Below are 113,353 nucleotides of genomic sequence, written 5' to 3'. Positions count from 1 at the left end.
GCCCGGTTCGATCAGTTGGTCGTCCAGTGCGTGGTCGTCCGTTGCCGCCCGCGCCGTACGCAGCACGAAGTCCTCGTCCGGAGCGGGGTGTTCACGGGGCGGTACGGCGGGGAAGGTGCGGTCCTCGGGGTCCGCGGCCCGGCGTTCCCGCCAGCGGAGCCAGTCGGCGTCCGTCCACTCGGTGGCGAACAGCGGCCCGGGGGCGGTGCGTTCGGCCGGGAGCAGGTCGCCGATGCGGAAGCTCAGGGACATGGCGCGGCGGCGGGTGGCCTGGTGGATGAAGCGGATGCCGTCCCGGTCGCCGACCGCCAGCGACACCGACTCGTCCAGTTCGTCGGCCAGGGCGTCGGCGCGGGCGGAGAGCAGGGCGGGCAGGCGGAGCGCGGCCAGATAGGCGTTGCCCAGTTCCATCAGGCGGGGGGCCAGGGTCACGTCGCGGCCGTCCAGGCGGACGTACCCCATGCGGGCGAGGGTCGCCGTGAGGCGGTCGACCGTGGAGCGGGCCAGGCCCGTGCTCTTCTCCAGGGCGCTGAGGCTGAGGGTGCCGTCGCTCGCCCCGGTCAGCCGGCGGAGTACGGCGATGCCGCGGAGCAGGGGCGTGACCGCCTCGGCCGGTGCCACCGCGCCGGTGGCCCGGTCGTGGGCCCCGTCGGGGGCGGCGTGGTGCGGGGTGTGGACGGGCATCGGCTCTCCGGTACGGCGGTCACGGCAGGTCGCCTACGGTAGCCCCGACCGTCCTCACGTCCGCACGTCGACGGTCCTCACGTCGTCACGTCCGCCCGGTGGCGCTCCCCGTCGCCGTGTCCAGGGCCGTCACTTCCGTGTCACGCGCACCCGCACGTCCCCCTGCGCGTCCTTCTCCGACACCTTGATCGTGACGCCTTTGCGCGGGTCCTTGAAGGTCTCGCCCGGGGTGAAGGCGGCGTCCGAGAGTTCGGCGTGCACGTTGGGGCTGCGGGTGCAGCCGCCGCTGTCCCGCCGGGAGTCGTAGACCCGTACCGGGCCCATGCCGGTGTCGACGTCCGCGTCGACCTTGTAGATCAGTACGCCGGGTCGGCACACCGTCTCGTCGTTACCCTCGCGGGTGCGCAGCTCGACCGCGTAGCCGGAGGTGCCGCTCAGCGGGAGGACCACCAGCTTGTCGCCGCCCTTGCGGGCCAGCGGGGTGAGCGTGTACTCGGTCGTCCCCGGCGCGGCCGCGCAGTGCACCTGGGACGGGTCGAGCCAGCCCAGCTTCCACTTGTGCCAGCCCAGCAGGTCGTTGTTGGCGCCCCAGTCCTCGCTCATGATGTCCCAGTGGCCGACGGCCCCGCCGCCCTCCTGGGTGTAGAGGTCCGGGAGGCCGAAGACGTGGCCGTTCTCGTGGGGGAGTACGCGGTAGCCGGTCTCGTCGTAGGAGCCGGAGCCGTCGTCCTGGCGGGAGTAGACGAAGGAGGCGTTGGCCACCGGCACTCCGTCGGCGACCGGGGCCTCCTGGTTCCCGGCGAAGGTCACCGACAGGACCGTGTCCAGGGCGGAGGGGCCCGCGTTCGGGGTGACCAGCACGTTCAGCAGGTCGTACGAGCGGAAGTCGACCTTCGGGTCGGCCGCCGCCACCAGGTCCTGGACCAGTTTGCGGTAGCCGGGTTCGAAGGGGGCGCCGCGCTCTATCCCGTACTCCGCGAAGGACTTGGGCATCCGCAGCCAGTCCCGGATCGGGGTCTCCGGGTGGTAGTCGAGGCGGCCGTAGCTGCTGGTGCGGAACCATTCCTCGGTCTGCGGGAAGAACTCCGCGTACCGGTCGAGCGCCTTGCCCTCGCCGGGCGCGTCGGAGAAGTCGATCATCAGGTTGAGGGCGCGGACGGTGCCGGTCGAGCGGGCGTAGCCGGTGGCGGTGGGCACGCCCTCGGACATCTGGATCTCGGCGCCGCCGCTGATCATGCAGGGGCCGTGCGCGGAGGAGCGGGAGAGGGCGGCGGGGCCGGGGCCCGCGGTGGAGGTGCCGGGTGCGAGCCGGCCGGTGCCGGCCGAGGTGCTGAGCGCGAGGGTCAGGACGGCGACGGTCCCGGCCGCGGCCAGTCGGCGCGGGCGTATGCGACGGCTCGGCGGCTGCATGCGGACCTCCCCGGCCACGGCAGCCGCCCGGCACCGGCTGCACCCTTGCGCTCACCCTGTGCCGAGGGGTGGGCGGGCGCGCGCTGGAGCGGCCGATCGTGGGTTTCTCGCCGGTAGCCGCCGACCGGGGGACGGACCGGAACCGGGTGTGACCCAGGTCACCGGAAAGTTCTTCGGAAGCGGGAAATAACCGGGGATCGTTTCCCCGTTTAGACCTGTGTCCGAGTGAAACGGGGACTCGCTCCCCGGATCGTGAACCCGGTCGTCACACCCGTGACAGACAGACCACAGACCACAGACAGCACACCGCAGACACCAAGGAGTACGCCGTGCAGACCGCGATCCCCGATCAGCGCAAGGTGGCCCGGCCCCGCGCCGATGCTCTGCGCAACCGGGAGCGGATCGTCGTCGCCGCCCGGGAGATGTTCGTCGAGCACGGGCCGGACGTGCCCCTCGACGACGTCGCCCGCCGGGCCGGCGTCGGCAACGCCACGGTGTACCGCAACTTCCCCGACCGCGACGCCCTCGTCCGCGAGGTCGTCTGCTCGGTCATGGACCGTACGGCACGAGCGGCCGAGCTGGCCCTCGCGGAGACCGGTGACGCGTTCGAGGCGCTGGAGCGCTTCGTGCACGCCTCCGCCGACGAGCGGATCAGCGCGCTGTGCCCGATGATCGCCGGCACGTTCGACGAGCACCACCCCGACCTGGAGGCGGCGCGCCAACGGGTCGAGCGACTCGTCGCCGAGGTCATGGACCGGGCGAAGGCGGCCGGTCAGCTCCGCAGTGACGTGGGCGTGGGCGATCTGATGATCGCCGCGGCCCAGCTCAGCCGGCCCCCGGCCGGCACGGGGTGTATGAGCGCCGACCGGTTCGTCCATCGCCATCTGCAGCTGTTCCTGGACGGGCTGCGGGCTCCCGCCCGCTCCGCCCTCCCGGGTGCGGCCGTGACCCTGGAGGACCTGCGCCGGCCCTGCGACCAGTAGTACCGCCAGTACGGCCACAACGGGCGGTGGCTCAGTAGCCAAGTAGCCCAGTGGCAACGCCACCAGAACCAGCAGACCACCAGAACCACCAGTCCCGTCACCGACGCCGGGCTGTCGGCACCTCCGCCGACGGCGGGCCGTCGGCGCGGGTCCAGTCGTCCCTTTTCTCGTCTTTTTCCATCACGAAGTCCGAAGTGGGTATCCCCGTGTCTCAATCAGCCGTCAAGGCCTCCGGCGTCTCCGGCGTCTCCGGCGCCCCGGACGCCGGCCGCTGGAAAGCGCTGGTCTTCATCGCGCTCGCCCAGCTGATGGTGGTCCTCGACGCCACCATCGTGAACATCGCCCTGCCCTCCGCACAGCAGGACCTCGGCATCTCCGACGGCAACCGGCAGTGGGTCGTCACGGCCTACGCCCTCGCCTTCGGCGGTCTGCTGCTGTTCGGCGGCCGGATAGCCGACCTGTGGGGCCGCAAGCGCACCTTCGTCACCGGCCTGGCCGGCTTCGCCGTCGCCTCCGCGCTCGGCGGCGCGGCCACCAACGAGGCGATGATGTTCGGCTCCCGCGCCCTCCAGGGCGTCTTCGGTGCCCTGCTCGCGCCCGCCGCGCTCTCCCTGCTCGCCGTGATGTTCACGGACGCCAAGGAGCGTGCCAAGGCCTTCGGCATCTACGGTGCGATCGCCGGTGGCGGTGGCGCCGTGGGCCTGATCCTCGGCGGTTTCCTCACCGAGTACCTGAACTGGCGCTGGACGTTCTTCGTCAACATCCCGTTCGCCATCGTCGCCGCGGCCGGTGCGTACTTCGTCATCCGTGAGCCGAAGGGCGGCCGCAACCGCTCGCCGCTCGACATCCCCGGCGTGATCCTGTCCACCCTCGGTCTGGTCGCGCTCGTCTACGGCTTCACCCGCGCCGAGTCCAACGGCTGGAGCGACGCGCTGACGATCGGCATGTTCGTCGGCTCGGCCGTGCTGCTGCTGGCCTTCGTGATCGTCGAGTCCAAGGTCAAGGCCCCGCTGCTGCCGCTGCGCGTGATCACCGAGCGCAACCGGGGCGGGATCTACCTCTCGCTGGGTCTGGCCATCATCGCGATGTTCGGCCTGTTCCTCTTCCTGACCTACTACCTGCAGATCGTGAAGGGCTACACGCCGGTGAAGACCGGCTTCGCCTTCCTGCCGATGATCGCGGGCATGATCACGGGCTCCACGCAGATCGGCACGCGCCTGATGACCCGGGTCGCGCCCCGGCTGCTGATGGGCCCCGGCTTCCTGGTCGCCGCCGTCGGCATGCTGTTCCTGACCCAGCTGGAGGTCGACACCTCCTACGCCGGTGTGCTGCTGCCCGGCATGCTCCTGCTCGGCCTCGGCATGGGTACGGCGTTCATGCCGGCCATGTCCATGGCCACCATGGGCGTGGAGCCGCGGGACGCGGGCGTCGCCTCCGCGATGGTCAACACCTCGCAGCAGGTGGGCGGCGCGATCGGTACGGCGCTGCTGAACACGATCGCCGCCTCGGCGACCACCTCGTACATCGCCGACCACATCGCGGGCGCCACCTCCCGGTCCCAGCAGCAGCTGGTCCAGCTGCAGGGCCAGGTGCAGGGCTACACCAGCGCGATCTGGTTCGCCGTCGGCATCCTGGTCGTGGCGGCCGCGATCGCCCTGACCTTCGTCAACGCCGGGCGGCCGGGCAGCGGCAAGGCCGTCACCGGTTCCGGTGCGGGCGAGGCGGCCGAGGACGAGCTGCCGGTGCCGGTCGTCGCCCACTGACGCCCGGCCCGGTACCCGCTCGGGCCCCGTTCCACCCGTGCCCACGGGGAGGGGACGCCCCGTGAGCACGGTTCCCCAGGACCTGCCCCGGCCGCGCGCTCAGCGCAGCCAGGGCAGGTCCGCACCCGCTTCGCTCGGCTGAAGTCCCTCGGCGACGATCCGCATGATCTCGCCGAGGGACTTCTGCTGTTCCGGGCTCAGCCGGTCGAAGACCGCCTGGCGTACGGCGTTCACATGGCCCGGTGCGGTCCGGCGCAGCACCTCGTACCCCTCGTCGGTGAGGATGGCGAACTGGCCGCGCTTGTCGGAGGGGCAGTCCTCGCGGCGGACCCAGCCGTTCTTCTCCAGGCGGGCCACCGCGTGCGAGAGCCGGGAGCGCGTGATCTTCGCGTACTTGGCCAGCTCCGTCATCCGCAGCCGCCGGCGCGGTGACTCGGCCAGCTTCACCAGCAGGCCGTAGTAGACGTGCGGCATGCCCGCGTCGCGCTGGAGCTGCCGGTCGAGGTGGTCCTCGAGGAGGGTGGCGGCCTCGATGTAGGAGCGCCAGACGAGCTGCTCCTCCGCGGTGAGCCAACGGGGTTCGTCGTTCATGTGTCCCACTGTACGAAACGCTTCCTTGAACATTAAACAAAATCGGCGTAGGTTGACGGTGGATAGAGATTGAGAGTTCAAGTAATGGAGCAGCCGTGACCTCCTCCTCCGCGTCCTCCTCCGCCGCAGTTCCTGAGCGCATGCCCGCGCTCTACCTCAGCCACGGCGCACCGCCCCTGGCCGACGACCCCGTCTGGCCCGGCGAACTGGCCGCCTGGGCCGCGGACCTGCCCCGCCCGAAGGCGATCCTCGTCGTCTCCGCCCACTGGGAGGAGGCCCCGCTCGCCCTCGGCGCCACCCGGACCGTCCCCCTCGTCTACGACTTCTGGGGCTTCCCGGAGCAGTACTACCAGGTGCGCTACGGGGCGCCCGGCGCACCCGCGCTCGCCGAGTCGGTGCGCAAGCTGCTGCGCGCCCCCGGCACGCCCGTGCAGGACGTCCCCGACCGCGGCCTCGACCACGGCGCCTACGTGCCGCTGGTCGAGATGTACCCGGAGGCCGACATCCCGGTGCTCCAGGTCTCCATGCCGACCCTCGACCCGGTGCGGCTCATGGAGACCGGCCGCAGGCTCGCTCCGCTGCGGGACGAGGGCGTGCTGATCATCGGCTCCGGCTTCTTCACCCACAACCTGGCCGCGCTGCGCCAGGGCGGCATCCCCTCCTGGTCCGCGGAGTTCGACGACTGGGGCCGGCGCGCCCTGGAGGGCGGGGACGTGGACGGGCTGCTCGACTTCGCCCGCAAGTCCCCGGCGGGGCGCCTCGCCCACCCGCGCACCGAGCACTTCGCGCCCCTGTTCGTGACCATGGGCGCGGCGGACGCGGCCGGTGAGCTGGACACGCGGCGGTCGGTGATCGACGGCTTCTGGATGGGGCTGGCCAAGCGGTCGGTGCAGTTCGGCTAGAGCGGCTTCTCGTACCAGGCCACGTCCCAGTACCGCCCGAACTTGCGGCCCACCTCCCGGTAGGTGCCCACGTGCCGGAAGCCGAAGCGGGCGTGCAGCCGGGCGGATGCCGCGTTGGGCTGGGCGATGCCCGCGTAGGCGCGGTGCAGGTCCTCGCCGGCCAGGGCGGCGAAGAGGGACGTGTAGAGCAGCGAGCCGATGCCGCGGCCGCCGGCGCCGGGGGCGACGTAGACGGTGGTCTCCACCGAGGTCGCGTAGGCGGGCTTCGCGCGGTAGGGGCTGGAGGTGGCGTACCCCAGAATCTCCTGTGAGTCCGCGTCCGTGGCAACCCTCAGCCGGTGCGGGCCGTCTTCAGGGTGGGAGAGCAGCCAAGGGCGGCGCTCCTGCGGGGTGAACGGCTCGGTGTCGAACGTGATGGGCGTCTCACGTACGTAGTGGTTGTAGAGGTCGGTGAGTGGCTTGAGATCCTCCTCGACTCCCGGTCTGACCTGGACCTCCGCGGTTCCCGGCATCCTCACCCCTCCTCGTGTGGCGGCACAGGGTACTGCATGATCAGAAAAATTGAGGGGCGGGTTGGGAATTCTGTCCGGATTCCAGTCGTTGTTTCCATCGGATGCAGGGCACCCGAGGAGAGTCCCGAGAGGGACCGAAGGCAACGGAGACAACCCCGCAAGGCGCCCGAGCGTCCACCGGACCACCCGCTGAACCACCATCGCAAGGGAGCACGCATGGCAACCCGTGCCGTCGCCCGTCGTAAGTCCGCCACCGGCGAGACCTCCGGCTCGGCAACCAGCGTCCGCGCGAACGGCGGCGAGCTCGCCGACCGCGATCTGGTCGGCATGTACCTCGACGAGATCGCCCGGACACCGCTGCTAGACGCCGCCAAGGAGGTCGAGCTGTCCCAGACCATCGAGGCGGGTGTGTTCGCGCGGCAGGTCCTCGAAGGCTACGAGGAGACCGGGGCGGACGCCACCCGTGAGGAGCTCCAGGCCCTGATCGACGAGGGCGAGCGGGCGAAGGACGTCTTCATCCGCTCCAACCTCCGCCTGGTCGTCGCGGTCGCCCGCCGTTACCCGCGCAGCGGTCTGCCGCTCCTCGACCTGATCCAGGAGGGCAACGCCGGCCTGGTCCGCGCGGTCGAGAAGTTCGACTACCGCAAGGGCTTCAAGTTCTCGACGTACGCGACCTGGTGGATCCGTCAGGCCATCACCCGCTCCATCGCCGACCAGTCGCGCACCATCCGGCTGCCCGTCCACCTGGTGGAGGAGCTGGGCCGGATCCGGCGCGTGCAGCGCGAGTTCAACCGCGAGCACGGCCGCGAGCCGGAGCCCGCCGAGATCGCGGCCGAGCTGGGCTCGACGCCGGAGCGCGTCACCGACGTGCTCGACTGGGCCCGCGACCCGGTCTCGCTGAACATGTCGGTGGACGACGAGGGCGAGACCCAGTTCGGCGACCTGCTGGAGGACACCTCGGCCGTGTCGCCCGAGCAGTCGGTGCTGACCCTGCTGCGCAGCGAGGAGCTGGACGACCTGATCGGCCGCCTCGACCCGCGCACGGCCTCGATCATCAAGATGCGGTACGGCATCGACGACGGCCGCGAGCGCACGCTGACCGAGGTCGGCAAGGAGCACGGGCTCACCCGCGAGCGCATCCGCCAGATCGAGAAGCACGCGCTGCTGGAGCTGAAGAAGCTGGCCCGCGACACCGGCTTCGAAGCGGCGGCGTAGCGCGGTGGGGACGACGGCCGGCCGTGCGGTCCGGCCGCCGCGTGACGCGGGGGCGTGACGTGGCGGATGGGGCGTACGCCGGTGGTCGAAGCCCGCGCAAACATGGCTGTACAACGCTGCTTCAACGCGCGGGGGCCGGGAACAAGACGTTCGGGCCCGTTGGCCGGGGGCCGGGCAACGGCTTCGCACCGAGTCACCGCGGCACCACCGCAGCACACACCGGACCACGTCCCGACGCACTCCCCCCGGCGCCGGGACTTCCCGAGCCGGGCTCGGCGCCTCTCCCCCCGGGGCGCCGCAGCCCGGCTCCTTCTCGTGCGGGAGCGGGCCGGCCGCGAGCCGGGGCAGGGGCGGGGAGGCGGGCCACCCCGAACCTGAACCCCGGGGTGGCCCGCCGGATGGCAGATTCTGCCACAGCGGCATAGCCTGCCGAAGTGAGCAGCACGTTTCCAACGATTCCCGGTCCCGGCCCGGTCGGCCCGGCCGAACCGGTCGGCCCCGCTGAGCCGGTCGATCCTGCGGGGCCGGCCGATCCGGTCGATCTGGTCGGGCCGATCCAGCCGGTCGGACGGGTCCAGGCGGTCGGACGGGTGCAGGCGATCGCACGGGCCCAGCCGGTCGAACCCGTCCAGCCGGTCTCCCTGACCGAGCGGCGCAAGGCCGAGACCCGGATGGAGATCGCCCGGGCGGCGGCCCGCCTCTTCGCCGGCCAGGGCCTGCGGGCCACCCGGGCCGAGGACATCGCGCGGGCGGCGGGTGTCGCCCCGCGCACCTTCTACCGCTACTTCGCCGCCAAGGAGGAGGCGGTCGCCCCGCTCTACGCCCTGGGCGCCGAGCGCTGGGTGCGGGCGGTGCGCGAGGCCCCGGCCGAACTCACCCCGCCCGCGGCCCTGGAACACGCCGTGCGGCACACGCTGACCCCGGGCGCCGGTGTGTCGGCGCCGTCCTGGGAGGGGGCCCGCGTCCTCATCCGCCTGGCCGAGGGCAGTCCGGCGCTGCGCAAGGTGTGGGCGGAGGTCTGCCACTCCACGGAGCGGCGGCTGGTGGAGGCGCTGGCCGCGCGGATGTCCGGCGGCGACGACAACGTTGCCGCACGCCTGGCCGCCTCTCCCCGGCTGCACTTCGCGGCCGCGGTCGCGGGCGCCGCCGTACGGGTCGCGGCGGAGCACTGGGCCGCGTCGTCCTCCCAGGAGGCGCGCAGCCCCCTGGAGCAGGCGCTGCTGAACCTGGCGGTACTGCGGGAGTTCACCTGGGAAGAAGCCCCCGCGGAACGGGACTGATCCCCGGACGACACCCCGGCGGTCAGTCCGGCTCCGTCGCGCGGGTCAGGCGGGCGCCCATGTCCCGTACGCAGTCCACCAGTTCCGCCGGTTCGCGGACGCGGAAGTCCAGGCCGGACGTCGCGAGGCGGGCCGCGATCCACTCCACCGAGCCGGAGACGGTCGCCCGTACGACGCACGACGTGCAGCCGTCCACCGGCTCGGGCGTTCCCATCCAGTGCGGCAGCAGCGGCGCGACGGCCTCGGCCGGTGCGTGGAAGACGACCGCGATCTCGTAGGAGTCGGTGCGGCGCTGCATCGAAAGCCGCAGGTATTCGGCCGCGTCCCCGGTCGGCAGCTCCCGCGGGGCGAACCGCGCCCCCGTGGCGAAGGGCTCGCTCACCCGGTCGACCCGGAACGTCCGCCAGTCGTCCCGGTCGAGGTCGTAGGCGACCAGGTACCAGCGCCGCCCCGTCGACACCAGCCGGTACGGCTCGGTCACGCGCCGCGACTGGCTGCCGTCCGCCGCGCGATAGGCGAACCGCAGCCGCTCGTGCCCGGCCACCGTCGAGGCCATCACGGTCAGCGTCTCGGGCGCGATGCTCGGCCCGTCTCCGCTGGTCAGCGGGGTGGTCGCGGACTGGAGCGTGGTGACCCGGTGCCGCAGCCGGGACGGCAGCACCTGCTCCAGCTTGGCCAGGGCCCGCACCGACGCCTCGTCCAGGCCCGCGACCGCGTGGCCCGCGCCGGCCCGCAGCCCGACCGCGATGGCCACCGCCTCCTCGTCGTCGAGGACCAGCGGCGGCATCGCCTTGCCCGCCACCAGCCGGTAGCCGCCGTCGGCGCCCATCGTCGCCTGGACCGGATAGCCCAGTTCGCGCAGCCGGTCGATGTCCCGCCGCACCGTGCGCCGGGAGACCCCGAGCCGCGCGGCCAGCTCGCCGCCGGGCCATTCGCGGGGCGTCTGCAGGAGGGAGAGGAGCGTCAGCAGCCGGGCCGGGGTGTCCGTCGTCATGCGTTCGAGGATGCCGCAGGTCTAGGACAGGATCAGACCTATTGGCCTCCTAGGTTCCTGCCATGACCTCCAAGCAGACCCGGGACCCGGCTCCCGTCCCGCCAGTTCCGTCCGCCTCGCCCGCCTCGCCCGCCTCGCCCGCCTCGCCCGCCTCGCCCGCCGTGCCCGCCACGGGCGACCGGCGTCGCTGGTTCGCCCTCGCCATCGTGATGACCGCGGCGTTCATGGACCTGGTGGACGTCACCATCGTCAACATCGCCATCCCCTCGATCCAGCAGGACGAGGGCGCCTCGTTCAGCCAGATCCAGTGGATCACCGCCGGGTACGCCCTCGCCTTCGCGGCCGGTCTGATCACCGGCGGCCGGCTCGGCGACATCCACGGCCGCAAGCGGGTCTTCCTCGTCGGCATCGGCGGCTTCACCCTGGCCTCGGCGCTGTGCGGCCTCGCCGTGAACCCGGAGATGCTGGTCGCCTCCCGCGTCCTGCAGGGCGGCATGGCGGCGCTGATGGTGCCGCAGGTCCTGTCGATCGTGCACGCCACCTTCCCGGCGCACGAACGCGGCAAGGTCTTCGGGCTGTTCGGCGCGATCGTCGGACTCGGCGCCGTCTCCGGACCGCTGCTGGGCGCCCTGCTCACCGAGTGGAACCTCTTCGGGCTCGAATGGCGGCCGATCTTCCTCATCAACCTGCCCGTCGGCATCGCGGGCCTGGTCCTCGGCAGCCGCTTCATCGCCGAGTCCAAGGCGCCGCGCGCCCTCCGGCTCGACCTGGTCGGCGTCGCGCTGGTCACCCTCGGCCTGCTGATGCTGATCTACCCGCTCACCCGGGGCGAGGAGCTGGGCTGGCCGCTGTGGGGGCACCTCTCGATGGCCGGGTCGGTCGTGGTCCTCGCGGTCCTGGTCGCCTACGAGCGGCGCAAGAGCGCGCGGGACGGTTCGCCGCTGGTGGAGCTGTCCCTGTTCAGGGTGAAGAGCTTCGCGGCCGGAATCGCCGTGCAGACGGTCTTCGGGGTCGGCCTCGGCGTCTTCTTCCTGGTCTGGACGCTGTACATGCAGGTGGGCCTCGGCTGGACCCCGCTGCGGGCCGGGCTGACCGGGGTGCCCTTCTCGGTCGCCGTGTCGGTGGCGGCCGGGATCTCGGTGCAGAAGCTGGTCCCGCGGTTCGGACGCAAGGTGCTCCAGGCCGGCGCGCTGGTGATGGCGGCCGGAGTGCTCCTCTACGTCTGGGAGTCCGGGCGCTACGGGCTCGCCATCACGTCCTGGCAGATGGCGCTGCCGCTGGCCGTGATGGGGCTCGGCATGGGACTGATCGTCGCGCCGCTGACCGACGCGGTGCTCTCCCAGGTGCCGCGCGAGCACGCCGGGGCGGCGTCGGGGCTCATCAACACCGTGCAGCAGATGGGCAACGCGCTCGGGCTCGGTCTGGTGTCGGTGGTCTTCTTCGGCACGATGGACGACCGCCTCACCCCCGCCCGCATCGGCCCCGCCTACGTGGACGCCTTCCAGAACGCGCTGGGGTGGGTGGCCGCGGTGCTGGCCGTCATCTTCCTGCTGATGTTCGCGCTGCCCGGGCGGCCGGCCCAGCACGTGGAAGGCGGTCCGGCGGAGGACCGGGCGGAGGAGAAGGAGCCCGCGCTGGTCTGAGACCGCGGACGCGCGACGGGACGTGGACGGGGCGGGTCCGGCACGGAGGTGCCGGACCCGCCTTGTTTCACGCCGATGCCCGTTCATGCCTGCTTGAGTCCGAATGTTTCTGCTTCCGGTTTACATTGCGGAAAACCGGGCGTAGCCTCCGAGAGAAACCACAGGTTCGGGCATGGGTCGGAGGTGAACGGTCATGTACGCACCGGAGCGGCAGCAGGAGATCCTCCGGCTCGCCCGGGACGGCGGCCGGGTGGACGTGGTGTCGCTGGCCGAGGAGTTCCAGGTGACGGCGGAGACCATCCGCCGCGACCTCAAGGCGCTCGACCGCGCGGGCCTGATCCGCCGGGTGCACGGCGGAGCGATCCCGGCCGGGCGGCTCGACTTCGAACCGGACCTCGCCGAGCGCGAGTCCACGGCCGCCGACGAGAAGGACCGCATCGCCCGGGCGGCCCTCGCGGAACTGCCGGCCGAGGGCACGGTGATCCTCGACGCCGGTTCCACGGTGGCCCGCATGGCCGCGGCGATCCCGCCGGAGGCCACGCTGACCGTGGTCACCCACAGCCTGCCCATCGCGGCCCGCCTCGCCGACCACCCGGGCATCCAGCTCCACATCGTCGGCGGGCGCGTGCGGCACCGTACGCGCGCCGCCGTGGACGCCTGGGCGCTGCGCGCGTACGGCGAGATCCGCGCCGACGTGGCCGTGGTGGCGGCCAACGGCTTCTCCGTGGAGCACGGGCTGACCACCCCCGACCTCGCCGAGGCCGCCGTCAAGCGGGCCGCCCTGACCGCCGCCCGGCGCGTGGTGCTGCTCGCCGACTCCTCCAAGTACGCCCAGGAGCACTTCGCCCGCTTCGGCGCCCTGGGCGACGTGGACCTGCTGATCACCGACACCGGACTGACCCCCGAGGACGCGGGCGACATCGAGCGCGCCGGCACGGAAGTGGTACGCGCATGATCCTGACCGTCACCCCCAACCCGTCCCTGGACCGCACCTACGAGGTGCCCTCCCTGGACCGAGGCGAGGTCGTCCGCGCCACCGGCGAACGGGTCGACCCCGGCGGCAAGGGCGTGAACGTCTCGCGCGCGGTGACCGCCGCCGGGCAGCGCACCGTCGCGGTGCTGCCGCTGGGCGGGGCGCCCGGCGCACTCGTCGCCGACCTGCTCGACGCGCAGGGCATCGAGGTCGCACCGGTGCCGATCACCGGTCCCACCCGCTCCAACATCGCGCTCGCCGAGGCCGACGGCGTACTGACCAAGATCAACGCGCCGGGCCCCGAACTCTCCCCGGCCGAACGGGAACTGCTCCTGGAGACCGTACGGCGGCAGTCGCCCGGCGCCGACTGGATCGCCTGCTGCGGCAGCCTGCCCCGCGGACTCGCCCCCTCCTGGTACGCCGACCTGGTCGCCCGGGCCCACGCCGCCGGGGTGCGCATCGCCCTGGACACCTCGGGACCGGCCCTGCTGCGGGCCCTGCGCGAGCGGCCCGACGTGGTCAAGCCGAACGCGGAGGAGCTGGCCGAGGCCGTCGGGCGCCCGCTGGCCACGCTCGGCGACGCCGTGAAGGCCGCCGAGGAACTGCGCGAGCTGGGCGCCCGTTCCGTACTCGCCAGCCTGGGCGCCGACGGGCAGCTGCTGGTGGACGACGCGGGCACCTGGTTCGGCACCGCCCGCGTGGACACCGTACGCAGCAACGTCGGCGCCGGGGACTCCTCCCTCGCCGGTTTCCTCGTCGCCGGCGGGACGGGTCCCGGCGCCCTCGCCTCCGCCGTCGCGCACGGCGCCGCCGCCGTCCAGCTGCCCGGCAGCGTGATGCCGACGCCGGGCGACCTGGACCCGGCCGCCGTGACGGTCACGGCCAACGTACCCGTGAACCTCGTACTGAAGGAGCCGGCGTCGTGATCACCGGTCCCGCTCACGACCCGTCCCACGGCTCCGGCCGCCACCGCTGTGCCCCCGTCCCCCTCCCCGTCCCCGCCCCTCACCCCACGTTCCGGGCGATACGCGAGCTAAGGAGCCCGCGATGAGCGACATGATCACCGCGGATCTGGTCGACCTCGACCTGTCCGCCGACACCAAGGAAGCGGCGGCGCGCGCCCTCGCGGAGCGGATGGCCGCCCTGGGCCGGGTGACCGACCTGGAGGGCTTCCTCGCCGACGTGGCCGCCCGTGAGGCGCAGCTGCCGACCGGTCTCGACGGCGGCATCGGCATCCCGCACTGCCGCAGCGAGCACGTCACCGAGCCGACGCTCGCCTTCGGCCGCAGCACGGCCGGCGTCGACTTCGGCGCGGCGGACGGGCCGGCCGACCTGATCTTCCTGATCGCCGCTCCGGCGGGCGCCGACGACGCCCACCTGACCATCCTCTCCTCGCTGGCCCGGCAGTTGATGAACGCCGAGTTCACCGCCGCGCTGCGCTCGGCGGGCGACGCGGCCGGCGCCGCCGCGCTGATCCGCGGGGAGGAACCGGCGCCCGGTGACACCCCCGAGGGCACCACGGAGGACACCGCGGACACCGGGGCGGTCTCGGCGGCGGCCTCCGCCGAGACCGCCCCGGGCAGCACCGGCCAGGACTCCGCCGGGCCCGAGCGCCCCTTCCGGATCGTCGCCGTCACCTCCTGCCCCACCGGCATCGCGCACACCTACATGGCGGCCGAGTCCCTGGAGAACGCGGGCCGCGAGGCAGGCGTCGAAGTCGTCGTCGAGACCCAGGGCTCGGCCGGGTTCACCCGGCTCGACCCGGCGGTGATCGCGGCGGCGGACGGCGTGATCCTCGCCCACGACGTGGCCGTGCGCGACAAGGACCGCTTCGCCGGGAAGCCCACCGTCGACACCGGCGTCAAGGCGGCCATCAACCGGCCCGGCGAGCTGATCGGCGAGGTCCGCGACAAGGCGGCCCGCGGCGAGACCACCTCCGCGTCCCCGGGCGCGGCGCCGGCGGCCGGTGCCACACCCGTCGAGCGCGGCGGCGAGTCCGGCGAGGGCTACGGCACCAAGCTCCGCAAGTGGCTGATGTCCGGCGTCAGTTACATGGTCCCCTTCGTCGCCGCGGGCGGTCTGCTGATCGCCCTGGGCTTCGCGATCGGCGGCTACGAGATCAACAAGGCACCCTCCGTGATGGACCACTTCGCGTGGACCCAGGCGGACAGCTGGGCGGCGCTGCTCTTCCAGATCGGCGGCGTGGCCTTCGCCTTCCTCGTCCCGGTGCTGGCCGGATACATCGCCTACGGCATGGCCGACCGACCGGGCCTGGTCCCCGGCTTCGTCGGCGGCTCGATCGCGCTCACCATCGACGCCGGCTTCCTCGGCGGTCTCGCGGCCGGGCTGATCTCCGGTGCGGTGGTGCTGGCGATCCAGCGGGTGCCGATACCGAAGGCGCTGCGCGGCATCATGCCGGTGGTGGTGATCCCGCTCGTCTCGGCGGCGGTCGTCGGGTTCCTGATGTTCGTCGTGATCGGCAAGCCCATCGCGTCCGCGCAGGAGGGGATGACCGACTGGCTGAACGGACTGTCCGGCGCCAACGCCGTCCTGCTCGGCGCGCTGCTCGGCCTGATGATGTGCTTCGACCTCGGCGGCCCGGTCAACAAGGTCGCCTACACCTTCGCCACCGCGGGCATCGCGGTCGCCAGCCCCAGCGACTCGGCGATGAAGATCATGGCGGCGGTGATGGCGGCCGGCATGGTCCCGCCGCTGGCGATGGCCCTGGCCACCACGGTGCGCGGCCGGCTCTTCAACGCCGCCGAGCGGGAGAACGGCAAGGCCGCCTGGGTCCTGGGCGCATCCTTCATCTCCGAGGGCGCGATCCCGTTCGCCGCGGCCGACCCGCTGCGCGTCATCCCGTCCTCCATGGTGGGCGGCGCGCTCACCGGCGCCCTGTCGATGGCCTTCGGCGCGACGCTGCGCGCCCCGCACGGCGGCGTCTTCGTGGTCCCGCTGATCGGCAACCCGCTGCTCTACCTGGTCGCCATCGCGGCCGGTGTCTGTGTCACCACGGCCCTGGTGATCGTCCTCAAGGGCCTGCGCAAGCCGGTGACGGGCACGGCCGCCCAGGGCCCGGGCGGGGGCGCGGACCCGTCGGCGCCGACGACGCCGGGCGCCCAGCAGCCGGTGGCCGCGTAAGGCAGGCCACGACGGCCCGCGGGGGAGCGGGGCGCGCTACGGGGAGACCTGTGCCGCGCGCCGCTCCATCGCCCGGCGGGCCGTGTCCTCGCTGTCGTACACCTCGCACATGTGGCGCCCGTCCGGCGTGGCCGTGTGCTCGACCTCCCACAGGGAGACCTCCACGCCGTCGCGCAGCAGGAACGCGTGCTCGTAGAGCGAGAAGCCGATCCGGGCGCGGCCCGCGCGGCCCGGACCGCCGAAGGCCTGGACGATCTGGTGCCCGCACGCCGTCGACAGCCGGTCGGCGAGGGCGGCGTCGGGCCGGTCCGCGTTCTCCGCGCGGCGCAGCAGCCGGCGGGCGTGGTCCGCGGAGGCGTCGGGGACGTAGGCGTGCCGCGGGGCGGGGACGGGCGACAGCTGCACCTGCACCTGCACCTGCGCCGGCAGCTCGAAGTCGGGGGCGTCGGGCGGCAGCGCCAGCCGGGAGCCGGCGGTGCGCAGCTCCTCCTCGTCCACATAGACCTCGTGCTGCGGCTCGCCGCCCGGGGTGGTGTTGTGGACCAGCTCCCAGAGCGTGAGCGCCGAGCCGTCGGCGAGCAGCCAGGTGTGCCGGTAGGTCTCGCGGTGCAGCCCCGCACTGTGGTGCGCGGAGTGCAGGGAACCGTCGTGCGCCAGCGCGCAGTCCAGTCGCCGTATCGTCTCGTCGGGCAGCTCGAACGAGTTCAGGGCGCGCCCGAGCAGCCGCATGAGGTGCTCCTCTGGAGACTCGGGCGACTCGGGTGGTTCGTACGCTGACGTCTCGTACGGAACGCTCAAGGTTTCTCCCGGCGTTGCTGCATGTCACCTTGTGGGTGCATACCGTAGCCCCTCGGTCGGACATCATGTCCGGGAACCGAGAAAACGTACGCACGAAAAACGCGGGGGCCGCGCGAAAAGTTTCCGCGCGGCCCGAGAAACCGTCAAAAAACCCTGCTCAGAGGCGAGTCAGGCCTCACTTCCGGCGATCCACTCGCTCCACGGCATGTTCCAGCCGTTGAGGCCGTTGTCCGGAGCGATCGTGTCGTCCGGGGAGTTCTTGACGACCACGACGTCCCCGACGAGCGAGTTGTCGAAGAACCACTTGCCCGGGGTGTCGCCCTGCGCGCCCTGGACGTCCGCCAGGCCGACGCAGCCGTGGCTGGTGCCCTGGGAGCCGAAGGGCGGATTGCCGCGGCTGTACCAGTAGTTGCCGTGGATGAAGGTGCCCGACTGGCTCAGCCGCATCGCGTGCGGCACGTCCGGGATGTCGTACTCGCCGCCGAAGCCGACCGTCGAGCCGTTCATCCGCGTCTGCTCGGACTTCTCCGAGATCACCATCTGCCCGTTGTACGTCGGGTTCGCGGCGCTGCCCGCCGAGATCGGCACCGACTTGAGCGTCTTGCCGTCCCGCACCACCGTCATGGTCTGCGTGTTCACGTCCACCGTGGAGACCTGCGCGCGGCCCACGGTGAAGGTGACGGTCTTCTTCTGCACGCCGTAGAGGCCGTTCGCGCCCTCCACCCCGTCCAGGTCGATCTTCATCGTGACCTTGGAACCGGCCTTCCAGTACTGCTCGGGCCGGAAGTCGAGCCGCTGCGCGCCGAACCAGTGCCCGACCACCTCCTGCCCGCTGCTGGAGGTGACCGTGATGTGCGACTGCACGCTCTTCCGGTCGGTGATCGCCTTGTCGAAGGTGAACGACACCGGCATCCCCACCCCGACCGTGCTGCCGCCGTCCGGGGTGTACGTACCGACGAAGCTGTTCGCCGAGGAGACGGTCGTGAAGACCGAGTCGGCCGCCGCCGGGCGGCCGTCGCCGTCCTCCGCCCGTGCCGTGATCCGGTACTTCGTCCCCCGCTCCAGCTGCTCCTTCGGCTTCCAGCTGCTGCCGTCGCCGGACTCCGTGCCCGGCACCGCGGCACCCGTCTCCGCCACGGTCATCCGCACCTCGGTCAGCCTGCCGTCGCTGACCTTCACACCGGTCGAGTTGATCGAGGCGCCGGTCGACCCGTCCTTGGCCGAGATCACGAGCTTCGCGACCGAGGTGTCGGCGGCCCCGGCACCGCCCTTGCCGTCCTTCTTGTCGTCGGCGCTGGCGCTTCCGCCGCAGGCGGTGAGGGTGAGGGCGCCGACCACCAGGGCGGCACAGGCCCCCAGTACGCGCCGCGTGGCTATGTCCGGCGTTGTCACGGGCTGCTCCAGGTTCAGGTGTTGTGCGGTGTTCGCTTCAGCCGTGTAGAGGGCCCCGGCGGCTCGTGGGGTTCCCACCGGCCGCCCGGAACGCCGACACGTGACAAAACCCGGACAATCGCAACGCGGACGAGTCAACTGCCCCCGTACAGCTGCCCGTACGACGGCCAGGCCCCGCCCGGACCGTCCACCGGCCCGGCCGCCCGGACCGCCCGCACGATCGCGCGCGTCACCACGTCCGCGCCCGCCGCCAGCACCTCGTTCAGCGCGAGCGGCTGCCCGGCGTCGAGCGGACGCTCCCCGGTCGCCAGCGCGAACACCGTGTCGCCGTCGTTGAGCAGATGCACGGGCCGCACGGCACGCGCGATGCCGTCGTGCGCGGTGCCGGCCAGCTTCTGCGCCTGCGCCTTGGACAGGTCGGCGTCGGTGGCGACCACGGCGAGCGTGGTGTTCAGCGGCGGCGGCGCGTTCCTCGCCGCGAGCTCGGCCAGCCGCCGCCCCGCCGCCTCGTGCACGTCCGGCGCCGGGTACTCCACCCGCCCGCCCCGGAACAACTCCCCGTACAGCACCCCCGTCTCCGGATCCGTCACCGACCCCGCCGCGTTGGCCACCACCAGCGCCGCCACCGTGATCCCCGACTCCAGCACGGTGCTCGCGGTGCCCACCCCGCCCTTCAGCGTGCCGACCACGGCACCCGTGCCCGCCCCGACGCACCCCTCGGGCACCGTGGCACCCGGCGTGCTCGCGGACGCCGCCTCCGCCGCCGCGTACCCGGTGGCGGCGTCCGGCCTGGCCCGGAAGTCGCCCCCGCGTCCCAGGTCGAAGACGCAGGCCGCGGGCACCACCGGCACCACGTGCGCCGGGTCGGGACCGACCCGCACCCCGCGCCTCCGCTCCTCCAGCCAGGCCATCACACCCGAGGCCGCGTCGAGTCCGTAGGCGCTGCCGCCGGTCAGCACCACCGCCTGGACCTTCTGCACGAGGTTGCGCGGATCGAGGGCGTCGGTCTCCTTGGTGCCGGGACCGCCGCCGCGTACATCCACCCCGGCGACCACCCCGCCCTCCGGCGCGAGCACCACCGTGGTCCCCGTGAGCCACCCGTCCCCGGCCCGCGTCGCGTGCCCCACCCGCAGACCGGCGACATCCGTCAATGCGTCAGCTGTCATGCCCCCAGTCTCGTCCAGCCGCCGGCGACGGAACCTCGGTCGCCGACGGCGGGGTGTCGGTGGCCGGCACCGGCGGGGGAGCCGCGGCTCAGGCGGCCGGTGCCGCCGTCCGCCGCTCCCGTTCGGTCCGCCGCGCGGTCAGCGTCACCCCGGCCGCGACGGCGAGCGCCAGCACGATCCCCGCCACGAGCACCGCCGCGCCGCCCAGGAAGGTGCAGCCGAGCACCAGGACCGCGGCCGTGGGCAGCACGAGCTGCTCGGCGAGGCCCACCTTGAAGTGCCGCGCGTGCAGCGCCCACACCGTGAGCAGGAACACCGCCGTCGGCAGGGTCACCGCGAAGGACGCCGCGAGCGTCGAGACGTGTGCCTTTCCCACGGCCTGCTCCACCGCCACCTCCAGTCCCGCCCCGATCGCCGCCGCCGAGGAGAACACCAGGTAGTGGCCGTAACCCCACAGGAAGGACTGTCTGCTGGACCGCAGGTAGCTGTGGACGGGCACGACGAAGTAGATCCACCAGGCCGCGAAGACGATCAGCAGTCCGCCGGCCGCGATCGGGAGCACCTCGCCCAGCGCGTCGTTCTCCTCGATGCCCGACTTCACCGCCACGGTGGCCGCCGCGATCGTCTCGCCGAGCACGATGATCGTGAGCAGCCCGTACCGCTCGGAGATGTGGTGCGGATGCCAGGACGACGTGTGCTTGCGCTCGGCGAACGCCGGCACGCACAGCTCCAGCACCACCATCACCACGAACAGCCAGCCGCGGCCGCCCTCCGGCAGGAACAGCAGCCCCAGCCAGCCGATCTGGCAGAGCAGCACGCCGGCCGAGTAGGTCCGGGCCATGGTGCTCTCCGGCGGCGCGGCGGACCGGCCCGCCCTGAGCCACTGCGCCGCCATGGCGACCCGCATGATCACGTAACCGATGACGACGGCCGCCCAGTCGTGGTCCTCGAAGGCCCGGGAGACCCCGGCCGCCAGGACCAGCACCCCGGCGATCTGGACCAGCGTGACCACCCGGTAGAGGGCGTCGTCGTTGTCGTACGCCGAGGCGAACCAGGTGAAGTTCATCCACGCCCACCAGATGGCGAAGAAGACCATCGCGTAGTTGAGGACGCCCTCGCCGGCATGTCCCTCGGCGACGGCGTGCACCAGCTGGACGCCCGCCTGGGCGATGGCGACGACGAAGCAGAGGTCGAAGAACAGCTCCAGCGGTGTGGCGACGCGATGCTGTTCGTGCCGGTGGCGGGCCTTCAGCCGGCGCACCGGAGGGTGGCCGTCGGGCGGCGGCCCGGCGGGCGCGCTTGCGGAGGAGGGACTGGACATCATGGCTCCCAGCACAGCAGAGACGGAGCGGGCGTGCTCGCGGACCGCCCTCGCCGCCGGGACGAGCCGGACGGAGGGGACGTCGTCCACCAGGTGGGCCGTACCCTGGAGGCATGAGTGCCACCCCCGAGTCCGAGCCCCGTGCGCCCAGGCCCGCGCTGGTCTTCGACGACCCGCTGGACCAGCAGAGCTCGGACGACACCGACCGCGGCTGGGGCGAGCGGCCCGAGGGCGACGGCGCGGCCGACCTGAAGCGCTTCCTCGACGAGAAGCCGCCCCACCACCTGTGAGCCGCGCGCCCGGGCGTTACGAGCGGTCGTGTCCCGAACCGCGCTGGGCGACCAGCGCGTCGCGGATCTCCTTGAGCACCTCCAGCTCGGAGACCTCGATGACCTCCTCGGCGCTCTCCTTCGCCTTGCGGCGGGCCTCCTGCCGGGCCAGGTACTTCGACATGGGCAGCACCATCAGGAAGTAGACGACGGCCGCCGTGATCAGGAACGTGAGGGTGGCGCCCAGCACCGAGCCCCACAGGATCCGCACGCCCGTCGCGCTGTCGCCGGTCCCGGTGCACGGGCCCTTCAGACAGGAGCTGTAACCGTCCAGGCTCTGCGTGCCGAACGCCCCGACCAGCGGGTTGATGACTCCGTCCACCACCGAGTTGACGATCTTGGTGAAGGCGGCGCCGATGACGACCGCCACCGCCAGGTCGATGACGTTGCCGCGCATCAGGAAGGCCTTGAAGCCCTGCCAGACGCTCGGCGCGTTCTTCTCGCTCACGGTGGGAGCACTCCTCGCTTGAAAAGGTGTAGGAACCAAACGCTCCGCAACCTACGACAGCGTTGGGCCGTCCTGTCCAATCCGGTCCCTCGAACGAGGGACTTGACCGGCTCAGCACAGAGTCACCGCCAGCCGCTCCGTGGTACCCGCGCCGACCAGCCGGTGAGCGGTGGCCCGCGGTACCGAGAGGACGACCAGCGCCCCGCCCGCCGCCGGCTCCGCCACGGGCTCCGGCACCTTCGCCACCCGCACCCCGCGCGCGATCACGGAGGTGTCCCCCGTACCGCCGTCGCCGGTCGCGACCACGTCGACCCGGTCGCCCGGCCTCAGCAGCCGCACCGTGTCCGCGTCGGCGATGCGCACCGGTGCCGCCACGAGCCGGGTGCCGTGCCGCTCGCCCACCGGATCGGCCACCGGGTGTCCCCGAGCCCGCCGTGCGTCCTGCCCGCCGGCCCCCGGATGCGGGCCCGCCGCCACCAGTGCGGCGGCGGTGACGGCGAGCCCGACGGCCAGGGCACGCCGCCGGTGCGCCCCGAGCCGGTGCAGGGCACGTCGTCCGCCGCGCACCCGCACCGGGGCGAAGTACGGCACCTCGCAGGTGGGCGGCGCGTCGGCGCCGGGCGGAAGAGAGGAGGGGAAGGGGGAACGGGAGTTGGAGGAAGACGGCAGGGCGGGAGGGAACACGGTGACCACCACCTGTGACGAGGGACCGGCTTGCGTTCCCACGATGAGGCTTCTCGCCGCGTCCCGCCCGAGCCCGTGGACCACGGGCCGGTTGTGGACAACTCCCTCACCGGAACGTGGCGTTCCGCGCGCCAAACCCGGTGTTCCACACCGGAACGCGGCGTTCCCTTCACCGGAACCCGGTGCTCCGCGCCTGCCCGCCCGCTCTCAGTGCCCCTCCGTGCCCCTACGGCAGCGCGATCCCCGGATCCATGCCGCCCAGCGCCGCCCCGCACGGACAGTCCCGCTCCCCGGTCGCGGGCAGGGCGGCCACCGCGTCGAACAGGACGCCCCGCAGCCGGTCCACGTTCGCCGCGAACACCCGCAGCACCTCCTCGTGCGAGACGCCCTCGCCGCTCTCCGCACCGGCGTCGAGGTCGGTCACGAGGGTCAGCGAGGTGTAGCACAGCTCCAGCTCGCGGGCGAGGGCCGCCTCCGGGTGGCCGGTCATGCCCACCACCGACCAGCCCTGCGCCCGGTGCCACAGGGACTCCGCGCGGGTCCCGAAGCGCGGCCCCTCGACCACGACCAGGGTGCCGCCGTCCACGGGCTCCCACTCCCGCCCCCGGGCCGCCTTCAGCGCGGCGGCGCGGCCGGTGGGGCAGTACGGGTCGGCCAGTGACACGTGGACCACGTTGGGCACGGTGCCGTCGGGCATCGGCAGCCCGTCGAAGTAGGTCGACGGGCGGGACCGGGTGCGGTCGACGAACTGGTCCGGCACCAGCAGCGTGCCCGGCCCGTACTCGGGGCGCAGTCCGCCGACCGCGCACGGACCGAAGACCTGGCGGGCACCCACGGAGCGCAGCGCCCACAGATTGGCGCGGTAGTTGATCCGGTGCGGCGGCAGATGGTGGCCGCGGCCGTGCCGGGGGAGGAAGGCGACCCGTCGGCCGGCGACCTCGCCGACGAAGAGGGAGTCGCTGGGCGGCCCGTAGGGGGTGTCCACCCGGACCTCGGTGACGTCGTCGAGGAACGAGTAGAACCCGGAGCCGCCGATCACACCGATTTCGGCCCGCACATGCTCGGCCCGCGCGTTCTCGGCCTTCACCTTGTTCGCCATGTCCGCACCCTAACCGCCCCGCACAACGCCGAGGACCCCGTCGCCGGACGACGACAGGGTCTCGTAAGAAACGGGTCCCGCGCGGGCGGGGGAGCCGGCCGGGGAGCCGGCCGCTACGCGGCGGTGGAGCCCGCGGCGGAGCTGCCGGAACCCGAGGAGGACGCCGAGGACGTCGAGGACGAACCCGAGTCCGAGGAGGACGAGGAAGCCGAGGACGAGGCCGCCTTCGAGGACGACGACGCCGGCGAGCTGCTGGACGAGCTGCCGCGGCTGTCGTTGCGGTAGAAGCCGGAGCCCTTGAAGACGATGCCGACGGCCGAGAAGACCTTCTTCAGGCGTCCCTGGCAGTTCGGGCACTCGGTGAGGGCGTCGTCGGTGAACTTCTGCACCGCCTCGAGGCCCTCGCCGCACTCGGTGCACTGGTACTGGTACGTCGGCACTGTCTTCCTCCTGGCACTCTCACTCGATGAGTGCTAACGACGGTCTATAGTGACCTATTCCTCGGGATCAGTCCACTGTGGCGGGCGCGCGGTGACCGACACCACGTGCGACCGTGCGGCCGGAGGGCCGGGTCGCCAGCCGCGAGCGCAGCGCCACCAGGACCACCAGCGCCAGGACCGTGCCGCCCATCGGCACCAGGAATCCGGCGCCGTCCCAGAAGCGGTCCTCCAGCTGTCCGGCGACGGTCACGGCCGCCGCCTGGCCCAGCGCGACGGCGCCGGTCAGCCAGGTGAAGGCCTCGGTACGGGCGCCCGCCGGGACCAGGCCCTCGACCAGGGTGTAGCCGGTGACGATGGCGGGCGCGATGCACATGCCGACCAGCAGGCCGAGGCCGGCCAGCACGAGCACCGAGTGCGCGGCCCACAGGCCGGACGCGGTCAGCGCGAGGGCGGCGTAACCGACCAGCAGGCGCCGCTGCGGGGCCGCCTTCCAGGCGATGGCGCCGCAGGCCAGGCCGGAGATCATGTTGCCCGCCGCGAAGACGCCGTACAGGACGCCGTTCAGACCGGGCTCGCCGATCGACTCGGTGAAGGCCGCCAGCGACACCTGCATGCCGCCGAAGACGGACCCGATGCCCAGGAAGACGACGATCAGGACCCGTACGCCGGGCACCCGCAGCGCGGAAACGTGCTCCACGCGCGCGTGCCCGTCGCCGGCGCCACCCACGACGGGCTGGCTGCTCTTGCGCGCGGCGAACAGCAGACCGCCCACCAGGGTGAGCGCGGCCTCCGTGACCAGGCCCGCGGCGGGGTCGACGGCGGTGCACAGGGCGGTCGCCAGCAGGGGGCCGAGGACGAAGGTCAGCTCGTCGGTGACGGACTCGAAGGCGGCCGCCGTGCTCATCAGCGGGGAGTCCTTGAGCCGCGCGGCCCAGCGGGCCCGCACCATGGGCCCGACCTGCGGCACCGACGCACCGGTGGGCACCGCGGCGAGGAACAGCGCCCACAGGGGCGCGTCCGCGAGCGCGAGGACGGTCAGGGTCAGGCCGGACGCCGCGTGCACCAGCACGCCGGGCAGCAGCACGGCGCGCTGCCCGTAGCGGTCGGCGAGCCGGCCGCTGTACGGGGCGAAGACGGCCATGGAGACACCGGTGACGGCCGCGGCGGCGCCGGCCACGCCGTAGGAGCCGGTGGTGTGCTGCACCAGCAGCACGATGGAGAGGGTGAGCATGGCGAACGGCTGGCGTGCCGCGAAGCCGGGGAGCAGGAACGTCCAGGCGCCGCGGGTGCGCAGCAGCTGTCCGTATCCCGGACGGGTGACCGTGGATGCCACGGCCCGTGCCTTTCTGCCGCCTGGTAGCGCGGTCCCGCCTCGCGTGTGGGCGTCGTGCGGGAGCGCCGAGAGCTGTCCACTTGCGCGGACTGCGGTAGATGCCGGAGCCCGCGTGGATGAGGGGGCGATCCGGCCGCCATACGGTCGCGCCAGCTCTGCTTCAGACAGAGGTGGTTCGATCAGGTGCGGCCTTCATCCTACAGGGAGCAGGACCGGCGCGGCCTGTGAAAGTGGGCACCCTTCACCCGGTCACCCGCGACCCCTGCGAGCGCCCTCGGCGCCTCCGGTGCCCAGCCAGCCGGCCAGCTTGCCGCCGTGGCCGACCGCGCGCAGCCGTGCCTCGGCGGCGTCCCGGACGGGGTCGGTGGCGACCACCAGGAGTTCGTCGCCGCGGCGCAGGCCCGTGGTCGGCAGCGGTACGAAGGAGGTCCCGTCGCGGACCACCAGGGTGACGGCGGCCCCGGTGGGCAGCCGCAGCTCGTTGACCTCGACGCCGTGCATCTTCGAACCCTCGGGGATGGTCACGGACAGCAGGTGCCCGCGCAGCCGCTCCAGGGGCGCCGACTCGATGCCTAGGTCGGCCGCCTCGTCCCCCTTGCCCAGGCGCAGCTTGCGCGCCAGCCACGGCAGCGTCGGGCCCTGCACCAGGGTGTAGACGACGACCAGCACGAAGACGATGTTGAAGATGCGGTGGCTGCCCGCGACGCCCTCCACCATGGGGATCGTCGCCAGGATGATGGGCACCGCGCCGCGCAGCCCGGCCCACGACATCAGGGCCTGCTCCTGCCACGGCACCCGGAACGGCACCAGGCACAGCACGACGCTCAGCGGGCGGGCCACCATGGTGAGGACCAGTCCGATGACCAGGGCGGGCAGGATGTCGTCGCCCAGCTCGTGCGGGGTGACCAGCAGGCCGAGCAGGACGAACATGCCGATCTGGGCGAGCCAGCCGAGTCCGTCGGCGAAGCCCCGGGTGGCGGGCCAGTGCGGCAGCCGGGCGTTGCCCATGACCATCGAGGCGAGGTAGACGGCGAGGAAGCCGCTGCCGTGGGCCATGGCGCCGGCGGCGTAGGCGGCGATGGCGATCGACATGACGGCGATGGGGTAGAGGCCGGAGGCGGGCAGCGCGACGTGCTTCAGTCCCCACGAGCCCAGCCAGCCGACCGCGAGTCCGATGGCCGCGCCGATGGCCAGTTCCAGGGCGATCTCGCCGATGAGCACGTACCAGTGCTCGATCGGTCCGGCCGTGGAGAAGGCGACCACGAGGATGACCACGGGGGCGTCGTTGAAGCCGGACTCGGCCTCCAGCGTGCCCGTTATCCGCTTGGGCAGCGGAATCCGGCGCAGCACGGAGAAGACGGCCGCGGCGTCCGTGGAGGAGACCACGGCCCCGACGATCAGGGCCTGCCGCCATTCGAGGCCGGTCAGGTAGTGCGCGCCCGCCGCGGTCACGCCGACGCTCACCGCTACACCGCCCAGGGCCAGCGCGGAGGCGGCCGGGAGCGCCGGTTTCGCCTCCTTCCACTTCGTGCCGAGCCCGCCCTCGGCCAGGATCACGACGAGCGCCCCGTAGCCGATGACCTGGACCAGTTCGGCGTTGTCGAACTGGATGTCGCCGATGCCGTCCTGGCCCATGGCGATGCCGATGGCCAGGTAGACGAGCAGGCTGGGGAGCCCGCTGCGCGAGGAGATCCGGACCGCCGCCACGGCGATGAGCAGGACGAGCGAGCAGACGAGCAGGAGCTGGTTGAGGTGGTGGACAGTCAGCGGCCGTTCCCTTCCCTGGCGCACAGCGTGAATCACAGCGCGGATGAGCGTGCCCGCCCGGCGCGCGCGGCTTACGCGCGAGGCGTGCACCGGCGCACCACCCATGGCACACGAATCCGCCATGTTCTGCGGGCAACTACTTCGTTACCTTACCTAACTCTTGACGCTTTCTTGACGCTCGGCTTGGCAAGATCGAACGCCCGTGCGTCCCGGTACCCGACTCCGCGTCAAGGCGGAGCCGGGCCTGCGCCTACAGTTGCTCCAGCGCTCGGCGTTCCGCGCCCGGCGCTCCGTACGAAGCACAGCCCGCCCCTGCCGCTCGTGTTAGGACAGCAAGGACAGCGATGCCCCCCACCACCACCGCCTCCACGGGTCAGCAGCCCGGCACGTCCGGCAGGAAGAAGGGGCGCAAGGGGCGCAAGGGCCGCCTGCTCGTCCTCGTGCTGGTCCTGGCCCTCGTCGGCGGCCTCGCCTACGGGGCGTACTGGTCGATCAGCACCGTCCGCGCGTCCTTCCCGCAGACCAAGGGTTCGATCACGCTGGACGGCCTGTCGGGTCCGGTCGACGTCAAGCGCGACGGGTACGGCATCCCGCAGATCTACGCCTCCACCGAGGAGGACCTGTTCATGGCGCAGGGCTACGTCCAGGCGCAGGACCGGTTCTACGAGATGGACGTCCGCCGGCACATGACCGCGGGGCGCCTGTCGGAGATGTTCGGCAAGGGGCAGGTCGACAACGACGAGTTCCTGCGCACCCTGGGCTGGCACCGGGTGGCGAAGAAGGAGTACGACGAGAAGCTGTCGGACTCCACCAAGAAGTACCTCCAGGCGTACTCCAAGGGCGTCAACGCCTACCTGAAGGGCAAGGACGGCGCGGACATCTCCCTGGAGTACGCGGCCCTCGGGTTCACCAACGACTACAAGCCCCAGGAGTGGACGCCGGTCGACTCGGTGGCCTGGCTCAAGGCGATGGCCTGGGACCTGCGCGGCAACATGCAGGACGAGATCGACCGGGCGCTGATGACCAGCCGCCTCGGCCCGAAGCAGATCGCCGACCTGTACCCGGCGTACCCGTACGACCGCAACAAGGCGATCGTCCAGGAGGGCCAGTACGACGAGCTGACGCAGACCTTCGACGGCGGCGACGGCGGCTCGTCGGACGGCGGCGACGGCACGGGGGCCGGGACGGGGACTGGCACGGGCACGGGCACCGGCTCCGGCAGCGCCCTCCAGGGCCAACTGGCCGGCCTCCAGGACGTCCTGGACAACGTCCCCACCGCCGTCGGCGTGAACGGCAACGGCATCGGCTCCAACTCGTGGGTCGTCTCCGGCAAGCACACCATCACCGGCAAGCCGCTGCTGGCCAACGACCCGCACCTGTCGCCGTCCCTGCCGTCCGTCTGGTACCAGATGGGCCTGCACTGCCGCACCGTCTCCGACAAGTGCCGCTACGACGTGGCCGGCTACACCTTCGCGGGCATGCCCGGCGTGGTCATCGGCCACAACCAGGAGATCGCCTGGGGCCTGACCAACTCCGGCGCCGACGTCACCGACCTCTACCTGGAGAAGATCACCGGCGAGGGCTACCAGTACGACGGCAAGGTGGTCCCCTTCGAGACGCGCGAGGAGACCATCAAGGTCGCCGGCGGTGACTCCAAGAAGATCGTCGTCCGCGAGACCAACAACGGGCCCCTGCTCTCCGACCGCGACGACGAGCTGGTGAAGACCGGCAAGAAGGCGACCGTCGACAGCTCCGCGCCCGACCGCGGCGACGGCTACGGCGTCGCCCTGCGCTGGACCGCGCTGGAGGCGGGCACCACCATGGACGCCGTCTTCGCCATCGACCGGGCGCAGAACTGGGACGAGTTCCGCGAGGGCGCCGCCCTGTTCGACGTGCCCTCGCAGAACCTGGTCTACGCCGACAGCGAGCACATCGGCTACACACTGCCCGGCCGGATCCCGGTGCGCGCCGAGGGCCACGACGGTTCGGTCCCGGCGCCGGGCTGGAGTTCCAAGTACCGCTGGACCGGCGAGTACATCGACCAGGACGAGCTGCCCTACGAGTACGACCCGGAGCGCGGCTACATCGTGACCGCCAACCAGGCCGTCGTCGACGAGGACAAGTACCCGTACACGCTCACCACGGACTGGGGCTACGGCGCCCGCAGCCAGCGCATCACCTCCCTGATCGAGCAGAAGATCAAGGACGGCGGCAAGATCTCCACGGACGACATGCGCCAGATGCAGCTGGACAACAGCAGCGAGATGGCCAAGCTGCTCGTGCCCCAGCTGCTGAAGATCGACGTCGCCGACAAGGACGTCCGCGAGGCGCAGAAGCTGCTGGAGGGCTGGGACTACACCCAGGACGCCGACTCGGCCGCCGCCGCGTACTTCAACGCCGTCTGGCGCAACATCCTCAAGCTCGCCTTCGGCAACAAGCTGCCCAAGGAGCTGCGGGTCGAGGGCCAGTGCCTGTGGGTCGACCCGGTCAACACCACCGGCCCGGCGGACGAGACCAACAAGGTCCGCGAGTGCGGCCAGCGCGACCCCGGCCAGGCGCAGCCGGACGGCGGCGACCGCTGGTTCGAGGTGGTGCGCAACCTGATGGACAAGCCGAAGAGCGACTGGTGGTCGACGCCCGCCAACGGCACCCGCAAGGGCGCCGACCACAACCGCGACGACCTGTTCAAGCGCGCCATGATCGACGCCCGCTGGGAGCTGACCGCCAAGCTCGGCAAGGACATCGACACCTGGAACTGGGGCCGGCTGCACCGCCTGTTCCTGAAGAACCAGACCCTGGGCACCGAGGGCCCCGGCTTCCTGAAGTACGCCCTCAACCGCGGCCCCTGGAAGCTCAGCGGCGGCGAGGCGGCGGTCAACGCCTCCGGCTGGAACGCGGCCGGCGGCTACGGGGTGATCTGGGTGCCGTCCATGCGGATGGTGGTCAACCTCGGTGACCTCGACAAGTCCCGCTGGATCAACCTCACCGGCGCCTCCGGACACGCCTACAGCGCCCACTACACCGACCAGACCGACAAGTGGGCCGACGGCGAACTGCTGCCGTGGTCCTTCTCGAAGAAGGCCGTCGACGAGAGCACGAGCGACACACTGGTGCTCAAGCCGTAGCCGGGCACCCGTCCGTCCCACGGAAACGGCCTCCACGCGCGCGTGGAGGCCGTTTCCCGTCTCCTGGGCCCGTCAGCGGAACCTGCGCACCCCCGACGGCGTCACCACCGCGTCCACCGGCCGGTCGTGCGGCTGGGCGGGGACGTGCGCGACGACCTCCCGGTCGTACAGCAGCACCAGCAGCGCGGGGTGCGCGCCCGCCGCCGTCAGCCGCGCCAGCACCCGGTCGTACGAGCCGCCGCCGCGCCCCAGCCGCAGGCCCCGGCCGTCCACCGCGACCCCCGGCAGCAGCACGACGTCCGCCCCCGTCACCGCGTCCGGCCCCAGCCGCGCACCGGCGGGCTCCCACAGCTCCATCCGCCCGCCGTGCCGCACGCGCGCGAGGGAGTCCGGTCCGGTGTACTCGCCCCAGTCCAGGTCGTTGTCCGGCAGCAGCGCGGGCAGCAGGACGCGCACCCCCCGCGCGCGCAGCGCGTCCAGGAGCGCGAGGGTGCCCGGCTCGGCGCCCACCGAGACGTACGCCGCCACGGCGCGCGCCCCCGCCACCTCCGGCAGCGCGAGCGCCCGCCCGGCCAGCGCCTCGGCGGCTTCCCGCAGGTCGTCCGGCGTCAACCTGTTCCTCGCCGCGAGGAAAGCCCGCCGCAACGTCCGCTTGTCAGGTTCGTCCACAGGGCCGAGATGAGACATCGGTGACTCCCGTACCGCGCTAATGCGCTCATATGAGCGGCTATGATCCCGAGTCACAGATTCTCCCTATAGGCACCGGATATGGTGGCGCGCATGACTCAGTCCCACCCCAGGATCAGCAAGGCTGTCATCCCAGCAGCCGGTCTCGGTACCCGGTTCCTGCCGGCCACCAAGGCCACTCCCAAGGAGATGCTGCCGGTCGTCGACAAGCCGGCGATCCAGTACGTGGTCGAAGAGGCCGTGGCCGCGGGCCTCGGCGACGTCCTCATGGTCACGGGCCGCAACAAGCGGCCCCTGGAAGACCACTTCGACCGCAACTACGAACTGGAGTCCGCCCTCCAGAAGAAGGGCGACGCCGGTCGTCTGGCCAAGGTCCAGGAGTCCAGCGACCTGGCAATGATCCACTACGTCCGCCAGGGCGACCCCAAGGGCCTCGGCCACGCCGTGCTGTGCGCCGCCCCGCACGTCGGCCACGAGCCCTTCGCGGTCCTGCTCGGCGACGACCTGATCGACCCGCGCGACCCGCTGCTCCAGCGCATGATCGACGTCCAGGAGCAGTACGGCGGCAGTGTGATCGCCCTCATGGAGGTCGCGCCGGAGCAGATCCACCTCTACGGCTGCGCGGCCGTGGAGAGCACCGAGGACAGCGACGTCGTCAAGGTCGGCGGACTCGTCGAGAAGCCCGACCCGGCCGACGCCCCGTCCAACTACGCCATCATCGGCCGTTACGTCCTCGACCCGCACATCTTCGACATACTCCGCAAGACCGAGCCCGGCCGCGGCGGCGAGATCCAGCTGACCGACGCCCTCCAGCGGCTCGCCGAGGACGAGTCCGTGGGCGGCCCGGTGCACGGCGTGGTCTTCAAGGGCCGCCGCTATGACACCGGCGACCGCGGCGACTACCTGCGTGCCATTGTCAGACTCGCATGCGAACGTGAAGACCTGGGCCCGGACTTCCGGACCTGGCTTCGCAGTTACGTAGCCGAGGAGATGTAAGGACGTTGAGCAGCAGCGCACACCGTGACACCGGCCACGACCACGCCGCCGCGGGCTCCGGTCCGGACCGGCTGTGGTCGGTGCAGGACCACCTGGACGACGTCCTGTCCACCGTCCGCCCCCTGGACCCCATCGAGCTGAACCTGCTCGACGCCCAGGGCTGCGTCCTGGTCGACGACGTCACGGTGCCGCTGTCCCTGCCCCCGTTCGACAACAGCTCCATGGACGGGTACGCGGTGCGGGTCACCGACGTCGCCGGGGCCAGCGAGGAGTTCCCCGCGGTCCTGGAGGTCGTCGGGGACGTCGCCGCCGGCCAGACCGACCCGGTCGCCGTGGGCCCCGGCCAGGCCGCCCGGATCATGACCGGTGCCCCGCTCCCGCCCGGCGCCGAGGCCGTCGTCCCCGTCGAGTGGACCGACGGCGGGCTCGGCGAGGGCCCGGTGGCCGGCATGCGCGCCCGCAGCCTGGCCCCGGAGGGCGCCGAGGGCCACGTCCACGTGTACCGGCCGGCCGAGGCACGCGCGCACGTGCGTGCCAAGGGCAGCGACGTCCGCGCCGGCGACCGCGCCCTGGCGGCCGGCACGGTCCTCGGCCCGCCGCAGATCGGCCTGCTCGCCGCGATCGGCCGGGGCACGGTACGGGTGCGCCCGCGCCCGCGCGTGGTGGTGCTCTCCACCGGCAGCGAACTGGTCCAGCCCGACGAGCAGCTGGCCGCCGGTCAGATCTACGACTCCAACAGCTTCGCGCTCACCGCGGCCGCCCGGGACGCCGGTGCCATCGCCTACCGGGTGGGCGCGGTCGCCGACGACGCCGAGACCCTGCGGTCCACCATCGAGGACCAACTGGTGCGCGCCGACCTGATGGTCACCACCGGCGGCGTGAGCGTCGGGGCGTACGACGTGGTCAAGGAGGCGCTGGCGCACGTCGGGGACGAGGACGAGCCGGGCGGCGGCGTGGACTTCCGCAAGCTCGCCATGCAGCCCGGCAAGCCCCAGGGCTTCGGCTCGATCGGCCCGGACCACACCCCGCTGCTCGCCCTGCCGGGCAACCCGGTCTCGTCGTACGTCTCCTTCGAGCTGTTCGTGCGCCCGGCGATCCGCACCCTCATGGGCCTGCCCGACGTGCACCGCCCGACGGTCACCGCGTCGTTGGCCGCGGACAAGGCGCTGACCTCGCCCAAGGGCCGCCGGCAGTTCCTGCGGGGCAGCCACGCCGACGGATCGGTCACCCCGGTCGGCGGCTCCGGCTCCCACCTGGTGGCCGCCCTCGCGCACGCGAACGCGCTGATCGTCGTCCCCGAGGACACCGAGTCCGTCGAGCCCGGCGCCCGGGTCGAGGTGGTCCTGCTCGGCTGACCGGTCCCCGATGGCGGTACCGTGTCGCGCACAGCAGGCCCACGCGCCGCACCGCGCCGGGCCAGGACCGGGAGCGCCACACGAGCATGAGTACGCAGGACCGACCGCCGGGCAGCGGACAGGACCCGCAGGACCGGCTGACGCACATCGACGAGGCGGGCGCCGCCCGGATGGTCGACGTGTCCGGCAAGGACGTGACCGCCCGCACCGCCCGCGCCAGCGGACGCGTCCTCGTCGCGCCCCGCGTGGTCGAGCTGCTGCGCGGCGAGGGCGTGCCGAAGGGCGACGCCCTGGCCACCGCCCGGATCGCGGGCATCATGGGCGCCAAACGCACCCCCGACCTGATCCCCCTGTGCCACCCGTTGTCGGTCTCCGGTGTGAAACTGGACCTGTCGGTCGCGGACGACGCCGTGGAGATCACCGCCACGGTGAAGACGACGGATCGCACGGGCGTCGAGATGGAGGCGCTCACCGCGGTCTCCGTCGCCGCGCTCACCGTGGTCGACATGGTCAAGGCGGTCGACAAGGGAGCGGTCATCACGGACGTGCGGGTGGAGCAGAAGACGGGCGGCAAGTCCGGCGACTGGACCAGGTCATGACGCCGGACGACGGTGTGGGAGGGGCCCTCCCCGGGCCGTACGCCGCCCTGGTCGTCACGGCGTCCAACCGGGCCGCCGCCGGTGTCTACGAGGACAAGGGCGGCCCGCTGGTCGCCGAGGGCCTGCGCCGCTTCGGGTTCGCCGTCGACGGCCCGCGAGTCGTCCCCGACGGCGACCCCGTCGAAGCCGCCCTGCGCGCGGGCGCCGAAGCGGGCTACGACGTCATCGTCACCACCGGCGGCACCGGCGTCTCGCCGACCGACCGCACCCCCGAGGCGACCCGGGCGGTGATCGACTACGAGGTCCCGGGCATCGCGGAGGCGATCCGGGCGTACGGCCGGGACAAGGTGCCGACCGCGGTGCTCTCCAGGGGCCTGGCCGGAGTGGCGGACGGGACGCTGATCGTCAACCTGCCGGGCTCCTCCGGCGGGGTGAAGGACGGCCTCGCCGTGCTGGAGCCGCTGCTGAAGCACGCCGTGGACCAGCTCCGCGGCGGCGACCACCCGAGACCCGCCAGTGGTGGGGGTGCGAGCTGAACAGCCCGTCCTGGCCCGCGGAGCTGAGGGACGGCGACATCGTCCTGAGGCCGATAAGACTGCGCGACCAGCGGATCTGGCGCGAGGTCAACCGGCGCAACCGGGACTGGCTGCGGCCGTGGGAGGCCACCATTCCGCCCCCCGGGCCCGGCGGCCCGATCGCGCACCGGCCGACCTACCGGCAGATGGTGCGGCACCTGAGGTCCGAGGCCCACGCGGGCCGGATGCTGCCGTTCGTCATCGAGTACCAGGGGCGGCTGGTCGGCCAGTTGACGGTGGCCGGCATCACCTGGGGCTCGATGTGCTCCGGGCACATCGGCTACTGGGTGGACGAGGCGGTGGCCGGGCGCGGGGTGATGCCGACGGCCGTGGCGATGACCGTGGACCACTGTTTCCGCACCGTCGGGCTGCACCGCGTCGAGGTCTGCATTCGCCCCGAGAACGCGCCCAGCCGCCGGGTCGTGGAGAAACTCGGATTCCGCGAGGAGGGCCTCCGGCCGCGATATCTGCACATCGACGGAGCCTGGCGGGACCATCTCGTCTTCGCGCTCACCGCGGAAGAGGTTCCCGAAGGCCTGCTGCGGCGATGGCACCGGTCACGGCAGCACCGCGGCACGCCGAACGCGGGGAACAGCGGCACCACGGGCAACACGACAACCCCGGGAATTGAATAAACGTTCGAAATTGATCGGGTCGCGACCATCCGGAAGCGGGTAATTTCGCGCTCCTGGCAGTCGGCTGATCGGATCGGTCACAAGAAAAGTTCGAAATATCAGCCAGATCGTGCGACACACCGGCTCAATTGGCGGATGGCCTCACGCAAACCCCTCTACCGTGTGAGGCGTGAGCAGCAGCGGCCTCATCTACGCAGTCATTGTCGGGGCCTGGGCCGCCTACTTGGTGCCGATGTGGCTCCGTAGGCAGGACGAGCTGAACGAGGCCCGTCCGACGGAACGCTTCAGCACCGCCATCCGGCTCCTGTCCGGACGGGCGGGCATGGAGCGCCGGTACGCCAAGGACCTGCGGTCGCGCTCCGCCGACGAGGCGGAGCCCGACGCCGACGCCCCGGACGCCGTCACCGACTCGGTGGACGTCCGGGCCTTCGCCGTGTCCAGGACCCGGCGGCACTCCCGGCCGGCCCCGCCGCGGCAGGCGGCGGACCGGGCCGAAGCGGCGCGCCCCCGGGCGGGCGGAACCGGCGACGGCCCGAGACGTGGCCAGTCCGCGGAGCCCGGCCACCCGGCCGCGTCCGGCACCGCCCCGGCATCGGCACGGGGGCGGGTGCCGCAGGCCCGGCGCGCACCGGTCTCGCCGGGGGCGGCCGCGGCACGGGCCCGGCGCAGCAAGGTGCTCGCCCGCCGGCGGCGTACGACGGTGATGCTGTTCCTGGCCTTCACGCTCGGCTCGGTCGTCGCGGCGGTCGGCGGGCTCGCCTTCCTGTGGGCGCCCGGAGTGCCCGCGGTGCTGCTCAGCGCCTACATCGCCCACCTGCGCGCCCAGGAGCGCCGCCGCTTCGCCTTCCAGATGGACCGCCGCCAGGCCGAGGCCGCCGCGCAGCGACTGCGGGACCGCGACCCCCGCCCCCGCGGCCGCGGACCCGCGGTCTCCGCCCCCGGCGCCCTCGGCGACCTCGACGCCGAGGAGCCGGACGACGGACCCGAGGCGGAGCCCGGCGCCGGAATGTCGGCGCTCGCCGCGGACCGGCGGGCCCTGGTCGAGCAGACCGACCACGCCGAGTGGGTCGACCAGCAGCGGGAGCGCCGGGGGCGCCCGCAGGGCGACAGCTGGGACCCCGTCCCGGTGCCCCTGCCCACCTACGTGACCGCGCCGGTCGCCCCGCGCGCCACACCCGACGTGGACCTCGCGGCGCCGGACGCGTGGAGCTCGGCCCGCTCCAGCACCGTCGCGCCCGACCAGGAGGACGCCGCGCCCGCCGCCCGGGACCAGGGAGCGGACCGGGACCGCCCGGCGGCCGCGCCGGCCGAGGAGCGCCCGGAGACCCCGGGGCGCAGCGACGCCCGCCGCGCCGCCTCGGCCCGCCGGGCCCGGGAACGGGGCCGCACACCGCTCTTCGACCAGTACGAGGACGGCGACCGTCCCCGCGCGGCCAACGAGTAGCCGGAAGGGATTTTTGAGCAGGCCGGACGGGGTGCTAGAGTTTCACTCGTTGCAAGGGCCTGTGGCGCAGTCCGGTAGCGCACCTCGTTCGCATCGAGGGGGCCAGGGGTTCAAATCCCCTCAGGTCCACGCAGCTCAAAGCCCCGGTCGGGATCTCCCGACCGGGGCTTTGACGTCGTGGTGGATTGGTGCGGAGTCTGCGCCGGACGGATCGCGGCGAAGGCCGTGGCGAGCAGTTCGAGCAGGGGTGCCGAGCAGGGGTGGGGGTCGCGGCGCGGGGTGATCGTGTAGATGCCGCGGGCCGGGGGGTCCACCAGGCCGACCGTGGTGACGTCGGCCCGCAGTGCGCGGGTCAGCGCTCCGGGGATCAGCGCGATGGCGTGACCGGTGGCGACCAGGGCCAGCTTGCCGGGCAGATCGGCCGCGGTGAGGTCGATGCGGACGCCGACTCCGGCACGGGCGGCATGCCGGCCCAGGAGCGCCGCCGAGCCCTCGTTGTCCTCGACCCAGGTCTCGTCGGCCAACTCCTGGATGCGCACCGGCCCGCGCCCGGCCAGCGGATGACCTGAGGGCAGTACGACGACCATCTCGTCCAGCCCGAGGAACCGGCGCTCCAGCCGCGGGTCCACGGCCAGCCCCGGCGGAGCGTCGGTGACGACGGCGATGTCGAGGTCGCCGGCGACCACACGGCTGTGCAGATGGGCGCTCAGACCGGGGAGCAGGCTCCACCGGAGGGAACCGGTCTGCTTCAACAGGCCCCGGACGGCCTCCGGAACGATTCCCGCCGCGAGCGACGGCGTCGCCCCGACGGCCAGCGGCCGCTCGCCCACTCCGTCGCGGACGTCTCGCACGGCGCGCACGGCGCGGTCGGCCTCGCCGAGCGTGGCCAGGGCATGGCGCCGGAACACCTCACCGGCCGGCGTCGGGCGCACCCCGCGGGCATGGCGCTCCACCAGGGGCACCCCGAACTGCCGCTCCAGCCCGGCGATCTGCCGGGAGACGGCCGACTGGGTGTGATTCAGCTCGGCTGCCGCCGCCGACAGCGATCCCACCCGGCACACGGTCACGAAAGTCCGCCACACAGTCAGATCCATGACGGCAGTATGGGCATTCGGTATGCGGGCGGCGCAGGGTGGGCATGCGAAATCTGCGCTTGTCGCATGCCAGGGGATGCACCACCGTGGCGCGTATGACCACACCGCACACGATCGCCGTCCTCGGCCTGGGGCGCATGGGCGGAGCGATCGCGACACGACTGGCCGCCCACGACCGGGACGTCGTCGGCTGGACACGCTCGGGGCGCGCGGCAGGCAGCGTCAAGGTGACCGAGGACCCGCGCGAGGCCGTCGCGCGGGCGGACCTCGTCGTGCTGGCCCTCTTCGACGGCCCGGCCTGCCGACAGGTGCTCGACGAGGTCCGTGACGCGCTGCCGGCGGACGCGATCGTGCTCAACACCAGCACCGTCGCCCCCGCCGAAGCATCCGCGCTGGCCCGGCAGTTCGGCCCGTCCTACGTCCACGCGCCGGTGCTCGGCTCGGTGCCGTCCGCCGCCGCCGGAGCCCTGCAGATCCTGGCCGCCGCCGAGCGGAGCGCACTCGACCGGATCCGGCCGGTGCTGGAAACGCTGGGCACCGTCCGGCACATGGACGACGCCGCCACCGCCGCCGCGCTCAAGCTGATCGCCAACAACGGCCTCGCCGGAGCCGTCCTCGCGCTGCGCGACGCACTGCGGCAGGCCGACGCCCTCGGCCTGCCCCGCACCCAGACCCTGGACGTCCTCGAACTCGGCGGGCTAGGCGCCCTCGTGGCCCGCAAGCGGCCCTTCCTGCTCGACGGGCCGGCCGCCGCCCCGGCCGAGTTCACGATCGGCGCGCTGGCCAAGGACATGGCCCTGCTGGCCGCCGCGTCGGACACCCCCTTGCGCAGCGCGGCGGGCCTTGCCGACACCCCCGCCGCCCCCGAGGCCGACTTCGCCGTCGCCGCCACGGTCCCCGCCGTACCGGCCGCCGTACTCGCACCGCTGCGCGCCTACCTGCGCGGACACGCCACCGGCGACCCCGCCCACTTCCGCGGCGCGTTCCTGCCCAGCGCCCACATCGAGGGGATCCGGGAGGGCGCGTTCGTCTCCTGGCGCCTGGACGAGTACTGCGCTCTCTTCCCGGGCCGGCCGGCCCCGGACGAGCCGGCCCGGACGCGCCGTATCGACGCCGTCGACGTCCACGGGACCGTCGCGACCGCCACCATGACGCTCGCGCACGGGGCGGACACGTTCACCGACGTCTTCCTGCTGGTCCGCGTCGACGACGGCTGGCGCATCGCCAACAAGGCCTACCACCGCCACTCCTGACCGGCGCCGAGACGCATCCGTGATCATGTACAGCGCAACCATGGCCGTTTCCCGTGGGTCACCCGTGTGCGGTGCCGTGCACCGGCACCCTTCTTGTCGTCTGGGGAACGGAAGAAAAACACACCATGAGAACTGGCTTCCTGCGCTCGCCCTGGGCGCGTGCGGCCGTGGCCGGGGCGGCAGCCGCCGGGCTCGCCGCGGCCGGACTGACCGGCGTCGCGCACGCGGCGGACGGTCAGGCACCGCTGCCCGTCACGATCACCGGTCCGGACAAGGTGGACCTGGCGCTCGACGGAGCCGAGGGCGAACCCGGGCAGCCGCAGATCGAACTCGGGCTCACCGGCCCGGGGGAGTACGACCCGGACAGCGACACGGACCCGGAGCCGATCCCCAACAGCGGCTACCGGATCACCATCGACGCCACCGCGCTCAAGGGCTTCGCCAAGGTCGGCCTGCCGGATTCCTGCGCCGTGGACGGCCTGGTCGCGGTCTGCGAGGAGAGCAGCCTCTACCCCGGCGACGTCTACAACCCGTCCTGGGACATCCGGCTCGACCTGCTGGACACCGCCGAGGCCGGTGACCACGGCAAGATCGAAGTCACCGGCGAGGGCGAGGGCCTGGAGTTCAACGAGCACACCGTCGACGTGCTCGTCGGCGGCCCGGAGCTGCTGAAGAAGAAGCTCCCCGCCGAACCCGCGGGCTTCCGCCCCGGCGACACCTACGAGGCCCCGCTCGGCTTCCGCAACGTCGGCAGCATGCCGGCCGACGGTGTCGTGCTCCGCTTCACCGGCAGCCGCGGCCTGTCCTTCCCCGACTCGTACGACAACTGCTCGTACGCCGAGGAGAGCGAGGACGACCTGATCCGCTACCGCCACGTCGCCCTGTGCACCTTCGAGGGCGAGTTCCTGCCCGGCACGGCCTACGAACTGAGTGAACCGGTCCGGGTGAAGACCGCGGACTTCGCGCTCGGCGACATCTTCGGCTACAGCTTCGACGCGGTCGGTGCCAAGGAGGCCGGCGCGCTGCGGACGGGCGCCGACCACCGGCAGGGCTCCGGCAGGACGCTCACCCTGAAGCCGGTCAAGGGCGGCCAGAGCGGCGACTACACCAAGTACGCCGAGATCGACCTGCCCCAGCAGAACACCTACGACCTCGACCTCACCGGCGCCCGCGTCGCCGGCGAGCAGGGCGAGACCGTCACCGTCGACGTCGGCCTGAGCAACCACGGGCCCGCCTGGCTCGGCGGGCTGCGCTCGGGCGGCGAGCCGATCGGCTTCAGCGTGCAGATCCCCGAGGGCGCCAGCGTCGTCGACAGCCCCTGCAGCCCCATGAACGACGAGTCACCGTCCGAGTACCTGTGCTTCGCCGACACCCCGTTCCTGGAGGACGACGCGCGCACCTTCCCCTTCAAGCTGCGCATCGACAAGGTCGTCGCGGGCGCCAAGGGCAAGATCGCGCTGCCCGAGTACGACAACCCGTGGGAGGGCGACCCGTCCAACGACACGGGCTGGATCGTGCTGAACGGCACGGGTGACGAGGAGACGCCGGGCGACAGCGGCGGCGGCACCGGCGGCTCGGACTCCACGGGCGGTACGGGCACCACCGGCGGCTCGGACTCCACGGGCGGCACCGGGACGGCCGGCGGCTCGGACACGGGCGGCGCCGGCACCGGAGCGACCGGCACCGCCGGGGGCACCGGGGGCACGACCGGCGGCCAGTCCGCCCAGGGCGGCGGGGACGGGCTGCTGGCCTCCACCGGCTCCACCGCGCTGTTCGCCTCGGCGGGCGCGGCGCTGGCCCTCGCCGCGGGCGGCGTGCTGATCGTCGTCGCACGCCGTCGCCGGGCGGGCGGCACGGCCTGACGGCGGCCGCGGGGACTTACGGGGTCCGGAGAGCCTTCGCGTAGCAGAGGCTCTCCTCGTGGAAGCGGTAGTAGCCGAACTTCCCGCACGGCTCGTACCCGCTGGACGTGTACAGGGCCACGGCCTCCGGCTGCTTGGTGCCCGTCTCCAGCACCATCCGGGTCCGGCCCGCCGCCCGGGCGTCCTCCTCCAGGGCGGCCAGGATGCGGCGGGCCAGCCCGCGCCCGCGCATCTGCTCGATCACGAACATCCGCTTGAGTTCGGCGTCCCCGTCCTCATTGCCCTCGTCGTTGGCGTCCTGGCTGCGCCAGCCGCCGGAGGCGACCGGGACGTCGTTCTCGTCGTACGCGATCAGGTACTGGCCGTTCGGCGGCGCGAAGTCCGACGGGTCCAGGTGCGTGGCGTCGCCGCCGTCGCCGTAGCGGACGTCGTACTCGGCCTGGACCTCGTCGTTGAGCTTCACGGCGTCGGGGTGGTCGAAGGGGACCCGGCGTATGTTCATTCTTCCTACCGTATATCGATGCGGAGACCGGAGCGGGACATCGTCCAGTGTGCCGGTATCGTGCCCTGGTGCTCACCGTGACCTCCGTGAACGTGAACGGTCTGCGCGCCGCCGCGAAGAAGGGCTTCGTGGAGTGGCTCGCCGACACCTCCGCCGACGTGCTGTGCCTCCAGGAGGTGCGGGCCGAACCCGAGCAGCTGCCGGAGCACGTCCGCGCGCCCGAGGGCTGGCACGTGACGCACGCCCCCGCCGCCGCCAAGGGCCGCGCAGGGGTCTCCCTCTACACGCGCCGTGAGCCCGACGCGGTCCGGATCGGCTTCGGCTCGACCGAGTTCGACACCAGTGGCCGCTATGTCGAGGCCGACCTGCCCGGTGTGACGGTCGCCTCCCTCTATCTGCCCTCCGGCGAGGTCGGCACCGAGCGCCAGGACGAGAAGGTCCGTTTCATGGGCGAGTTCCTGGCCTACCTCAAGGAGCTGCGCGAGCGGGCCGCCGCCGAGGGGCGCGAGGTCGTCGTCTGCGGCGACTGGAACATCGCCCACCGCGAGGCCGACCTGAAGAACTGGCGCGCCAACAAGAAGAACTCCGGGTTCCTGCCGGAGGAGCGGGAGTGGCTGGGCCGCGTCCTCGACCCGTCCGAGGGCGGGTACGTGGACGTCGTGCGCGCCCTGCACCCGGACGTCGAGGGGCCGTACTCGTGGTGGTCGTACCGGGGGCGGGCCTTCGACAACGACTCGGGCTGGCGCATCGACTACCACCTGGCCACCCCCGGGCTGGCCGCCAGGGCGCTCAAGGGGTACGTCGAGCGGGCCGCCACGCACGCCGAGCGCTGGTCCGACCACGCGCCGGTCACGGTGGTCTACGGCCCCTGACGGCCGGGGCGGGCAGCTACTGCGAGCCCTTGCGCATCCGCCGGTCCAGCGCCAGGGACAGCTCCGCCTCCACCACGCTGCGGGCCAGCGGGCGCAGACGGTGGAGTTCCGGTTCGGGGGCGTGGCGCAGTATCAGGTCGGCGAAGAGTTCGGCGAGTGCGTCGGCGTGCTCGCGGACGCGGGCGCCGGCCCGGAGGACCTCGCCGAGCGGGATGCCCGCGCGGACCAGGGCGGAGGAGACCTCCAGCAGCCGGTGGCTGATGTGGACGAGTTCGTCGCCGTCGGTGCCGAGGTAGCCCAGCTCCATCGCGGCGGCCAGGTTCTCCGGGGTGACCTCGCCCTCGAAGCGGGCGGCGAGTTCCTCGGGGGTGAGGCGGACCGGGGTCTCCTCGGTGGGTTCGCCGAGGCCGAGCAGGTCGCCGACGTCGCGGCCGTGGTCGAAGGCGTCGGCCAGTTCCGCGATGCCGTTCAGGGTGTGGCCGCGTTCCAGGAGGGCCGCGATCGTGCGCAGGCGGGCCAGGTGGTGGTCGTCGTACCAGGCGATGCGGCCCTCGCGGCGGGGCGGCGGGATCAGTTTGCGTTCGCGGTAGAAGCGCAGGGTGCGCACCGTGATGCCGGCCAGCCGGGCCAGTTCCTCTATGCGGTATTCGCGCTTCTCCGTCACGCCCACGACCTTATGGTGTACCGCCGGTAACTTTCCTCCGCCCGACCCCTACCCATGAGTACGGACCTGCTCTACGCTCCCATTGCGCCAGTGTTCACTGGCACGGTTCCGAGTGGTTCCAAGCGGTTCCAAGCGGTCCCGACGGTCCAGACGGTCCAGGCAAGCGTGGAGGCTCAGGGATGGCCGAGCACGAGCAGGTTCACGAACACGTACGGGTGGCGGTGATCGGGTCCGGCTTCGGCGGGCTGGGGGCCGCCGTGCGGCTGCGGCGCGAAGGGATCACCGACTTCGTCGTACTGGAGCGGTCCGGCAGCGTCGGCGGCACCTGGCGGGACAACAGCTACCCCGGCTGCGCCTGCGACGTGCCGTCCCACCTGTACTCCTTCTCCTTCGCGCCCAACCCCGAGTGGCCGCGCACCTTCTCCGGGCAGGAGCACATCCGCGCCTACCTGGAGCACGTCACCGACACCTTCGGGCTGCGCCCCCACCTCCGCTTCGACTCGGAGGTGAAGCGGATGGCGTGGGACGGCGAGCAGCTGCGGTGGGAGATCGAAACCGTGCGCGGCACCCTCACCGCCGACGTCGTCGTCTCCGCGACCGGGCCGCTGTCCGACCCCAAGATGCCGGACGTCCCGGGGCTCGACTCCTTCCCCGGCAAGGTCTTCCACTCCGCCCGCTGGGACCACGACTACGACCTCGCCGGCAAGCGCGTCGCCATGATCGGCACCGGCGCCTCCGCCATCCAGATCGTGCCGTCCATCCAGCCGAAGGTGGGCCGGCTCACCCTCTTCCAGCGCACCCCGGCCTGGGTGATGCCCCGCATGGACCGGGCCATCAGCGGCGCCGAGCGCGCCCTGCACCGGGCGCTGCCCGTCACCACCAAGCTGCGCCGCGGGCTGCTGTGGGGCATCCGCGAACTCCAGGTGCAGGCGTTCACCAAGCACCCCGACGAGCTGGGCTTCGTCGAGCAGATCGCCAAGCGCAACATGGGTGCCGCCATCAAGGACCCGGCCCTGCGCGCCAAGCTCACTCCCGACTACCGCATCGGCTGCAAGCGGATCCTGCTGTCGAGCACCTACTACCCGGCGCTCGCCAAGCCCAATGTGGACGTGGTCGCCAGCGGGCTCAGCGAGGTGCGCGGGTCGGCGCTCGTCGCCGCCGACGGCTCCGAGGCCGAGGTGGACGCGATCATCTTCGGCACCGGGTTCCACGTCACCGACATGCCCATCGCCGAGCGGGTCGTGGGCGCCGACGGGCGGACGCTGGCCGAGACCTGGAAGGGCGGGATGCAGGCGCTGCGCGGCGGCACCGCGGCCGGGTTCCCCAACTTCATGACGGTCATCGGGCCCAACACCGGCCTCGGCAACTCGTCCATGATCCTCATGATCGAGTCCCAGCTGAACTACATGGCGGACTACCTGCGCCAGCTCAACGTCCTCGGCGGCCGCACCGCCCTCGACCCCCGCCCCGCCGCCGTGCGCAACTGGAACCACCGGGTGCAGGAACGCATGAAGCGCACGGTGTGGAACACCGGCGGCTGCACCAGCTGGTACCTGGACGCCAGCGGCCGCAACACCACCGTGTGGCCCGGCACGACCGCCGAGTTCCGGCGCGAGACACGGCGGGTGGACCTCGCGGAGTACCAGGTGCTGCGCCCGGCCCCCGCGCAGACCGGGGCGACGGCCGCCGCCGCGGACACCGGCGCGGGCGCGGAGGTGAGCGCGTGAGCCGCCTGCCGCACGTCGCCGACGGGCCGTACGCCCCGCCCGTGCCCGCCCACGAGCTGACCGTCACCGCCGCCGACGGCGCCCGGATCCACGTCGAGGTGCACGGCCCGGAGAACGCGCCCGCGGTCGTCCTCGCGCACGGCTGGTGCTGCTCCACCGCCTTCTGGGCGGCGCAGATCCGCGACCTGGCCGCCGACCACCGTGTCATCGCCTACGACCAGCGCGGCCACGGCCGCAGCCCGGCCAACCCGGCGTACGGGACCGAGCCGCTCGCCGACGACCTCGAAGCCGTCCTGGAGGCCACCCTCGCGCCGGGCGAACCGGCGGTGATCGCCGGGCACTCCATGGGCGGGATGACGCTGATGGCCGCGGCGACCCGCCCCGCGGTGCGCGAACACGCGGTGGCCGCCCTGCTGTGCAGCACGGGCAGCGCACGGCTGGTGGCCTCCGCCACCGTCGTGCCGATGCGGGCGGGCCGGGCGCGCACCTGGCTGACCCGGCGCATCCTCGGCTCCCGGGCACCGCTCGGGCCGGTCACACCGCTCGCCCGCCGGATCCTCAAGTACGGGACGATGGGCCCCGGTTCGGGCCCGCACCTGGTCGACGCCTGCGCCCGGATCGTGCACGCCTGCCCGAGCCGGGTGCGGTACGGCTGGTCCCAGGTGCTCGACCTGCTCGACCTCGACCACGGCGTACGGGAGTTGCGCATGCCGGTGGAGGTCGTGGTCGGTACGGCGGACCGGCTGACCCCGCCCGTGCACGCCCGAGCGCTGGCCGCCGCGCTGCCCGACTGCGTGGGCCTGACCGAACTCCCGGGGCTCGGCCACATGACGCCGGTGGAGGCGCCGGACCTGGTCACCGGCAAGATACGGGCGCTGGCCGCCACCTACATATCCAGCGCACGCATACCCAGCGCACGCGGAGAGCGTGCCGTACCCGCCGAGGAGAGCGCATGAGCAGGGTGAGCCTGGAAGGACGGGTCGCCGTCGTCACCGGAGCGGCGCGGGGCGTCGGGGAGTTGATGGCCCGCAAGCTGTCCGCGCGCGGGGTGAAGGTGGCGCTGGTCGGCCTGGAGCCCGACGAACTCAAGCAGGTCTCCGCCCGGTTGCACAGCGACAGCGACCACTGGCACGCCGACGTCACCGACCACGAGGCGATGGCCCGGGTGGCGGCGGAGGTCAAGGAGCGCTTCGGGAAGGTCGACATCGTCGTCGCCAACGCGGGGGTGGCCACCGGCGGTCCCTTCGTCGACTCCGACCCGGAGTCCTGGCGGCGGGTGATCGAGGTCAACCTGATCGGCTCGGCCGTCACCGCCCGCGCCTTCCTGCCCGCCTTGCTGGAGAGCCGCGGATACCTGCTCCAGATCGCCTCGCTGGCCGCCCTCACCCCCGCGCCGATGATGAGCGCCTACTGCGCCTCCAAGTCCGGCGTCGAGGCGTACGCGCACAGCCTGCGCGGCGAGGTCGGGCACCGGGGCGTGAAGGTCGGCGTCGGCTATCTGTCCTGGACCGACACCGACATGGTGCGCGGCGCCGACCAGGACGACGTCATGCGGGAGTTGCGGCAGCGGCTGCCCTGGCCGAGCAACAAGACCTACCCGCTGGGCCCGGCGGTCGACCGGCTGGTGGAGGGCGTCGAGCGCCGCGCCGCGCACGTCTACGGGCAGTGGTGGCTGCGCGGCATGCAGGGCGTGCGCGGCTACCTGCCGGCCGTCATCGGCACCGTCGGACAGCGCGAGATGCGGCGCTTCGGGGACCGGCTCGACGGCCTGCGGGTGGGGCTCGTCGGAGCCGGTGGAGCGGCCGATGAACAGCGCCCCACCAGGGCGACTACGGTCCGTAAGTGATCGACATGCGCACGGTCACGGCCCGTGTGAATCTGATCGAGCGCCCGGCCGATCCGGTCGGGCCCGATCACCACAGGAGTGAACCCACATGGGTATGAAGGACCAGTTCCAGGACAAGGCCGACCGCATGCAGCAGCAGGGCAAGCAGCGGGCCGAGCAGGCGCGGGACCAGTTCCAGAACCGCGACCGCCGTCGCGACGAGGACGAGATGGACCCGGCCTCGCGCCGCCGCGAGTCGGAGCACCAGAACCCGTCCTCGCGCCGCCGCGACGAGGACGAGCGGCTGCAGGACAGCTTCGACGCCTGACGCGCCGCCGCTGAAGTGAGAGGGCGCCCCCGGTTCTACCGGCGGGCGCCCTTTCCCTTGCCGCCGGCGGCTCTACGGAGGTTCAGGGGGGTACGGCGTTACTGCTCCCGCGGCGGCAGCGGCGGACGCGAACGGTCCGGTACGGCGTCATAACCCGGCGGTGTCGCGGGCGGGTTGGATTCCAGCAGCTCCAACGCCAGCCGCACCGCCTCGTCCAGGACCGGGTAGCGGCCCTCGGCCCAGTCCAGCGGGGTGCGCAGGGCCTCGACGTCGGGGGCGACGCCGTAGTTCTCCACCGTCCAGCCGTAGGCGTCGAACCAGGCCGCGTTCATCGGCACCGTGATCACCGAGCCGTCGCCGAGGCGGTGCCGGCCGGTCATGCCGACCACGCCGCCCCAGGTGCGCTGCCCGACCACCGGACCGAGCCGCAGCAGCTTGAACGCCGCCGTGATCATGTCGCCGTCGGAGGAGGTCGCCTCGTCGGCGACCGCGACGACCGGACCGCGCGGGGCGTTGGAGGTGTACGACACCGGCTGGGCGTCCCGCGTCAGGTCCCAGCCCAGGATGGTCCGGGTCAGCTTCTCGATGACCAGCTCGCTGATGTGCCCGCCCGCGTTGCCGCGCACGTCCACGATGAGCGCGGGCCGGGACACCTCCATGCGCAGGTCGCGGTTGAACTGCGCCCAGCCGGAGCCGCCCATGTCGGGGATGTGCAGATAGCCGCACCGGCCGCCGCTCAACTCCCGCACCACCTCGCGGCGCTTGGCCACCCAGTCCTGGTAGCGCAGGGGGCGTTCGTCGACGAGCGGGACGACGGCGACCCGGCGGGAGGGGCCCCGGCAGCCCTCGGCGGGCGCGAAGGTCAGCTCCACCGTCGTACCGCCCGCGCCCGCGAGCAGCGGGGACGGGCCGAGCACCGGGTCGACCGGGCGGCCGTCGACGTGGGTGAGCACGGCCCCGTCGCGGATGCCCGTGCCGGCCAGCGGGGAGCGGGCCTTGGAGTCGGAGGAGTCGCCCGGCAGGATCCGCCGGACCACCCACCGCCCTTCCCGGCACGCGAAGTTGGCGCCGAGCAGGCCCTGCCAGCGCTGGTAGTGCGCCGGGCCCTCGTTGCGCCGGGCGGCGACCACGTAGGCGTGCGAGGTGCCCAGCTCGCCGAGCACCTCGCGCAGCAGGTCGGCGAACTCGTCGGGGGAGGCGACCCGGTCGAGCAGCGGGCGGTACTGGTCGAGGACCGCGTCCCAGTCGATGCCGCACATGCCGGGGTCCCAGAAGTAGGCGCGGATCAGGCGCCCGGCCTCGTCGTAGGCCTGGCGCCACTCGGCGGCCGGGTCGACCTCGTGCAGGATGCGGCGCAGGTCGATCCAGGTGGTCGAGTCGCCGTCGCCCGCCTCGGTCGCCGGTACGGCGCGCAGGTCGCCCTCGTCGAGCACGACCAGGCGGCTGCCGTCGCCGCTGACCCGGAACCAGTCCAGGTGGTCGACCAGCTCGGACTTCTTCGCCTTGGCCAGGTTGAAGTGCTCCAGGGTGGGACGCTCGCTCGGGTCGGCCGGGTTGGCGAAGGTCTCGCCGAGCGCGCCGGAGATCGGCCAGCGCAGCCAGACCAGGCCGCCGCCCGCGACCGGCTCCAGTGCCGAGTACTTGGAGGCGGCGACCGGGAACGGCGTCACCCGGTTCTCCAGCCCCTCGACCTCCACGGTCACCGCGCCGCCCTCGCCGGGCTCGTCCTCCAGCGGGTCCAGGCCCCCGGCCGCGGGGCGGCCCTCGGGGTTGAGGGCGAAGGGGGAGGGCGTCGCGGAGGACAGCGGCACCAGGTAGGGGCGGCAGCCCAGCGGGAAGGACAGATCGCCGGTGTGCACGTCGTACACCGGGTCGAAGCCGCGCCAGGACAGGAAGGCGAGGTAGCGGCCGTCCCGGGTGAACACCGGGTTCTCGTCCTCGAAGCGGCCGTTGGTGACGTCGACGACCAGGGTGCCCTCCGGGCCGTCGATCCGGGCCATCTTGATCTGCCGCAGGGTGCGTCCGATGCCCGGGTGCGACCAGGTGAGCCAGGTCCCGTCGGGGGAGAAGGCGAGGTCGCGCACGGGGCCGTTGACGGAGCGGATCAGCTCGGTGACCCGGCCTCCGGCGGTCGCGGGGCCCCCGGGCTCGCCCGGCGCCACGGTGCCCCCGGCGCCGGCGCCCGCGGCGGGGTGGTCCGCGCCGGTGCCTCCGGCGTCCGGGGTGACACCGGGGTCGCCCGGGGTGCCGGTGTCCCCGGCGGCCGCTCCGGGGCCGGGGTCGTCGCGTGCGGTACCTGCCCCGGGGGCGTCGGCCGCGGCGCCGCGGTCCGCGGGGTCGCTTCCCGCCGTGCCGGCTTGCGCGGGGTCGCTTCCCGCCGCGCCGTCGGCGGTCGTTCCGCCTGCCGCGGTGCCGCCGGTCGCGAAGTCGCCCCCCGGCGTGCCGTCCCCCGCGTCGGTCAGCGGCGTGCCGGTGCCCCCGGCGCCGCCGTCCTCGGCGGCAGCACCCGAGGTGGTGGCCGCGCGGGCGGATGCCCTCGCCGCGTCCGCGTCCTCCGCGTCCGCCGGGGGTCCGGCGTCCACCGCGCCCAGGGCCAGCGCCACCTCCGTGTCCGGCTCCGTGACGTCGAGGATCAGCAGGCGGCCGTCGTGCGAGGCGACGGCGAGGCGTTCGCCGGCCGGGTCCGAGACCAGCTCCAGGACCCGGCCGAGGCGTCCGGAGGCCAGCCGCCGGGCCGTGCGGCCGCCGGTCGCGCGGGGCAGGTAGGAGATCTCGACGGCGTCCTCGCCCTCCGCGTCCGTCACGTACGCGATCCGTCCGCTCTCGCCGAGCATCTCCGGCAGCCGCACCCGGACGCCCGGGGTGTCGGCGATGGTGCGGGCGGGGCCGTCCCGGTGGGTGAGCCAGTACAGGCTGCCGCGTACGACGACGGCGCTGGCGCGGCCCGTCTCGTCCACGGAGACGCCGCCCACGTGCTGGGCCGCGGGCACCTGGTACGTGCGCCGTCCCGCGCGCGGACCGCTCAGCCGCACGTCGAGCCGGCGCGGCGCCGAGCCGGGCGCGAGGTCCTCCACGAGCCACAGGTCGCCCGCGCACTGGTACACCACCCGGGTGCCGTCGCTCGCGGCGTTGCGGGCGTAGAACGCGTCGTGGTCGGTGTGGCGGCGCAGATCGGTGCCGTCGTGGGCGCAGGAGTACAGGTTGCCGACGCCCTCGTGGTCGGAGAGGAAGGCGATCCGGCCGCCGACGAACATGGGGGCGGCGAGGTGCCCGCCGAGGTCGGGCAGGAGCCGCTCGCCGTGCAGCCAGAGCCTGCCGGTGGCACCGCCCCGGTAGCGCTTCCAGGCGGCCGGCTCGTGCGGCGGGGTGCCGGTGAGGAGCAGGGTCCTGCGCTCCCCGTCGAGGTCGGCGGCCTGGATGTCGGTGACCGGCCCCCACGGCAGCTTGCGGCCGGGGTCGCCGTCGGGGGTGACCTTGTAGGCCCAGGTGAGGTGCGAGAACGGCTCGCCGTGCGAGGCGACGGCGAGGACGGCGGTGGTGCCGTCCGGATCGGGCGGCGACCAGCCGCAGACCCGGGTGTCGAGGCCGCCCCAGTGGGTGAGCTGCCGTCCGGGGCCGCCGTCCACCGGCACCAGGTGGACCTCGGGCACGAGAGTGCGCCAGCTGGTGTACGCGATGTGGCGGCCGTCGGGGGAGAAACGCGGGGGCCCGGTCTTGGTGCGGTCGACGGTGAGCCGCCAGGCCCGGCCCGGACCGTCGAGGGACGCGAGCCAGAGGTCGTCCTCGGCCACGAAACACAGCTGGTCGCCACTGAGGTGCGGAAGGCGCAGATAACTCACCCACCCCATGCTTTTCCGGGCGCCGGACAGCGGCAACTTATGCGCTGCCGACAACCGTGACCCAGAACACGAACGAAACCGTTTCGTTTCGCTAGGCCGTGGGGTACATTCTTGGTGTACGAAACGGTGCCGTTCGGCCCCCTGGAGCCGAACGGAACGGGAAGGAGTGAGCGAGATGACCGAGGCCGCGACCACCGCGCGCCGCAGTCGGATCACTCCCGAGCGCGAGGCCGAGCTGTACGAGGCCGTGCTCGACCTGCTCCGCGAAGTCGGTTACGACGCCCTCACCATGGACGCCGTGGCCGCCCGTACCCGGTCCAGCAAGGCGACGCTCTACCGCCAGTGGGGCGGCAAGCCGGAGCTGGTCGTCAAGGCCATCCGGCACAACAAGCCGGGCAAGATCGGCGACGTCGACACCGGCTCGCTCCGCGGCGACCTGCACGCCCTCATGGCGCGCGAGGACGACTGCACCATGGAACAGAACTCCGCGCTGATGCGGGGCGTCGCCATGGCACTGCACCAGAACCCGGACCTCCGCCAGGCGTTCCGGGAACAGCTCATCGAACCGGAGATGGTCGAGTTCCGGCGGGTGCTGCAACGCGCCGTCGACCGCGGTGAGATCAGACCGGACTGCCCGGCGCTGGACTTCCTCGTGCACATGATGGTCGGCGGATTCGCCACCCGCACGCTGCTGGACGACCAGCCGCCGACCCAGGCCTTCCTCACCTCCTACATCGACGCCGTGATCCTCCCCGCCCTCGGCGTCCCGTCCCACTGACACGTCCCTGCACCCCAGAGACGTCCGAGCCCCACCTGAGCCCCACCTGACGTAACCGCTCACGTCGTCGGGCCGATCACCCCTGCCCCGAAGAACCACGACCTGACCGGGAGTACGCCCTCGTGGCCACGTTCCTCTACAAACTCGGCCGGCTCGCCTTCCGCCGACGGCACTTCGTCGCCCTGATCTGGGTGGCCCTGCTGACGCTCGCCGGCGTCGGCGCGGCCAGCGCACCGCCCGCCGGCAACTCCTCCTTCTCCATCCCGGGAACGGAGGCCCAGAAGGCCTTCGACCTGCTGGAACAGCGCTTCCCCGGGGCGAGCGCCGACGGGGCGACCGCACGGGTCGTCTTCAAGGCGCCCTCCGGCGAGAAGATGACGGACGCCGGCCACAAGGCGACCGTCGAGAAGACCGTCGACGAACTGGCGGACGGCTCCGAGGTCGCCTCGGTCGCCGACCCCTACACCGGCAACGCCGTCAGCAAGGACGGCACCATCGCCTACGCCTCGGTGAAGTACGACGTCTCCGGCATGGAGCTGGAGGAGTCCACCAAGGACGCCCTGGAGGAGGCCGCCCAGCAGGCGCGCGACGCCGGGCTGACGGTCGAGATCGGCGGTGACGCGCTCCAGGCCGTCCCGGAGACCGGCGCCACCGAGGTCATCGGCATCGCGGTCGCCGCCGTCGTCCTGGTCATCACCTTCGGCTCCCTGGTCGCGGCCGGGCTGCCGCTGCTCACCGCCCTGATCGGCGTGGGCATCGGCGTCTCCTCGATCACCGCGCTGGCGAGCGCGCTCGAACTGGGCTCGACCACCTCGATCCTGGCCATGATGATCGGCCTCGCGGTCGGCATCGACTACGCCCTGTTCATCGTCTCCCGCTACCGCGCCGAACTCGCCGAGGGGCGCGAGCGCGAGGAGGCCGCCGGACGGGCGGTCGGCACCGCGGGCTCGGCGGTCGTCTTCGCCGGCCTCACCGTCGTCATCGCCCTGGTGGGCCTCGCGGTCGTCAACATCCCGATGCTCACCAAGATGGGCGTCGCGGCGGCCGGCACCGTCGCCATCGCGGTCCTGATCGCCCTGACCATGATCCCCGCGCTGCTCGGCTACGCCGGCCGCCGGGTCAAGCCGGCCGGTGCCAAGAGCAAGCTGCTGGGCCGCTCCCGCAAGGGCACCGAGCAGGCGGCGGGGCAGCCCAAGGCCAACCTGGGCACCCGCTGGGCGAGCTTCGTCGTCCGCCGCCCGCTCGCCGTCCTGCTCCTGGGCGTCATCGGCCTCGGCGCCGCCGCGGTCCCCGCGGCCTCCCTGGAGCTGGGCCTGCCCGACGACGGCTCCCAGCCGACCTCCACGACCCAGCGCCGCGCCTACGACCTGCTCTCCGAGGGCTTCGGCCCGGGCTTCAACGGCCCGCTGATGGTCGTCGTGGACGCGAAGGGCAGTGACGCGCCCAAGGACGCCTTCACCGACGTCGAGAAGCAGATCAAGGGCCTCGACGGCGTCGTGGCGGTGACCCCGCCCGCCCCCAACAAGGGCGGCGACACCGCGACGATCACCGTGGTCCCGGACTCCAAGCCGTCCTCCGTGCAGACCGAGGACCTGGTGCACGCCATCCGTGACGCGGGCGGCGACATCGAGGCGAAGACCGGCGCCGAGACCCTGGTCACCGGCTCCACGGCGATGAACATCGACGTCAGCCAGAAGCTCAACGACGCGCTGGTGCCCTACCTGGTCCTGGTGGTCGGCCTGGCCTTCCTCCTGCTCATCGTGGTCTTCCGCTCGATCCTGGTCCCGCTGAAGGCGGCGCTCGGCTTCCTGCTCTCCGTCATGGCGGCGCTCGGCGCGGTGGTCGCGGTCTTCCAGTGGGGCTGGCTGTCCGGCCTGATGGGCGTCGAGGAGACCGGACCGGTCATGTCGATGATGCCGATCTTCATGGTCGGCGTGGTCTTCGGCCTGGCCATGGACTACGAGGTCTTCCTGGTCACCCGCATGCGGGAGGCCTTCGTCCACGGCGAGAAGCCGAACCAGGCCGTCGTCACCGGCTTCAAGCACGGCGCCCGGGTCGTCACCGCCGCCGCGGTGATCATGATGGCGGTCTTCGCCGGCTTCATCGGCTCCAGCGAGTCGATGGTCAAGATGATCGGCTTCGGCCTCGCGATCGCCGTCTTCTTCGACGCGTTCGTCGTCCGCATGGCCATCGTCCCGGCGGTCCTCGCCCTGCTCGGCAAGAAGGCCTGGTGGCTGCCGAAGTGGCTGGACCGCGCGCTGCCCAACGTGGACGTCGAGGGCGAGGGCCTGCGCACGGCCGCCGAGCGGGGCGCCGGCCCCGACGAGGACCGGGAGCTGGTGCGCACCTGACCACCGCCCGCCGCCTCTGACCGGAGGACGGCACAGACCAGCCGGTGAGGGTTCCGTGGGGACGGGGCTGCCCTCACCGGCTTCCTCCGTCCCGGGGGACCCGGCGGCCCCGTAACCCGGTCGCCTGTGGGCTACACGTACCGCTACGGTGCGGTCCATGACGACGACCGACGACACCTCCGACTCCGCCGGCACCTCCGCCGCCCACCCGCGCTTCGCCGCCGCCCTCGGCGAACTGGGCCTCGGCGACCTGGCCGGACGGGCCCGGCGCTTCCCGGAGGCCACCCGCACCGCCGCCGAGGCCGCCGCCGCCATCGGGTGCGAGCTGAGCCAGATCTGCAAGTCGCTCATCTTCGCCGCCGACGGCGTGCCCGTACTGGTCCTCATGGACGGCGCCTCCCGCGTCGACCTGGACCGGGTCCGCGACGAACTCGGCGCCGAGAAGGTCACCCGGGCCAAGGCCGACGTCGTGCGGGAGACCACCGGGTACGCGATCGGCGGGGTGCCGCCCTTCGGCCACCGGACCAGGACCCGGGTGCTCGCCGACCGGTCCCTGCTCGCCCACGACGTCGTGTGGGCCGCCGCCGGCACCCCGCACGCCGTCTTCCCGATGGAGCCCAAGGACCTCGTCGCCACCGCCGGCGCCACCCTCGTGGACGTGCGCGAGCGCTCCGCGTGACCCCGCTGGTCACCGCCGCGGTCCTGCTCGCGGCGGTCACCCACGCCGGCTGGAACGCCATCGCCCACCGGATCACCGACAAGCTGACCGGGTTCGCGCTGATCTCCGGCGGCGGGATGCTCATCGGGCTCGCACTGCTGCCGTTCACCGCCTTCCCGGCGGCCGGGGCCTGGCCGTACCTGCTGCTCTCCGCCGCCGTCCACATCGCCTACTACGCCCTGCTGATGCGGTCCTTCCGGCTGGGCGACTTCGGGCTGGCCTACCCGATCGCGCGCGGCAGCGCGCCGCTGCTGGTGACCGTCCTGGCCGCCGTCTTCGCGCACGAGGTGCCGGACGGCTGGGCCGCCGCGGGCATCCTGGTCTCCTGCGCGGGGCTGACCGGCGTCGCCCTGTGGGGGCTGCGCGGACGCCGGCCGGACTGGGCGGCCATCGGCGCGGCCCTGGCGACCGGCGTGACCATCGCGGCGTACACCGTCGTCGACGGTCTCGGCGTACGCGCCTCCGGGTCCTCCCTCGGCTACATCGCCTGGCTGATGGCGGTGCAGGGGACGGTCCTGCCGGCGTACTTCCTGTACCGGCACCGCGCCGGGGCCCGGGCGCTGCTGCGGCCGCACGCCGGTCTCGGACTGGCCGGGGCGGCGCTGTCCGTCGCCGCCTACGCCCTGGTCCTGTGGGCGCAGACCCGCGCCGCCCTCGCGCCCATCGCCGCGCTGCGCGAGTCGTCCATCCTGGTCGGCGCCGCGATCGGCGCCCTGTTCTTCAAGGAGCGGTTCGGCGCACCCCGGATCGCGGCGGCCGGCCTGCTGGTCGTGGGCATCGGGCTGATGCTGCACACCGGATAGCCGGCACCGTCGGGATGGTGCGGACGGCCGCCGCGAGGCGCACCCTGGAAGGAGGTGTTCCGGAGGTGATCGTCATGATGCACACCACAGTGGGATGGCACGTCGACATGGAGTTCGTGGAGGACGACCAGCACACGCGGGCGGTCGCGATGGTGCGGCTCCCCGACGGCACCGAGGTCCGCGCGCACGGCCACGCCAGCCGGCACCGGGTCGACGCCCAGCAGCCGAGGGTCGGTGAGGAGGTCGCGGGCGCCCGGGCGTTGAACGAGCTGGCGATGCAGCTGCTCACCAAGGCCCACGACGAGATCGACGCGGCGTCGGGGCGGGCCTCGCACCCCATCCACGTCTGAGCCGGGCCTGCCGGTCCCGTCCCTAGGCCGCGCCTTGGGCGAGCGACGTGCGTACCGCCCGTACCAGCGCCTGCGCCCGCGGGTCCGCCGTCACGGTCTTGCGGAAGCCGTTGGTGACGTAGCCCAGGGCGATGCCGGCCTCCGGGTCGGCGAAGCCCAGGGAGCCGCCGCGGCCCGGGTGGCCGAAGGAGCCGGGGGACAGGAACGGGGACGCGCTGCCGTGCAGCATGTAGCCGAGGCCGAACCGGGTGCCCACGACCAGGATCCGGTCCGGCCCGGCGGACTCCTCGGCGCGGGCCAGCTCCATCGTGGCCGGGTCGAACAGCCGCACGCCGCGCGTCACGCCGTCGACCTCGCCGATCAGCGCCGCGTAGAAGCGGGCCAGAGCTTCGGCGGTCGCGATGCCGTTGGCGGCCGGGAGGGCGGCGGCGCGGTACTCCGGGTCGTTCTGGTCGGGGAACGGGGTGATGGCGGCGAAGGCGCGGCGGGTGAGGGAGTCCGGGTCCTGGTAGGCCTCGGTGACCGAGCGCTTGGGGCGCAGCCGCGGGCCGTTGCCGGGAGTCGACGGCTCCGGCTCGTCGAGGCGCCCGACGCGCCCGGCGCGGCCCGCCGCCTCCTCCGCCGCGGGCAGCCCCACCCACAGGTCCAGGCCCAGCGGGCGGGCGATCTCGTCCGCGATCCACTGCCCGGCGCCCCGCCCGCCGCTCACCCGGCGGACCAGCTCGTCCAGCAGCCAGCCGTAGGTCAGCGCGTGGTAGCCGTGGTCGGTGCCCGGCTCCCACACCGGCGCCTGCGCGGCGACGGCCGCGGGGCCGCGCAACGGGTCGAGGGCGTCCTCGGGGGTGAGCGGCCGGTCCAGGACCGGCAGCCCGGCCCGGTGGTTCAGGACGTGCCGGACCAGCACCCGCTCCTTGCCGTGCGCCTTGAACTCCGGCCAGTACTCGCCGACCGGCGCGTCCAGGTCCAGCTCCCCGCGCCGGTGCAGCAGCAGCGGTACGGCGGCGGCGACGCCCTTGGTCGCCGAGCGGACCACCTGGGCGGTGCCCCGGCGCCACGGCCGGGTGCCGGCGGTGTCGTCGACGTCCCTGGTGCCGCCCCACAGGTCGACGACCTTGCGCCCGCCCCGGTAGACGGCGACGGCCGCACCGCGCTCGCCGAGCGCGGTGAAGTTCCCTACGAACGCGTCCCTCACCGGCTCGAAGCCCTCGGCCACCGTGCCGTGCACGTCCACGTCCGTGTCCACTTCGCTACGTCCCTTCCGGCCACTCGTGACAGTGGATGCAACCGCCACGGACCGTCCGCCATTCCTCACCCGCCCGTCGCCACCGACCGCGGGTCGAAGCCGAAGGGCAGTTCCAGCCGGTGGGCGCGCATCAGGTCGTCGTCGGACAGCAGGTCCGCGGTGGGACCGTCCGCCGCGATCACGCCGTCGCTGAGGATCAGGGCGCGGGGGCACAGCTCCAGGGCGTAGGGCAGGTCGTGGGTGACCATCAGGACCGTGACGTCCAGGGAGCGCAGGATGTCGGCGAGTTCGCGGCGCGAGGCCGGGTCGAGGTTGGACGAGGGCTCGTCCAGGACCAGGATCTCCGGCTCCATGGCGAGCACCGTCGCCACCGCCACCCGGCGCCGCTGGCCGAAGGAGAGGTGGTGCGGGGGCCGGTCCTTGAACTCCGCCATGCCGACCAGCGTGAGCGCCCGGTCCACACAGGCCTCCAGCTCCGCCCCCCGCACCCCGGCCGCCGCCGGTCCGAACGCCACGTCCTCGCGCACGGTCGGCATGAAGAGCTGGTCGTCCGGGTCCTGGAAGACGATGCCGACCCGGCGCCGGATCTCGGCCATGTTCCGCTTGTCGACCGGCAGCCCGGCGACCGCGACCGTGCCGGTGCCGCCGGTCAGGATGCCGTTGAGGTGCAGCACGAGCGTCGTCTTGCCCGCGCCGTTCGGGCCGAGCAGCGCGACCCGCTCACCGCGCGCGACGGAGAAGTCCACGCCGAACAGGGCCTGGTGCCCGTCGGGGTAGGCGAAGGCGAGGCCGGAGACGTCGAGGGAGGCGGGCGCGTCGGTCGCGGGGCCTGTCACTGGGTCGGTCACAGGGTCCATCCCAGCAGACACACGACCAGCGCCGCACACGGGAGGGCCAGCGCGTACGACCACTGCGCCCGGGACGCGGTCACCTCGTCGATGACCGGCATCGAGCCGGCGTAGCCGCGGCTGACCATGGCCAGGTGGACCCGTTCGCCGCGCTCGTAGGAGCGGATGAACAGCGCCCCCGCCGACTTGGCGAGCACACCCCAGTGCCGTACCCCCTTGGCCTCGAAGCCCCGCGACTCCCGGGCGATCCGCATCCGCCGCATCTCGTCCGTGATCACGTCGCCGTAGCGGATCATGAAGGATGCGATCTGCACGAGCAGCGGGGGCAGTTTCAGCCGCTGGAGGCCGAGGAGGAGTTCCCGCAGCTCCGTGGTGGAGGCGAGGAGTACCGAGGCGGCGACGCCCAGGGTGCCCTTGGCCAGCACGTTCCAGGCGCCCCACAGGCCGTTGACGCTCAGGGACAGGCCGAGCACGCCGACCCGCTCGCCCTCCGCCACGAACGGCATGAGCACCGCGAACGCGACGAACGGCACCTCGATCAGCAGCCGCTTGAGCAGGAAGCCGGGCGGCACGCGGGCCGCGTACGCCACCGTCGCGAGCAGCAGCGCGTACAGGCCGAAGGCCCACATCGCCTCGCGCGGTGTCGACACCACGACGACCACGAAGGCGAAGGCGGCGGCGATCTTGGTGTGCGGCGGCAGACCGTGCACGGGGGAGTGGCCGTGCCGGTAGAGCCGGTGCGCGTGCCCCGCACCCACGTCAGACGGTCGTCTCGGTGTTGGCCGGCGAGGCGTCGTCGCTGCGGCGCCTGCGCACCGCCCAGAACACGGCGCTGCCCGCGACGACGGTGACGCCGACGCCGATCACGCCCGCGAGACCGCCGGAGACCCGGGCGTTGGTGATGTCCTTGACGCCGTAGTCGGCGAGCGGGGAGTCGGCGTTGGCGTGCTCCTTCGCCTTCTCGTCGATGCCCTTGTCGGAGGCGACCTTCTCCAGGCCGTCCGGGTTGGCGGAGGCGTAGAAGCTGACGAAGCCGGCCAGCACCAGGGAGGCGACCAGGCCGGTGATCCACACCTTGCGGTGCGAACGGGCGGCGACGGGCGCGGGGGCGGGCTCCGGGGCCGAGGCACCGGGGGCGTCGACCAACTCGCCGTTCACCCGCAGCTTGAGCCGCTGTTGCAGCCCGCGCGCCCCGTACACCAGGTCCGGGCGTACGGCGATGACCGCGCCGACGGTCAGCGCGGTGATCGCGGCCTCGCCGATGCCGATGAGCACGTGCACACCGATCATCGCGGTGGCGACCTTGCCGATGGAGACGTCGGTGGTGCCGCCGATCCAGTAGATGATCGTGAAGGCGAGGGCGGCGGCCGGGACGGAGACGAGCGCGGCGACGAAGGAGGCCACGGTGACCGAGCGGCGGGTGCGCGGCAGCACCTTCACCAGGCCCCGGAAGAGGGCGTAGCCGACGACCGTGGTGACGATCGCCATGTCGGTGATGTTCACGCCGAGCGCGGTCAGACCGCCGTCGGCGAAGAGGATGCCCTGCATGAGCAGGACGACGGAGACACACAGCACACCCGTATAGGGCCCCACCAGGATGGCGGCCAGCGCGCCGCCGAGCAGATGCCCGCTGGTCCCGGCCGCGACCGGGAAGTTCAGCATCTGCACCGCGAAGATGAACGCCGCGACCAGCCCGGCCAGCGGCGCCGTCCGCTCGTCCAGTTCCCGGCGGGCACCGCGCAGGCTGACCGCGATGGCGCCCGCGGCGACGACTCCGGTCACGGCGGAGGTCGGGGCGTTGATGAATCCGTCAGGTACATGCACGGTTCGATGATAGAGACCAGTTGCAACTCGTTCGCAAGAGCGAGGTAAAGGCTGATGTGAAGGCCGATCTCACATGTGATATCCGGCTCACAGGGCGTGGGACGGGAAATATGGGACATTGGAGTGGGGGTGGACCCACAGCTTCAACAAAGGTGGCAGAGCGTAAGGGGCGACCCCATGTCCGTAGTCGAAGAGTACGCACGAGCCCACATCCTCACGGACGGGGACCGCCCCGACGAGGACGACGGCGGAGCGATACCCGTCGTCCTGCGCTACGACCCCCAGCTCGACCCCTCGATGGTGTGCGTCGCCCTGCCCGGGAAGGACGGCCGCGCGGCCCGCTCCCGCGAATGGACCTTCTCCCGCGCGCTGCTGGAGCAGGGGCTGCGGGCCCCCGCCGGCAGCGGCGAGGTGCGGGTGTGGCCGTGCGGCCGGGTGCAGGCCGTGGTCGAGTTCCACTCCCCGCAGGGCTGCTCGGTGGTCCAGTTCGAGAACAAGGCCCTCATCCGCTTCCTGCGCCGCACCTACGCGGAGGCCGCGCAGCCCGTGGCCCACTGAGCCGCGTTCCGGCGGACGGCGGGGTCAGCCGCCCGCCTTGAGCAGCGCCGCGACCATCGGCCCCGCGGTGTCGCCGCCGTGCCCGCCCTGCTGGACCACGCCGGCCGCGGCCAGGTCGCCCCGGTACGCGGTGAACCAGCCGTTGGGCTTCTCCTGGCCGTCGACCTCAGCCGAGCCGGTCTTGGCCCCGACGTCGCCGCTCACCCCGGCCATCGCCTCCGCGGCGGTGCCGTACGCCGCCGTGTAGGACATCAGCTCGCGCAGCGCGCCGAGCGTCTCGCCGGACATCGTGCGGGAGGCCGTGGCGAGCGCCCGCCCGTCGACCGACGGGGCGACCAGGTACGGCTGGTGGAAGGAGCCCGACTTCACGGTCGCCGACACCGACGCCATGTTCAGCGGGTTCATCCGCACCCCGCCCTGCCCGATGAGGGAGGCGGCCATCTGGGCCTTGCTCTGCACCGGCACCCGGCCGTCGAAGGTGGACACGCCCACCGACCAGTTGTTCATGGACAGGCCGAAGACCTCCTTGGCCTGCCTGGTCAGGTCGTCGTCCTTCAGCTCGGGGGCCTGGCTGATGAAGGCGGTGTTGCAGGAGCGGGCGAAGCTCGCCTTGAAGGTGCCGTCCTTGATCTCGAACTTGTCGTCGTTCTGGAACTTCCACCCGCCGTAGCTGAAGAACTTGGGGCACGGGTGCTTCTCGTTCACGGACGCCAGGTCCTTCTCCAGCAGCATCGAGGCCGTGATGACCTTCATGGTGGAGCCGGGGGCGAGCGAGCCGAGGAAGGCGGTGTTGAAGCCGTGCCCGCCGTTGGCGACCGCGAGGACCTCGCCGGTGGAGGCGCGCAGCAGCACCACCGACGCGCCCTTCTTGCCGTCCACCTGCTTCTCGGCGGCGGCCTGCAGGGCGGGGTCGAGCGTCGTCTTCAGGGTGCCGGGCGTGCCCTTGCTCAGCTCCAGCAGCGTCTTGTCGGCGACCTCGTCGGCCCCGGACTCCTTCGCGCCCTTGCCGTCCTCGCCGTCACCGGCCGCCTCGCCGCGCACCACGCGCAGCTCGACGCCGGGGGTGCCGCCGGACTTCTTGCCGTACTTGTCGCGCAGCCCGTCCAGGACGGTGCCGAGGGACGGGTACTCGGCGGCGGTGATCTCCGCGCCGTTCCGGTCCAGCGCCTTGACCGGCGGATCACCGGCCTTCCCGGTGACCAGCCTGTCCCCGTCCCGCAGCTCCGGGTGGACGACCGCCGCGTGCCAGTCGACCCGGGGCTCGCCGTCGCCGGCCCGGCGGACCACGGTCAGCGCGCTGTCGTAGGCCAGCGGCTCGGACGCCTTCTCGTAGGCGACGGTGGCCTTCACGGAGAACGGGACCTTCTCCCCGGCCGGGGTGCCCGCGGTGAAGGTGGCGTCCTTGATACGGGCGTCCTTGGCGTACCCGGTGAGCAGCGCCTTCGCGGCCTCGGCGTCGTCGGTCGCGGCGGCCGCGCCGGCCACGTCACCCTGCTGCCAGGCGGTCAGGAACCGCTGGGCGGCCGAGCTGACCTCGGCCGCCGTCAGCGGACCCGACTTCACCTTCTCGGCGGCCGCCGCGGACTTGGTGCGCGCGGTGTCCTCACCGTCGGCCCCGCCGCCGTACACCGCGTAGGCACCGAATCCGGCACCGGCCACGACCACGGCGGCCACGCTGCCGATCACGGCGGGTTTCGTCCTGCGCCGCTCGGCGGCGGCGCCCCTTCTGCTGCCCACTGGGTCCCGTTCCTCGGTGCGTTCGGTGCCGGATGCTGCTTACAACGGCGACCACAGTAGGGGCATCACGGCCGCCGGTCCGGGTCAGCCGCCGACTCGTAGCACATCTGCGACGATCGGCCCGGCCGCGTCGCCGCCGTGGCCGCCCTCCTGGACCATGGCCGCCGCCGCGACGTCGTTCCGGAACCCGGTGAACCAGCTGTTGGAGACCGACTGCCCGTCGACCTCGGCCGACCCGGTCTTGGCCCCGACGTCGCCGCCGAGCCCGGACATGGCGTTGACGGCGGTGCCCTGGGTGGCGGTGAGCCGCATCATCTGCTTGAGCTGGGAGGCGGTGCCCTGCGGCAGCCCCTTGGCGGTGGCCGGCTCCCGGTCGTCCAGGTCGAACGGCACCAGGTACGGCTGGCGGAACTCACCGGTGATGGCGGTCGCCGTCACGGAGGCCATGTTCAGCGGGTTCATCTGGACCTGGCCCTGCCCGATGGCGTTGGCCGCGCGGTCCGGACCGCCGGAGGCGGGGACGCTCCCGTCGAAGGAGACGATGCCGGTCTGCCAGTTGTCCTGCCCGAGCCCGAAGCGCTCCTGGGCCTCCTCGGTCAGCGAGGAGTCCGTGAGCGGCTTCTCGTCGACGAGCTTGATGAAGCCGGTGTTGCAGGAGCGCATGAAGGTGTTGGCGAGCGTGGCGCTCTCATTGGGCTGCATGCCGGTCAGGTTCTTGAAGGTCTGGCTCTGCCAGGTCGCCGTGTCGGGGCAGGGCGCCGGGCCGTTCATCGAGGTCACGCCGTTGTCGATGAGCATGGCCGCGGTGATGATCTTCATGGTGGAGCCGGGGGCGACCCGTCCCTGGAAGGCGGCGTTGAAGCCGTCCGCGCGGTTGTTCGCCACGGCCAGCACTTCGCCGGTGCTCGGCTGCACGGCGACGACGGAGGACTCGCCGTACCGCTTCACCGCCTTCTCGGCCGCCGCCTGGACGCTCGCGCTGAGGGTGGTGCGCAGCTTCCCGGGCTCGCCCTCGGTCAGCGTCAGCAGCGGGGTGTCCGGCGCATCCGCGGCCGCGTGCCGTACCGCCAGCTCGATGCCGGGAGTGCCGCCGGCCTTCGAGCCGTACCGCTCGCGCAGCGTGGCGAGGACCGGTCCGAGCGAGGGGTACTTCTCCTTCGTCAGCACGGTGCCGTTGCGCCCGACGGCCTGGATCTGCGGTGTCGCCGACTCCTCGGTGACCAGCGTGTCCCCGTCCTTCAGGCCGGGATGCACGACCGACGGCTTCCAGTCCACCAGCGCCCGACCACTGGTCTCGCCGCGCACCACGGTCAGCTCGCTCTTGTAGCTGAGCGGCTTCGTCGTCCCCTCGTACGACACCTTCGCCTTCACCGTGAACGGCACGGAGGTGCCGGCCGCCGTGCCCGGCGTGATCTCGACGCCGCCGATGTGCGCGTCCTCGCCGTAGGCCGTCAGCAGCGCCCCGGCGACCGAGGCGTTGTTGGTGTACGAGGCGGCGGTCGTCGCGTCGCCCTTCTCCCAGGCCGTGAAGAACTTCTCGGTGGTCTCCGCGACCTCGTCCTTGTCCGGCGGTCCGCTCTTGGCCTCGGAGGACCCGGAGGACCCGGATCCCCCGCCCCCGTCCAGCGCCGACACCACGTTGTAGGCGCCGTACCCGGCACCGCCCACCATCACGGCGAACACTCCGCCTATGACGGCGACCTTCACCCCCCTGCCCATCGGCAGTCCCCTCCCCGTCAGACCTTCCGCCCGCCTTCTTGAACGCGTTCAGAAGCAGTTGTGGTTGCACCCTATGCGCAGGGGGTGACCAGCGGTACGGGTGTTTCCGTTTGGTGGCCTAAAGGAGACCGTGGCCGTCACGGGCCGGTGGGTGTCAGGGACCGGTGGGTGTCAGGGGCCGGTGGGTGTCAGGGCCCGGTGGCCGTGGCTATGGCCTCCGTCGTCGCCTGCCGCAGCGCGCGGTCCGTGATCCAGCTGTTCTTACCGCCGGTCAGATGCGCCACGGCCCGGCCCACCCACTCCGGATCGCCGAGCAACTGCGGCTTCCCCTCCTCGACGAGCTGCCGCAGCAGACTCTCCAGCCGGAGGGCGTCCACCGCCCGGTAGGGGCGCTCGTGCAGGTCGAAGCGGAGCTGCTGGTCCTCGTACGGGTGGCGCAGCGTCAGGTGCAGCCAGCCGCCGGCCCGCTCGGCGACCATTCCCTTCAGCGTGTACTTGCCCCTGTTGTTCGTGTTCCAGGGGTGCTTGCCCCAGGTGAGCCGAACGCCGCCCATGATCCGCGACCACGGGATCGACCGTCCCCCGGAGTCCGGCTCGTGCTGGTGGAGCCCGTCCGGGCGGAACTCCACCCAGTGGGTGCCCGGTCGAGCGGCGTCGCCGACTCCCCAGCGTCCGCCGGTCAGTTCCAACGGTCCCAGTGACGCACCGTCCTCCATCATGCGCGTCATTGAACCACGTGTCTTGTACACCGGTGCGTGGCCGGCGGCCCGTTCCGCCGGGGGCCCGGGCCGGCTAGACCCACGTGTCCAGCCACATCCGGGATCTCCACTCCTCCATCGGGATCGCCGTGCCCGTGTACAGGGGCCAGAAGTAGATGAAGTTCCACGCGATGAGCAGCACCAGGACGCCCGCTCCCGTCGCACCCGCCACCCGGCGGGTGTCGCTGCAGCCCGGTCGGCCGATGATCGCCCCCAGGAGCATGGCCACCGCGAGGCACAGGAACGGGACGAAGACGACGGCGTAGAAGAGGAAGATCGTGCGCTCCTGGTACATGAACCAGGGGAGGTACCCGGCGGCCACGCCGCAGGCGATGGCGCCCGCGCGCCAGTCGCGGCGGAAGAGCCAGCGCCACAGGACGTACAGCAGGGCGAAGCAGCCCACCCACCACAGGAGCGGCGTGCCGAGCGCCAGGACCTCGCGGGCGCACTTCTCGCCCGCGTCGACCGGGCAGCCGTCGGAGCCCGCCGACGGCGACTCGTAGAAGTAGGAGACCGGGCGGCCCAGGACGATCCAGCTCCAGGGGTTCGACTGGTAGGTGTGCGGCGAGGTCAGGTGGGTGTGGAATTCGAGGACCTGGGTCTCGTAGTGCCACAGGCTGCGCCACCAGTCGGGGAAGAGCCACGACCAGGAGCTGTCCGCACCGTCCTTCGCCGCCCAGTCGCGGTAGTAGCCGCCGGTGCCGTCGGAGGGGGAGAGGATCCAGCCGAGCCAGGAGAGGAGGTAGGTCGCCAGGGCCACCGGGACCGTGGAGAGGAAGGCCCAGCCCAGGTCGTGGCGGAGTACCGCGCGGTAGGGGCGGTGGGCGCCCGCGACGCGGCGGGAGCCGACGTCCCACAGCACCGCCATCACGCAGAAGGCGGCCATGACGTAGAGGCCGTTCCACTTGGTGGCCGCCGCCAGGCCCAGCATCAGGCCCGCCGCCAGCCGCCAGGGGCGCCATCCGAGGCGGAGGGTCTCCGCGACGTGCGCGTCCGGGCGGACCCGGCCGTCCTCGTCCACCGGGAGCGCGGCGGCGAGCCGGGCCCGGGCTCTGTCGCGGTCGACGACCAGGCAGCCGAAGGCGGCCAGCACGAAGAACATCAGCACGCTGTCCAGCAGCGCGGTGCGGCTCATCACGAAGTGCAGTCCGTCCAGCGCCATCAGGGCGCCCGCCAGGCAGCCCAGGAACGTGGAGCGGAACAGGCGGCGGCCGATCCGGCACAGCAGCAGCACCGACAGCGTGCCGAGCAGCGCCGTCATGAAGCGCCAGCCGAACGGGTCGAAGCCGAACAGCAGCTCGCCCAGGCCGATGACGTACTTGCCGACCGGCGGGTGCACCACGTACGCCGCGTCGGTCGGGATCGGGACGTCGCCGCCGCTGTTCAGGATCAGGTCGTTGGCGTTCTTGTCCCAGTTGACCTCGAAGCCGCGGTGGATCAGCGCCCACGCGTCCTTGGCGTAGTACGTCTCGTCGAATATCACCGCCTTCGGGCTGCCCAGGTTCCAGAACCGCAGCACCCCCGCGAGCAGCGCCACCAGCAGCGGCCCGCCCCACGCCGACCAGCGCACGATCCGGTCGGCGAGCTGCTTGGACAGGCCCAGGAAGACCCACAGGCGCGGACTCGGGCTCGTGTACGGCGGCACCAGCCGGTCGCGGACGTCACCGGCCGCGGGCCCCGCCGGGTGGCCGAAGCGGCGCAGGCGCTGCTGCCAGGTGGGCGGCTCGTCGTGCGGGGCCCGGCCCTGCCGGGTGTCCGTGGAGGACGCGGTACTGGTCACCGCGCCATCGTAGGGAACCGCGCTGTGCACGTCCCGTGCATGGCCCTCCCGGGTGCGGATACGTTCCCCCTCCGGGAGGGCCGACCGGGAGGGCCGGCCGGGAGGATCGGCCGGGAGGACTGGGAGGATGGGGACGTGACTGGAACCCTTGTACTCGCGGGCACCCCCATCGGCGACGTCCAGGACGCCCCGCCCCGGCTCGCCGCCGAACTGGCCGGTGCGGACGTCGTCGCCGCCGAGGACACCCGGCGGCTGCGCCGGCTCACCCAGGCGCTCGGCGTCGCGCCCGCGGGGCGTGTCGTGTCGTACTTCGAGGGCAACGAGTCGGCCCGTACGCCGGAGCTGGTGGAGGAGCTGGCCGGCGGGGCGCGGGTGCTGCTGGTCACCGACGCCGGGATGCCGTCGGTGTCCGACCCCGGGTACCGGCTGGTCGCCGCCGCCGTCGAGCGGGGCGTCCGGGTCACCGCCGTTCCCGGTCCGTCCGCCGTGCTGACCGCGCTCGCCCTGTCCGGGCTGCCGGTCGACCGGTTCTGCTTCGAGGGCTTCCTGCCCCGCAAGGCCGGCGAGCGGCTGACCCGGCTGCGCGAGGTCGCCGAGGAGCGGCGGACCCTCGTCTACTTCGAGGCCCCGCACCGGCTCGACGACACCCTCGCCGCCATGGCCGAGGTCTTCGGCACCGACCGGCGGGCCGCCGTCTGCCGGGAGCTGACCAAGACGTACGAGGAGGTCAGGCGCGGGGGGCTCGGCGAGCTGGCCGCGTGGGCCGGTGAAGGGGTGCGGGGGGAGATCACCGTCGTCGTCGAGGGGGCGCCGGACAAGGGGCCCGAGGAGGTCGGCGCCGAGGAGCTGGTGCGCCGGGTGCGGGTGCGCGAGGAGGCGGGGGAGCGGCGCAAGGAGGCGATCGCCGCGGTGGCCGCCCAGGTGGGCGTGCCCAAGCGCGAGGTGTTCGACGCGGTGGTGGCGGCGAAGAACGCGGGGAAGGACGCGGCGAAGAACACGGGGAAGGATGCGGCGACCTGAGGGGATCCGTAGGGCCGCCCTTGACCCGTCCCTGACCTTGCGGGCACTCCTGCCAAGGGCAGCCCAAATCGGCCCAAACACTCGGCAGCGCCTGGTGCTTTCCCGCTGGTGGAGGAGTCCACTGGAGGAAGGAACCGAACGAACCGAACGAACCGAAGGGGCCGGGATGAGCATGAGTGAGAGCACCGTGCGGACCCGAGTGCGTGCCGGTGCCACCGCCGTCGTCCACGAGTCGTACTCCTTCGCCTGCATGCGCTGCGGGCACGGCTGGGAGCAGTCGTTCGAGATCGAGCACCACACGGACGCCGACGGCCACGCGTTCGTGCTCTATGTCGCGGACGGCCGCGTCGTCCCCTCCCCGCTGACCCGGCCGACCTGCGCCACCTGTGACAGCCACGTCGTGCGCATCCTGCGCCCGGGCCGGGTCGCCTCCGTGCGCGGCACCACCCACGGCATCCACCGGGTGCCCCCGGCCGGACCCCTGGAGGTGCCGCGGGTGCCCGGGGCGGGAGTGCCCGAGGCGCCGGGACCGGGGGCGCCGGGGCTGTCCGGCGAGCGCCGGCACTGGCACCTGACCGACCTGCTGCACGCCCTCCACCTCCAGCGCAGGGCGAGCTGACCGACGCTTCGGGGGTGCGCGGGCGCTTCCGTAGGATCGGGGCATGTCTTCGAACGCCCCGGGACGGTCCGACAAGCACACCGCGCCCCCGCTGCCCGAGCCCCTGCGGGTACCGGTCGCGGACTCGCACACCCACCTCGACATGCAGTCCGGCACGGTCGAGGAGGCGCTCGCCAAGGCCGCTTCGGTCGGCGTCACGACCGTCGTCCAGGTCGGCTGCGACCTCGCCGGGTCCCGCTGGGCCGCCGAGACCGCGGCGGCGCACGACGCCGTCCACGCCACCGTCGCCCTGCACCCCAACGAGGCGCCGCGCATCGTCCACGGAGACCCCGACGGCTGGTCGCGGCAGGGCGAGCGGCAGCCCGGCGGGGACACGGCCCTCGACGACGCCCTCGCGGAGATCGACCGGCTCGCGGCGCTGCCGCAGGTCAAGGGCGTCGGCGAGACGGGTCTCGACTACTTCCGCACCGGCCCGGAGGGCAAGGAGGCCCAGGAGCGCTCCTTCCGCGCCCACATCGAGATCGCCAAGCGGCACGGCAAGACCCTCGTCATCCACGACCGCGACGCCCACACCGACGTCCTGCGCGTCCTCAAGGAGGAGGGCGCCCCCGAGCGCACGGTCTTCCACTGCTACTCCGGCGACGCCGAGATGGCCGAGGTCTGCGCCCGCGCCGGGTACTACATGTCCTTCGCGGGCAACGTCACCTTCAAGAACGCCCAGAACCTGCGCGACGCCCTCGCCGTGGCCCCGCCGGAGCTGGTCCTGGTGGAGACCGACGCGCCGTTCCTGACCCCGGTGCCCTACCGCGGGCGGCCGAACGCCCCCTACCTGGTGCCGGTCACGGTGCGGGCCCTGGCGGACGTACGGGGCGTCGACGAGGACACCCTGGCGGCCGCCCTGGCCGCGAACACGGCCCGCGCCTTCGGGTACTGACACGCTGAGTAGTCGCGTCGCTTGGGAGAGTGACCGGCCCTCCGCTAGGTTCTGGGGGCCCGATCGGGACCCTGGAGCGTGTGGGCGTGAGCAGAACGCAGTTCGAGCCGGCAGAGGCGTACGAGTACTTCGGGCCGGCAGAGGCGTACGAGTACTACGAGTACCTCGCACCGTACGACGTGCACAGCGCGCCGACCCTGCCCGTACTGCCCCGCCAGGGCGACGGGCGGGCCGAGCGCCGGCGCCGGGCCCGGGACGCGGGGCGCGCGGACACCTCCCTGCGCCGACTGCTGCCGCGGGCCCTGGTCGTGGCGTTCCTGGCGGGCGGCACCACCGCCTTCGTCGCCAAGGACAAGGCGGTCGAGCTGACCGTCGACGGCACCCCGCGCACCCTGCACACCTTCGCCGACGACGTGACCGAGCTGCTCGCCGAGCAGGGCGTCCAGGTGGGCGCGCACGACGTGATCGCACCCGCCCCCGGCACCCCGCTGACCAGCGGCGAGGACGTCACCGTCCGTTACGGACGGCCCGTGCTGCTCACCCTCGACGGCCACCGGCGCCAGGTCTGGACGACCGCGGCGACGGTCCGGGGCGCGCTGCGGCAGCTCGGCGTCCGGACGCAGGGCGCGTACCTGTCCACCGAGCCCTCCCGGCGCATCGGCCGCGAGGGACTCGCCCTGGTGGTGCGCACCGAGCGGGTGGTGACCGTGCTGGCGGACGGCCGGGCCCGCACCGTCCGCACCAACGCCGCGACCGTCCGGGAAGTCGTCGAGGAGGCCGGCGTCACCCTGCGCGGCGAGGACACCACCTCCGCCCCCGCGAGCGGCTTCCCGCGCGACGGGCAGACCGTCACGGTGCTGCGGATCACCGGCTCCCAGGAGGTGCGCGAGGACCCGATCCCCTTCGACGAGCGACGGACCGAGGACGCCACCCTCTTCCGCGGCGCCGAAGTCGTCCAGCAGGCGGGGCGGCCCGGGCTGCGCCGCACCACGTACGCCCTGCGCACCGTGAACGGCGTGCGGCAGAAGCCGCGCCGGCTGCGCACCGAGGTGGTCCGCGAGCCCACCCCGCGGATCGTGCGGGTCGGCACCCGGCCCCGGCCCGTCTCCGTCCACGGCGCCGACCACCTGAACTGGCAGGGCCTGGCCGCCTGCGAGTCGGGCGGCCGCGCGGACGCCGTGGACCCGTCCGGGACGTACGGCGGGCTCTACCAGTTCGACGCCGCCACCTGGCACGACCTCGGCGGCGAGGGCCGCCCCGAGGACGCGTCGGCCGCGGAGCAGACGTACCGGGCGCAGAAGCTGTACGTACGCAGCGGCGCCGCCGCCTGGCCGCACTGCGGCGCCCGGCTGCGGGAATGAGGCCGCCCCGCCCCCGGCTACCCTTGCGGGGTGAGCAGCCCCACCCCCGACGCCCTCCTGGGCCCCGCCGACGTCCGCGAACTCGCGGCCGCGCTCGGCGTACGCCCCACCAAGCAGCGCGGCCAGAACTTCGTCATCGACGCGAACACGGTCCGCCGCATCGTCCGCACCGCCGAGGTACGCCCCGACGACGTGGTGGTCGAGGTGGGACCGGGTCTCGGCTCGCTCACCCTGGCCCTGCTGGAGGCCGCCGACCGGGTCACCGCCGTCGAGATCGACGACGTCCTCGCCGGTGCCCTGCCCGCCACCGTCGCCGCCCGCATGCCGGAGCGCGCCGACCGGTTCGCGCTCGTCCACTCCGACGCGATGCACGTCACCGAGCTGCCCGGCCCGGCCCCGACCGCGCTGGTCGCGAACCTCCCCTACAACGTCGCCGTCCCCGTCCTGCTGCACATGCTCGACACCTTCCCGAGCATCGAGCGGACCCTCGTCATGGTGCAGTCCGAGGTCGCCGACCGGCTCGCCGCCGGACCCGGCTCGAAGGTGTACGGCGTCCCGTCCGTGAAGGCCAACTGGTACGCCGAGGTGAAGCGGGCCGGTGCCATCGGCCGCAACGTCTTCTGGCCCGCGCCGAACGTCGACAGCGGGCTGGTGTCACTCGTCCGGCGGACGGAGCCGCTGAAGACCACCGCGTCCAAGTCCGAGGTCTTCGCCGTCGTCGACGCCGCGTTCGCCCAGCGCCGCAAGACCCTGCGGGCCGCGCTCGCCGGGTGGGCGGGGTCGGCCGCCGCCGCCGAGGCCGCCCTCGTCGGCGCGGGCGTGTCGCCGCAGGCGCGCGGAGAGGCGCTGACCGTGGAAGAGTTCGCGCGTATCGCCGAGCACAAGCAGTAGGCAGTCAGGCAGTAGGCAGTAGGGAGTGACGAGCAAGTGAGCGTGACGGTCCGCGTCCCCGCCAAGGTCAACGTCCAGCTCGCGGTCGGCGCCGCCCGCCCCGACGGCTTCCACGACCTGGCCAACGTCTTCCTCGCGGTCTCCCTGTACGACGAGATCACCGCCACCCCGGACGCCGACGGGCTCCGCGTCACCTGCGAGGGGCCGGACGCCGGCCAGGTCCCGCTCGACCGCACCAACCTCGCGGCACGCGCGGCCGAGGCGCTGGCCGCCCGGTACGGGCGCGCACCCGACGTCCACCTCCACATCGCCAAGGACATCCCCGTCGCCGGCGGCATGGCGGGCGGCAGCGCCGACGGCGCGGGCGCGCTGCTGGCCTGCGACGCCCTGTGGGGCACCGGCGCCTCCCGCGACGAGCTGCTGGAGATCTGCGCCGAGCTGGGCAGCGACGTGCCGTTCAGCCTGGTCGGCGGGGCCGCACTCGGCATGGGGCGGGGGGAACGGCTGACGGAGCTGGAGGTCGGCGGCGACTTCCACTGGGTGTTCGCGCTGGCCGCGCGGGGGCTGTCCACGCCGGCCGTCTTCCGCGAGTTCGACCGGCTGGGGGAGGGCCGGGACATTCCGGAGCCGGTCGCCGACCAGGCGGTGCTCGACGCCCTCGCCAAGGGCGACCCGGCCGCGCTCGCCGTCGCAGTCTCCAACGACCTGCAGCCCGCCGCGCTCTCCCTCTTCCCCGAACTGTCCGACACCCTCGCGGCGGGCCGGGCGGCCGGGGCACTGGCGGCCATCGTCTCGGGCTCGGGGCCGACCACGGCATTCCTCGCGACCGACGCCAAGTCCGCCTCCGACATCGCGGGCGTGCTGCGGGCGTCGGGGACGTGCCGGGACGTGCGTACGGCTTCCGGGGCGGTGCCGGGGGCGACGGTGGTGTGAGGGGCTTACCGCCTGCCGAGCGCTGACAAGTCGATGCCGATCGCGTAGGGCTTGTCGACCTTGATGACGTCCCGATGCAGGCCCATGTGTACGTAGGCCCTACTCATCGAGTCGAGTTCGTAGACGTGGACCACGAGCCCGCCTTTGGTCCCGTCCTGTTCGACGCGCCAGTAGTTCGGAATGCCGGCGGCAGCGTACTTGTGGGGCTTTGTGGTGCGGTCGCGAGATTCGGATTCCGGGGACACGACCTCGACGGCGAGGAGGACGTCCTCGGCCTGGAAGCTGGTCTGATCCAATCCGGTGACCGCGTCGGCGCGCACCACGCTGATGTCGGGCTCGGGCCCGTTGCGCTCGTCCAGGAGAACGGTCATCTCGCGTTCGACACTGAGTCCGGCCGCCAGTGAGCTGCGCAGCCCGTTGAACAGCAGGTCGATGGCCAGGTAGTGGAAACGGCGCTGCGGACTCACGAAGACCAGGCTCCCGTCGATCAGCTCGGTGTGCGGCGGGAGATCAGGCAGCGTGAACAGGTCGTCCACGGTGTAACCGTCCTGCGGCGGCATGGGCCACTCGACGCGGCGCTTGACGGACTCGGCGGTCATGGTTCCTCCCATGGACGGGATCCTGCTGCCTGCACCCCAAGGTAACCGGGGGATACGTCACACGTCACCACAAAGAGTGACCACCCCCGCCCGCGTCCCCCCGCCCCCCGGAGGGCCTACGCTTGAAGGCTGATCGATCCCCCAGGCAGGAGAGAAATGGCCGTCAATCTGGTCAATGTCGAGAACGTCAGCAAGGTGTACGGCACCCGTGCACTCCTCGACGGCGTCTCCCTCGGCGTCTCCGAGGGGGACCGCATCGGGGTCGTCGGACGCAACGGCGACGGCAAGACGACCATGATCCGGATGCTGGCCAGGCTGGAGGAGCCCGACACCGGCCGGGTCACCCACTCCGGCGGGCTGCGGCTCGGCGTGCTCACCCAACACGACTCCCTCGACCCCGCCGCCACCGTCCGGCACGAGGTCATCGGCGACATGGCCGACCACGAGTGGGCGGGCAGCGCCAAGATCCGCGACGTGCTGACCGGACTGTTCGGCGGGCTGGACATGCCGGGCTTCCCGCAGGGTCTCGACACCGTCATCGGGCCGCTCTCCGGCGGCGAGCGGCGCCGGATCGCGCTGGCCAAGCTGCTCATCGAGGAGCAGGACCTGATCGTCCTCGACGAGCCCACCAACCACCTCGACGTCGAGGGCATCGCCTGGCTCGCCCGGCACCTGCGCGAGCGGCGCTCCGCGCTCGTGTGCGTCACCCACGACCGCTGGTTCCTCGACCAGGTCTGCACCCGCATGTGGGACGTGCAGCGCGGCGACGTCTACGAGTACGAGGGCGGCTACTCCGACTACGTCTTCGCCCGCGCCGAGCGCGAGCGGATCGCCGCCACCGAGGAGACCAAGCGGCAGAACCTGGTGCGCAAGGAGCTGGCCTGGCTGCGGCGGGGCGCCCCCGCCCGCACCTCCAAGCCCCGCTTCCGGGTCGAGGCCGCCAACGAGCTGATCGCCGACGTGCCGCCGCCCCGGGACAGCAGCGAGCTGATGAAGTTCGCCTCCTCCCGGCTCGGCAAGACCGTGTTCGACCTGGAGGACGTCACCGTCCAGGCCGGTCCCAAGGTGCTGCTCAAGCACGTCACCTGGCAGCTCGGCCCCGGCGACCGCATCGGCCTGGTCGGCGTCAACGGCGCCGGCAAGACCTCCCTGCTGCGGGCCATGGCCCGGGCCGCCCGCAGCGAGGGCGAGGAGCAGCCGGCCGGCGGGCAGGTGCGCGTCGGCAAGACCGTCAAGCTGGCCTACCTGTCGCAGGAGGTCGCCGAGCTGGACCCGGACTGGCGGGTGCTGGAGGCCGTCCAGCGCGTCCGGGAGCGGGTCGACCTCGGCAAGGGACGGGAGATGACCGCCGGGCAGCTGTGCGAGACCTTCGGGTTCGGCAAGGAGAAGCAGTGGACGCCGGTCGGGGACCTGTCCGGCGGTGAGCGGCGGCGGCTGCAGCTGCTGCGGCTGCTCATGGACGAGCCCAACGTCCTCTTCCTCGACGAGCCCACCAACGACCTCGACATCGAGACCCTGACCCAGCTGGAGGACGTCCTCGACGGCTGGCCCGGCTCGATGATCGTCATCTCCCACGACCGCTTCTTCATCGAGCGCACCACCGACCGGGTCTTCGCCCTGCTCGGCGACGGCGCCCTGCGCATGCTGCCGCGCGGCATCGACGAGTACCTGGAGCGGCGGCAGCGCATGGAGGAGGCCGCCGCCTCCAGCGCACCGGCCGTGGCGGCCAAGCCCGCCGCCGCCGTGCCGGAGAAGAGCGCCGCCGACGTGCGCGCCGCCAAGAAGGAGCTGCAGAAGATCGAGCGGCAGCTGGACAAGGTCTCCGAGAAGGAGACCAAGCTGCACGCCCAGATCGCCGAGCACGCCACGGACTTCGCCAAGGTGGCCGAACTGGACGCCGAGCTGCGCGAGCTGACGGGGCAGCGCGACGAGCTGGAGATGCGCTGGCTGGAACTGGCCGAGGACGCCTGAGCCTGCTGCGTGCGGGGCGCGCGGGTGGTGTAAAGGCGGCGTGAAGGCGCGTAACAGAGGCATCACGGGCCGGTCCGCCCTTGGGAACAGGGGCGGACGCGGCCCGGTGGGCGGTTGGGGGCGGGTGATAGAAAGGCCGTCCGAGGACTGTCCCAGGGCGGTCCGAGGCAAGTGGAACGATCGCCTTCGACGACTCCGGGGCCAGCGCGTGACCCGGGGCGTGGCTAGAAATCAGTGAGTAATAAGGGGGAACGCGCTGATGAGCCAGCCGCCGAATCAGCCGCCGCAGCCGGGTGGCTTCGGAGCACCGCAGGACCCACCGCCGGGAGGCTTCGGGGCGCCGCAGAACCCACCGCCGGGTGGCTTCGGGGCACCGACCCCGCCGCCCCCGCAGGGCCCGCCGCCCGGTCAGCCGCCGCAGCAGCCGGGCTACGGCTATCCGCAGCAGCCCGGGCAGCCTGGTCAGTCCGGCCAGCCGGGGCCGTACGGGCAGCAGCCCGGGCCGTACAACTCCGGCCCGTACGCCGCCCAGCCGCAGCAGCCCGGCCCGTACGGGCAGCAGCCGGGCTACGGGTACCCGCAGCAGCAGTACCCGGGCGCCCCCGGCGTCCCCGGCACGCCGCCGCCCGGCGGTCCCGGCTCGCGCAACCCCTTCAAGGGCAAGCCCGCCCTCGCCGTCGGCGCGGCCGTCGCGGCCCTGCTCGTCATCGGCGGCAGCGTGTGGGCGGTCACCGCGAGCGGCGGTGACGACGACAAGGACAAGAAGCCCGCCGTCGCCAAGACCGACGACCCCAAGCCCTCCGGATCCAAGGGCGGCGCACCGGTGAACCCGGGTGACGGCAGCGGCGACGGCGGCGAGGACCCCGAGGACCTCAACGAGGGCCGCCAGGCCGGCGAGGCCAAGGTGCTCTGGTACAAGGAGGCGCCCGACGCCCCCGGTTCCGGCGCCGACGCCGACGGCATGTGGATCACCGGCAAGGCCGCGGTGAAGGCGGCGTACAAGCAGGTCTTCGCCTACAACGTCGGCGACGGCAAGCCCGCCTGGGACCCGATCGCCTTCCCGGAGAAGATCTGCTCGGTCACCCCGGAGAAGACGGCCGACGACAAGATCGTCGTCGCCTACATGAGCGGCTCCAGCGACCGCGCCAAGTGCAACAAGCTCCAGGAGATCGACCTCGCCACCGGCGAGAAGGGCTGGACCGAGGAGGTCGCCGACGGCGACCTGTTCGACTCCACCCTCTCCCTCGAACTCACCCTCAGCGGCAACACCATGATGGTCGGCCGCTCCCAGTCCGGCACCGCCTACGACGTGCGGAGCGGCAAGAAGCTGTACGAGAAGAAGAAGTACGGCGACGCCTGCTTCCCCGCCGGGTTCGCGGGCAGCGCCAACAAGCTCGTCCAGGTCGCCTCCTGCGGCGCCGGCGGCAACAACGCGCACGACGAGCTGCAGGGCCTGGACCCGAAGACCGGCAAGGTCCTGTGGACCTACAAGTACGAGAAGGACTGGCGGATCGCCCGCGCCTACTCCGTCGACCCGCTCGTCGTCTACGCCACCAACGAGGACAAGAAGGTCTGGAACATCTCCAGCTTCACCTCCGGCGGCAAGGTCCAGGAACAGGTCGGCGTCGACGAGGACTTCGCCCCCGAGTGCGGCTGGGCCATCATGGAGCGCGACCTCCAGGGCTGCTCGGGCGTGGCCGTCGCCGGAGGCACCCTCTACCTGCCGACCGAGGCGACCAGCGGCGCCAACGAGATCGTCGCGATCAACCTCACCACCGGCAAGGAGAAGTGGCGCACCAAGTCCCCCGCGGACGAGTCGATGATGCCGATGAAGGTCGAGGGCGACCAGCTCATCGCGTACGTCCAGCCGTCCTACGACGCGGGCGGGCAGGTCGTGTCCATCCCGACCGGCGGCAGCGGCCACAAGCCGACGAAGCTGCTGCAGAACCCGCAGGGCGTCGCGGACATCGAGAACAGCTTCTACTCCAAGGACATCGACTGGGTCGACGGGCGGTTCTACATCTCCAGCACCCGTCTGACCGGGAACGACGAGTCGAAGGAGAAGTTGATGCTCGCCTACGGCAAGTGACCTCTTCCCCTGCCGTTCCCGGGGCCGCGTTCCCGCGGCCCGTTCCGTCCCCGTCGTCTCCGCTCTCCGAGGTGCTCACGTCATGACCCAGCCGCCGCCCCCGCCGCCCAACCAGCCCCCGCAGGGGGGCGGTTTCGGCCCGCCGCAGAACCAGCCGCCGCAGCAGCCGCCCGCACCGCCCTCGGGGCCGGACCTCGGCAAGGCGCCCGAGCCGGGCTACGGCTACCCGCAGGCCCCGGGGTCCGCCCCGCAGACCCCGCCGCAGGCGCCCGCGGCCCCGCCCACGCCGCCGGCGGGTCCGCCGCCGCAGCAGCCGGGGTACGGGTATCCGCAGCCGCCGTCGCAGCCCCAGCCGCAGCCGGGGTACGGCTATCCCGGTCAGCAGCCCGGGCAGCCCGGGCAGCCCGGAGCGTACGGGCAGCCGACGCCGGCCTACGGTCAGCCGGGTCAGCCCGGCTATCCCGGTCAGCCCGGCCAGCCCGGTTACGGCTACCCGCAGCCGACCACCATGCCCATGCAGCCGCAGGCCGGTGGGCCGGGCGGCGGCCGGAAGATCAACGCGCAGGTCGCGATCATCGTGGCCGCCGTCGTCGCGATCGCGCTGATCATCGGCGGCGGGGTCTGGTACGCCGGATCCTCCGACGACGGGGGCAAGGACGACACCGCCAGCTCCAGCGGCGGCACGGGCGGCGACGGCGGTACGGACCAGAAGGGCGGCGACGGCGGCAAGACCTCCGGCGCCAAGGAGAAGGCGCCCTCCGACCCGGCCGCCAAGGTCCTCTTCCAGGTCCCCATGCCCGCGGTGAGCAAGGAGGACGACAGCGTCGTCGTCTCCGGCTCGTGGCTCACCGACAAGGTGTACGCCAAGAGCGGCATCGCCGAGGTCAACGGATACGACCCCGACAAGGGCACCAAGAAGTGGACGATCAAGCTGGACGGCCCCGTGTGCGCCGTCACCCGGCACGTCACCGACGACAACAAGACGGTGATCATCCACCAGCCCGCCATGCCGACCAAGGCCGAGCCCTCGCACGGCTGCACCAAGGTCGCGGTCCTCGACCTGGACGCCGGGAAGAAGGTGTGGACGAAGTCCGCCGGTGACGGTCCGATCTCCTTCGACAACGTCACGATCAGCGGTGACACCGTCGCCGCCGGCAGCACCGACGGCGGTGTCGCCTTCGACATCGCCAAGGGCGACATCCTCTGGTCCCCGAAGACCACCGACACCTGCTACGACGCGGGCTACGGCGGCGGTGCCAAGCTGGTCGCGGTGCGCAAGTGCGGCTCGTACGACGCCCGGCAGCTGAACATCCAGACCATCGACCCGAAGAGCGGGAAGGTGATCTCCGAGTACAAGATGGCCAAGGGCATCGAGTACGCGGGCGTCGTCTCGACGGACCCGCTGGTCGTGGCCGCCGACGTGGGCGACTCCGCCGGTGACGGCAGCGGCATCTCGGACTTCTTCTCCATCGACAACAAGACCGGCAAGCTGCTCACCCGGATCTCGGCGCCCGGCGACCAGTTCGCGGCCCGCTGCGACAGCATCAGCAAGACCGAGGCCTGCAACGGCCTCGCGGCGGGCAACGGCAAGCTCTACATCGCCACCGAGGAGCACGAGGGCAGCGGCGAGTCGTACAGCCGGGCCAACGAGGTCGTCGCCTTCGACCTGACCACCGGCAAGCAGACCGGCCAGCGCGCGGACTCCGGCAACGACTACACGATCACGCCGCTGCGCATGGACGGCGGCAACGTGATCGCCTACAAGCGCCCGCCGTACGACAAGGGCGGGCAGGTCGTGAGCATCGACGGCGCGACGTTCAAGCAGACGGTGCTGCTGGAGAACCCGGCGACGGAGGCGGTGCGGGACGTGGAGTCGAGCATGTCGCCGGACTACTCCGAGCTGCTCTACTCGCAGGGGCACCTGTACATGTCGCAGGTGTTCGCCAGTGAGCCGACCAGTGCGGACGAGAAGGAGTACCTCGCGATCGGGTTCGGCACCAGCGGCTGACGCCGTCGCCGTGACCTTCGACCGGGTGACCGTACCGGCCCCGTCCCTGTTCCAGGGGCGGGGCCGGGCGCTTGGGGGGCGCGGGGGCGCGGGGTCGGGGGGAATTCGGTGCTCCGGGGCGGTTCTCGCGGGTAGGGGCAGCGCGAGGGCTGGGTAGCGTGTAGCTTCCGGGAGCATGCCGGGGCATGCCGGGGGCATGGGTGCCGGGGACCGGGTGACTGGGGGGTTGCTCCATGGGAGTACGGCTCATGGTGGTCGACGATCACCGATTGCTCGCCGAGGCGCTGGCCTCGGCGCTGAAGCTGCGGGGACATCGGGTGCTGGCGGCGGCGGCGCCGGCCGCGGGGGCGGCGGAGCTGGTGATCAGCCGGGCGCCGGAGGTGTGCCTGCTGGGGACGGCGACACCGGCCGAGCCGGGGATCTTCGACCCGGTGGTGCGGATCAAGCGGGAGCGTCCGCAGGTGGCGGTGCTGGTGCTGGGGCCGGTGCCGAGCCCTCGCGGTATCGCGGCGGCGTTCGCGGCGGGGGCGTCGGGGTACGTACGGCACGACGAGCGCATAGAGGGCGTCGAGCGGGCGATCATGAAGGCGCGGGCCGGCGAGGCGGCGGTGGCGCCGGCGTTGTTGCAGGGGGCCTTCGGTGAGCTGCTGAACCCGGCGGCGCAGCCCGACGACGAGGGGCATCGGCTGCTGCAGCTGCTCACGCCGCGGGAGGTGGAGGTGCTGGTGCGGGTCGCGGACGGCGAGGACACGCGGCTGATCGCGGCGGGGATGGGGATCGCTCCGTCCACGGCCCGTACGCATGTCCAGCGGGTGCTGATGAAGCTGGGCGTGGGGTCGCGGCTGGAGGCCGCGGCGCTGGCGGCGCGGACGGGGTTGCTGGACCGGGCGGGGGCCTCCGGCGGCTGAGCGGGGTGCCTGCGGCGGCCTGTGCGGCTCCGGTGGGGGTGCGGGTAGCGCCTTGGGTTCGGTGGGTGGGTCGGGGCCGCGCCGGGGGGTGTTCGTCCTCGGAACGGCGCGGAATCGGTTGGCCTAGAGGTTCCCGGCGTTGACGCGCCAACCGCTGCGGGCGAACACCCCCCGACACGTCCCCTTCCCGCCGTACGCGGCTTTCCCGCCGCGTCGCCTTAGCTGCGGGCAGTCGTGCCGCTGGGGCGGCACGGGTGGGCGCAGCGGCACCCCGTAACGCCGGGCCGCGCTCCCCACCCCCGCGCCCACCCGAACGCCGGGTGCCGGTCAAAACCCCGGTGCACTGGGCGGCGTCACAAGGACACCGTCACTCCTTCCCGGTCCCCTCCACCGGAGGTGTCGGCGGCGCCGTAGGCCGCAGCTTCAGCCAGACCAGGAAGAAGAGCCCCAGGACCAGCATCCCGATCCCGGTCCAGAGGTTGATGTTCACCCCCTGCGCCTTGTCGATGTCGTCGTCGGACGCCACGAAGCCCGCGATCGTCACGATGACGCCGTAGATGACGAACAGCCCGCCGATGATCCGCCGGATGTCGAACAGCCGCGCGGCGGTGACGGACTTGGTCTCCAGCTCGGAGACCTCGTCCTGGACGTTCTTGTCGGAGTAGGAATCAGACATGCTCTCTCAATCCTCCCGCGATCAGAACGAGAACGGGATGTAGCAGGCGGCGGCCAGGACGACCGCCCCCCAGCCCAGCAGCGCCGGCTTGCGGTACCACGCGTCGTCGCCCTTGGCCGGTGCTTCCGCCATGCCGGGGGAGGTGGTGCCGTAGACCAGGCCCTGCAGCTCGGTGACCGGCTTCGGCTTCGTGAACAGGGACACGGCGACCATGACCACCGCACCGGCGACGAAGCCCGCGATCGCGGAGACGAAGTTGGCGCCCTGGTCGGAGGGGATGTCGATGATGCCCTGCTTGTAGATCACGAAGTAGTTCACCATCGCGGCGGTGGTGCCCGCGATCAGGCCCCAGAAGCCGGACTTCATGGACGCCCGCTTCCAGAACATGCCGATGATGAAGACCACGAACATCGGCACGTTGAAGAAGGAGAAGAGCGTCTGGAGGTAGCTCATGATGTTGGAGAAGGACGAGGCCAGGAACGCCGTGCCGATGGAGGCCAGGACGCCGATCACCGTGATCAGGCGGCCGAAGCGGACGTAGTAGCCGTCCTCGCGGTCCTTCACCACGTACTTCTGCCAGATGTCGGTGGTGAAGACGGTGTTGAAGGAGGAGATGTTGGCCGCCATGCCGGCCATGAAGGCGGCGAGCAGACCGGTCACCGCGATGCCGAGGACGCCGTTGGGCAGCAGTTGCTGCATCAGGTACGGGATCGCGTCGTTGTACTGGAGGTCCGAGCCGGGGGTGCCGATCTTCGGGACCAGGACCGCGGCGACCAGGCCCGGGATCATGACGACGAAGACGATGAAGATCTTGGGGAACGCGGCGATCAGCGGGGTGCGCTGGGCCGCGGAGAGGTTCTTGGCCGACAGGGCGCGCTGGACCTCGGCGAAGTTGGTCGTCCAGTAGCCGAAGGAGAGGACGAAGCCGAGGCCCAGGACGATGGTCAGCCAGTTGGCGCCCAGCGGGTTCTCGCTGCCGATGCCCGTGCCGCCCCACGCCGTCATGAAGTCGGAGCCGTGGGACTTGGAGAGGGAGTCGGACAGGCCGTCCCAGCCGCCGACCTTCTTCAGGCCCAGGACGGTGATCGGGATGAGGCCGGCCAGGATCACGAAGAACTGGAGGACCTCGTTGTAGATGGCCGAGGACAGGCCGCCCAGGGTGATGTACGCCAGGACGAAGAAGCCGGCCACCACGATGGCCACCCACTCCGGCCAGCCGAGCAGCGCCTCGACGACGATCGCGAGGGCGTAGAGGTTCACACCGGCGATCAGGATGGCCGCCACGGCGAACAGGGCCGAGCTGAGGAGGTGGGCGGCCTTGTCGAAGCGCAGGAGCAGGAACTCCGGGACCGAGCGGACCTTCGAGCCGTAGTAGAACGGCATCATCACCAGGCCGAGGAAGACCATCGCCGGGATCGCGCCGATCCAGTACCAGTGGGTCGTGTAGACGCCGTACTGGGCGCTGTTGGCGGCCATGCCGAGGATTTCGGTGGCACCCAGGTTGGCCGCGACGAAGGCGAGGCCGGTGACCCAGGCGGGCAGCGAACGGCCGGAGAGGAAGAAGTCCAGGCTGGTCTTGACCGAACGGCGGGCGGCGAAGCCGATGCCCAGGACGACCAGGAAGTAGATCCCGAGGATCGTGTAGTCCAGCCAGTTGGTGGGGAGTCGAAGCTCTGCGGCTAGGTATGTGGGGCTTGTGGGGGTTTGCATTAAGCACTCGCTTCGTTCGCGAACTGATCCGGAGCGGAACCTACGCCTCCGCGTTCAGTAATTGAACACTTCTGGTGATGAACTTTGTTTGATTGTGATGTGGCGCGGTGGATGGTCGGTTGTGATGTGTTATGTTTGATTGTGTTGGATGATTGACGGGTGTCCTGGTGACTGTCATGGGTGGGTGCAGAGGAGTGCGGCAGTGAAGAAGACCTCGACCCGGCTGGCCGACGGCCGTGAGCTGGTCTACTACGACCTGCGCGACGACACCGTGCGCGACGCCGTGGACCGCCGCCCGCTGGAGCGGACCGTCACCACGTCCGAGGTGCGTCGCGATCCGCTGCGCGGCGACTCGGTCGCCATCGCCTCGCACCGGCAGGGCCGCACCTACCACCCGCCGGCCGACCAGTGCCCGCTGTGCCCGTCGGACGGGGAGCGGCTGAGCGAGATCCCGGACTCGGCCTACGACGTGGTGGTCTTCGAGAATCGTTTTCCCTCGCTGGCCGGCGACTCCGGGCGCTGCGAGGTCGTCTGCTTCACCTCCGACCACGACGCCTCCTTCGCCGACCTGAGCGAGGAGCAGGCCCGGCTCGTGCTCGACGCCTGGACGGACCGCACCTCCGAGCTGTCCCATCTGCCCTCCGTTGAACAGGTGTTCTGCTTCGAGAACCGGGGCGCCGAGATCGGGGTGACGCTGGGTCACCCGCACGGGCAGATCTACGCCTACCCGTTCACCACCCCGCGCACCGCGCTGATGCTCCGTTCACTCGCCGCCCACAAGGACGCGACGGGCGGGGAGAACCTGTTCGACGCCGTGCTGGAGGAGGAGCTGGCCGGGGAGCGGGTCGTCCTGGAGAGTGAACAGTGGGTGGCCTTCGTGCCGTACGCGGCGCACTGGCCGTACGAGGTGCATCTGTATCCGAAGCGGCGGGTGCCCGACCTGCTCGGTCTCGACGAGGCGGCGCGCACAGAATTCCCCCAGGTCTATCTGGAACTGTTGAGGCGCTTCGACCGGATCTTCGGCGAGGGTGAGCCGCCGACGCCGTACATCGCGGCCTGGCACCAGGCGCCGTTCGGGCACCTGGAGGAGTTCGAGGGCGTGACGCGGGACGACTTCGCGCTGCACCTGGAGCTTTTCACCATTCGCCGTACGTCCGGCAAGCTGAAGTTCCTCGCGGGCTCCGAGTCCGGCATGGACGTGTTCATCAACGACGTGCCCCCGGAGCGCGCGGCCGAGCGACTGCGAGAGGTAGCGAGTTCATGAGCGGGAAGTACCTGGTGACGGGTGGTGCGGGATACGTCGGCAGCGTCGTCGCCCAGCATCTGCTGGAGGCGGGGCACGAGGTCGTCGTGCTCGACAACCTGTCGACCGGCTTCCGTGAGGGGGTGCCGTCGGGTGCCTCGTTCGTCGAGGGAGACATCCGGGACGCCGCGAAGTGGCTGGACGCCTCGTTCGACGGCGTGCTGCACTTCGCCGCCTTCTCCCAGGTCGGCGAGTCCGTCGTGAAGCCCGAGAAGTACTGGGACAACAACGTCGGCGGCACCATGGCCCTGCTGGAGGCCATGCGGGGCGCGGGCGTGCGGCGGCTCGTCTTCTCCTCCACGGCCGCCACCTACGGCGAGCCGGAGCAGGTCCCGATCGTCGAGACCGCGCCGACGAAGCCCACGAACCCCTACGGTGCCTCGAAGCTGGCCGTCGACCACATGATCACCGGTGAGGCGGCGGCCCACGGGCTCGGCGCGGTGTCGCTGCGGTACTTCAACGTCGCGGGCGCGTACGGGGAGTACGGCGAGCGCCACGACCCCGAGTCGCATCTGATTCCGCTGGTCCTCCAGGTGGCGCAGGGCCGCCGGGAGGCCATCTCCGTCTTCGGCGACGACTACCCGACGCCGGACGGCACCTGCGTGCGCGACTACATCCACGTCGCCGACCTGGCCGAGGCCCACCTGCTGGCCGTGGCGGCCGCCGCCCCGGGCGAGCACCTCATCTGCAACCTGGGCAACGGCAACGGCTTCTCCGTCCGCGAGGTCGTCGAGACGGTGCGCCGGGTGACCGGCCACCCGATCCCCGAGGTGGTGGCCCCGCGCCGGGGCGGCGACCCGGCGGTCCTGGTGGCGTCGGCGGACACCGCCCGGGAGAAACTGGGCTGGAACCCGTCCCGCGCGGACCTCGCGGGGATCGTGTCGGACGCGTGGGAGTTCGCGCAGCGGCGCGCGGGCTAGTACTTACCGCAGTCACCGGAAGGGCGAGGGGTCAGGGCATGGGCGAGGCTGTCGCGGGGACCGTCGGCGAGCGGTTCCGGGAGCTGTACGGGACGGAGCCGGAGGGGGTGTGGGCGGCGCCGGGCCGGGTGAACCTCATCGGCGAGCACACCGACTACAACGACGGCTTCGTGATGCCGTTCGCCCTGCCGCACCAGGCCGTCGCGGCCGTCTCCCGGCGCGACGACGGCGTCCTGCGGCTGCACTCGGCGGACATCGACGCCGGCCCGGTCGAACTGCGCGTCGCCGACCTGACCCCCGGTTCGGACAAGTCCTGGACCGCGTACCCCTCGGGTGTCGTCTGGGCGCTGCGCGAGGCGGGCCACGAGCTGACCGGTGCTGACGTCCACCTGGCCTCGACGGTCCCGTCGGGCGCGGGCCTGTCCTCCTCGGCGGCCCTGGAGGTCGTCGTCGCCCTGGCGCTCAACGACCTCTACTCCCTCGGCCTGCGCGGCTGGCAGCTGGCCCGCGTGTGCCAGCGCGCGGAGAACGTCTACGTCGGCGCCCCCGTCGGCATCATGGACCAGACCGCCTCCGCCTGCTGCGAGGAGGGCCACGCGCTGTTCCTCGACACCCGCGACCTCTCCCAGCGGCAGATCCCCTTCGACCTCGCCGCCGAGGGCATGCGCCTGCTGGTCGTCGACACCCAGGTCAAGCACTCCCACAGCGAGGGCGAGTACGGCAAGCGCCGGGCCGGCTGCGAGAAGGGCGCCGCGCTGCTCGGCGTCGACGCGCTGCGCGACGTGCCCTACGCCGAGCTGGACGCGGCGCTGGAGCGGCTGGGCGACGAGGAGGAGGTGCGCCGGCTGGTCCGGCACGTGGTGACCGAGGACGAACGCGTCGAGCGCGTGGTCTCGCTGCTGGAGTCCGGCGACACCCGCGCCATCGGCCCCGTCCTCGTCGAGGGCCACGCCTCCCTGCGCGACGACTTCCGCATCTCCTGCCCCGAGCTGGACCTGGTCGTCGACACGGCCCTCGCCGCCGGCGCCCTCGGCGCCCGGATGACCGGCGGCGGCTTCGGCGGCTCGGCGATCGTCCTGGTGGAGGCCGCCGACGTGGACCCCGTCACCAAGGCGGTCGAGACCGCCTTCGCCGCGGCGTCCTTCACAGCGCCGCGCGTCTTCGAGGCGGTGCCTTCGGCGGGGGCGCGGCGGCTGGTCTGACGCCCGGCGCGGGTCACGGAGCGTTGAAGGCGTCCGCTTCCTCGTCCGGGCTGATCCGCACGGTGCGGGCGAAGGCGTCGATGTCGTCGAGAGCGCGGAGGATCCGCCCGGCATCGGGATCGGCCAGGATGATCAGGACGTCGGCGGCTTCCGTGCCCTTCTCGTAGCGCCAGGCATAGCGGAGGCCGACGTGCACTTCGTTGCTGTCCTCGTCCTGGTAATAGCGCAGTACCCGCAGCCCGGTCCCCAGGTACGGGGAGTCGAAGTCCTCCACGACGGGGCGCTCGACGGTGTAGCTCGCGTCGGCATGGGTCAGCTCACGCAGTGCCGTTTCCCTGTGCTGACCCTCCTCGATCTCCACCAGGTCGACGTACGCCGGGAGCGGGATCTCCCTCGGGTGCGGGAGATGGAGGAAGACCTCGAAGCCCGGATAGGCCGCGGGCGCCCTGACGGCGAACATCAGGAGCATGTTGGTCAGCAGGTCGACTTCGCCGGGCGCCGGCTTCTCCGGCGCGAAGTCCTCCCAGATCCCCTCGGCGAAGTAGCGGGCCCACGCCTCAGGTGTCTGGGCCTCGTCGACATCCTCAAGGCCCGGTTCCGGCCACATGAGCGGGATGCGGATCCAAGGGGACAGATCCATGGCGTGCTTGACGTTGAGCCAGCTCACTCGTAACTCCATCTGAACGTGGCGACCACCGCGTCGAACAACTCGACCAGGACGTCGGTGAACTCACTGCCGGCATCGCCGTCACCCGGCGTGGAGAAGTTGATGCTGATCCAGCGGGCGGGGTCGTCCGGCACGGGAATCACATAGTCGACCCGCCGCGTCGGCGGGGCGGCCTGCTCTCCCTCTTCGTCGGGGGCACATCTGTAGGCCCGGCGGAGCGCGGGCGCCCCTGCCACGTCGACCTTTCCCGCTGTTCCACCGGGGACCTCCTCAGCGGCCAGTTGTTCGATCACAGCCTGTGGAGGAACCGCGTGGTCTCGGCCGATCGGCATCTCGGCGACGATGAACGAGGCCATGAGGAAGATTCCCCCGCGCGGGAGCACCGGCAGGTAGAGGTCGAGGCCTCCGTTCCTTCTGGCCGCACGCGCCTGCTTCTCCAACTGACGCCGCATGTCCAGCCGGAAGCGCATCGCGTCGTCACGGGGGATTCCCTCCGGGACCCGGCCCATGTGCGAGAAGAGGACCCTCTCCAGCGCTTCCTTCGTGCCCTCACGCAGGGGGATGCGGATCCAGCCAGGAGGCAGGACGAGTTCATAGCGGCCGGGAGCGGCCGCTGCGACGGGCGGTGCGTGCGGTTCCGAACCGGCCGTACTCACGAGCGGGCCTGCTTCTTGAGCTGCCGGTCGGCCACCAGAATCGTCAGGCAGCAGAGCAACGGAATCACGGCCAGCCAGCTGTAGCCGATGGCTCCGATGATGTTCCAGACCAGGTACATCACGGCAACCAGCTTGATCGTCTGAGAAAAGTTGGCGCCCAAGCGCGGGTTACGAATGAGTTCTCGGTTCCTGAAAAACAGGACCAGCATCAGTACTGGGGCGATCATCATCGGCCATGCCACGTAGTCGTAAGTGAGCCAGCTCATCCCGCCGTACTCGCTGCCGATATCCTGGAAGGCGAAACAGAGAATCGGTACCAACGTACATGCGGCAAGAAATTTCATGGCCCGTGATTCCTGTGGGCTCCTGGCCGGAATTGTCGCCACTGTCTCCGCTCCCTCGGGTCATTTTCTCAATTGTGCTGCAACTGCGCTTCGGAGTGATCACCAACGGCTCCCGACTTCACGCGTCAGGACATCTTTGGCGTCGCCGTACTGGTCTCCATATGGGCCCTTTTCCCCGAGTTTGTCACCCACGTCGACCAAGGTGGCAGCCGCATAGTTCAGTTTGAACTGCATGGCGGCCTTCTCCATCGAGTCGGCCGCCCTCACCACGTTCGGATCCGAACCGAACTCGGCGCGCATGGCCTTGGCGAACTTGCTCGCGCTGACGACCTCCCGGTCGCCGCCCAGCAGGCGGTCCAGGCGAGTCGTCCCGGGCCGTGTTTCCCTCGACCCGAGCTGGCGCAGGGCGTTCTTCGCGCGCACGGCCTTCGCCCCGCGGGCCGAGTCCGTGCCGTATCGCATGATGTTCTTGTCGAGCAACTTGCGCAGATTCGCGTACCGCTGGAACCGTCCAGCCCTGCTTGCCGACTTGAGGGTTGCCGCTGCGGCCTTCACGCCCTTCATCGCGACGCTTCCGAACCCCAGCGTCGCCAGCGCGAAGACGTCCATGGCGACGTCCGCCCAGTTCCCGTCACCGGAGAGGGCCAGCATCGTGTGCCCCACGCCGACGAGCGCCGTGAGGCTGATGGTGGTCACCGTGATGAGGGTCGCGAGCCATCCGACGGGTGTGAAGAGGAGGGCGATGACCCCGATGACCGTCGCGGCCCAGCTCAGGATTTCAATGACGCTCTTGATCGTGTCCGCATGCTCGTGCACCCAGTCCTTGAGGTTCTCCCATCTGCTGTCCTTGATGATGTCGGAGATGTCCCGGCCGATGTTCGCTGCGTAGTGCCGGGCGCGGGAGTCACGCTCGGAGAGCACCTGGTCGAGCTGCTTCTGGTACGGGGCCAGGTGACTGTCGGGGTCGGATTCCTCTGGTGCCTTGCTGTGGCCGTCCCTCTTGGCCTCGGCTTCCTTCTTCTTCACTTCCGCAGCGTGTTCTTCGTCGGCCCGCTTCGCCGCTCGTAGGACGCCGTCGGCCCGTTCCTGGAAGCCCTCCAGCTCGTTGGCCCACTTGCCGAGGTCGCCGACCACGCGTTCATAGCGGGCCGCCGTCTCGCGGAAGTGCTTTTCGACGTCACCCGAGTCCTCGCGGATCTTGTCGGCGTACTGGCCCTGCAACGCGTCCCCGTCGGCCGCCTTGCGCAGGATGGCGGCCTGGTCGCGAAGGGTCGAGGCGAGCTTCTTCATCCGGGTGACCTCGTCGCGGATGTCCTCCGGTTCGCCGGGTACCGGGTCCTTCTCCGCCAACGGGTGCCAGTCGACCGGCCGGCGCCTCCCCGCACTCGTACCCATCGGTCATTTTCTCCCGCTTTTGCCGCTTTTCTTTTCGTGCGCGTTCTTGAGGTCGAGGTCCAGCTTCTCGAAACTCGTGCGGGCGGTCTTTACCTGCTTGCCCAGGTCCTCGACCTTTCCGAGGAGTTCGCGCCGATAGTTGTCCCAGTTGTCGACGAACTCATCCATTTTGCCGGCGATGCTTTCGTGGCCCCAGATGTCATGGATGTCGGTGCGGTGTTCTTCGATGCCTTTGAGGGCCTTCTTGATGTCGTTCAGGTTCTTCTTCGACGACTCCAGAAGCATGTAGTCGGCTACCAGCCGGTCGTGCTCGCCCACCGGCACCTCCGTTTGATCTCAGATGCGGGCCAACGCTATCGATGGGGCGTGGGTGGCACCAGCGAGGTTCACGTCAAGCCCGCCGGCTCGTCACTCTTTGTGATGACGATCAGGGGGACCGGCGGCTACCGTGGACGGGCTGGCTGAGAATCCCGTCCATGGGAGGAACCATGACCGCCGAGCCCCTCGCCGAGTCGAACGCCACGCCCGGCTGCCGCTGGCCGGTGCCGCCCCGGGACGGATACACCGTGGACGACCTGTTCACGTTGCCCGACCTCCCGCCGCACACCGAGCTGATCGACGGGAGCCTGGTTTTCGTGAGTCCCCAGCGGTATTTCCACAGCACCATGATCGATCTGCTGATGGCCGGGCTGCGCCGTACGGTGACCGAGGACAGGAAGGTCGTGCGGGAGATGACCATCGTCCTGGACCGTCACAACGGTCCCGAACCCGACATCTCCGTCGTCCGCGCCGACGCCGTCACCGGCAGGGAGCAGACCCGTTTCCAGGCCGCCGACGTCCTGCTCGCCGTCGAGGTCGTCTCCCCGGACTCCGAATCCCGCGACCGCGACACCAAGCCGCACAAGTACGCGGCCGCCGGCATCCCGCACTTCTGGCTGGTCGAGGCGGGCGGCGGTGCCGGAAAGCACCCGGTGGTGCGGGTCTACGAACTCGACCCCGTCTCCAAGACGTACGGCCTGACCGGCACCCATCGCGAGCTGCTCAAGCTCGGTGTGCCGTACGACATCGACATCGACATCACGTCGGACGCGCTCGACGCGTTCTGAGCGCCTTGGACCGGCGGGCCGGACCGGTTTACCGACTCAGCCGCTTGACCAGCGTGTACTCCGTGATCCCCGGCGGGTAGTCGGGGATCACGCACATGATGTCGTAGCCGTGCTTCGTGTAGAAGCCGGGGGCCTGGAAGTCCCAGGTCTCCACGCGGGCGGCGGTGCAGCCGCGTTCGGTGCGGGCGGTGCGTTCCGCCTCGGTGAGGAGCGCGGAGCCGAGGCCCGCGCCGCGGTGGCCGTCGTCCACCCACAGGTAGGTCACGTGCAGCCAGGTGGCCCAGGTGTGGCCGACCAGGCCGCCCGCCAGGCCGCCGTTGTCGTCCAGCACCCAGACGTGCAGCGGGAATTCGCGTTCGTGAGGGGTTCCGCGCAGGGTGCGCAGGACGGAAGAGGCCGCTGTGTTCGTCTCACGGAGGCGGGTGCGCAGCAGATCGCGCCGTTCCTTGTCGACTTCTGTCACAAGACGAAACATGCGGCTCACCATAAACGTGCCGCCGAGTCAGTTCTGCAAATAGCCTTCCGCTCCCGGCGCCCGTCCGTACTCTGATGAGCAGCACCGGTGGGGGCCGGTGCCGTTCAGGGGGCGAGACAGCCGGGTACGACACCCGGGGCGGGGGTAGCGGTTACCGCACGGCGGCGGCCGTGGGGCTGCGGCGACCCGTCCCGGAGTACCGAGCACAACAGCACAGCTGGATGCGGGGCCCTGGGCGTCGTACCCGTGCCGGTGCCGTCATCCGAGGACGGACAGACGATGGGTATCCCCTGCTCCTGGCGGAGCTCGGGGGAGGGGGTTTCGTGGTTCGTATCCGAGTCCTGGTCGTCGACGACCATCGCATCTTCGCCGAGTCGCTCGCGGCCGCCCTGGCCGCCGAGCCCGACGTCGACGTCTCCGCGGCCGGCAGCGGTCCGGCCGCCCTGCGCTGCCTGGAGCGGGCCGCCTCCGAGGGGCGGCGGTTCGACGTGCTGCTCGTCGACGCCGACCTGGGCGGCCATGTGCCCGGCGCCCGGCCCGCCGTGCCCGTGCGGGACGGCAACGAGGACGGGCTGGTGGACGGCATCTCGCTGGTCGCCGGGGTGCGGTCGGGGCAGCCGGGCGTACGGATCGTCGTGCTCGCCGAGAAGGACGACCCCCGGCGGGCGGCCCTCGCGCTGGGGGCCGGGGCGTCCGGGTGGGTCGCCAAGGACTGCTCCCTGTCCCGGCTGCTCAGCGTCATCCGGGGCGTCCTGCGCGACGAGACGCATCTGCCGCCCGCCCTGCTCACCGGCGTGCTGCGCGAGCTGACCGCGGCCCGCAAGCACCGCACCGAGAGCGAACTGCTGGTGGAGTCGCTCACCCCGCGCGAGCGCGAGGTGCTGCGCTGCATGGTCGCCGGGCTCGGCCGCAAGGCGGTCGCGGAGCGGCTGTACCTGTCCCCGCACACGGTCCGCACCCACATGCAGAACGTGCTGGGCAAACTGGGCGTCCACTCCACCCTGGCCGCCGTCGCACTGGCCCGCCGGGCCGGGGTGGGGCCGGCGGACCTAACCGGGGATGTTGTCGAACGGGGCGGTCAGCTGGCGTAGCAGGGCCGCCAGCTCGCTGCGCTGGGCGCGGGACAGCTCGCCCAGGATGGCGCGCTCCTGGGCCAGCAGGCCCGCCAGCGACTGGTCGGCGCGGTCCCGCCCCTCGTCCGTGAGCCGGACCAGCACACCGCGCCGGTCGCTGGGGTCGGGCAGGCGCTCCACCAGGCCCTTCTTGGCGAGGCGGTCGATGCGGTTGGTCATCGTGCCGGAGGTGACCAGGGTCTGGGTGAGGAGCTGCCCGGGGGAGAGCTGGTACGGGGTGCCCGCGCGGCGCAGCGCCGTCAGCACGTCGAACTCCCACGGCTCCAGGTGGTGTTCGGAGAAGGCCAGCCGCCGCGCGCGGTCCAGGTGCCGGGCCAGCCTGCTGACGCGGCTCAGCACCTCGAGCGGTTCCACGTCGAGGTCCGGGCGCTCCCGGCGCCACGCTGCGACCAGCCGATCGACCTCGTCCTCCATGACGATCAGTGTAGTGGTTGTGTCGACGTGAAGTCTCTTGATGTCGATTGTCTTGATAGTGAGCTTCTTGAGGTCGGTTATCTTGACATCGAGATAGTTGCGAGGTGACGCTGGGTACCCGTCCCCTACGGACACCCTCTGGAGGCTCCATGCCCGCCACCGCCCCCACCTGGGACCCCGCCCAGTACCTGCGTCACGCCGGGCACCGCGCCCGCCCCTTCACCGACCTCCTCGCCCGGATCCCGGACCTCCCCGCGGACTCGCCCCGCATCGCCGACCTCGGCTGCGGGCCCGGCAACGTCACCGTCCTGCTCGCCGACCGCTGGCCCACCGCCCACGTCACCGGCTACGACAACTCGCCCCGGATGCTGGAACGGGCCCGGCAGTACGCCGGCCCCACCGCAGGCGGCGGCCACCTCGACTTCGCCCCCGCCGACGCCCGCACCTGGACCCCCGACCAGCCCTGCGACCTCCTCGTCAGCAACGCCACCCTGCAGTGGGTCCCCGGCCACGCCGACCGCTTCCCCGACTGGATCGACCGCCTCGCCCCCGGCGGCACCCTCGCCCTCCAGGTGCCGGGCAACTTCGACGCCCCCAGCCACCGCCTGATGCGCGAGCTGGCCGACTCCCGGCGCTGGCGGGACCGCCTCGCCGGTGTCCTGCGCCACGACGACGCCGTCCTCACCCCCGAGGGCTACCTGGCCCGCCTGACCGCCGCCGGCTGCACCGCCGACGTGTGGGAGACGACCTACCTCCACCTGCTGCCCGGCGACGACGCCGTCCTCGACTGGGTGAAGGGGACGGGACTGCGGCCCGTACTGGACGCCCTCGACGACGACCCGGCCGCCCGCGACGCCTTCGTCGAGGAGTACCGGGCGGTCCTGCGCGCCGCCTACCCCGCCGAGGCGTACGGCACCCCGTTCCCCTTCCGCCGGGTCTTCGCCGTCGCCCGCAAGCCCGCGGGGACGGCGGACCGGTGATCACCGGCCTCGACCACGTGCAGCTCGCCGCGCCACTCGGCGCCGAGGAGGCACTGCGCGCCTTCTACACCGGCGTCCTCGGCATGACCGAGATCCCCAAACCGCCCCTGCTCGCCGCCCGCGGCGGCTGCTGGTTCCAGGCGGGCACCGCCCAGCTCCACCTGGGCGTCGAGACGACCGGCTTCCGGCCCGCCCGCAAGGCCCACCCCGGCCTGCGGGTCACCGGGATCGACGCGTACGCCGCCCGCCTGGAGACCCACGGCACGCCCGTCACCTGGGACCACTCCCGGCCCGGCCACCGGCGCTTCCACTGCGCCGACCCGGTCGGCAACCGCCTGGAGTTCCTGGAACCGGACGGACCCGCCCGGCCCTGACCCCCGCCGCGCTCACACCACGCCGTCCGCGGCGAGCGCGTCGATCTCCTCCTCGGACAGCCCGAGACCGCCGAGTACCGCACGGGTGTGCTCGCCCAGCGCCGGGACCGCCTCCATCCGCGGCGCCCCGCCGGTCGGTCCGGGCGGTGCCAGTGCAGGGACCGGGCCCGCCGGGGTGGGCACCTCGTGCAGGCGTCCACGCGCGGCCAGCTGCGGGTGGTCCCACACCTCGGCGAGCGTGTTCACCCGGGCATTGGCCACCGGCACCGCGTCGAGCAGCTCGATCGCCTCGGCACTGGTCAGCTCCGCGAACCGGGCCGCGATCACCGCACCCAGCGCCTCCCGGTGCGCGTCGCGGGCGGCGTTCGTGGCGTAGTCCGGGTGCTCGGCCAGCTCCGGACGGCCCAGGAAACCCGCGCAGAAGCCGCGCCACTCGCGCTCGTTCTGCACCGCCGTCAGCACCACCTTCCCGTCGCCCGCCGTGAACGGGCCGTACGGGAAGATCGTCGCGTGCGCGGCACCCGCCCTGGGCGGCGGCGGCGCGCCGTCGAACGAGTAGTACAGCGGAAAGCCCAGCCACTCCACGGTGGCCTCCAGCATCGACACGTCCAGATGCGTGCCCCGGCCCGTGCGGCCGCGCTCCAGCAGCGCGCCCAGGATCGAGCTGTACGCGTACATCCCGGCCGCGATGTCCGACACCGGGATCCCCGCCTTGGCCATGTCGTCCGGCGTACCCGTGACCGACAGCAGCCCCGACTCGGACTGCACCAGCAGGTCGTACGCCTTGCGGTCCGCGTAGGGGCCCGGCGTGCCGTAACCGGAGATGTCGCACACGATCAGCCCCGGATGCGCCGCCCGCAGCTCCGCCGCGCCCAGACCCGCCCGGGCCGCCGCGCCCGGGGCCAGGTTCTGCAGGAAGACGTCGGCGTCCGCGATCAGCCGGCGCAGCAGCTCCAGACCCCGCGGATCCTTGAAGTCCAGGGTGAGGGACTCCTTGTTGCGGTTGACCCACACGAAGTGCGAACTCAGACCGCGCACCCGGGAGTCGTACGCCCGGGCGAAGTCCCCCGCCCCCGGGCGCTCCACCTTGATCACCCGCGCGCCGAGGTCGGCGAGCTGACGGCTGGCGTAGGGAGCGGCGATCGCCTGCTCCAGCGAGACGACCGTGACGCCGCGCAGTGGCTGCATGTGCTCCGTCCTCGCGGCCGCTAGCTCTTGCGGTGCCCGATCAGCCGCGGCTTCGGCTCCAGGCCGTCCAGCCCGTGCCACGCCAGGTTCACCAGGTGCGCGGCCACCTCCGCCTTCTTCGGGCGGCGCACGTCCAGCCACCACTGGCCGGTCAGCGCCACCATGCCCACCAGCGCCTGCGCATACAGCGGCGCCAGCTTGGCGTCGAAGCCGCGGCTCTTGAACTCCCGGCCCAGGATGTCCTCCACCTGGGTGGCGATGTCCGAGATGAGGGACGCGAAGGAACCCGTCGACTGCGGGATGGGCGAGTCGCGGACCAGGATGCGGAAACCGTCCGTGTACTCCTCGATGTAGTCCAGGAGCGCGAAGGCCGCCTGCTCGCACAGCTCGCGCGGATGCCCCGCCGTCAGCGAACCGGTCACCATGTCCAGCAGCCGGCGCATCTCGCGGTCCACGACCACCGCGTACAGGCCCTCCTTGCCGCCGAAGTGCTCGTACACCACCGGCTTGGACACCCCGGCCCGCGCCGCGATCTCCTCCACCGAGGTGCCCTCGAAACCCTTCGCCGCGAAGAGGGTGCGGCCGATCTCCAGCAGCTGCTGGCGGCGCTCGGCACCGGTCATCCGGGTGCGACGCGCTCGCCGCGGCTTCTCGTTGCTTGGGGTGCTGCTGGAGTCGGTCGCCACGGCGTCAATCATGCCGCCTTCGCGGTCTCCTTCCGGCGGCGGGCGCCGTCCTGATCCGTGTTGCGGCGTGAATCGATACGCGAGCGTGACGGCCAGCGCACGTCGTACGCCCACCCGAGCTGCTCGAACCAGCGGATCAGCCGGGCCGAGGAGTCCAGCTGGCCGCGCATCACACCGTGCCGCGCCGAGGTCGGGTCCGCGTGGTGCAGGTTGTGCCACGACTCACCGCAGGACAGGATCGCCAGCCACCAGACATTGCCCGAGCGGTCCCGGGACTTGAAGGGCCGCTTGCCCACCGCGTGGCAGATCGAATTGATCGACCAGGTCACGTGGTGCAGCAACGCCACCCGCACGAGTGAACCCCAGAAGAACCCGGTGAACGCACCCCACCAGGACATCGTCACCAGCCCGCCGATCAGCGCGGGCAGCGCCAGGGACACCACGGTCCACAGGACGAACTGACGGGAGACCGCACGCAGCGCGGGGTCCTTGATCAGGTCCGGCGCGTACTTGTCCTGCGGCGTCTGCTCCTCGTCGAACATCCAGGCGATGTGCGCCCACCACAGGCCCTTGATCAGGGCCGGCACCGTCTCGCCGTACCGCCACGGCGAATGCGGGTCGCCCTCGTCGTCGGAGAACTTGTGGTGCTTGCGGTGGTCGGCCACCCAGCGGACCAGCGGCCCCTCGACCGCCATCGAGCCCGCGATCGCCAACGCGATCTTCAACGGCCGTTTCGCCTTGAAGGAACCATGGGTGAAGTGTCGGTGGAACCCGATGGTGATGCCGTGGCAGCCCAGGAAGTAGAAGAAGACCAGCAGCGCCAGGTCCAGCCAGCTCACGCCCCAGCCCCAGGCCAGTGGCACCGCCGCCACCAGCGCGAGGAACGGGATGGTGATGAACAGCAGCAGCGTGATCTGCTCGATCGACCGCTTCTGCTCACCACCCAGCGTGGCGGAGGGCGCCGCGGCGGAGTCGGTCGGCTGCGGAGCGTCTGGGATCACATCGGAACTCGTGGTCATGCGCGTCCCCTGTGGGGTCGAGGGTGGGGTCGTGTGGTGTGGCCGGTGCCGGGCCGCGGAACCATGCACGGATTTCCTACGGTTCCGTAACCTACGGCGACGTAAGTATGGCAGTGCGTGGCCGCGCGGCAAGAGCCCCAGAGCCTGCGCGTCCTGGCCGACACCTATCCTGGGAGTCGGTCGGACAGCGCGGTCCGCTCTGATTACTTCCCGGACGTCCGGCCCGGTAAGCGGCGCCCGCCGCGCGAGACGGCCGTCCGGGTTCCCTCCCAGACGAGCTTCAACACTGCAAGGAGCCGCACCTGTGAGCAGTGCCGACGACCAGACCACCACGACGACCAGCAGCGAGCTGCGTGCCGACATCCGCCGACTGGGTGATCTCCTCGGGGAGACCCTGGTCCGGCAGGAAGGCCCCGAACTGCTCGAACTCGTCGAGAAGGTACGCCGACTCACCCGCGAGGACGGCGAGGCCGCCGCCGAACTGCTGCGCGGCACCGAACTGGAGACCGCCGCCAAGCTCGTCCGCGCCTTCTCCACCTACTTCCACCTCGCCAACGTCACCGAACAGGTCCACCGCGGCCGCGAACTGGGCGCCAAGCGCGCCGCCGAGGGCGGACTGCTCGCCCGCACCGCCGACCGGCTCAAGGACGCCGACCCCGAGCACCTGCGCGAGACGGTCCGCAACCTCAACGTGCGCCCCGTGTTCACCGCACACCCCACCGAGGCCGCCCGCCGCTCCGTCCTCAACAAGCTGCGCCGCATCGCCGCCCTCCTGGACACCCCGGTCAACGAGTCCGACCGCCGCCGCCTGGACACCCGCCTCGCCGAGAACATCGACCTCGTCTGGCAGACCGACGAACTGCGCGTCGTACGCCCCGAGCCCGCCGACGAGGCCCGCAACGCCATCTACTACCTGGACGAACTGCACCTCGGCGCAGTCGGCGACGTCCTCGAAGACCTCACCGCCGAGCTGGAACGGGCCGGCGTCAAGCTCCCCGACGACACCCGCCCCCTCACCTTCGGCACCTGGATCGGCGGCGACCGCGACGGCAACCCCAACGTCACCCCCCAGGTCACCTGGGACGTCCTCATCCTCCAGCACGAACACGGCATCAACGACGCCCTGGAGATGATCGACGAGCTGCGCGGCTTCCTGTCCAACTCCATCCGCTACGCGGGCGCCACGGAGGAACTGCTGACCTCGCTCCAGACCGACCTGGAACGCCTCCCCGAGATCAGCCCCCGCTACAAGCGCCTCAACGCCGAGGAGCCCTACCGGCTCAAGGCCACCTGCATCCGCCAGAAGCTGGAGAACACCAAGCAGCGCCTCGCCAAGGGCACCCCCCACGAAGAGGGCCGCGACTACCTCGGCACCGCCCAGCTCATCGACGACCTGCGCATCGTCCAGACCTCCCTGCGCGAACACCGCGGCGGCCTCTTCGCCGACGGCCGCCTCGCCCGCACCATCCGCACCCTGGCCGCCTTCGGCCTCCAGCTCGCCACCATGGACGTCCGCGAACACGCCGACGCCCACCACCACGCCCTCGGCCAGCTCTTCGACCGGCTCGGCGAGGAGTCCTGGCGCTACGCCGACATGCCCCGCGAGTACCGCACCAAGCTCCTCGCCAAGGAACTGCGCTCCCGCCGGCCGCTCGCCCCCACTCCGGCCCCCGTCGACGCGCCCGGCGAGAAGACCCTCGGCGTCTTCCAGACCGTCCGCCGCGCCCTGGAGGTCTTCGGCCCCGAGGTCATCGAGTCCTACATCATCTCCATGTGCCAGGGCGCCGACGACGTCTTCGCCGCCGCCGTACTGGCCCGCGAGGCCGGACTCATCGACCTGCACGCCGGCTGGGCCAAGATCGGCATCGTGCCGCTCCTGGAGACCACCGACGAACTCAAGGCCGCCGACACCATCCTGGAGGACCTGCTCGCCGACCCCTCCTACCGGCGCCTGGTCGCCCTGCGCGGCGACGTCCAGGAGGTCATGCTCGGCTACTCCGACTCCTCCAAGTTCGGCGGCATCACCACCAGCCAGTGGGAGATCCACCGCGCCCAGCGCCGCCTGCGCGACGTCGCCCACCGCTACGGCGTACGGCTGCGCCTCTTCCACGGCCGCGGCGGCACCGTCGGCCGCGGCGGCGGCCCCACCCACGACGCCATCCTCGCCCAGCCCTGGGGCACCCTGGAAGGCGAGATCAAGGTCACCGAGCAGGGCGAGGTCATCTCCGACAAGTACCTCATCCCCTCCCTCGCCCGGGAGAACCTGGAGCTGACCGTCGCGGCCACCCTCCAGGCCTCCGCCCTGCACACCGCCCCCCGCCAGTCCGACGAGGCACTCGCCCGCTGGGACGCCGCCATGGACGTCGTCTCCGACGCCGCCCACACCGCCTACCGCAAGCTGGTCGAGGACCCCGACCTGCCGACCTACTTCCTGGCCTCCACGCCGGTCGACCAGCTCGCCGACCTGCACCTGGGCTCGCGGCCCTCCCGCCGCCCCGGCTCGGGCGTCTCGCTGGACGGCCTGCGCGCCATCCCCTGGGTCTTCGGCTGGACCCAGTCCCGGCAGATCGTCCCCGGCTGGTACGGCGTCGGCTCCGGCCTCAAGGCGCTGCGCGAGGCAGGACTGGACACCGTCCTGGACGAGATGCACCAGCAGTGGCACTTCTTCCGCAACTTCATCTCCAACGTCGAGATGACCCTGGCCAAGACCGACCTGCGCATTGCCCAGCACTACGTCGACACCCTCGTCCCGGACGAGCTGAAGCACGTCTTCGACACCATCAAGGCCGAACACGAGCTGACCGTCGCCGAGGTCCTGAAGGTCACCGGCGAGAAGGAACTGCTCGACGCCGACCCCGTCCTCAAGCAGACCTTCGCCATCCGCGACGCCTACCTCGACCCCATCTCCTACCTCCAGGTCGCCCTCCTCGGCCGCCAGCGCGAAGCGGCCGCCGCCGGCGAGGAAGTCGACCCGCTGCTCGCCCGGGCCCTCCTCCTCACCGTCAACGGCGTGGCAGCGGGCCTCCGCAACACCGGCTGACCCAGCCTGCGGGCAGTCGTGCCGCTGGGGCGGCACGGGTGGGCGCAGGCGGCACCACGTAAGCGCCGGGCTGCGCGCCCCACCCCGCGCCCACCCCGACGCCCCGCACGTGAAAACACCGGTGCCCCGAACTCCTACAGAGTCCGGGGCACCGTCACGTCGTCGTACGGGAAAACCTCACACCGCGAAAAACGCCGCCGTCAGCAGCACAACCCCCGCCCCCGCCATCCCCCACGCCACCCGAGTCCGCCGCAACCCACCCGCCACGACCACCGACGCCAGCAACAACGCCCCACCCAACGGCACCCACGCATACAGAATCCCCGCCGGCCCCGAACGCACCGCGTCCCCACTGCCCGGCTTCAACACCACGCTGTACGTCCGCCCCTTCGCCACCGCCACCGAGTCCTCGATGACGACCCGCTCCCGCGCCTGCGACCCCGCCGACACCGGCGAGTACGGCCCACTGCACACCCCGCCACCGCACCGCGTCACCTCGACCGTGCCCTGCTCCCGCCCCTTGGTCAGCAGCACGTGCTGCGCCGTACCCCAGGACGCCCACACACCCGCGATCAGGATCAGCACCGCGACCGTCCCCATCGCCGCGACCCGCCCGAACCGCAACAGGACGGCGGACGCCGAGGACGCGGAGGAGGCCTGACGGGCACGAGCAGCGGCGGCGGCAGAGGCAGGCATGGCCGGGATCATTGGCCATACCTACGCGCCCGGTCAACTCACCCGCGCACCATCGACGGACAAGTCAGGAGTTGTACGCGCTCTGCGCCCGCTCAAGACCCTCGATCACCAGAGCCTCCACCGCGTCCGCCGCCCGGTCGACGAAGTAGTCCAGCTCCTTGCGCTCCGCCGACGAGAAGTCCCGCAGCACGAAATCCGCCACCGGCATCCGCCCCGGCGGCCGCCCGATCCCGAACCGCACCCGGTGGTAGTCCGGGCCCAGCGACTTCGTGATCGACTTCAGGCCGTTGTGCCCGTTGTCCCCGCCGCCCAGCTTCAGCCGCAGCACGCCGTAGTCGATGTCCAGCTCGTCGTGCACCGCCACGATGTTGCCGACCGGAACCTTGTAGAAGTCCCGCAGCGCCGTCACCGGACCGCCCGACACGTTCATGAACGACATCGGCTTCGCCAGGATCACCCGCCGGTTCGCCGGCCCCGGCGGACCGATCCGCCCCTCGACCACCTGCGCCTGCGCCTTGCCGTGCCGCTTGAAGCGCGCCCCGATCCGCTCCGCCAGCAGGTCCGCCACCATGAAACCGACGTTGTGCCGGTTCGCGGCGTACTCGGGGCCCGGATTCCCGAGGCCGGCCACCAGCCACGGAGCGCCCGCGTCCGTCGTCACGTCCATGTCTCCTCAACCACCCGTACCGTAATGACCCGTCCACACATACGCGTCGGCCGCTGCCCCGCACGGGAACAGCGGCCGACCACACGATGACCGTAAGGGAGGATCAGGCCTCGGCGGCCTCTTCGCCCTCGCCCGCACCCTCGGCCGGGGCCTCCTCGGCCTGCGCGGCCAGGACCTGCAGCACCACGGTGTCACCGTCCACGTCCAGCTTCACGCCGGACGGCAGCGCGATGTCCTTGGCGTGGATCGAGGCACCGGCCTCCAGACCAGCCACCGACACGGTGACCTGCTCCGGGATGTGCGTGGCCTCGGCCTCGACCGGCAGCGCGTCCAGGACGTACTCCAGCAGGTAACCGCCCGGGGCCAGCTCGCCCTCGGCCTGCACCGGGATCTCGACCGACACGGTCTCGCCGCGCTTCACCAGCTGCAGGTCGACATGCTCCAGGAAGCCCTTGATCGGGTCACGCTGCACGGACTTCGGGATCGCCAGCTCGTTGGTCTTGCCGTCGATGTCCAGCGCGATCAGCACGTTCGACGTACGCAGCGCCAGCAGCAGCTCGTGACCCGGCAGGGTCAGGTGCAGCGGGTCCGAACCGTGGCCGTACAGCACACCGGGAACCTTGTTGTCACGGCGGATACGACGCGCGGCACCCTTGCCGAACTCGGTACGCGTCTCGGCGGTGAGCTTCACCTCGGACATGATCACTCCTCGTGGAAATCAGGAACGGACGTGGTCACCCGGCCACGAACGGCCTGCTACGAAGAGCGCGTCGATAACGGAGCGCCACACCCGCGAACACGGGTACGGCCTCCCTCGCCGAGCAACTTCAGCAGTCTACTCGGAGAGGAAGGCCGTACCCAAAACGATCAACAGGCGGTACCGGAGCCTGCAGAACGGTTACTGCACAGAGCCCACGACGCTCACTGCTCGTCGAACAGGCTCGTCACCGAACCGTCCTCGAACACCTCGCGCACCGCACGCGCGATCGTCGGCGCGATCGACAGCACCGTGATCTTGTCCAGCTCCAGCTCACTCGCCGACGGCAGCGTGTTCGTGAACACGAACTCGCTCACCTTCGAGTTCTTCAGCCGGTCCGCCGCCGGACCCGACAGCACACCGTGCGTCGCCGTCACGATCACGTCCTCCGCACCGTGCGCGAACAACGCGTCCGCCGCGGCGCAGATGGTGCCGCCCGTGTCGATCATGTCGTCGACGAGGACGCAGATGCGCCCCTTCACGTCGCCCACGACCTCGTGCACCGTGACCTGGTTCGCCACGTCCTTGTCACGCCGCTTGTGCACGATCGCCAGCGGAGCGCCCAGACGGTCGCACCAACGGTCCGCCACCCGCACCCGGCCCGCGTCCGGCGACACCACCGTCAGCTTCGAACGGTCCACCTTCGCACCCACGTAGTCCGCCAGCAGCGGCAGCGCGAACAGGTGGTCCACCGGACCGTCGAAGAAGCCCTGGATCTGGTCCGTGTGCAGATCCACCGCCAGGATCCGGTCCGCACCCGCGGTCTTCATCAGATCCGCGATCAGACGCGCCGAAATCGGTTCACGCCCCCGGTGCTTCTTGTCCTGCCGCGCGTAACCGTAGAACGGCACGATGACGGTGATGGAGCGGGCCGACGCACGCTTCAGCGCGTCGATCATGATCAACTGCTCCATGACCCACTTGTTGATCGGAGCCGTGTGGCTCTGGATCAGGAAACAGTCCGCACCACGCGCCGACTCCTGATACCGCACATAGATCTCACCGTTGGCGAAGTCGAAGGCCTTCGTCGGGACGACCCCGACACCCAACTGCTCGGCGACCTCCTCGGCAAGCTCGGGGTGTGCGCGGCCGGAGAAGAACATCAACTTCTTCTCGCCGGTCGTCTTGATCCCGGTCACAGCACTTTCTCCTCAGAGGTTCGCAGCTGAGCGTCACAGGCGCTCTCCCGCTGGCCGCGGGGGCGTCTCAGCTGGTGGGGTGCGGATGTGCACTTATCACGGTACGCCGTGTTCGACGCGCCGGTTTCCGGTCAGTCTTCGCCGCCCGCCTCACGGGACACCGCCTCGGCCGCCTTCGCCGCCGCGCTCCCCGGCCGCTTCCGGGCCACCCAACCCTCGATATTCCGCTGCTGGCCACGGGCCACAGCCAGCGAACCGGGCGGCACGTCCTTCGTGATCACCGAGCCGGCAGCGGTGTAGGCACCGTCCCCGACCGTGACAGGAGCCACAAACATGTTGTCCGAACCCGTACGGCAGTGCGAGCCGATCGTCGTGTGGTGCTTGTCCTGACCGTCGTAGTTCACGAACACACTCGCGGCACCGATGTTCGTGAAGTCACCGACCGTCGCATCACCCATGTAGGACAGGTGCGGAACCTTCGTCCCCTCGCCGATCGACGAGTTCTTCGCCTCGACGAACGTACCGATCTTCGACTTCAGCCCCAGCCGGGTACCCGGCCGCAGATACGCGTACGGCCCGACCGAAGCCTGCGGACCGACGTGCGCGCTGACGGCCACCGTGTTGTCCACCCGCGCCCCCGCGTCCACCCGCGTGTCCGTCAGCCGGGTGTTCGGCCCGACCTCGCAGCCCTCGGCGAGATGCGTCGAGCCGTGCAGCTGCGTACCCGGGTGCACGACCACGTCCTGCTCGAACGTCACCGTCACGTCCACCCACGTCGTCGCCGGGTCCACCACGGTCACGCCGGCCAGCATCGCCTCCGTCAGCAGCCGCTCGTTGAGAATCCGGCGCGCCTCCGCGAGCTGCACCCGGTTGTTGATCCCCGCGATCTCCCGGTGATCCCCGGCCACCGACGCGCCCACCCGGTGCCCCGCCTCACGCAGGATGCCGAGCACGTCCGTGAGGTACTCCTCGCCCTGGCTGTTGTCTGTGCGCACCTTGCCCAGCGCGTCCGCGAGCAACTGCCCGTCGAAGGCGAACACACCCGAGTTGATCTCCCGGATCGCCCGCTGCGACTCCGACGCGTCCTTGTGCTCCACGATCGCCGTCACGGCACCCGAGGCCCCGTCCCGCACGATCCGCCCGTACCCCGTCGCGTCCGGCACCTCGGCCGTCAGCACGGTCACGGCGTTCCCGTCAGCGGAGTGCGTGGCGGCGAGCGCCTTGAGCGTCTCGCCGGTCAGGAGCGGGGTGTCCCCGCAGACCACGACGACGGTCCCGTCCACGGCACCGCCCAGCGCCTCCAGCCCCATCCGCACGGCGTGCCCGGTGCCGTTCTGCTGCTCCTGGACGGCGGTGCGTACCCCAGGGGCGACCTCGGCGAGGTGCGCGGTGACCTGCTCGCGGGCGTGCCCGACGACGGCGACCAGGTTCTCGGGGTCCAGCTCGCCGGCGGCGGCGAGCACGTGCCCGACCAGCGACCGGCCGCACAGCTCGTGCAGGACCTTGGGTGTGGCCGACTTCATACGGGTGCCCTCACCCGCTGCGAGAACGACGACGGCTGCCGGGCGAATGGCGCTCACGGGATGCCCTTCGGCTTTGAGGGGGTGGGGGTGGACATCCGCAGGATACCGGGGTGGTTCGTGGGGGACATGAGTGCGGGCCCTGACTGTGGCTTTCGCCGTCAGGACCCGAACTGAGCATGTGCTCCCGGGGGAGGACTCGAACCCCCATGATCAGAACCAAAATCTGACGTCTTGCCCTTAGACGACCCGGGATTACCGCTATGTCCGATTTGATGGATCGGCCGCGGAAGCAGCACCTACTATGCCGTACCAGGCGCCCTCCATGCGACGGTACAAGTCGGCGCTCTTCAGTACGTAGATGACCAGGCAACCGTGATAGGCGTCCGAGGTGTTCTTGCGGTTTGTCTTCGGGTTGTGCTTCTTGAGGGTGGGCGTCTGGAAAGCGGCGGTGTCCACGCCGACCAGGCGGGCCCAGAACTCTTCGGCCTCCGCCACGTTGGCCGACTCGTGGATGCTCACGCGGAACCGCACACGCTCGCGTGCGACGCCGAGTACGTCCAGCCAGCGCATGAAGAAGGTGATGACGTTGGGGTCGCTGTTGATGAACTGCAGTCTCTCGCGGCGGCTGTACGGCTTGTCCTTGGTGCCCTCGGCCCAGTAGAGGGCTACTCCCGCCAGGTACAGCTCTCGGTCGGACAAGTGGCCGACCGTGCTTTTTGAGGCCGCCTTCGCTTGTTGGCGCTCTTCCTCTCGACGCCGCAGTGTGGCTTCCCAGCCCCGTTTGGCGATGGCCGAAGCCTCCTCGGGACTGCGCCTCCTGTCTGGCTTGGGAAGGTCCCGTACCCACAGCGAGATGGAACTCTTGCTGCACCCCAGCTCCACCTGGATCTGGTCGTACGTCCACCCCTGGAGCCGCAGCTCCCGTGCCCGGTCCCTCGCGTCGTCCTTCGCGTTCGGGCGCTTCGTCCACTCCGGGGGCGGCTCGCCTTCCAGGAGGCGGTTGAGGATGTCGTTGTTGTCGACGTGCAGTCGGTCGCGGATCTGGCGTCGGCTGAGTCCCTCGCGTCGCAGCGCCACCGCCCGCTCCCGCAGCTCTTCGAAGTCCGCGTACTTGTTCTGTGAACGTGCCAGGGGCATACCGTCCGGCCGGAATGCTCGGCTCCGGAGGGGGACGGTGTGGGGTTCGCCAGTTCGAGGGATATCGCGTCGTATCGTTTGTCGAAAGTCACCGGAAAAGGGGCGCTCGGCGCCCGTAGGCTGGAGGCATGACCACGACGGGGGAAGACCACGTACCGGCCCGGGGTGGGCCTTGGTGGTGGGACAGGCGGCGCGGCGCGGTGCTCGATGTGGGCCTGGGTGCCGTGTCCGCGCTGGAGTGCGCGGTGGAGGGGGTTCCGTTCGCGCGGGACGCGGGGATTCCGCTCGCGATGGGGGTGGTGTTCGGGCTGCTGGCCGGTTCGATGCTGGTGGTGCGGCGGAGGTGGCCGATCGCGGTGGTGCTGGTGGCCCTGGCCATCACGCCGGCCGAGATGGGTTTCCTGATGGGGGTCGTCGGCCTGTACACGCTGGCGGCGTCGGAGTTGCCGCGGCGGATCATCGGGGCCCTGGCCGGGATGACGTTCCTGGGGACGCTGGTCGTGACGTTCGTGCGGCTGGGGCAGGACATGGCGCGGGACGGTCTGGAGCTGGGGGAGTGGTTCCTTCCGTTCGCATCGATCGCGACGTCCCTGGGGATGACCGCGCCGCCGTTGCTGCTGGGGCTGTACGTGGGGCAGCGGCGTCGGCTGATGGAGAGTCTGCGGGAGCGGGCGGACAGCCTGGAGCGTGAGTTGCAGTTGCTCGCGGAGCGGGCGGAGGAGCGTGCGGAGTGGGCGCGGGGTGAGGAGCGGACGCGGATCGCGCGGGAGATGCACGACGTGGTGGCGCACCGGGTGAGTCTGATGGTGGTGCATGCGGCGGCGTTGCAGGCGGTGGCGCGGAAGGATCCGGAGAAGGCGGTGAAGAACGCGGCGCTGGTGGGGGACATGGGGCGGCAGGCGCTGACGGAGTTGCGGGAGATGCTCGGGGTGCTGCGCAGTGGTGGGGAGGGTGCGCGGGCGGAGCGGGCGTCGGTGCCGTTGGCGGCGGTGGGGGTGGCGGCTGCTGCGGCGGCGTCGCGGGCGGCGGAGGACGGGGAGTCGTCGGACGGGCCGTGTCTGTCGGAGCTGGACGAGTTGATCGGGCAGTCGGAGGCGGCCGGGATGGTCGTGAATCTGTCGGTGGAGGGGGAGGTGCGGCTGTATGCGGCGGAGGTGGAGTCGACGGCGTTCCGGGTGGTGCAGGAGGCGTTGACGAACGTGCACAAGCATGCGGCGGGTGCGAAGACGCATGTGCGGTTGGCGCACCGGGTGTCGGAGATTGCGATGCAGGTGGAGAACGAGCCGCCGCCGGTGGCTTCGGCGGCGTCGTCGGCGCGGTTGCCGTCGGGGGGCAATGGGCTGGTGGGGATGAAGGAGCGGGTGGCGGCGCTGGGCGGGGTGTTCGTGTCGGGGCCGACGGATGCGGGGGGTTTTCGGGTGTCGGCGGTGATTCCGGCGTCGTAGGGCGCGGTCGCGTCAGCGGGTGGTGGTGAGGCGGCTGGGCTGGGTGCCGGCGACGAGGGTGGCGAGGGCGGTGTCGATGGTGGGGCCGAGGTACCAGTCGCCGGTGTGGTCGAGGGCGTAGACGCGGCCTTCGGTGTCGATGGCGATGAGGGCCTGGCTGTCGGTTTCGGTGCCGAGGGGGCAGGTGTGGGTGTCGAGGGCGCGGCCGAGGTCGCCGAGGGTGCGGGCCATGTGGAGGCCGTGCAGGGGGTCGAGGTGCAGGGTGGCGGGGGCGATCTGGCGGCCGGGTCCGGTGGGTGTGATGTGGAGGCCGCCGAATTCGGCCCAGGCTTCGACGGCGGCGGGGAAGACGGTGTGGCGGTGGCCTGCGGGTGAGGTGTGTTCGCGCAGGGTGTCGGCCCAGATTTCGGCCTGTTTGATGTCCCAGCGTCCGGGTTGCCAGCCGGCGTCGCGCAGGGCGGCGTCGACGGGGACGGGGAAGCGGGTGGTGGAGGTGCGGTCGGCTTGCATCGGCCCTTGGTTCGTTTCGGTCGGCTGGTTCGGCTCGATCTGTTCGATCTGCTGGGTCAGGCCTTCTCCGTCGTGGGGTCGACGATGCGGATGCCGAAGTGGGCGCTGAGGGCGGTGCAGGCGCGGCAGGGTGGGGCGAAGGCGCCGTGGAGGGGGTCGCCGTCCTCGCGGATGCGGCGGGTGGTGAGTTTGGCGTGTTTGAGTGCTTTGCGGGCTTCGCCGTTGGTCATCGGTTTTCGTGCGGCGCGTTTGCTGCGGGTGGCGTCGGCGGTGGCCAGGTGGCGTGAGATGAGGATGGTCTCGGCGCAGCGGCCGGTGTAGCGGTCTCGTTGGCCGCTGGTGAGGGTGTCGAGGAAGTCCTGTACGAGGTGGTGCAGGGCGGGGGGCGTGTCGGCGCGGGTGGCGGTGCCGGTGAGGGTGGTGCCGCGTACCGAGAGGGCGGCGGCGACGGTGGGGAGTATGCCGTCGCGGCGGTGCCGGAGGGTGGGGGTGTGCTGGGCGTCGGCGCTGCTCCAGCCGATGCGGGGGTCGCCGCCGCGAGGGTCGTCGGACCGTCCGGTGTCGGGTCCCGTCTGCGTCGCACTCATGATCGTTTTCCCCTCCTGAGCATCCCCCCGAAGGTCACAGAGTGCCAAATCGGGTGGCTGCTGCGGAAGCTGGGGCGGGGTGACACGCCCGGGTATGGGCGGTGGGTCACGGAAGGGTGACGGCTGGTCACGGAAGCGGAGGTGCCGGGTGCCGGGTGCGGGCTCCGGTGCCGGTGACCCCTCTTGCCGTACCGCATAGGCTGTCGGCACCGCGCTCGCACGCGGTGGACCAGACAGTGCAGGCAGATCAGACGGATCTGGCAGCAGACAGACGCCGCAGGGGGCAACCGCCATGACGACAGGTCGGCTCGGGCAAGCAGCCGCGCCGCCGAACGCGGCCTATGCCGGGCAGGTCGTGCATTTCCCGGATCCGGTGCGGGCGGCCCGTCACCCGAGAGGGGTACGGGTGGACGCGGGTGGCTACCCCGATTTCTCGCCGTACGCGCGGGCGGTCGCGGAGATCGCGGATCCGCCGGAGGGGTTCGGGGTCGATGAGTTGCGGCTGACGGACTACGTGTCGGCGAACGCGGCTCTGGCGGCGTCGGGGCACGAGTTGTGGGACACGGTGCCGGCGGTGGCGACGCCGCACGGCTGGACGTGGCACCACGTGGCGGGTTCACGGCGGATGGAGCTGGTTCCGGTCGAGGTGAAGGCGTTGCTGCGGCACCACGGCGGGATTTCCACGGCGGCGGTGGACCAGGCCAAGCGCGGGACGCGGCCGTTGCAGGAGACGCGTCCGGCGCACTTCGGGCTGCCGAAGTCGGGTGTGGCGGTGACGGAGCAGCAGGTGCAGGGGGTCGAGGAGGACCTCGGGTACCGGCTGCCGGGTGCGTACCGGTCGTTCCTGAAGGCGGCGGGCGGGTGTGCGCCGGTGGGTACGGCGCTCGATGCGGAGCTGGGGCTGCTGGTGGACCAGCCGTTCTTCACGGTGCGTGAGGAGGCGGCGGTCAATGACCTGGTCTATGTGAACAAGTGTCTGCGGGACCATCTGACGAAGGACTATCTGGGTGTCGCGTTCGTCCAGGGCGGTCTGCTCGCGGTGAAGGTGAAGGGCGAGCGGATCGGTTCGGTGTGGTTCTGCGCGTACGACGACGTGCGGGACGTGGACCCGTCGTTGGCGCCGGCGGATCGGGTGGAGCGGCTGCTGCTGCCCTGCGGTGAGGACTTCGACGCGTTCCTGTCGCGTCTGGCGGGTTCTCCGCCGGAGCTGGAGACGGTGGCGAATCTGATGGTGGACGGCGGTTTCGCGCGTGCGGTGCCCGTGTCGGCGTCGGTAGGGGAGTGAGCTGGCGATGGTGACGTTCGCGCAGGCGCAGGAGCGCGCGGAGGAGTGGGTCAACGGCGAGTTGCCGGCGTACCAGCACCGTGAGGTGCGGGTGCGGGAGTTCGACCTCGGGTTCGTGGTGTGGGCCGAGGACCGTGCGGACGGGCCGCGTTCGGACGGGGGTGCGCAGCGGCTGGTGATCGCCCGGGACAGCGGCGAGGCGACGTTGTGGCCCTCGCTTCCGGTGGGTGAGGTGATCCGCCGGTACGAGGAGGAGTACGGCCGTCCCGACGAGGCGGAGGCGGTGGCTCCGGCGCCGGCGGCCCGGGTGGACCTGAATCAGACGTCGTTCTTGTTGAGTCCGCCGGAGTGGTTGCAGGAGGCGGCGGACCGGATCGGCATTCCGGATCGTCGGCGGGGCGATCAGGGGGGCGGTGACACGGGGAGTGCCGGGGGCGCCGGTGGCGCGCTGCCCGAGACGCAGGCCGGGGTGCCTTCGGCTCCGGCGGCGCCCGCCTCCGCGCCCGCCTCCGCGTCGGCGTCGGCGGGTGGTTCGCCGGGGAGCGGTGCCGAGTGGCCGGCCGCGGGCGCCGGTGGCTCCGGCGCGGGTGCGGGTGCGTCCGGTGCGCCGGGGGCCCCGAGTGCGCCGGGTGCGCCTGCCGGGGCGACGCCCTGGGCCGGGACGGACACCAACGCGGACGCCGGTGAGGACCGTTCCGTGCCGCTGCCCCAGACGGTGTTCGCGCCGCCGTTGAGCGGTGCCGACGACGACACGCCGCCGCCGTCCACGACGCCGGACGCCAAGACGGCGCTGATGTCGGGCGGCAGCCAGCTTCCGCCGACGGCGCTCTCGCCGGCGATCGGCGACCCGAACGCGCCGGGCGCGCCCGCCGGGGCTGCCACGCCGCCGCCCGCGGCTCCGGCGCCCCCCGCGGCGGGGCCGTCCGCCGGTTCGGGCCCGTCCGCGACGCCGCCCGGCCCGTCCGCCACGCCTCCCGGGCCGCCCGCGTCGAACGCCGGGGACATCGCCGACGCCGCGACCAGCAAGGCGACGCCTCCGCCGCGCCGTGGCGGTGGCTCGTCCACGCCGCCTCCGCCGAGCGCCCCGGGTGTGCCGGGTGCGCGTCCGGGGAGCACGCCCCCGCCGGCGGGGACGCCCGCGCCGGGTGCCCCGGCGGGCGGCTACGTGCCGACGCAGCTGGTGTCGTCCCTCGGTCCCGAGGGCCCGGGCGGCCCGGGCACGCCGCCTCCGCCCAGTGCCCCGGGCACCCCGCCGCCGCCCAGCGCTCCGCAGCCTCCGGCCGGTGCGGGCGCGCCGGGTACGCCGCCCCCGCCGAGTGCGCCTGGCGCACCGGGTGGGACGCCGCCGGGCGGGGTGCACCACGCCGCCACGATGCTGGCCGACCCGGGCCGTACCGGCGGCGGTGCCCCGCAGCCTCCCGGCCCGCCCGGCCCGCCGAACCCGCCCGGTCCGCCCGGGGCTCCCGGTGCGCCTTCCGGTCCGGGTACGCCGCCGCCTCCTCCGGCCGCTCCGGGGGCGCCTGGTGCGCCCGGGCCGCAGGGCTCCGCGGGAGGTCCGGGCGGTGCCGTGCACCATGCGCAGACGGTGCTGGCCTCGCCGTCCCTGGGCGGTCCCGGCGGCATCGGTGCGCCGCCGCCCCCGCCTGGTGCCGTGCCGCCGCCGCCCGGTGCCGTGCCGCCGCCCGGGCAGCCCGTGCCGGGTGCGCCGCCGGCGTACGGCTATCCGCCGCAGCCCGTCGGTCAGCCGACCGTCGGTCCCGGCTACCAGGCCGTACTGCGCTACCGCGCTCAGGACGGTTCCGAGCAGCAGCTGATCCGGCGTTCCGCGCCGGGGACGCCGCACCCGGAGTGGCAGATCTTCCACGAGCTGCGTGCCATGAACGTGCCGCCGGACCAGGTGCTGGAGCTGCACACCGAGCTGGAGTCCTGCGAGCTGCCGGGTGCGTACTGCGCGCGGATGATCCGGGAGCAGTGGCCGCAGGCGCGGATCACCTCGATCGCGCCGTACGGCCTGGACCACGCGAGCCGGCAGCAGGGCATGCAGCAGCTGCTGGCGCACCAGGGCGAGCTGCACCAGGTGGCCGACGGTCCCGCGCGGCCGGCGCCGGTGCGTGCTCCGCTGCCGCAGGTGCAGCCGGCGCCGCCGGTTCCGCCGGAGGCCGTCGGGCAGGAGCTGGCCGGCGCGTTCGGTCCTGGGGTCTTCCGGTTCGAGCAGGCCGCGGTGTCCCGGCAGGGTGTGCCGCCGGTGGTGGCGCACACGCTGGTGGCCGCGGGGCTGCCGATGGACATGGGCCCGTTCTTCTGGGCGCAGGCCCAGCCGGGGCGCCCGGTGCCGACGCTGGCGGAGCTGGCGGCCGAGCGCGGGGTGCAGCCGGCCTCGGACGCGGGGTCGTACCTCGTCGTGGGCAGCGACTTCGGCCGGGCGATCTGCGTGCAGTACGGGACGGCGGCCATCGTGGCCGTGCCGGTGGAGGCGGGTCCGGGCGGGGCGCCCGTGCCGCCGCAGTTCGTGAACACGGGGCTGCCGGAGTTCGCGCGCTGCCTGGCGCTGCTGGGCCGGATGTGGCGGCTCAGGTTCGGTCTGAACCAGGAGCAGGCGGGCCGCTGGACGGTGGACTTCCAGGCGCAGTTGGCCGCGCTCGACCCGGCGGCGCTCGGGTCGCCGGAGAGCTGGTGGTCGGTGCTGCTGGAGCAGATGTGGGACGGGCTGCTGTGAGGCGTTCGCGCCGCTGACGTACCCGACGGGCGGGGCCCGGCCGGCCTGCGGGACGGCCGGGCCCCGCCTTTGGTGTGCGGTGTGTCGCATTATGTGGGCTTACCGGCGATCCATAAAGTCGGTTAAGTCCCTTTAGTGCGTCAGGTTCACCACAGGGGTGTGATGAGCATGAGCAGCGCCTCGGCGTCTTGCCACGGCTTCGCGACCGTACGCGGGCGCGAGCGCGGCTACCGGCCGGAGCAGGTGGAGGAGTGTGTCGCGGCCCTGTCCGAGGACCGTGACGCGGCCTGGGAGCGGGCCGCCCGGCTCACCGTGCTGGCCCGGGAGATGGAGGAGGAGCTGGCGGACCTGCGGGACGTGGTCGCCCAGCTCACCGCGCAGGACTACCGGGCGCTGGGCGAGCGTGCCCGGGAGCTGTTCCGGCTCGGCGAGGAGGAGGCCGAGGCCGTGCGGGCGGGGGCGCGGAGCGCGGCGGACGGTCTGATGGCGGAGGCGAGGACGTACGCGGCCGCGGTGCGTGACGCGGCGCAGGCGGACGCCGACGCCGTACGCGCCGAGGCCGACGAGCGCGCCCGGCAGCGGCTGCTCGCGGCGCGCGCGGAGGCCGACGAGGCGCGGATCGAGGCGCGGCGCGAGGTGCGGGCCGGGCGGGCGGAAGCGCTGTCCGCGCTGCGCGAGATGCGCACGCGCACCGCCGGGATGCTCGCCGAGCAGCGCCGGGAGCTGGCCGAGCGGTGGGCCGCCGCCGAGCGGGCCGAGGACGAGCGCGCGCGGGCCCTGGACGCCCGTCACGAGGAGGCGGCGGCGCGCGCGGAGCAGGCGGTGCGCGCCGCGGAGCAGGAGTTGGCCGAGGCCGGGGAGGCGGCCGGGCGGCGGCAGGAGGAGGCCCGGGCCCGGGCGGCCGAGGTGGTCGCAGGGGCCCGGGCGTGTCAGGAGCGGATCGCCCGTGAGACGGAACGGGTGCTGCGCGAGCACGGGGAGCGGTGGGACGAACTGCAGGCCCACATGGCCTCCGTGCGCAGCAACCTCCATGCGCTGACGGGGCGGGCGGTGGAGTGACGCCGGGGGCGGCACCGGGGTGCCCCCGGGGCCCGGCCGGTCGGGGTGACGCCGGAGGGCTCCGGGGGGCCGTCCCGGCTGGGTGACGCCGGAGGGTTCCGGGGGTCCGTCCCGGCGGGGGTGACGCCGGAGGGCTGCCGGGCCCCTCCCGGCGCGGCGCACCGTCAGTCTCCCCTGCGGACCGCCCCCGCCAGGATCCAGGCCTCCACCGCCTCGTAGTGCCGGCGCTGTTCCTGCGCCTTGCGCCGGCCGGAGAGCATCGTGCCGAGCCAGCCGCAGGCGAAGCCCAGCGGGATGGAGACCAGTCCGGTCGTGGTGAAGGGGAACCAGTTGAAGTCGGCCTCGGGGAAGGCGGAGACCGGGGAGCCGGAGACGAGGTTGGTGCCCGGCATCAGCAGCAGCACGGCCAGCGAGCCCCCGATCAGGGTGCTCAGCAGTCCGGCGCGGGTGTAGCGGCGCCAGAAGAGGCCGTAGACCAGGGCGGGGGCGATGGCCGAGGCGCCCAGGCAGAAGGAGAGGGTCACCAGCGGCTGGAGGCTGCGGTGCTGGACGAGGGTGGCCAGGACGATCGCGGGGACGCCGACGGCGAGGGCGGAGACGCGGGCGAGGGTCATCTCGCGGCGCGGTGACATCTCCTGGACGCGGGTGGCGAAGACGTCGTGGGCCAGGGAGTTGGCGCAGGCGAGGATCATGCCGCCGACGGAAGCGAGCAGGGTGAGGAAGACGGCCGTGGTGACGGTCGTGAACAGGAACGTTTCCGCGGTGGAGACCTGCGCGCCGAACGCCGCCTGCGAGCCCAGCAGGTAGGCGGTGTTGCCCTGCGGGTCGATCCCGGCGACGACCGACCGGCCCACGAGCGCCGTCGCGCCGAAGCCGATCACCGTGACGACCAGTACGAACAGGGCCACCGCGGACACCGCCCAGGACATCGAGCGGCGCACCTGGCGGGCCGAGGAGGCGGTGTACATGCGCATGGTGACGTGGGGGAGGCAGGCGCCGCCGAGGACGACGGTGAGCTGCGAGGAGATCATGTCCGCGTCCGGGTGGGGCCCGCCGGCGAACTGGAGCCCGGAGTTCAGGAACGCCGGCCCCGCGCCGCTGCGGTCCGCCGCCGCGTCGAACAGCGCGCCCGGGTCCCAGTCGAAGCGGTGCAGGATCAGCGCGGCGACCACCAGGCCCGAGCCGAGCAGCAGCACGATCTTGAGGATCTGGATGAGGGCGGTGCCCTTCATGCCGCCGATCGCCGCGTAACCGATCATCAGCACGCCCAGGCCGATGATGCAGCCGGTCTGCAGCGCCGCACCGGAGAAGCCGAGGACGAACGCGAGCAGTTGGCCGGTGCCCGCGAGCTGCACCAGCATCAGCGGCAGCAGCGCCGCGATGGTCACGGCGCAGGCCGTGATGCGCGCCGCGCGCCCCGGCATCCGGCGGGCGAGCGCGTCGCCCATCGTGAACCGGCCCGCGTTGCGCAGGGGTTCCGCCAGCAGGAACATC

At 72.1% G+C, this 113,353-nt stretch carries 102 protein-coding genes and 2 tRNA genes (1 of these 104 cut by a window edge); 53 read left to right on the top strand and 51 right to left on the bottom strand.

What is annotated here, in order from left to right:
* Together K7854_RS15775 and K7854_RS15770 are read right to left on the bottom strand one after the other, a co-directional pair.
* On the bottom strand, positions 1–684 hold the 5' end (the start) of the coding sequence (locus K7854_RS15775) for an IclR family transcriptional regulator domain-containing protein (protein WP_226027125.1). It extends 930 nt beyond the left edge of the window; only the first 684 of its 1,614 coding nucleotides appear in the window; it begins with the start codon at positions 682–684; its stop codon lies off the left edge, out of view.
* Between the two features lie 129 nt (positions 685–813).
* Positions 814–2,094, bottom strand: a complete 1,281-nt coding sequence (locus K7854_RS15770) for a M6 family metalloprotease domain-containing protein (protein ID WP_226027124.1) — start codon at positions 2,092–2,094, stop codon at positions 814–816.
* A 329-nt stretch (positions 2,095–2,423) separates the two neighbouring features.
* Here K7854_RS15770 and K7854_RS15765 point away from each other — a divergent pair, with 329 nt between their 5' ends.
* Positions 2,424–3,077: a TetR/AcrR family transcriptional regulator gene (locus K7854_RS15765; protein WP_226027123.1), complete on the top strand. Its 654-nt coding sequence runs from the start codon at positions 2,424–2,426 to the stop codon at positions 3,075–3,077.
* 206 nt (positions 3,078–3,283) lie between these two features.
* Positions 3,284–4,840, top strand: a complete 1,557-nt coding sequence (locus K7854_RS15760; RefSeq protein ID WP_226027122.1) for an MFS transporter — start codon at positions 3,284–3,286, stop codon at positions 4,838–4,840.
* A 99-nt stretch (positions 4,841–4,939) separates the two neighbouring features.
* Here the strand turns inward: K7854_RS15760 and K7854_RS15755 are convergent, their stop codons facing one another.
* Positions 4,940–5,431 carry a MarR family winged helix-turn-helix transcriptional regulator gene (locus K7854_RS15755; RefSeq protein ID WP_226027121.1) on the bottom strand — a complete coding sequence of 164 codons (492 nt, stop codon included), beginning with the start codon at positions 5,429–5,431 and terminating at the stop codon, positions 4,940–4,942.
* A gap of 140 nt (positions 5,432–5,571) precedes the next feature.
* Between K7854_RS15755 and K7854_RS15750 the strand changes: the two genes are divergently transcribed.
* On the top strand, positions 5,572–6,333 hold the full coding sequence (locus K7854_RS15750) for a dioxygenase family protein (RefSeq protein WP_226027164.1): 762 nt from the start codon (positions 5,572–5,574) through the stop codon (positions 6,331–6,333).
* Here the strand turns inward: K7854_RS15750 and K7854_RS15745 are convergent.
* Positions 6,330–6,845, bottom strand: coding sequence for a GNAT family N-acetyltransferase (locus K7854_RS15745; RefSeq protein WP_226027120.1), 516 nt, complete (start codon positions 6,843–6,845; stop codon positions 6,330–6,332). The two genes, K7854_RS15750 and K7854_RS15745, sit on opposite strands and share 4 nt — an antisense overlap.
* Before the next feature lie 216 nt (positions 6,846–7,061).
* On the opposite strand from K7854_RS15745, the gene K7854_RS15740 reads away from it, so the two are divergent.
* Together K7854_RS15740 and K7854_RS15735 are read left to right on the top strand one after the other, a co-directional pair.
* Positions 7,062–8,060 (top strand): sigma-70 family RNA polymerase sigma factor, encoded by a 999-nt coding sequence (locus K7854_RS15740; protein ID WP_030190975.1) that lies wholly within the window; start codon positions 7,062–7,064, stop codon positions 8,058–8,060.
* Between the two features lie 671 nt (positions 8,061–8,731).
* Positions 8,732–9,340, top strand: coding sequence for a TetR/AcrR family transcriptional regulator (locus K7854_RS15735; protein WP_264087354.1), 609 nt, complete (start codon positions 8,732–8,734; stop codon positions 9,338–9,340).
* 22 nt (positions 9,341–9,362) lie between these two features.
* On the opposite strand, the gene K7854_RS15730 is transcribed toward K7854_RS15735, so the two are convergent.
* Positions 9,363–10,334, bottom strand: coding sequence for a helix-turn-helix transcriptional regulator (locus tag K7854_RS15730; RefSeq protein WP_226027119.1), 972 nt, complete (start codon positions 10,332–10,334; stop codon positions 9,363–9,365).
* A gap of 62 nt (positions 10,335–10,396) precedes the next feature.
* On the opposite strand from K7854_RS15730, the gene K7854_RS15725 reads away from it, so the two are divergent.
* The 4 genes from K7854_RS15725 to K7854_RS15710 all read left to right on the top strand — a co-directional run bounded on the left by K7854_RS15725 (position 10,397) and on the right by K7854_RS15710 (position 16,091).
* A complete protein-coding gene (locus tag K7854_RS15725; RefSeq protein ID WP_226027118.1) occupies positions 10,397–11,977 on the top strand; it encodes an MFS transporter in 1,581 nt (526 codons plus the stop codon).
* 193 nt (positions 11,978–12,170) lie between these two features.
* Entirely contained in the window at positions 12,171–12,932 is a 762-nt protein-coding gene (locus tag K7854_RS15720) for a DeoR/GlpR family DNA-binding transcription regulator (protein WP_226027117.1), read from the top strand.
* On the top strand, positions 12,929–13,876 hold the full coding sequence (gene pfkB / locus K7854_RS15715; RefSeq protein WP_226027116.1) for a 1-phosphofructokinase: 948 nt from the start codon (positions 12,929–12,931) through the stop codon (positions 13,874–13,876). Before K7854_RS15720 ends, pfkB begins: the two co-directional genes overlap by 4 nt.
* Positions 13,877–13,997: 121 nt before the next feature.
* On the top strand, positions 13,998–16,091 hold the full coding sequence (locus K7854_RS15710) for a PTS fructose transporter subunit IIABC (protein WP_226027115.1): 2,094 nt from the start codon (positions 13,998–14,000) through the stop codon (positions 16,089–16,091).
* 36 nt (positions 16,092–16,127) lie between these two features.
* Here K7854_RS15710 and K7854_RS15705 read toward each other — a convergent pair whose 3' ends face one another.
* The 4 genes from K7854_RS15705 to K7854_RS15690 all read right to left on the bottom strand — a co-directional run bounded on the left by K7854_RS15705 (position 16,128) and on the right by K7854_RS15690 (position 20,768).
* Positions 16,128–16,889 carry a DUF6227 family protein gene (locus K7854_RS15705; protein WP_226027114.1) on the bottom strand — a complete coding sequence of 254 codons (762 nt, stop codon included), beginning with the start codon at positions 16,887–16,889 and terminating at the stop codon, positions 16,128–16,130.
* Between the two features lie 168 nt (positions 16,890–17,057).
* Positions 17,058–18,281, bottom strand: a complete 1,224-nt coding sequence (locus K7854_RS15700; RefSeq protein ID WP_226027113.1) for a L,D-transpeptidase — start codon at positions 18,279–18,281, stop codon at positions 17,058–17,060.
* 134 nt (positions 18,282–18,415) lie between these two features.
* Positions 18,416–19,447, bottom strand: coding sequence for a P1 family peptidase (locus tag K7854_RS15695; protein WP_226027112.1), 1,032 nt, complete (start codon positions 19,445–19,447; stop codon positions 18,416–18,418).
* Between the two features lie 88 nt (positions 19,448–19,535).
* Positions 19,536–20,768, bottom strand: a complete 1,233-nt coding sequence (locus tag K7854_RS15690; protein WP_226027162.1) for a low temperature requirement protein A — start codon at positions 20,766–20,768, stop codon at positions 19,536–19,538.
* A gap of 113 nt (positions 20,769–20,881) precedes the next feature.
* Between K7854_RS15690 and K7854_RS15685 the strand changes: the two genes are divergently transcribed.
* Entirely contained in the window at positions 20,882–21,058 is a 177-nt protein-coding gene (locus K7854_RS15685) for a hypothetical protein (protein WP_226027111.1), read from the top strand.
* A 16-nt stretch (positions 21,059–21,074) separates the two neighbouring features.
* Here the strand turns inward: K7854_RS15685 and mscL are convergent, their stop codons facing one another.
* From mscL to K7854_RS15655, 6 genes are all read right to left on the bottom strand, one after another.
* Complete coding sequence (gene mscL / locus K7854_RS15680; protein WP_226027110.1) at positions 21,075–21,545, bottom strand: large conductance mechanosensitive channel protein MscL; 471 nt, start codon at positions 21,543–21,545, stop codon at positions 21,075–21,077.
* 111 nt (positions 21,546–21,656) lie between these two features.
* Positions 21,657–22,136, bottom strand: a complete 480-nt coding sequence (locus K7854_RS15675) for a CpaB family protein (protein WP_308112538.1) — start codon at positions 22,134–22,136, stop codon at positions 21,657–21,659.
* A gap of 319 nt (positions 22,137–22,455) precedes the next feature.
* Complete coding sequence (locus K7854_RS15670; protein ID WP_226027109.1) at positions 22,456–23,328, bottom strand: S-methyl-5'-thioadenosine phosphorylase; 873 nt, start codon at positions 23,326–23,328, stop codon at positions 22,456–22,458.
* A 113-nt stretch (positions 23,329–23,441) separates the two neighbouring features.
* Positions 23,442–23,768, bottom strand: a complete 327-nt coding sequence (locus K7854_RS15665; RefSeq protein WP_226027108.1) for an FmdB family zinc ribbon protein — start codon at positions 23,766–23,768, stop codon at positions 23,442–23,444.
* A gap of 67 nt (positions 23,769–23,835) precedes the next feature.
* The gene (locus tag K7854_RS15660; protein WP_226027107.1) at positions 23,836–25,101 is read right to left on the bottom strand and encodes an MFS transporter; all 1,266 of its coding nucleotides are present in this window, start codon (positions 25,099–25,101) and stop codon (positions 23,836–23,838) included.
* Positions 25,102–25,350: 249 nt separating this feature from the next.
* Positions 25,351–26,973, bottom strand: a complete 1,623-nt coding sequence (locus K7854_RS15655; protein WP_372481037.1) for a potassium/proton antiporter — start codon at positions 26,971–26,973, stop codon at positions 25,351–25,353.
* Between the two features lie 239 nt (positions 26,974–27,212).
* Between K7854_RS15655 and K7854_RS15650 the strand changes: the two genes are divergently transcribed.
* Positions 27,213–29,993 (top strand): penicillin acylase family protein, encoded by a 2,781-nt coding sequence (locus K7854_RS15650; RefSeq protein ID WP_226027106.1) that lies wholly within the window; start codon positions 27,213–27,215, stop codon positions 29,991–29,993.
* A 72-nt stretch (positions 29,994–30,065) separates the two neighbouring features.
* Here the strand turns inward: K7854_RS15650 and K7854_RS15645 are convergent, their stop codons facing one another.
* Complete coding sequence (locus K7854_RS15645; protein WP_226027105.1) at positions 30,066–30,680, bottom strand: 5-formyltetrahydrofolate cyclo-ligase; 615 nt, start codon at positions 30,678–30,680, stop codon at positions 30,066–30,068.
* Between the two features lie 93 nt (positions 30,681–30,773).
* Between K7854_RS15645 and galU the strand changes: the two genes are divergently transcribed.
* The 7 genes from galU (at position 30,774) to K7854_RS15610 (ending at position 36,413) form a co-directional block, all read left to right on the top strand.
* A complete protein-coding gene (gene galU / locus K7854_RS15640) occupies positions 30,774–31,676 on the top strand; it encodes a UTP--glucose-1-phosphate uridylyltransferase GalU (protein WP_226027104.1) in 903 nt (300 codons plus the stop codon).
* Between the two features lie 5 nt (positions 31,677–31,681).
* A complete protein-coding gene (gene glp / locus K7854_RS15635; RefSeq protein ID WP_372481036.1) occupies positions 31,682–33,031 on the top strand; it encodes a molybdotransferase-like divisome protein Glp in 1,350 nt (449 codons plus the stop codon).
* Between the two features lie 86 nt (positions 33,032–33,117).
* Positions 33,118–33,630 carry a cyclic pyranopterin monophosphate synthase MoaC gene (gene moaC / locus K7854_RS15630; RefSeq protein ID WP_226027103.1) on the top strand — a complete coding sequence of 171 codons (513 nt, stop codon included), beginning with the start codon at positions 33,118–33,120 and terminating at the stop codon, positions 33,628–33,630.
* Positions 33,627–34,166 (top strand): MogA/MoaB family molybdenum cofactor biosynthesis protein, encoded by a 540-nt coding sequence (locus K7854_RS15625; protein WP_226027102.1) that lies wholly within the window; start codon positions 33,627–33,629, stop codon positions 34,164–34,166. The genes moaC and K7854_RS15625 overlap by 4 nt, the downstream gene beginning before the upstream one ends.
* Complete coding sequence (locus K7854_RS15620; protein WP_226027158.1) at positions 34,163–34,840, top strand: GNAT family N-acetyltransferase; 678 nt, start codon at positions 34,163–34,165, stop codon at positions 34,838–34,840. Before K7854_RS15625 ends, K7854_RS15620 begins: the two co-directional genes overlap by 4 nt.
* A gap of 169 nt (positions 34,841–35,009) precedes the next feature.
* Positions 35,010–36,284 carry a divisome protein SepX/GlpR gene (sepX, locus tag K7854_RS15615; protein ID WP_226027101.1) on the top strand — a complete coding sequence of 425 codons (1,275 nt, stop codon included), beginning with the start codon at positions 35,010–35,012 and terminating at the stop codon, positions 36,282–36,284.
* Positions 36,285–36,339: 55 nt separating this feature from the next.
* Positions 36,340–36,413: transfer RNA gene (locus K7854_RS15610), tRNA-Ala, on the top strand.
* Here K7854_RS15610 and K7854_RS15605 read toward each other — a convergent pair.
* Positions 36,395–37,378 (bottom strand): LysR family transcriptional regulator, encoded by a 984-nt coding sequence (locus K7854_RS15605; RefSeq protein ID WP_226027100.1) that lies wholly within the window; start codon positions 37,376–37,378, stop codon positions 36,395–36,397. The two genes, K7854_RS15610 and K7854_RS15605, sit on opposite strands and share 19 nt — an antisense overlap.
* 95 nt (positions 37,379–37,473) lie before the next feature.
* On the opposite strand from K7854_RS15605, the gene K7854_RS15600 reads away from it, so the two are divergent.
* Positions 37,474–38,631 (top strand): nuclear transport factor 2 family protein, encoded by a 1,158-nt coding sequence (locus K7854_RS15600; RefSeq protein ID WP_226027099.1) that lies wholly within the window; start codon positions 37,474–37,476, stop codon positions 38,629–38,631.
* 125 nt (positions 38,632–38,756) lie between these two features.
* Positions 38,757–40,493: a hypothetical protein gene (locus K7854_RS15595; RefSeq protein WP_226027098.1), complete on the top strand. Its 1,737-nt coding sequence runs from the start codon at positions 38,757–38,759 to the stop codon at positions 40,491–40,493.
* A 16-nt stretch (positions 40,494–40,509) separates the two neighbouring features.
* Here K7854_RS15595 and K7854_RS15590 read toward each other — a convergent pair whose 3' ends face one another.
* A complete protein-coding gene (locus tag K7854_RS15590; RefSeq protein WP_226027097.1) occupies positions 40,510–40,995 on the bottom strand; it encodes a GNAT family N-acetyltransferase in 486 nt (161 codons plus the stop codon).
* Between the two features lie 68 nt (positions 40,996–41,063).
* On the opposite strand from K7854_RS15590, the gene K7854_RS15585 reads away from it, so the two are divergent.
* Complete coding sequence (locus K7854_RS15585) at positions 41,064–41,867, top strand: exodeoxyribonuclease III (protein WP_226027096.1); 804 nt, start codon at positions 41,064–41,066, stop codon at positions 41,865–41,867.
* Between the two features lie 16 nt (positions 41,868–41,883).
* Here the strand turns inward: K7854_RS15585 and K7854_RS15580 are convergent, their stop codons facing one another.
* Positions 41,884–42,531, bottom strand: coding sequence for a MerR family transcriptional regulator (locus K7854_RS15580; protein ID WP_226027095.1), 648 nt, complete (start codon positions 42,529–42,531; stop codon positions 41,884–41,886).
* Positions 42,532–42,710: 179 nt separating this feature from the next.
* Here K7854_RS15580 and K7854_RS15575 point away from each other — a divergent pair, with 179 nt between their 5' ends.
* The 4 genes from K7854_RS15575 (at position 42,711) to K7854_RS15560 (ending at position 46,411) form a co-directional block, all read left to right on the top strand.
* A complete protein-coding gene (locus K7854_RS15575; RefSeq protein WP_226027094.1) occupies positions 42,711–44,258 on the top strand; it encodes a flavin-containing monooxygenase in 1,548 nt (515 codons plus the stop codon).
* Positions 44,255–45,214, top strand: coding sequence for an alpha/beta fold hydrolase (locus K7854_RS15570; RefSeq protein ID WP_226027093.1), 960 nt, complete (start codon positions 44,255–44,257; stop codon positions 45,212–45,214). The genes K7854_RS15575 and K7854_RS15570 overlap by 4 nt, the downstream gene beginning before the upstream one ends.
* Complete coding sequence (locus K7854_RS15565) at positions 45,211–46,104, top strand: SDR family oxidoreductase (RefSeq protein WP_226027092.1); 894 nt, start codon at positions 45,211–45,213, stop codon at positions 46,102–46,104. The genes K7854_RS15570 and K7854_RS15565 overlap by 4 nt, the downstream gene beginning before the upstream one ends.
* 88 nt (positions 46,105–46,192) lie before the next feature.
* Positions 46,193–46,411 (top strand): hypothetical protein, encoded by a 219-nt coding sequence (locus K7854_RS15560; RefSeq protein ID WP_226027091.1) that lies wholly within the window; start codon positions 46,193–46,195, stop codon positions 46,409–46,411.
* 98 nt (positions 46,412–46,509) lie between these two features.
* Here the strand turns inward: K7854_RS15560 and K7854_RS15555 are convergent, their stop codons facing one another.
* Positions 46,510–50,259, bottom strand: a complete 3,750-nt coding sequence (locus K7854_RS15555; RefSeq protein WP_372481035.1) for a S41 family peptidase — start codon at positions 50,257–50,259, stop codon at positions 46,510–46,512.
* 166 nt (positions 50,260–50,425) lie between these two features.
* Between K7854_RS15555 and K7854_RS15550 the strand changes: the two genes are divergently transcribed.
* From K7854_RS15550 to K7854_RS15530, 5 genes are all read left to right on the top strand, one after another.
* On the top strand, positions 50,426–51,028 hold the full coding sequence (locus K7854_RS15550; RefSeq protein WP_226027089.1) for a TetR/AcrR family transcriptional regulator: 603 nt from the start codon (positions 50,426–50,428) through the stop codon (positions 51,026–51,028).
* Between the two features lie 122 nt (positions 51,029–51,150).
* Entirely contained in the window at positions 51,151–53,379 is a 2,229-nt protein-coding gene (locus K7854_RS15545; RefSeq protein WP_226027088.1) for an MMPL family transporter, read from the top strand.
* A gap of 157 nt (positions 53,380–53,536) precedes the next feature.
* Positions 53,537–54,058, top strand: a complete 522-nt coding sequence (locus tag K7854_RS15540; protein WP_226027087.1) for a YbaK/EbsC family protein — start codon at positions 53,537–53,539, stop codon at positions 54,056–54,058.
* Positions 54,055–54,900, top strand: a complete 846-nt coding sequence (locus K7854_RS15535) for an EamA family transporter (RefSeq protein WP_226027086.1) — start codon at positions 54,055–54,057, stop codon at positions 54,898–54,900. The genes K7854_RS15540 and K7854_RS15535 overlap by 4 nt, the downstream gene beginning before the upstream one ends.
* Positions 54,901–54,974: 74 nt before the next feature.
* Positions 54,975–55,250, top strand: coding sequence for a DUF1876 domain-containing protein (locus K7854_RS15530; protein ID WP_226027085.1), 276 nt, complete (start codon positions 54,975–54,977; stop codon positions 55,248–55,250).
* 22 nt (positions 55,251–55,272) lie between these two features.
* On the opposite strand, the gene K7854_RS15525 is transcribed toward K7854_RS15530, so the two are convergent.
* From K7854_RS15525 to K7854_RS15510, 4 genes are all read right to left on the bottom strand, one after another.
* Positions 55,273–56,481, bottom strand: a complete 1,209-nt coding sequence (locus K7854_RS15525; protein ID WP_226027157.1) for a serine hydrolase domain-containing protein — start codon at positions 56,479–56,481, stop codon at positions 55,273–55,275.
* Between the two features lie 77 nt (positions 56,482–56,558).
* On the bottom strand, positions 56,559–57,350 hold the full coding sequence (locus K7854_RS15520; RefSeq protein ID WP_226027084.1) for an energy-coupling factor ABC transporter ATP-binding protein: 792 nt from the start codon (positions 57,348–57,350) through the stop codon (positions 56,559–56,561).
* On the bottom strand, positions 57,338–58,099 hold the full coding sequence (cbiQ, locus tag K7854_RS15515) for a cobalt ECF transporter T component CbiQ (RefSeq protein WP_226027083.1): 762 nt from the start codon (positions 58,097–58,099) through the stop codon (positions 57,338–57,340). The genes K7854_RS15520 and cbiQ overlap by 13 nt, the downstream gene beginning before the upstream one ends.
* Position 58,100: 1 nt before the next feature.
* The gene (locus tag K7854_RS15510; RefSeq protein ID WP_226027082.1) at positions 58,101–59,165 is read right to left on the bottom strand and encodes an energy-coupling factor ABC transporter permease; all 1,065 of its coding nucleotides are present in this window, start codon (positions 59,163–59,165) and stop codon (positions 58,101–58,103) included.
* Positions 59,166–59,342: 177 nt separating this feature from the next.
* Between K7854_RS15510 and K7854_RS15505 the strand changes: the two genes are divergently transcribed.
* Positions 59,343–59,723, top strand: coding sequence for an SsgA family sporulation/cell division regulator (locus tag K7854_RS15505; protein ID WP_226027081.1), 381 nt, complete (start codon positions 59,343–59,345; stop codon positions 59,721–59,723).
* Positions 59,724–59,747: 24 nt separating this feature from the next.
* On the opposite strand, the gene K7854_RS15500 is transcribed toward K7854_RS15505, so the two are convergent.
* The 4 genes from K7854_RS15500 to K7854_RS15485 all read right to left on the bottom strand — a co-directional run bounded on the left by K7854_RS15500 (position 59,748) and on the right by K7854_RS15485 (position 65,717).
* A complete protein-coding gene (locus K7854_RS15500) occupies positions 59,748–61,460 on the bottom strand; it encodes a penicillin-binding transpeptidase domain-containing protein (RefSeq protein ID WP_226027080.1) in 1,713 nt (570 codons plus the stop codon).
* Between the two features lie 84 nt (positions 61,461–61,544).
* Positions 61,545–63,179: a penicillin-binding transpeptidase domain-containing protein gene (locus tag K7854_RS15495; RefSeq protein WP_226027079.1), complete on the bottom strand. Its 1,635-nt coding sequence runs from the start codon at positions 63,177–63,179 to the stop codon at positions 61,545–61,547.
* A gap of 188 nt (positions 63,180–63,367) precedes the next feature.
* Positions 63,368–63,898, bottom strand: a complete 531-nt coding sequence (locus K7854_RS15490; RefSeq protein ID WP_226027078.1) for a hypothetical protein — start codon at positions 63,896–63,898, stop codon at positions 63,368–63,370.
* Positions 63,899–63,971: 73 nt separating this feature from the next.
* Positions 63,972–65,717, bottom strand: coding sequence for a dolichyl-phosphate-mannose--protein mannosyltransferase (locus K7854_RS15485; RefSeq protein ID WP_226027077.1), 1,746 nt, complete (start codon positions 65,715–65,717; stop codon positions 63,972–63,974).
* 135 nt (positions 65,718–65,852) lie between these two features.
* Between K7854_RS15485 and rsmI the strand changes: the two genes are divergently transcribed.
* From rsmI to K7854_RS15455, 6 genes are all read left to right on the top strand, one after another.
* Entirely contained in the window at positions 65,853–66,737 is an 885-nt protein-coding gene (gene rsmI / locus K7854_RS15480) for a 16S rRNA (cytidine(1402)-2'-O)-methyltransferase (RefSeq protein WP_226027076.1), read from the top strand.
* A gap of 166 nt (positions 66,738–66,903) precedes the next feature.
* Positions 66,904–67,356, top strand: a complete 453-nt coding sequence (locus K7854_RS15475; protein ID WP_226027075.1) for a hypothetical protein — start codon at positions 66,904–66,906, stop codon at positions 67,354–67,356.
* Between the two features lie 43 nt (positions 67,357–67,399).
* Positions 67,400–68,290: a TatD family hydrolase gene (locus tag K7854_RS15470; RefSeq protein ID WP_226027074.1), complete on the top strand. Its 891-nt coding sequence runs from the start codon at positions 67,400–67,402 to the stop codon at positions 68,288–68,290.
* An 86-nt stretch (positions 68,291–68,376) separates the two neighbouring features.
* A complete protein-coding gene (locus tag K7854_RS15465; protein ID WP_226027073.1) occupies positions 68,377–69,651 on the top strand; it encodes a resuscitation-promoting factor in 1,275 nt (424 codons plus the stop codon).
* A 30-nt stretch (positions 69,652–69,681) separates the two neighbouring features.
* The gene (gene rsmA, locus K7854_RS15460; protein ID WP_226027072.1) at positions 69,682–70,542 is read left to right on the top strand and encodes a 16S rRNA (adenine(1518)-N(6)/adenine(1519)-N(6))-dimethyltransferase RsmA; all 861 of its coding nucleotides are present in this window, start codon (positions 69,682–69,684) and stop codon (positions 70,540–70,542) included.
* Positions 70,543–70,578: 36 nt separating this feature from the next.
* On the top strand, positions 70,579–71,475 hold the full coding sequence (locus K7854_RS15455; protein WP_226027071.1) for a 4-(cytidine 5'-diphospho)-2-C-methyl-D-erythritol kinase: 897 nt from the start codon (positions 70,579–70,581) through the stop codon (positions 71,473–71,475).
* 5 nt (positions 71,476–71,480) lie between these two features.
* On the opposite strand, the gene K7854_RS15450 is transcribed toward K7854_RS15455, so the two are convergent.
* The gene (locus K7854_RS15450; RefSeq protein ID WP_226027070.1) at positions 71,481–72,074 is read right to left on the bottom strand and encodes a Uma2 family endonuclease; all 594 of its coding nucleotides are present in this window, start codon (positions 72,072–72,074) and stop codon (positions 71,481–71,483) included.
* 156 nt (positions 72,075–72,230) lie between these two features.
* Between K7854_RS15450 and K7854_RS15445 the strand changes: the two genes are divergently transcribed.
* The 4 genes from K7854_RS15445 to K7854_RS15430 all read left to right on the top strand — a co-directional run bounded on the left by K7854_RS15445 (position 72,231) and on the right by K7854_RS15430 (position 79,050).
* Positions 72,231–74,045 (top strand): ABC-F family ATP-binding cassette domain-containing protein, encoded by a 1,815-nt coding sequence (locus tag K7854_RS15445; protein WP_226027069.1) that lies wholly within the window; start codon positions 72,231–72,233, stop codon positions 74,043–74,045.
* A 259-nt stretch (positions 74,046–74,304) separates the two neighbouring features.
* On the top strand, positions 74,305–76,134 hold the full coding sequence (locus K7854_RS15440; protein WP_226027068.1) for an outer membrane protein assembly factor BamB family protein: 1,830 nt from the start codon (positions 74,305–74,307) through the stop codon (positions 76,132–76,134).
* Positions 76,135–76,216: 82 nt separating this feature from the next.
* Complete coding sequence (locus tag K7854_RS15435) at positions 76,217–78,142, top strand: outer membrane protein assembly factor BamB family protein (protein WP_226027067.1); 1,926 nt, start codon at positions 76,217–76,219, stop codon at positions 78,140–78,142.
* A gap of 233 nt (positions 78,143–78,375) precedes the next feature.
* Positions 78,376–79,050: a helix-turn-helix transcriptional regulator gene (locus K7854_RS15430; RefSeq protein WP_226027066.1), complete on the top strand. Its 675-nt coding sequence runs from the start codon at positions 78,376–78,378 to the stop codon at positions 79,048–79,050.
* Positions 79,051–79,417: 367 nt separating this feature from the next.
* Here K7854_RS15430 and K7854_RS15425 read toward each other — a convergent pair whose 3' ends face one another.
* On the bottom strand, positions 79,418–79,726 hold the full coding sequence (locus K7854_RS15425) for a hypothetical protein (RefSeq protein ID WP_226027065.1): 309 nt from the start codon (positions 79,724–79,726) through the stop codon (positions 79,418–79,420).
* 21 nt (positions 79,727–79,747) lie between these two features.
* On the bottom strand, positions 79,748–81,436 hold the full coding sequence (locus K7854_RS15420) for a sodium:solute symporter family protein (protein ID WP_226027064.1): 1,689 nt from the start codon (positions 81,434–81,436) through the stop codon (positions 79,748–79,750).
* Between the two features lie 202 nt (positions 81,437–81,638).
* On the opposite strand from K7854_RS15420, the gene galT reads away from it, so the two are divergent.
* The 3 genes from galT to galK are packed head-to-tail and all read left to right on the top strand — an operon-like array spanning position 81,639 to position 84,861.
* Positions 81,639–82,700 carry a galactose-1-phosphate uridylyltransferase gene (gene galT, locus K7854_RS15415; protein ID WP_226027063.1) on the top strand — a complete coding sequence of 354 codons (1,062 nt, stop codon included), beginning with the start codon at positions 81,639–81,641 and terminating at the stop codon, positions 82,698–82,700.
* The gene (gene galE / locus K7854_RS15410; protein ID WP_226027062.1) at positions 82,697–83,659 is read left to right on the top strand and encodes a UDP-glucose 4-epimerase GalE; all 963 of its coding nucleotides are present in this window, start codon (positions 82,697–82,699) and stop codon (positions 83,657–83,659) included. Before galT ends, galE begins: the two co-directional genes overlap by 4 nt.
* Positions 83,660–83,697: 38 nt before the next feature.
* The gene (gene galK / locus K7854_RS15405; protein ID WP_226027061.1) at positions 83,698–84,861 is read left to right on the top strand and encodes a galactokinase; all 1,164 of its coding nucleotides are present in this window, start codon (positions 83,698–83,700) and stop codon (positions 84,859–84,861) included.
* A gap of 13 nt (positions 84,862–84,874) precedes the next feature.
* Here the strand turns inward: galK and K7854_RS15400 are convergent, their stop codons facing one another.
* The 5 genes from K7854_RS15400 to K7854_RS15380 form a co-directional block, all read right to left on the bottom strand.
* Positions 84,875–85,528, bottom strand: a complete 654-nt coding sequence (locus tag K7854_RS15400) for a hypothetical protein (protein ID WP_226027060.1) — start codon at positions 85,526–85,528, stop codon at positions 84,875–84,877.
* Positions 85,525–86,184 carry a hypothetical protein gene (locus K7854_RS15395; protein ID WP_226027059.1) on the bottom strand — a complete coding sequence of 220 codons (660 nt, stop codon included), beginning with the start codon at positions 86,182–86,184 and terminating at the stop codon, positions 85,525–85,527. Before K7854_RS15395 ends, K7854_RS15400 begins: the two co-directional genes overlap by 4 nt.
* The gene (locus K7854_RS15390) at positions 86,181–86,528 is read right to left on the bottom strand and encodes a hypothetical protein (RefSeq protein ID WP_226027058.1); all 348 of its coding nucleotides are present in this window, start codon (positions 86,526–86,528) and stop codon (positions 86,181–86,183) included. Before K7854_RS15390 ends, K7854_RS15395 begins: the two co-directional genes overlap by 4 nt.
* Positions 86,529–86,627: 99 nt before the next feature.
* Complete coding sequence (locus K7854_RS15385) at positions 86,628–87,878, bottom strand: hypothetical protein (protein WP_226027057.1); 1,251 nt, start codon at positions 87,876–87,878, stop codon at positions 86,628–86,630.
* A 48-nt stretch (positions 87,879–87,926) separates the two neighbouring features.
* A complete protein-coding gene (locus K7854_RS15380; protein ID WP_226027056.1) occupies positions 87,927–88,241 on the bottom strand; it encodes a hypothetical protein in 315 nt (104 codons plus the stop codon).
* Between the two features lie 170 nt (positions 88,242–88,411).
* Between K7854_RS15380 and K7854_RS15375 the strand changes: the two genes are divergently transcribed.
* Positions 88,412–89,029, top strand: coding sequence for a Uma2 family endonuclease (locus K7854_RS15375; RefSeq protein ID WP_226027156.1), 618 nt, complete (start codon positions 88,412–88,414; stop codon positions 89,027–89,029).
* Positions 89,030–89,057: 28 nt separating this feature from the next.
* On the opposite strand, the gene K7854_RS15370 is transcribed toward K7854_RS15375, so the two are convergent.
* Positions 89,058–89,516 (bottom strand): GNAT family N-acetyltransferase, encoded by a 459-nt coding sequence (locus tag K7854_RS15370; RefSeq protein WP_226027055.1) that lies wholly within the window; start codon positions 89,514–89,516, stop codon positions 89,058–89,060.
* A gap of 311 nt (positions 89,517–89,827) precedes the next feature.
* On the opposite strand from K7854_RS15370, the gene K7854_RS15365 reads away from it, so the two are divergent.
* A complete protein-coding gene (locus K7854_RS15365; RefSeq protein ID WP_226027054.1) occupies positions 89,828–90,595 on the top strand; it encodes a response regulator transcription factor in 768 nt (255 codons plus the stop codon).
* Here K7854_RS15365 and tamR read toward each other — a convergent pair.
* Positions 90,554–91,051, bottom strand: coding sequence for a MarR family transcriptional regulator TamR (gene tamR, locus K7854_RS15360; RefSeq protein WP_061444292.1), 498 nt, complete (start codon positions 91,049–91,051; stop codon positions 90,554–90,556). The two genes, K7854_RS15365 and tamR, sit on opposite strands and share 42 nt — an antisense overlap.
* Before the next feature lie 149 nt (positions 91,052–91,200).
* On the opposite strand from tamR, the gene K7854_RS15355 reads away from it, so the two are divergent.
* A complete protein-coding gene (locus K7854_RS15355) occupies positions 91,201–92,031 on the top strand; it encodes a trans-aconitate 2-methyltransferase (RefSeq protein ID WP_226027053.1) in 831 nt (276 codons plus the stop codon).
* Positions 92,028–92,405 carry a VOC family protein gene (locus K7854_RS15350; protein WP_226027052.1) on the top strand — a complete coding sequence of 126 codons (378 nt, stop codon included), beginning with the start codon at positions 92,028–92,030 and terminating at the stop codon, positions 92,403–92,405. Before K7854_RS15355 ends, K7854_RS15350 begins: the two co-directional genes overlap by 4 nt.
* 12 nt (positions 92,406–92,417) lie before the next feature.
* Here the strand turns inward: K7854_RS15350 and K7854_RS15345 are convergent, their stop codons facing one another.
* From K7854_RS15345 to K7854_RS15335, 3 genes are read right to left on the bottom strand one after another with little or no spacing between them, the layout of a single operon-like run.
* Positions 92,418–93,593 (bottom strand): CaiB/BaiF CoA transferase family protein, encoded by a 1,176-nt coding sequence (locus K7854_RS15345; RefSeq protein ID WP_226027051.1) that lies wholly within the window; start codon positions 93,591–93,593, stop codon positions 92,418–92,420.
* Positions 93,594–93,613: 20 nt separating this feature from the next.
* Entirely contained in the window at positions 93,614–94,291 is a 678-nt protein-coding gene (locus K7854_RS15340; protein WP_226027050.1) for a TetR/AcrR family transcriptional regulator, read from the bottom strand.
* The gene (locus K7854_RS15335; RefSeq protein WP_226027049.1) at positions 94,288–95,298 is read right to left on the bottom strand and encodes an acyl-CoA desaturase; all 1,011 of its coding nucleotides are present in this window, start codon (positions 95,296–95,298) and stop codon (positions 94,288–94,290) included. Before K7854_RS15335 ends, K7854_RS15340 begins: the two co-directional genes overlap by 4 nt.
* Before the next feature lie 304 nt (positions 95,299–95,602).
* Between K7854_RS15335 and ppc the strand changes: the two genes are divergently transcribed.
* Positions 95,603–98,338 carry a phosphoenolpyruvate carboxylase gene (gene ppc, locus K7854_RS15330; protein ID WP_226027048.1) on the top strand — a complete coding sequence of 912 codons (2,736 nt, stop codon included), beginning with the start codon at positions 95,603–95,605 and terminating at the stop codon, positions 98,336–98,338.
* A 177-nt stretch (positions 98,339–98,515) separates the two neighbouring features.
* Here ppc and K7854_RS15325 read toward each other — a convergent pair whose 3' ends face one another.
* The 7 genes from K7854_RS15325 to K7854_RS15295 form a co-directional block, all read right to left on the bottom strand.
* Complete coding sequence (locus K7854_RS15325) at positions 98,516–99,046, bottom strand: hypothetical protein (protein ID WP_226027047.1); 531 nt, start codon at positions 99,044–99,046, stop codon at positions 98,516–98,518.
* 52 nt (positions 99,047–99,098) lie between these two features.
* Complete coding sequence (pth, locus tag K7854_RS15320; RefSeq protein ID WP_226027046.1) at positions 99,099–99,701, bottom strand: aminoacyl-tRNA hydrolase; 603 nt, start codon at positions 99,699–99,701, stop codon at positions 99,099–99,101.
* Between the two features lie 103 nt (positions 99,702–99,804).
* Positions 99,805–100,401, bottom strand: a complete 597-nt coding sequence (locus K7854_RS15315) for a 50S ribosomal protein L25/general stress protein Ctc (protein ID WP_123624798.1) — start codon at positions 100,399–100,401, stop codon at positions 99,805–99,807.
* 221 nt (positions 100,402–100,622) lie between these two features.
* Positions 100,623–101,597, bottom strand: a complete 975-nt coding sequence (locus K7854_RS15310; protein WP_226027045.1) for a ribose-phosphate diphosphokinase — start codon at positions 101,595–101,597, stop codon at positions 100,623–100,625.
* A 131-nt stretch (positions 101,598–101,728) separates the two neighbouring features.
* Positions 101,729–103,177, bottom strand: a complete 1,449-nt coding sequence (gene glmU / locus K7854_RS15305; protein ID WP_226027044.1) for a bifunctional UDP-N-acetylglucosamine diphosphorylase/glucosamine-1-phosphate N-acetyltransferase GlmU — start codon at positions 103,175–103,177, stop codon at positions 101,729–101,731.
* 124 nt (positions 103,178–103,301) lie between these two features.
* Positions 103,302–103,372, bottom strand: a tRNA-Gln gene (locus tag K7854_RS15300).
* Between the two features lie 6 nt (positions 103,373–103,378).
* Positions 103,379–104,257 (bottom strand): hypothetical protein, encoded by an 879-nt coding sequence (locus K7854_RS15295; RefSeq protein WP_226027043.1) that lies wholly within the window; start codon positions 104,255–104,257, stop codon positions 103,379–103,381.
* A 128-nt stretch (positions 104,258–104,385) separates the two neighbouring features.
* On the opposite strand from K7854_RS15295, the gene K7854_RS15290 reads away from it, so the two are divergent.
* On the top strand, positions 104,386–105,702 hold the full coding sequence (locus K7854_RS15290; protein ID WP_226027042.1) for a sensor histidine kinase: 1,317 nt from the start codon (positions 104,386–104,388) through the stop codon (positions 105,700–105,702).
* Between the two features lie 12 nt (positions 105,703–105,714).
* On the opposite strand, the gene K7854_RS15285 is transcribed toward K7854_RS15290, so the two are convergent.
* Together K7854_RS15285 and K7854_RS15280 are read right to left on the bottom strand one after the other, a co-directional pair.
* Positions 105,715–106,212: an SUKH-3 domain-containing protein gene (locus K7854_RS15285; protein ID WP_226027041.1), complete on the bottom strand. Its 498-nt coding sequence runs from the start codon at positions 106,210–106,212 to the stop codon at positions 105,715–105,717.
* Positions 106,213–106,268: 56 nt separating this feature from the next.
* The gene (locus K7854_RS15280; RefSeq protein ID WP_226027040.1) at positions 106,269–106,799 is read right to left on the bottom strand and encodes a YwqJ-related putative deaminase; all 531 of its coding nucleotides are present in this window, start codon (positions 106,797–106,799) and stop codon (positions 106,269–106,271) included.
* Positions 106,800–107,091: 292 nt separating this feature from the next.
* Here K7854_RS15280 and K7854_RS15275 point away from each other — a divergent pair, with 292 nt between their 5' ends.
* From K7854_RS15275 to K7854_RS15265, 3 genes are all read left to right on the top strand, one after another.
* Positions 107,092–108,084 carry an SMI1/KNR4 family protein gene (locus K7854_RS15275; RefSeq protein ID WP_226027039.1) on the top strand — a complete coding sequence of 331 codons (993 nt, stop codon included), beginning with the start codon at positions 107,092–107,094 and terminating at the stop codon, positions 108,082–108,084.
* Positions 108,085–108,091: 7 nt separating this feature from the next.
* Complete coding sequence (locus K7854_RS15270; protein ID WP_226027038.1) at positions 108,092–110,800, top strand: SUKH-4 family immunity protein; 2,709 nt, start codon at positions 108,092–108,094, stop codon at positions 110,798–110,800.
* A 168-nt stretch (positions 110,801–110,968) separates the two neighbouring features.
* On the top strand, positions 110,969–111,859 hold the full coding sequence (locus tag K7854_RS15265) for a coiled-coil domain-containing protein (protein ID WP_226027037.1): 891 nt from the start codon (positions 110,969–110,971) through the stop codon (positions 111,857–111,859).
* 164 nt (positions 111,860–112,023) lie between these two features.
* Here K7854_RS15265 and K7854_RS15260 read toward each other — a convergent pair.
* Positions 112,024–113,353, bottom strand: a 1,330-nt coding sequence (locus K7854_RS15260; RefSeq protein WP_226027036.1) for a sodium/solute symporter, incomplete at its 5' end; no start/stop codon positions are given.

Source organism: Streptomyces hyderabadensis (assembly GCF_020404845.1).
Classification (GTDB): Bacteria; Actinomycetota; Actinomycetes; order Streptomycetales; family Streptomycetaceae; genus Streptomyces; species Streptomyces hyderabadensis.
This window is presented reverse-complemented; position numbering and strand designations above follow the sequence as displayed.

Excerpts from the sequence above, each read along its gene's own strand:
- K7854_RS15575 (WP_226027094.1), top strand. The coding sequence starts at position 42,711 with ATGGCCGAGCACGAGCAGGTTCACGAACACGTACGGGTGGCGGTGATC.
- K7854_RS15370 (WP_226027055.1), bottom strand. The coding sequence starts at position 89,516 with ATGGTGAGCCGCATGTTTCGTCTTGTGACAGAAGTCGACAAGGAACGG.
- K7854_RS15475 (WP_226027075.1), top strand. The coding sequence starts at position 66,904 with ATGAGCATGAGTGAGAGCACCGTGCGGACCCGAGTGCGTGCCGGTGCC.
- K7854_RS15690 (WP_226027162.1), bottom strand. The coding sequence starts at position 20,768 with ATGTCCAGTCCCTCCTCCGCAAGCGCGCCCGCCGGGCCGCCGCCCGAC.
- K7854_RS15335 (WP_226027049.1), bottom strand. The coding sequence starts at position 95,298 with ATGACCACGAGTTCCGATGTGATCCCAGACGCTCCGCAGCCGACCGAC.
- K7854_RS15340 (WP_226027050.1), bottom strand. The coding sequence starts at position 94,291 with ATGATTGACGCCGTGGCGACCGACTCCAGCAGCACCCCAAGCAACGAG.
- K7854_RS15735 (WP_264087354.1), top strand. The coding sequence starts at position 8,732 with ATGGAGATCGCCCGGGCGGCGGCCCGCCTCTTCGCCGGCCAGGGCCTG.
- K7854_RS15490 (WP_226027078.1), bottom strand. The coding sequence starts at position 63,898 with ATGATGGAGGACGGTGCGTCACTGGGACCGTTGGAACTGACCGGCGGA.
- K7854_RS15650 (WP_226027106.1), top strand. The coding sequence starts at position 27,213 with ATGCCCCCCACCACCACCGCCTCCACGGGTCAGCAGCCCGGCACGTCC.
- K7854_RS15565 (WP_226027092.1), top strand. The coding sequence starts at position 45,211 with ATGAGCAGGGTGAGCCTGGAAGGACGGGTCGCCGTCGTCACCGGAGCG.
- K7854_RS15540 (WP_226027087.1), top strand. The coding sequence starts at position 53,537 with ATGACGACGACCGACGACACCTCCGACTCCGCCGGCACCTCCGCCGCC.
- moaC (WP_226027103.1), top strand. The coding sequence starts at position 33,118 with ATGAGTACGCAGGACCGACCGCCGGGCAGCGGACAGGACCCGCAGGAC.
- K7854_RS15740 (WP_030190975.1), top strand. The coding sequence starts at position 7,062 with ATGGCAACCCGTGCCGTCGCCCGTCGTAAGTCCGCCACCGGCGAGACC.
- pfkB (WP_226027116.1), top strand. The coding sequence starts at position 12,929 with ATGATCCTGACCGTCACCCCCAACCCGTCCCTGGACCGCACCTACGAG.
- K7854_RS15445 (WP_226027069.1), top strand. The coding sequence starts at position 72,231 with ATGGCCGTCAATCTGGTCAATGTCGAGAACGTCAGCAAGGTGTACGGC.
- K7854_RS15325 (WP_226027047.1), bottom strand. The coding sequence starts at position 99,046 with ATGATCCCGGCCATGCCTGCCTCTGCCGCCGCCGCTGCTCGTGCCCGT.
- galU (WP_226027104.1), top strand. The coding sequence starts at position 30,774 with ATGACTCAGTCCCACCCCAGGATCAGCAAGGCTGTCATCCCAGCAGCC.
- K7854_RS15290 (WP_226027042.1), top strand. The coding sequence starts at position 104,386 with ATGACCACGACGGGGGAAGACCACGTACCGGCCCGGGGTGGGCCTTGG.
- K7854_RS15425 (WP_226027065.1), bottom strand. The coding sequence starts at position 79,726 with ATGTCTGATTCCTACTCCGACAAGAACGTCCAGGACGAGGTCTCCGAG.
- galE (WP_226027062.1), top strand. The coding sequence starts at position 82,697 with ATGAGCGGGAAGTACCTGGTGACGGGTGGTGCGGGATACGTCGGCAGC.
- K7854_RS15590 (WP_226027097.1), bottom strand. The coding sequence starts at position 40,995 with ATGAACATACGCCGGGTCCCCTTCGACCACCCCGACGCCGTGAAGCTC.
- K7854_RS15555 (WP_372481035.1), bottom strand. The coding sequence starts at position 50,259 with ATGGGGTGGGTGAGTTATCTGCGCCTTCCGCACCTCAGTGGCGACCAG.
- K7854_RS15270 (WP_226027038.1), top strand. The coding sequence starts at position 108,092 with ATGGTGACGTTCGCGCAGGCGCAGGAGCGCGCGGAGGAGTGGGTCAAC.
- K7854_RS15600 (WP_226027099.1), top strand. The coding sequence starts at position 37,474 with ATGACCACACCGCACACGATCGCCGTCCTCGGCCTGGGGCGCATGGGC.
- K7854_RS15645 (WP_226027105.1), bottom strand. The coding sequence starts at position 30,680 with ATGTCTCATCTCGGCCCTGTGGACGAACCTGACAAGCGGACGTTGCGG.
- K7854_RS15685 (WP_226027111.1), top strand. The coding sequence starts at position 20,882 with ATGAGTGCCACCCCCGAGTCCGAGCCCCGTGCGCCCAGGCCCGCGCTG.
- K7854_RS15560 (WP_226027091.1), top strand. The coding sequence starts at position 46,193 with ATGGGTATGAAGGACCAGTTCCAGGACAAGGCCGACCGCATGCAGCAG.
- K7854_RS15505 (WP_226027081.1), top strand. The coding sequence starts at position 59,343 with ATGTCCGTAGTCGAAGAGTACGCACGAGCCCACATCCTCACGGACGGG.
- K7854_RS15725 (WP_226027118.1), top strand. The coding sequence starts at position 10,397 with ATGACCTCCAAGCAGACCCGGGACCCGGCTCCCGTCCCGCCAGTTCCG.
- galK (WP_226027061.1), top strand. The coding sequence starts at position 83,698 with ATGGGCGAGGCTGTCGCGGGGACCGTCGGCGAGCGGTTCCGGGAGCTG.
- K7854_RS15605 (WP_226027100.1), bottom strand. The coding sequence starts at position 37,378 with ATGGATCTGACTGTGTGGCGGACTTTCGTGACCGTGTGCCGGGTGGGA.
- pth (WP_226027046.1), bottom strand. The coding sequence starts at position 99,701 with ATGGACGTGACGACGGACGCGGGCGCTCCGTGGCTGGTGGCCGGCCTC.
- K7854_RS15770 (WP_226027124.1), bottom strand. The coding sequence starts at position 2,094 with ATGCAGCCGCCGAGCCGTCGCATACGCCCGCGCCGACTGGCCGCGGCC.
- K7854_RS15625 (WP_226027102.1), top strand. The coding sequence starts at position 33,627 with ATGACGCCGGACGACGGTGTGGGAGGGGCCCTCCCCGGGCCGTACGCC.
- K7854_RS15745 (WP_226027120.1), bottom strand. The coding sequence starts at position 6,845 with ATGCCGGGAACCGCGGAGGTCCAGGTCAGACCGGGAGTCGAGGAGGAT.
- K7854_RS15655 (WP_372481037.1), bottom strand. The coding sequence starts at position 26,973 with ATGGGTGGTGCGCCGGTGCACGCCTCGCGCGTAAGCCGCGCGCGCCGG.
- K7854_RS15470 (WP_226027074.1), top strand. The coding sequence starts at position 67,400 with ATGTCTTCGAACGCCCCGGGACGGTCCGACAAGCACACCGCGCCCCCG.
- K7854_RS15390 (WP_226027058.1), bottom strand. The coding sequence starts at position 86,528 with ATGAAATTTCTTGCCGCATGTACGTTGGTACCGATTCTCTGTTTCGCC.
- K7854_RS15695 (WP_226027112.1), bottom strand. The coding sequence starts at position 19,447 with ATGACAGCTGACGCATTGACGGATGTCGCCGGTCTGCGGGTGGGGCAC.
- K7854_RS15420 (WP_226027064.1), bottom strand. The coding sequence starts at position 81,436 with ATGCAAACCCCCACAAGCCCCACATACCTAGCCGCAGAGCTTCGACTC.
- K7854_RS15430 (WP_226027066.1), top strand. The coding sequence starts at position 78,376 with ATGGGAGTACGGCTCATGGTGGTCGACGATCACCGATTGCTCGCCGAG.
- K7854_RS15345 (WP_226027051.1), bottom strand. The coding sequence starts at position 93,593 with ATGCAGCCACTGCGCGGCGTCACGGTCGTCTCGCTGGAGCAGGCGATC.
- K7854_RS15280 (WP_226027040.1), bottom strand. The coding sequence starts at position 106,799 with ATGAGTGCGACGCAGACGGGACCCGACACCGGACGGTCCGACGACCCT.
- K7854_RS15710 (WP_226027115.1), top strand. The coding sequence starts at position 13,998 with ATGAGCGACATGATCACCGCGGATCTGGTCGACCTCGACCTGTCCGCC.
- K7854_RS15755 (WP_226027121.1), bottom strand. The coding sequence starts at position 5,431 with ATGAACGACGAACCCCGTTGGCTCACCGCGGAGGAGCAGCTCGTCTGG.
- K7854_RS15285 (WP_226027041.1), bottom strand. The coding sequence starts at position 106,212 with ATGCAAGCCGACCGCACCTCCACCACCCGCTTCCCCGTCCCCGTCGAC.
- K7854_RS15450 (WP_226027070.1), bottom strand. The coding sequence starts at position 72,074 with ATGACCGCCGAGTCCGTCAAGCGCCGCGTCGAGTGGCCCATGCCGCCG.
- K7854_RS15530 (WP_226027085.1), top strand. The coding sequence starts at position 54,975 with ATGATGCACACCACAGTGGGATGGCACGTCGACATGGAGTTCGTGGAG.
- K7854_RS15670 (WP_226027109.1), bottom strand. The coding sequence starts at position 23,328 with ATGGCGAACAAGGTGAAGGCCGAGAACGCGCGGGCCGAGCATGTGCGG.
- K7854_RS15265 (WP_226027037.1), top strand. The coding sequence starts at position 110,969 with ATGAGCAGCGCCTCGGCGTCTTGCCACGGCTTCGCGACCGTACGCGGG.
- K7854_RS15595 (WP_226027098.1), top strand. The coding sequence starts at position 38,757 with ATGAGAACTGGCTTCCTGCGCTCGCCCTGGGCGCGTGCGGCCGTGGCC.
- K7854_RS15295 (WP_226027043.1), bottom strand. The coding sequence starts at position 104,257 with ATGCCCCTGGCACGTTCACAGAACAAGTACGCGGACTTCGAAGAGCTG.
- K7854_RS15375 (WP_226027156.1), top strand. The coding sequence starts at position 88,412 with ATGACCGCCGAGCCCCTCGCCGAGTCGAACGCCACGCCCGGCTGCCGC.
- K7854_RS15315 (WP_123624798.1), bottom strand. The coding sequence starts at position 100,401 with ATGTCCGAGGTGAAGCTCACCGCCGAGACGCGTACCGAGTTCGGCAAG.
- K7854_RS15730 (WP_226027119.1), bottom strand. The coding sequence starts at position 10,334 with ATGACGACGGACACCCCGGCCCGGCTGCTGACGCTCCTCTCCCTCCTG.
- K7854_RS15720 (WP_226027117.1), top strand. The coding sequence starts at position 12,171 with ATGTACGCACCGGAGCGGCAGCAGGAGATCCTCCGGCTCGCCCGGGAC.
- K7854_RS15435 (WP_226027067.1), top strand. The coding sequence starts at position 76,217 with ATGACCCAGCCGCCGCCCCCGCCGCCCAACCAGCCCCCGCAGGGGGGC.
- K7854_RS15750 (WP_226027164.1), top strand. The coding sequence starts at position 5,572 with ATGCCCGCGCTCTACCTCAGCCACGGCGCACCGCCCCTGGCCGACGAC.
- K7854_RS15520 (WP_226027084.1), bottom strand. The coding sequence starts at position 57,350 with ATGGACCCTGTGACCGACCCAGTGACAGGCCCCGCGACCGACGCGCCC.
- K7854_RS15550 (WP_226027089.1), top strand. The coding sequence starts at position 50,426 with ATGACCGAGGCCGCGACCACCGCGCGCCGCAGTCGGATCACTCCCGAG.
- K7854_RS15440 (WP_226027068.1), top strand. The coding sequence starts at position 74,305 with ATGAGCCAGCCGCCGAATCAGCCGCCGCAGCCGGGTGGCTTCGGAGCA.
- K7854_RS15495 (WP_226027079.1), bottom strand. The coding sequence starts at position 63,179 with ATGGGCAGGGGGGTGAAGGTCGCCGTCATAGGCGGAGTGTTCGCCGTG.
- tamR (WP_061444292.1), bottom strand. The coding sequence starts at position 91,051 with ATGGAGGACGAGGTCGATCGGCTGGTCGCAGCGTGGCGCCGGGAGCGC.
- K7854_RS15275 (WP_226027039.1), top strand. The coding sequence starts at position 107,092 with ATGACGACAGGTCGGCTCGGGCAAGCAGCCGCGCCGCCGAACGCGGCC.
- K7854_RS15355 (WP_226027053.1), top strand. The coding sequence starts at position 91,201 with ATGCCCGCCACCGCCCCCACCTGGGACCCCGCCCAGTACCTGCGTCAC.